Origin of the sequence: Longimicrobium sp., from assembly GCF_036388275.1 — a bacterium.
GTDB lineage: Bacteria > Gemmatimonadota > Gemmatimonadetes > Longimicrobiales > Longimicrobiaceae > Longimicrobium.
This window is the reverse complement of sequence record NZ_DASVSF010000113.1, coordinates 228,514-342,151: the sequence shown is the minus strand read 5'-3', so window position 1 is coordinate 342,151 and position 113,638 is coordinate 228,514. Positions and strand designations below refer to the sequence as shown.

The 113,638-nt window shown below is 69.5% G+C and carries 111 protein-coding genes (2 of these 111 running past the window's edge); 63 read left to right on the top strand and 48 right to left on the bottom strand.

Annotated features, from left to right (window positions below):
* Nucleotides 1-778, top strand: the 3' portion of a protein-coding gene (gene tal, locus VF632_RS27945; protein ID WP_331026257.1) for a transaldolase. It extends 398 nt beyond the left edge of the window; only the last 778 of its 1,176 coding nucleotides appear in the window; the start codon falls outside the window, past its left edge; the stop codon is at nt 776-778.
* A 584-nt stretch (nt 779-1,362) separates the two neighbouring features.
* Nucleotides 1,363-2,190 carry a DUF4097 family beta strand repeat-containing protein gene (locus VF632_RS27940; protein WP_331026256.1) on the top strand — a complete coding sequence of 276 codons (828 nt, stop codon included), beginning with the start codon at nt 1,363-1,365 and terminating at the stop codon, nt 2,188-2,190.
* Between the two features lie 56 nt (nt 2,191-2,246).
* On the opposite strand, the gene VF632_RS27935 is transcribed toward VF632_RS27940, so the two are convergent.
* Nucleotides 2,247-2,756, bottom strand: coding sequence for a hypothetical protein (locus tag VF632_RS27935; protein WP_331026255.1), 510 nt, complete (start codon nt 2,754-2,756; stop codon nt 2,247-2,249).
* Between the two features lie 197 nt (nt 2,757-2,953).
* On the opposite strand from VF632_RS27935, the gene gnd reads away from it, so the two are divergent.
* Both gnd and zwf read left to right on the top strand, forming a co-directional pair.
* The gene (gene gnd / locus VF632_RS27930; protein WP_331026254.1) at nt 2,954-3,871 is read left to right on the top strand and encodes a phosphogluconate dehydrogenase (NAD(+)-dependent, decarboxylating); all 918 of its coding nucleotides are present in this window, start codon (nt 2,954-2,956) and stop codon (nt 3,869-3,871) included.
* Nucleotides 3,868-5,469 (top strand): glucose-6-phosphate dehydrogenase, encoded by a 1,602-nt coding sequence (zwf, locus tag VF632_RS27925; RefSeq protein ID WP_331026253.1) that lies wholly within the window; start codon nt 3,868-3,870, stop codon nt 5,467-5,469. The genes gnd and zwf overlap by 4 nt, the downstream gene beginning before the upstream one ends.
* A gap of 395 nt (nt 5,470-5,864) precedes the next feature.
* Here the strand turns inward: zwf and VF632_RS27920 are convergent, their stop codons facing one another.
* On the bottom strand, nt 5,865-6,353 hold the full coding sequence (locus VF632_RS27920; RefSeq protein ID WP_331026252.1) for a Clp protease N-terminal domain-containing protein: 489 nt from the start codon (nt 6,351-6,353) through the stop codon (nt 5,865-5,867).
* 83 nt (nt 6,354-6,436) lie between these two features.
* Here VF632_RS27920 and pgl point away from each other — a divergent pair, with 83 nt between their 5' ends.
* Nucleotides 6,437-7,207, top strand: a complete 771-nt coding sequence (gene pgl, locus VF632_RS27915; RefSeq protein WP_331026251.1) for a 6-phosphogluconolactonase — start codon at nt 6,437-6,439, stop codon at nt 7,205-7,207.
* A gap of 403 nt (nt 7,208-7,610) precedes the next feature.
* On the opposite strand, the gene VF632_RS27910 is transcribed toward pgl, so the two are convergent.
* Complete coding sequence (locus VF632_RS27910; RefSeq protein WP_331026250.1) at nt 7,611-8,141, bottom strand: hypothetical protein; 531 nt, start codon at nt 8,139-8,141, stop codon at nt 7,611-7,613.
* A gap of 321 nt (nt 8,142-8,462) precedes the next feature.
* On the opposite strand from VF632_RS27910, the gene VF632_RS27905 reads away from it, so the two are divergent.
* On the top strand, nt 8,463-8,969 hold the full coding sequence (locus VF632_RS27905; protein WP_331026249.1) for a TonB-dependent receptor plug domain-containing protein: 507 nt from the start codon (nt 8,463-8,465) through the stop codon (nt 8,967-8,969).
* A 166-nt stretch (nt 8,970-9,135) separates the two neighbouring features.
* On the opposite strand, the gene VF632_RS27900 is transcribed toward VF632_RS27905, so the two are convergent.
* Entirely contained in the window at nt 9,136-10,788 is a 1,653-nt protein-coding gene (locus VF632_RS27900) for an FAD-binding dehydrogenase (protein WP_331026248.1), read from the bottom strand.
* Nucleotides 10,789-10,967: 179 nt separating this feature from the next.
* On the opposite strand from VF632_RS27900, the gene VF632_RS27895 reads away from it, so the two are divergent.
* From VF632_RS27895 to modC, 10 genes are read left to right on the top strand one after another with little or no spacing between them, the layout of a single operon-like run.
* A complete protein-coding gene (locus VF632_RS27895; RefSeq protein WP_331026247.1) occupies nt 10,968-11,771 on the top strand; it encodes a class I SAM-dependent methyltransferase in 804 nt (267 codons plus the stop codon).
* Nucleotides 11,772-11,830: 59 nt separating this feature from the next.
* Complete coding sequence (locus VF632_RS27890; protein WP_331026246.1) at nt 11,831-12,646, top strand: hypothetical protein; 816 nt, start codon at nt 11,831-11,833, stop codon at nt 12,644-12,646.
* A gap of 32 nt (nt 12,647-12,678) precedes the next feature.
* On the top strand, nt 12,679-13,503 hold the full coding sequence (locus VF632_RS27885; protein ID WP_331026245.1) for a hypothetical protein: 825 nt from the start codon (nt 12,679-12,681) through the stop codon (nt 13,501-13,503).
* Complete coding sequence (locus tag VF632_RS27880) at nt 13,475-14,518, top strand: ABC transporter ATP-binding protein (protein ID WP_331026244.1); 1,044 nt, start codon at nt 13,475-13,477, stop codon at nt 14,516-14,518. Before VF632_RS27885 ends, VF632_RS27880 begins: the two co-directional genes overlap by 29 nt.
* A gap of 60 nt (nt 14,519-14,578) precedes the next feature.
* Nucleotides 14,579-15,151 carry an RNA polymerase sigma factor gene (locus VF632_RS27875; RefSeq protein WP_331026243.1) on the top strand — a complete coding sequence of 191 codons (573 nt, stop codon included), beginning with the start codon at nt 14,579-14,581 and terminating at the stop codon, nt 15,149-15,151.
* Nucleotides 15,152-15,766 carry a hypothetical protein gene (locus VF632_RS27870; protein WP_331026242.1) on the top strand — a complete coding sequence of 205 codons (615 nt, stop codon included), beginning with the start codon at nt 15,152-15,154 and terminating at the stop codon, nt 15,764-15,766. It abuts the gene before it with no gap.
* A gap of 34 nt (nt 15,767-15,800) precedes the next feature.
* Nucleotides 15,801-16,565, top strand: a complete 765-nt coding sequence (locus VF632_RS27865) for an ABC transporter permease (protein WP_331026241.1) — start codon at nt 15,801-15,803, stop codon at nt 16,563-16,565.
* Between the two features lie 16 nt (nt 16,566-16,581).
* Entirely contained in the window at nt 16,582-17,382 is an 801-nt protein-coding gene (gene modA, locus VF632_RS27860) for a molybdate ABC transporter substrate-binding protein (protein ID WP_331026240.1), read from the top strand.
* Nucleotides 17,379-18,056: a molybdate ABC transporter permease subunit gene (gene modB / locus VF632_RS27855; RefSeq protein WP_331026239.1), complete on the top strand. Its 678-nt coding sequence runs from the start codon at nt 17,379-17,381 to the stop codon at nt 18,054-18,056. The genes modA and modB overlap by 4 nt, the downstream gene beginning before the upstream one ends.
* Nucleotides 18,053-19,180, top strand: a complete 1,128-nt coding sequence (gene modC / locus VF632_RS27850) for a molybdenum ABC transporter ATP-binding protein (protein WP_331026238.1) — start codon at nt 18,053-18,055, stop codon at nt 19,178-19,180. The genes modB and modC overlap by 4 nt, the downstream gene beginning before the upstream one ends.
* Nucleotides 19,181-19,268: 88 nt before the next feature.
* Here modC and VF632_RS27845 read toward each other — a convergent pair whose 3' ends face one another.
* Both VF632_RS27845 and VF632_RS27840 read right to left on the bottom strand, forming a co-directional pair.
* Entirely contained in the window at nt 19,269-21,242 is a 1,974-nt protein-coding gene (locus VF632_RS27845; RefSeq protein WP_331026237.1) for a multicopper oxidase family protein, read from the bottom strand.
* A 358-nt stretch (nt 21,243-21,600) separates the two neighbouring features.
* Entirely contained in the window at nt 21,601-22,302 is a 702-nt protein-coding gene (locus VF632_RS27840; protein ID WP_331026236.1) for a hypothetical protein, read from the bottom strand.
* Nucleotides 22,303-22,456: 154 nt separating this feature from the next.
* Here VF632_RS27840 and VF632_RS27835 point away from each other — a divergent pair, with 154 nt between their 5' ends.
* Nucleotides 22,457-23,662 (top strand): cytochrome P450, encoded by a 1,206-nt coding sequence (locus tag VF632_RS27835; protein ID WP_331026235.1) that lies wholly within the window; start codon nt 22,457-22,459, stop codon nt 23,660-23,662.
* A gap of 13 nt (nt 23,663-23,675) precedes the next feature.
* Here the strand turns inward: VF632_RS27835 and VF632_RS27830 are convergent, their stop codons facing one another.
* Both VF632_RS27830 and VF632_RS27825 read right to left on the bottom strand, forming a co-directional pair.
* Nucleotides 23,676-24,431 carry a class I SAM-dependent methyltransferase gene (locus tag VF632_RS27830; RefSeq protein WP_331026234.1) on the bottom strand — a complete coding sequence of 252 codons (756 nt, stop codon included), beginning with the start codon at nt 24,429-24,431 and terminating at the stop codon, nt 23,676-23,678.
* Between the two features lie 4 nt (nt 24,432-24,435).
* On the bottom strand, nt 24,436-24,888 hold the full coding sequence (locus VF632_RS27825) for a PilZ domain-containing protein (RefSeq protein ID WP_331026233.1): 453 nt from the start codon (nt 24,886-24,888) through the stop codon (nt 24,436-24,438).
* A gap of 321 nt (nt 24,889-25,209) precedes the next feature.
* Here VF632_RS27825 and VF632_RS27820 point away from each other — a divergent pair, with 321 nt between their 5' ends.
* Nucleotides 25,210-25,677, top strand: a complete 468-nt coding sequence (locus VF632_RS27820) for an SET domain-containing protein (protein WP_331026232.1) — start codon at nt 25,210-25,212, stop codon at nt 25,675-25,677.
* 19 nt (nt 25,678-25,696) lie between these two features.
* On the opposite strand, the gene VF632_RS27815 is transcribed toward VF632_RS27820, so the two are convergent.
* Nucleotides 25,697-26,140, bottom strand: coding sequence for a hypothetical protein (locus VF632_RS27815; RefSeq protein WP_331026231.1), 444 nt, complete (start codon nt 26,138-26,140; stop codon nt 25,697-25,699).
* 140 nt (nt 26,141-26,280) lie between these two features.
* Between VF632_RS27815 and VF632_RS27810 the strand changes: the two genes are divergently transcribed.
* Complete coding sequence (locus VF632_RS27810; protein ID WP_331026230.1) at nt 26,281-28,833, top strand: zinc-dependent metalloprotease; 2,553 nt, start codon at nt 26,281-26,283, stop codon at nt 28,831-28,833.
* Nucleotides 28,834-29,150: 317 nt separating this feature from the next.
* Nucleotides 29,151-29,663, top strand: a complete 513-nt coding sequence (locus tag VF632_RS27805) for a hypothetical protein (protein WP_331026229.1) — start codon at nt 29,151-29,153, stop codon at nt 29,661-29,663.
* A 127-nt stretch (nt 29,664-29,790) separates the two neighbouring features.
* Here VF632_RS27805 and VF632_RS27800 read toward each other — a convergent pair whose 3' ends face one another.
* The gene (locus VF632_RS27800; RefSeq protein ID WP_331026228.1) at nt 29,791-30,240 is read right to left on the bottom strand and encodes a nuclear transport factor 2 family protein; all 450 of its coding nucleotides are present in this window, start codon (nt 30,238-30,240) and stop codon (nt 29,791-29,793) included.
* A 292-nt stretch (nt 30,241-30,532) separates the two neighbouring features.
* On the opposite strand from VF632_RS27800, the gene VF632_RS27795 reads away from it, so the two are divergent.
* From VF632_RS27795 to VF632_RS27760, 8 genes are all read left to right on the top strand, one after another.
* Complete coding sequence (locus VF632_RS27795; protein ID WP_331026227.1) at nt 30,533-31,492, top strand: DMT family transporter; 960 nt, start codon at nt 30,533-30,535, stop codon at nt 31,490-31,492.
* Between the two features lie 40 nt (nt 31,493-31,532).
* Nucleotides 31,533-32,480 carry a trimeric intracellular cation channel family protein gene (locus tag VF632_RS27790; protein WP_331026226.1) on the top strand — a complete coding sequence of 316 codons (948 nt, stop codon included), beginning with the start codon at nt 31,533-31,535 and terminating at the stop codon, nt 32,478-32,480.
* A gap of 157 nt (nt 32,481-32,637) precedes the next feature.
* On the top strand, nt 32,638-32,862 hold the full coding sequence (locus VF632_RS27785) for a hypothetical protein (protein WP_331026225.1): 225 nt from the start codon (nt 32,638-32,640) through the stop codon (nt 32,860-32,862).
* A gap of 83 nt (nt 32,863-32,945) precedes the next feature.
* Nucleotides 32,946-35,237, top strand: coding sequence for a hypothetical protein (locus VF632_RS27780; protein WP_331026224.1), 2,292 nt, complete (start codon nt 32,946-32,948; stop codon nt 35,235-35,237).
* Between the two features lie 215 nt (nt 35,238-35,452).
* A complete protein-coding gene (locus tag VF632_RS27775) occupies nt 35,453-36,259 on the top strand; it encodes a CbiX/SirB N-terminal domain-containing protein (protein ID WP_331026223.1) in 807 nt (268 codons plus the stop codon).
* Nucleotides 36,252-37,178 (top strand): DR2241 family protein, encoded by a 927-nt coding sequence (locus VF632_RS27770; protein ID WP_331026222.1) that lies wholly within the window; start codon nt 36,252-36,254, stop codon nt 37,176-37,178. The genes VF632_RS27775 and VF632_RS27770 overlap by 8 nt, the downstream gene beginning before the upstream one ends.
* A gap of 733 nt (nt 37,179-37,911) precedes the next feature.
* Complete coding sequence (locus VF632_RS27765; RefSeq protein WP_331026221.1) at nt 37,912-38,760, top strand: alpha/beta hydrolase; 849 nt, start codon at nt 37,912-37,914, stop codon at nt 38,758-38,760.
* Between the two features lie 127 nt (nt 38,761-38,887).
* Nucleotides 38,888-39,124: a ferredoxin family protein gene (locus VF632_RS27760; RefSeq protein ID WP_331026220.1), complete on the top strand. Its 237-nt coding sequence runs from the start codon at nt 38,888-38,890 to the stop codon at nt 39,122-39,124.
* Nucleotides 39,125-39,209: 85 nt separating this feature from the next.
* On the opposite strand, the gene VF632_RS27755 is transcribed toward VF632_RS27760, so the two are convergent.
* The 3 genes from VF632_RS27755 to VF632_RS27745 form a co-directional block, all read right to left on the bottom strand.
* Nucleotides 39,210-39,920 (bottom strand): lytic transglycosylase domain-containing protein, encoded by a 711-nt coding sequence (locus tag VF632_RS27755; protein ID WP_331026219.1) that lies wholly within the window; start codon nt 39,918-39,920, stop codon nt 39,210-39,212.
* A 288-nt stretch (nt 39,921-40,208) separates the two neighbouring features.
* Complete coding sequence (locus VF632_RS27750) at nt 40,209-40,337, bottom strand: hypothetical protein (protein WP_331026218.1); 129 nt, start codon at nt 40,335-40,337, stop codon at nt 40,209-40,211.
* Between the two features lie 432 nt (nt 40,338-40,769).
* Nucleotides 40,770-42,161: an aminotransferase class V-fold PLP-dependent enzyme gene (locus VF632_RS27745; protein ID WP_331026217.1), complete on the bottom strand. Its 1,392-nt coding sequence runs from the start codon at nt 42,159-42,161 to the stop codon at nt 40,770-40,772.
* A gap of 730 nt (nt 42,162-42,891) precedes the next feature.
* Between VF632_RS27745 and glgB the strand changes: the two genes are divergently transcribed.
* The 5 genes from glgB (at nt 42,892) to VF632_RS27720 (ending at nt 48,906) form a co-directional block, all read left to right on the top strand.
* Complete coding sequence (glgB, locus tag VF632_RS27740) at nt 42,892-45,102, top strand: 1,4-alpha-glucan branching protein GlgB (protein ID WP_331026216.1); 2,211 nt, start codon at nt 42,892-42,894, stop codon at nt 45,100-45,102.
* A 45-nt stretch (nt 45,103-45,147) separates the two neighbouring features.
* Entirely contained in the window at nt 45,148-45,846 is a 699-nt protein-coding gene (locus tag VF632_RS27735; RefSeq protein WP_331026215.1) for a hypothetical protein, read from the top strand.
* Between the two features lie 184 nt (nt 45,847-46,030).
* Nucleotides 46,031-46,645 (top strand): sigma-70 family RNA polymerase sigma factor, encoded by a 615-nt coding sequence (locus VF632_RS27730; protein ID WP_331026214.1) that lies wholly within the window; start codon nt 46,031-46,033, stop codon nt 46,643-46,645.
* Nucleotides 46,642-47,562, top strand: coding sequence for an anti-sigma factor (locus VF632_RS27725; RefSeq protein WP_331026213.1), 921 nt, complete (start codon nt 46,642-46,644; stop codon nt 47,560-47,562). Before VF632_RS27730 ends, VF632_RS27725 begins: the two co-directional genes overlap by 4 nt.
* 162 nt (nt 47,563-47,724) lie before the next feature.
* Complete coding sequence (locus VF632_RS27720) at nt 47,725-48,906, top strand: hypothetical protein (RefSeq protein WP_331026212.1); 1,182 nt, start codon at nt 47,725-47,727, stop codon at nt 48,904-48,906.
* Here the strand turns inward: VF632_RS27720 and VF632_RS27715 are convergent, their stop codons facing one another.
* The gene (locus tag VF632_RS27715; RefSeq protein WP_331026211.1) at nt 48,907-50,187 is read right to left on the bottom strand and encodes an ATP-binding protein; all 1,281 of its coding nucleotides are present in this window, start codon (nt 50,185-50,187) and stop codon (nt 48,907-48,909) included.
* Nucleotides 50,188-50,409: 222 nt separating this feature from the next.
* On the opposite strand from VF632_RS27715, the gene VF632_RS27710 reads away from it, so the two are divergent.
* Nucleotides 50,410-51,711 (top strand): hypothetical protein, encoded by a 1,302-nt coding sequence (locus VF632_RS27710; protein WP_331026210.1) that lies wholly within the window; start codon nt 50,410-50,412, stop codon nt 51,709-51,711.
* Between the two features lie 6 nt (nt 51,712-51,717).
* Here VF632_RS27710 and VF632_RS27705 read toward each other — a convergent pair whose 3' ends face one another.
* Nucleotides 51,718-52,923, bottom strand: coding sequence for a rhomboid family intramembrane serine protease (locus VF632_RS27705; RefSeq protein ID WP_331026209.1), 1,206 nt, complete (start codon nt 52,921-52,923; stop codon nt 51,718-51,720).
* Nucleotides 52,924-53,277: 354 nt separating this feature from the next.
* Here VF632_RS27705 and VF632_RS27700 point away from each other — a divergent pair, with 354 nt between their 5' ends.
* From VF632_RS27700 to VF632_RS27685, 4 genes are all read left to right on the top strand, one after another.
* The gene (locus VF632_RS27700; RefSeq protein ID WP_331026208.1) at nt 53,278-55,692 is read left to right on the top strand and encodes an aldehyde dehydrogenase family protein; all 2,415 of its coding nucleotides are present in this window, start codon (nt 53,278-53,280) and stop codon (nt 55,690-55,692) included.
* Nucleotides 55,693-55,737: 45 nt separating this feature from the next.
* Nucleotides 55,738-55,962, top strand: coding sequence for a hypothetical protein (locus VF632_RS27695; protein ID WP_331026207.1), 225 nt, complete (start codon nt 55,738-55,740; stop codon nt 55,960-55,962).
* Nucleotides 55,963-55,965: 3 nt separating this feature from the next.
* On the top strand, nt 55,966-56,367 hold the full coding sequence (locus VF632_RS27690) for a type II toxin-antitoxin system death-on-curing family toxin (RefSeq protein WP_331026206.1): 402 nt from the start codon (nt 55,966-55,968) through the stop codon (nt 56,365-56,367).
* Between the two features lie 158 nt (nt 56,368-56,525).
* On the top strand, nt 56,526-57,653 hold the full coding sequence (locus tag VF632_RS27685) for a carboxypeptidase-like regulatory domain-containing protein (RefSeq protein WP_331026205.1): 1,128 nt from the start codon (nt 56,526-56,528) through the stop codon (nt 57,651-57,653).
* Nucleotides 57,654-57,674: 21 nt separating this feature from the next.
* Here the strand turns inward: VF632_RS27685 and VF632_RS27680 are convergent, their stop codons facing one another.
* The 6 genes from VF632_RS27680 to VF632_RS27655 form a co-directional block, all read right to left on the bottom strand.
* Complete coding sequence (locus VF632_RS27680; RefSeq protein WP_331026204.1) at nt 57,675-58,619, bottom strand: MaoC/PaaZ C-terminal domain-containing protein; 945 nt, start codon at nt 58,617-58,619, stop codon at nt 57,675-57,677.
* A complete protein-coding gene (locus VF632_RS27675) occupies nt 58,616-59,014 on the bottom strand; it encodes a secondary thiamine-phosphate synthase enzyme YjbQ (protein WP_331026203.1) in 399 nt (132 codons plus the stop codon). The genes VF632_RS27680 and VF632_RS27675 overlap by 4 nt, the downstream gene beginning before the upstream one ends.
* Nucleotides 59,015-59,017: 3 nt before the next feature.
* Nucleotides 59,018-59,593 (bottom strand): hypothetical protein, encoded by a 576-nt coding sequence (locus tag VF632_RS27670; RefSeq protein ID WP_331026202.1) that lies wholly within the window; start codon nt 59,591-59,593, stop codon nt 59,018-59,020.
* A gap of 174 nt (nt 59,594-59,767) precedes the next feature.
* Nucleotides 59,768-60,364: a hypothetical protein gene (locus VF632_RS27665; protein ID WP_331026201.1), complete on the bottom strand. Its 597-nt coding sequence runs from the start codon at nt 60,362-60,364 to the stop codon at nt 59,768-59,770.
* Nucleotides 60,365-60,883: 519 nt separating this feature from the next.
* Entirely contained in the window at nt 60,884-61,285 is a 402-nt protein-coding gene (locus tag VF632_RS27660; RefSeq protein ID WP_331026200.1) for a DUF6941 family protein, read from the bottom strand.
* A gap of 46 nt (nt 61,286-61,331) precedes the next feature.
* A complete protein-coding gene (locus tag VF632_RS27655) occupies nt 61,332-62,396 on the bottom strand; it encodes a hypothetical protein (RefSeq protein WP_331026199.1) in 1,065 nt (354 codons plus the stop codon).
* A gap of 172 nt (nt 62,397-62,568) precedes the next feature.
* On the opposite strand from VF632_RS27655, the gene VF632_RS27650 reads away from it, so the two are divergent.
* The 3 genes from VF632_RS27650 (at nt 62,569) to VF632_RS27640 (ending at nt 65,996) form a co-directional block, all read left to right on the top strand.
* The gene (locus VF632_RS27650; RefSeq protein WP_349264042.1) at nt 62,569-63,408 is read left to right on the top strand and encodes a TIGR00730 family Rossman fold protein; all 840 of its coding nucleotides are present in this window, start codon (nt 62,569-62,571) and stop codon (nt 63,406-63,408) included.
* 298 nt (nt 63,409-63,706) lie between these two features.
* On the top strand, nt 63,707-64,867 hold the full coding sequence (locus VF632_RS27645; RefSeq protein WP_331026197.1) for a homospermidine biosynthesis protein: 1,161 nt from the start codon (nt 63,707-63,709) through the stop codon (nt 64,865-64,867).
* 16 nt (nt 64,868-64,883) lie between these two features.
* A complete protein-coding gene (locus tag VF632_RS27640) occupies nt 64,884-65,996 on the top strand; it encodes a hypothetical protein (RefSeq protein WP_331026196.1) in 1,113 nt (370 codons plus the stop codon).
* Nucleotides 65,997-66,424: 428 nt separating this feature from the next.
* On the opposite strand, the gene VF632_RS27635 is transcribed toward VF632_RS27640, so the two are convergent.
* From VF632_RS27635 to VF632_RS27615, 5 genes are all read right to left on the bottom strand, one after another.
* A complete protein-coding gene (locus VF632_RS27635) occupies nt 66,425-66,712 on the bottom strand; it encodes a hypothetical protein (protein WP_331026195.1) in 288 nt (95 codons plus the stop codon).
* The gene (locus VF632_RS27630; RefSeq protein ID WP_331026194.1) at nt 66,688-67,227 is read right to left on the bottom strand and encodes a Panacea domain-containing protein; all 540 of its coding nucleotides are present in this window, start codon (nt 67,225-67,227) and stop codon (nt 66,688-66,690) included. Before VF632_RS27630 ends, VF632_RS27635 begins: the two co-directional genes overlap by 25 nt.
* Before the next feature lie 232 nt (nt 67,228-67,459).
* Entirely contained in the window at nt 67,460-68,083 is a 624-nt protein-coding gene (locus tag VF632_RS27625; RefSeq protein ID WP_331026193.1) for an HAD family acid phosphatase, read from the bottom strand.
* Between the two features lie 3 nt (nt 68,084-68,086).
* Nucleotides 68,087-68,812 (bottom strand): SDR family oxidoreductase, encoded by a 726-nt coding sequence (locus tag VF632_RS27620; protein WP_331026192.1) that lies wholly within the window; start codon nt 68,810-68,812, stop codon nt 68,087-68,089.
* 419 nt (nt 68,813-69,231) lie between these two features.
* Complete coding sequence (locus tag VF632_RS27615) at nt 69,232-69,876, bottom strand: hypothetical protein (RefSeq protein ID WP_331026191.1); 645 nt, start codon at nt 69,874-69,876, stop codon at nt 69,232-69,234.
* 520 nt (nt 69,877-70,396) lie between these two features.
* On the opposite strand from VF632_RS27615, the gene VF632_RS27610 reads away from it, so the two are divergent.
* Nucleotides 70,397-71,140: an SIMPL domain-containing protein gene (locus VF632_RS27610; protein ID WP_331026190.1), complete on the top strand. Its 744-nt coding sequence runs from the start codon at nt 70,397-70,399 to the stop codon at nt 71,138-71,140.
* 68 nt (nt 71,141-71,208) lie between these two features.
* Here VF632_RS27610 and VF632_RS27605 read toward each other — a convergent pair whose 3' ends face one another.
* Nucleotides 71,209-72,153, bottom strand: coding sequence for a hypothetical protein (locus VF632_RS27605; protein WP_331026189.1), 945 nt, complete (start codon nt 72,151-72,153; stop codon nt 71,209-71,211).
* Nucleotides 72,154-72,298: 145 nt separating this feature from the next.
* Between VF632_RS27605 and VF632_RS27600 the strand changes: the two genes are divergently transcribed.
* The 3 genes from VF632_RS27600 (at nt 72,299) to VF632_RS27590 (ending at nt 74,022) form a co-directional block, all read left to right on the top strand.
* Nucleotides 72,299-72,766 (top strand): thioesterase family protein, encoded by a 468-nt coding sequence (locus VF632_RS27600; RefSeq protein ID WP_331026188.1) that lies wholly within the window; start codon nt 72,299-72,301, stop codon nt 72,764-72,766.
* Nucleotides 72,767-72,875: 109 nt separating this feature from the next.
* Nucleotides 72,876-73,490, top strand: a complete 615-nt coding sequence (locus VF632_RS27595; RefSeq protein WP_331026187.1) for a histidine phosphatase family protein — start codon at nt 72,876-72,878, stop codon at nt 73,488-73,490.
* A gap of 73 nt (nt 73,491-73,563) precedes the next feature.
* The gene (locus tag VF632_RS27590) at nt 73,564-74,022 is read left to right on the top strand and encodes an FKBP-type peptidyl-prolyl cis-trans isomerase (protein ID WP_331026186.1); all 459 of its coding nucleotides are present in this window, start codon (nt 73,564-73,566) and stop codon (nt 74,020-74,022) included.
* 176 nt (nt 74,023-74,198) lie between these two features.
* Here VF632_RS27590 and VF632_RS27585 read toward each other — a convergent pair whose 3' ends face one another.
* Nucleotides 74,199-74,564: an STAS/SEC14 domain-containing protein gene (locus VF632_RS27585; protein WP_331026185.1), complete on the bottom strand. Its 366-nt coding sequence runs from the start codon at nt 74,562-74,564 to the stop codon at nt 74,199-74,201.
* 216 nt (nt 74,565-74,780) lie between these two features.
* On the opposite strand from VF632_RS27585, the gene nfi reads away from it, so the two are divergent.
* From nfi to VF632_RS27565, 4 genes are all read left to right on the top strand, one after another.
* A complete protein-coding gene (gene nfi / locus VF632_RS27580) occupies nt 74,781-75,437 on the top strand; it encodes a deoxyribonuclease V (protein ID WP_349264041.1) in 657 nt (218 codons plus the stop codon).
* A gap of 222 nt (nt 75,438-75,659) precedes the next feature.
* On the top strand, nt 75,660-76,157 hold the full coding sequence (locus tag VF632_RS27575; protein WP_331026183.1) for an RNA polymerase sigma factor: 498 nt from the start codon (nt 75,660-75,662) through the stop codon (nt 76,155-76,157).
* Nucleotides 76,154-77,047 (top strand): hypothetical protein, encoded by an 894-nt coding sequence (locus tag VF632_RS27570; RefSeq protein ID WP_331026182.1) that lies wholly within the window; start codon nt 76,154-76,156, stop codon nt 77,045-77,047. The genes VF632_RS27575 and VF632_RS27570 overlap by 4 nt, the downstream gene beginning before the upstream one ends.
* Nucleotides 77,048-77,219: 172 nt before the next feature.
* The gene (locus VF632_RS27565) at nt 77,220-78,509 is read left to right on the top strand and encodes a tetratricopeptide repeat protein (protein ID WP_331026181.1); all 1,290 of its coding nucleotides are present in this window, start codon (nt 77,220-77,222) and stop codon (nt 78,507-78,509) included.
* Here VF632_RS27565 and VF632_RS27560 read toward each other — a convergent pair.
* From VF632_RS27560 to VF632_RS27545, 4 genes are all read right to left on the bottom strand, one after another.
* Nucleotides 78,506-78,697, bottom strand: a complete 192-nt coding sequence (locus VF632_RS27560; protein WP_331026180.1) for a hypothetical protein — start codon at nt 78,695-78,697, stop codon at nt 78,506-78,508. The genes VF632_RS27565 and VF632_RS27560 overlap by 4 nt on opposite strands.
* Nucleotides 78,698-78,968: 271 nt before the next feature.
* Nucleotides 78,969-80,087 (bottom strand): magnesium/cobalt transporter CorA, encoded by a 1,119-nt coding sequence (corA, locus tag VF632_RS27555; protein ID WP_331026179.1) that lies wholly within the window; start codon nt 80,085-80,087, stop codon nt 78,969-78,971.
* Nucleotides 80,088-80,104: 17 nt separating this feature from the next.
* Nucleotides 80,105-80,524: a hypothetical protein gene (locus tag VF632_RS27550; protein ID WP_331026178.1), complete on the bottom strand. Its 420-nt coding sequence runs from the start codon at nt 80,522-80,524 to the stop codon at nt 80,105-80,107.
* Between the two features lie 204 nt (nt 80,525-80,728).
* Nucleotides 80,729-81,115 carry a response regulator gene (locus VF632_RS27545; RefSeq protein WP_331026177.1) on the bottom strand — a complete coding sequence of 129 codons (387 nt, stop codon included), beginning with the start codon at nt 81,113-81,115 and terminating at the stop codon, nt 80,729-80,731.
* 237 nt (nt 81,116-81,352) lie between these two features.
* On the opposite strand from VF632_RS27545, the gene VF632_RS27540 reads away from it, so the two are divergent.
* A complete protein-coding gene (locus VF632_RS27540) occupies nt 81,353-82,540 on the top strand; it encodes an amidohydrolase (RefSeq protein ID WP_331026176.1) in 1,188 nt (395 codons plus the stop codon).
* Nucleotides 82,541-82,658: 118 nt separating this feature from the next.
* Here VF632_RS27540 and VF632_RS27535 read toward each other — a convergent pair whose 3' ends face one another.
* From VF632_RS27535 to VF632_RS27515, 5 genes are all read right to left on the bottom strand, one after another.
* Entirely contained in the window at nt 82,659-83,405 is a 747-nt protein-coding gene (locus VF632_RS27535; protein ID WP_331026175.1) for an MBL fold metallo-hydrolase, read from the bottom strand.
* A 224-nt stretch (nt 83,406-83,629) separates the two neighbouring features.
* Entirely contained in the window at nt 83,630-84,562 is a 933-nt protein-coding gene (locus tag VF632_RS27530) for a tryptophan 2,3-dioxygenase family protein (RefSeq protein ID WP_331026174.1), read from the bottom strand.
* A 52-nt stretch (nt 84,563-84,614) separates the two neighbouring features.
* Entirely contained in the window at nt 84,615-84,836 is a 222-nt protein-coding gene (locus VF632_RS27525) for a hypothetical protein (protein ID WP_331026173.1), read from the bottom strand.
* Nucleotides 84,833-85,345, bottom strand: a complete 513-nt coding sequence (locus tag VF632_RS27520; RefSeq protein WP_331026172.1) for a hypothetical protein — start codon at nt 85,343-85,345, stop codon at nt 84,833-84,835. The genes VF632_RS27525 and VF632_RS27520 overlap by 4 nt, the downstream gene beginning before the upstream one ends.
* Nucleotides 85,346-85,442: 97 nt before the next feature.
* Nucleotides 85,443-86,852: a class II fumarate hydratase gene (locus VF632_RS27515; RefSeq protein ID WP_331026171.1), complete on the bottom strand. Its 1,410-nt coding sequence runs from the start codon at nt 86,850-86,852 to the stop codon at nt 85,443-85,445.
* Between the two features lie 1,375 nt (nt 86,853-88,227).
* On the opposite strand from VF632_RS27515, the gene VF632_RS27510 reads away from it, so the two are divergent.
* The 6 genes from VF632_RS27510 (at nt 88,228) to VF632_RS27485 (ending at nt 96,854) form a co-directional block, all read left to right on the top strand.
* Complete coding sequence (locus tag VF632_RS27510) at nt 88,228-89,994, top strand: M28 family metallopeptidase (RefSeq protein WP_331026170.1); 1,767 nt, start codon at nt 88,228-88,230, stop codon at nt 89,992-89,994.
* Between the two features lie 215 nt (nt 89,995-90,209).
* A complete protein-coding gene (locus VF632_RS27505; RefSeq protein WP_331026267.1) occupies nt 90,210-92,402 on the top strand; it encodes a putative bifunctional diguanylate cyclase/phosphodiesterase in 2,193 nt (730 codons plus the stop codon).
* Nucleotides 92,403-92,483: 81 nt separating this feature from the next.
* Nucleotides 92,484-92,984 carry an SMI1/KNR4 family protein gene (locus tag VF632_RS27500; protein ID WP_331026169.1) on the top strand — a complete coding sequence of 167 codons (501 nt, stop codon included), beginning with the start codon at nt 92,484-92,486 and terminating at the stop codon, nt 92,982-92,984.
* A 219-nt stretch (nt 92,985-93,203) separates the two neighbouring features.
* Complete coding sequence (locus VF632_RS27495) at nt 93,204-94,034, top strand: SDR family oxidoreductase (RefSeq protein ID WP_331026168.1); 831 nt, start codon at nt 93,204-93,206, stop codon at nt 94,032-94,034.
* A gap of 447 nt (nt 94,035-94,481) precedes the next feature.
* Nucleotides 94,482-95,393: a DUF4097 family beta strand repeat-containing protein gene (locus VF632_RS27490; protein WP_331026167.1), complete on the top strand. Its 912-nt coding sequence runs from the start codon at nt 94,482-94,484 to the stop codon at nt 95,391-95,393.
* 162 nt (nt 95,394-95,555) lie between these two features.
* Nucleotides 95,556-96,854, top strand: coding sequence for an amidohydrolase (locus VF632_RS27485; protein WP_331026166.1), 1,299 nt, complete (start codon nt 95,556-95,558; stop codon nt 96,852-96,854).
* Between the two features lie 72 nt (nt 96,855-96,926).
* Here VF632_RS27485 and VF632_RS27480 read toward each other — a convergent pair whose 3' ends face one another.
* Entirely contained in the window at nt 96,927-97,193 is a 267-nt protein-coding gene (locus VF632_RS27480) for a DUF2442 domain-containing protein (RefSeq protein WP_331026165.1), read from the bottom strand.
* Between the two features lie 52 nt (nt 97,194-97,245).
* Nucleotides 97,246-97,461, bottom strand: a complete 216-nt coding sequence (locus VF632_RS27475) for a hypothetical protein (RefSeq protein ID WP_331026164.1) — start codon at nt 97,459-97,461, stop codon at nt 97,246-97,248.
* 666 nt (nt 97,462-98,127) lie between these two features.
* Between VF632_RS27475 and VF632_RS27470 the strand changes: the two genes are divergently transcribed.
* The 4 genes from VF632_RS27470 to VF632_RS27455 all read left to right on the top strand — a co-directional run bounded on the left by VF632_RS27470 (nt 98,128) and on the right by VF632_RS27455 (nt 100,430).
* Complete coding sequence (locus VF632_RS27470; protein ID WP_331026163.1) at nt 98,128-98,388, top strand: hypothetical protein; 261 nt, start codon at nt 98,128-98,130, stop codon at nt 98,386-98,388.
* A gap of 124 nt (nt 98,389-98,512) precedes the next feature.
* On the top strand, nt 98,513-98,740 hold the full coding sequence (locus VF632_RS27465) for a KTSC domain-containing protein (protein ID WP_331026162.1): 228 nt from the start codon (nt 98,513-98,515) through the stop codon (nt 98,738-98,740).
* A gap of 98 nt (nt 98,741-98,838) precedes the next feature.
* Nucleotides 98,839-99,834 carry a M23 family metallopeptidase gene (locus VF632_RS27460; protein WP_331026161.1) on the top strand — a complete coding sequence of 332 codons (996 nt, stop codon included), beginning with the start codon at nt 98,839-98,841 and terminating at the stop codon, nt 99,832-99,834.
* Nucleotides 99,835-99,947: 113 nt separating this feature from the next.
* Nucleotides 99,948-100,430 (top strand): CC0125/CC1285 family lipoprotein, encoded by a 483-nt coding sequence (locus tag VF632_RS27455; protein ID WP_331026160.1) that lies wholly within the window; start codon nt 99,948-99,950, stop codon nt 100,428-100,430.
* 101 nt (nt 100,431-100,531) lie between these two features.
* On the opposite strand, the gene VF632_RS27450 is transcribed toward VF632_RS27455, so the two are convergent.
* The 3 genes from VF632_RS27450 to VF632_RS27440 are packed head-to-tail and all read right to left on the bottom strand — an operon-like array spanning nt 100,532 to nt 103,111.
* The gene (locus tag VF632_RS27450) at nt 100,532-101,638 is read right to left on the bottom strand and encodes a PDZ domain-containing protein (RefSeq protein WP_331026159.1); all 1,107 of its coding nucleotides are present in this window, start codon (nt 101,636-101,638) and stop codon (nt 100,532-100,534) included.
* A gap of 37 nt (nt 101,639-101,675) precedes the next feature.
* Nucleotides 101,676-102,524: a hypothetical protein gene (locus VF632_RS27445; protein ID WP_331026158.1), complete on the bottom strand. Its 849-nt coding sequence runs from the start codon at nt 102,522-102,524 to the stop codon at nt 101,676-101,678.
* Entirely contained in the window at nt 102,512-103,111 is a 600-nt protein-coding gene (locus tag VF632_RS27440) for an RNA polymerase sigma factor (protein ID WP_331026157.1), read from the bottom strand. The genes VF632_RS27445 and VF632_RS27440 overlap by 13 nt, the downstream gene beginning before the upstream one ends.
* A 271-nt stretch (nt 103,112-103,382) precedes the next feature.
* Between VF632_RS27440 and VF632_RS27435 the strand changes: the two genes are divergently transcribed.
* A complete protein-coding gene (locus VF632_RS27435; protein ID WP_331026156.1) occupies nt 103,383-104,621 on the top strand; it encodes a DNA polymerase IV in 1,239 nt (412 codons plus the stop codon).
* A 634-nt stretch (nt 104,622-105,255) separates the two neighbouring features.
* Here VF632_RS27435 and VF632_RS27430 read toward each other — a convergent pair.
* From VF632_RS27430 to aspA, 6 genes are all read right to left on the bottom strand, one after another.
* Nucleotides 105,256-105,699 (bottom strand): PAS domain-containing protein, encoded by a 444-nt coding sequence (locus VF632_RS27430; RefSeq protein WP_331026155.1) that lies wholly within the window; start codon nt 105,697-105,699, stop codon nt 105,256-105,258.
* Nucleotides 105,700-105,897: 198 nt separating this feature from the next.
* Nucleotides 105,898-106,500: an outer membrane beta-barrel protein gene (locus VF632_RS27425; RefSeq protein ID WP_331026154.1), complete on the bottom strand. Its 603-nt coding sequence runs from the start codon at nt 106,498-106,500 to the stop codon at nt 105,898-105,900.
* 82 nt (nt 106,501-106,582) lie between these two features.
* The gene (locus VF632_RS27420) at nt 106,583-107,200 is read right to left on the bottom strand and encodes an outer membrane beta-barrel protein (protein WP_331026153.1); all 618 of its coding nucleotides are present in this window, start codon (nt 107,198-107,200) and stop codon (nt 106,583-106,585) included.
* Nucleotides 107,201-107,526: 326 nt separating this feature from the next.
* Nucleotides 107,527-108,075, bottom strand: a complete 549-nt coding sequence (locus tag VF632_RS27415; RefSeq protein ID WP_331026152.1) for a DUF4276 family protein — start codon at nt 108,073-108,075, stop codon at nt 107,527-107,529.
* Between the two features lie 4 nt (nt 108,076-108,079).
* Nucleotides 108,080-109,273: an AAA family ATPase gene (locus tag VF632_RS27410; protein WP_331026151.1), complete on the bottom strand. Its 1,194-nt coding sequence runs from the start codon at nt 109,271-109,273 to the stop codon at nt 108,080-108,082.
* 97 nt (nt 109,274-109,370) lie between these two features.
* Nucleotides 109,371-111,245, bottom strand: coding sequence for an aspartate ammonia-lyase (aspA, locus tag VF632_RS27405; protein ID WP_331026150.1), 1,875 nt, complete (start codon nt 111,243-111,245; stop codon nt 109,371-109,373).
* A 226-nt stretch (nt 111,246-111,471) separates the two neighbouring features.
* Between aspA and VF632_RS27400 the strand changes: the two genes are divergently transcribed.
* Together VF632_RS27400 and VF632_RS27395 are read left to right on the top strand one after the other, a co-directional pair.
* Nucleotides 111,472-112,413 (top strand): hypothetical protein, encoded by a 942-nt coding sequence (locus VF632_RS27400; protein WP_331026149.1) that lies wholly within the window; start codon nt 111,472-111,474, stop codon nt 112,411-112,413.
* A gap of 929 nt (nt 112,414-113,342) precedes the next feature.
* A protein-coding gene (locus VF632_RS27395; RefSeq protein WP_331026148.1) for a hypothetical protein crosses the window boundary here: on the top strand, nt 113,343-113,638 show its start. Its footprint extends 820 nt past the window's final position; only the first 296 of its 1,116 coding nucleotides appear in the window; its start codon is at nt 113,343-113,345; its stop codon lies beyond the right edge, outside the window.

The window sequence follows — 113,638 nt, the reverse complement described above, 5'->3', positions numbered from 1 at the left end:
CACGCTGGACGAGGCGCGGCGCCTGCGCGAGGCGGTGGACCGGCCCAACCTGATGATCAAGGTGCCGGGCACCGAGGCGGGCATCCCCGCCATCGAGCAGCTGCTGGCCGACGGCTTCAACGTGAACATCACCCTGCTGTTCTCGGTGAAGAACTACGAGCAGGTGATGGAGGCGTACCTGCGCGGGCTGGAGCGCCGGCAGCAGGCCGGGCAGCCGCTGGACCGCGTGGCATCGGTCGCCTCGTTCTTCGTATCGCGCGTGGATTCGGCGGTGGACGCACAGCTGGAGAAGCTCGCGTGCTCGGCCGCGGACGACGGGCAGGCGGCGCTTGCCCGGGCGATGTCGGGCAAGGCGGCCGTGGCGAACGCCAAGCTGGCGTACGAGCGCTTCGCCCAGGTGTTCTCGGGTGCGCGGTGGGAGCGGCTGGCCTCCGCCGGCGCCCGGGTGCAGCGGCCGCTGTGGGCCAGCACCTCCACCAAGAGCCCGGCGTACCGCGACGTGATCTACGTGGAGGAGCTGATCGGCCCGCACACGGTGAACACCATGCCGCTGAACACGGTGGAGGCGTTCGCCGACCATGGGGTCGCTCGCCGCACGGTGGACCAGGACGTGGAGGCGGCCCACCAGGACCTGCGCACGCTTGCCGAGCTGGGCATCGACATGGACGCGGTGACCGACCAGCTGCAGCGCGAGGGCGTAGACAAGTTCATCAAGTCGTTCCGCGAGCTGATCGGCTCGGTGGAAAGCAAGCTGGCGCGCGTGGCCCAAGGCGCCTGATTCCGCTGGATCGATGTCGAAGCTCCCCGGCCGTTCGCGGCCGGGGAGCTTTTTCATGCGCGGACTCTCGATGTCGCGAGGGGTGGCCTTGCGGTGGCCACGGTGAGACAGAGGCTGTGGCCCGCGTGCCACAAATTGTACCACGATTGACCCAGCTGCTGCACACTCGAGCTTCGTCAAGGGGTAATGTAACCTATCCTTGGAGAAGGATTTAGGGGGCACGGCTCACTTTGGGCCGATCGTTTTTCCCGTGGTCCAGCGGTTGCTACGTGGATGCGTTACAGATGCACCCCTTAATGCTTGGCCGGTGGCGGGTGATGGAGGCTGAACCAGAATGCAGTGCCCTTCCATGTGCGACGTTCTTTCGATGTAGCGCGTTCGATACTCCCAGCCTTCACGCCTCGCCCGCGGCCAGAATGCCGCACCGGCTCAGCGAACGGACCGTCCCGGATTCGGGTGCGGTCCGTTCGCGTATTCCCGCGCGCGCACGGTCATCCAAACCATCCGCTCCCGCCGCGCATCATAGGGTGGTCCAGGCTGCACGATGCTGCCTGTTGAGTCCCCGACTGGCCCGGAGCGTACCGATGCGCACTTCCGTCCTTCTTCTCCCGATGGCTTCCCTCCTGCTCGCCACGCCCGCGCTCGCCCAGCGCTCCGCGGAGGAGTGGGTGGAGCAGTGCCGCCGCAACTACCGCCAGAACAACAATCGCGTGACGCATTGCGAGGTGCGCGAAACCCGCATCCCGGCGCGTGGCTCGCTGACGATCGACGCGGGGCAGAACGGCGGCGTGTCGGTTCGCACGCACGAGGGGCGCGACATCGTGGTGCAGGCGCGCGTGCAGGCCTGGGCCGGCAGCGATGAGCGGGCGCGGTCGACGGCGCAGCAGATCCGTGTGAACACGGGCGGTACCATCGGCGCCAGCGGCCCGGAGATGGGGGACAACAGCGGCTGGGCCGTGAACTACGAAATCCTCGTCCCGGCGCGGACCAACCTGGACGTGCGCACGCACAACGGGCCGATCAACGTGGAGCGCGTGTCCGGGACGATGAACCTGCGCGCCCACAACGGCCCGCTGAACCTGTCGGAGCTGTCCGGAAACGTCACCGCGCGCACGCAGAACGGGCCGGTGAACGTGCGGCTGACCGGCCGCCGCTGGACGGGCGAGCGGCTGGATGCCGAGACGGTGAACGGCCCCGTGAGCGTCCGCATGCCGGAGGGATACGCGGCGCACCTGGAGGCCCGCACGGTGCACGGCCCGGTGAACGTTCCGCGCGCCATCCGCGCGGACCAGCGCCGCCCCGGCGAGCGCGGCTGGCGTCCCGGCGCCAACATCAACACCGACATCAACGGCGGCGGTCCCACCATCCGCGCCGTCACCACCAACGGCCCGATCAACATCCAGGAAGGCTGACCCGCCACCGCGCGGACGAACGAAAGAGGCGCCCCTTCAGCGGGGGCGCCTCTTTGTCATCGCGGCTCGTCTCCGGCGGTGTCGGGGAACTCGAACTCGAACACCATCCCACAGCGGTTGCACAGGAATGAGCGGTCCCACCTGCGGACGGCGTCCTCCCACTGTTCCCGCCGGTCGCGGTACCGGCGGGCCAGCAGCCACGCCGCGCCAAGCACCACCAGCCCCGTCAGCGGCCGGGCGATGTCCAGCATCCGCGCGCCCACCAGGTGTGGGGCGACGTGGTTCAGGAAGATGCTCAGCATGTACAGCAGAAAGACCGCGAACGCGATCATCCCCCACCGGGGCGGGGCCGGCGGGCCGAGCGACCGGGCGAGCTCCGACTGGATGGTCCCGTGCGAGGAGATCCGCCGGTTGCGGGCCCATAACGGGGCGCCGCTGAAGATGGCGAGCCCCGTGGGTGTGCTCTCGCTCTCGATGTGGATGTGAGAGCTGCCTTCCGCGCGCACCAGGTCCAGGTCGCGCACGTTCTCGGTGCCGCAGCGCGGACACTTCAACTCGGAGTTCAACGAAACGCTCCCGTTCAGGCACCGGATCGCGATCGCCTCTCGGCCGGGCGCATGCCCCTGTCGGCACGGCGGTTCCATCGGAACGTACATCGCGCGGATGCCGGCCGGCAACGTCGCACGCGGTCTGCCGGGCCGGGACTTGCAGCGGAGGGGCGCGACGAAGATCGATCCACGACACCGGGACAGCGGGAGGGCGGATGCGGCTGGGGATGGTGGGGCTCGGAAAGATGGGCGGCAACATGGCGCAGCGGCTGACGCGCGGCGGGCACGAACTCGTGGTGTTCGACCGCGACCCCGAGGTCACGCGCGCCGTGGCCGAGGCGTCGGGTGCAAAGGCGGCGGCGTCGCTGCAGGAACTGGTGGCCGCGCTGGAGCCGCCGCGGGCCGTGTGGGTGATGGTGCCCGCCGGCCCGCCGACGGAGCAGGTGCTGAGCGACCTGGCCGACATCTGCGGCCCCGGCGACGTGCTGATCGACGGCGGCAACAGCAACTACAACGACAGCAAGCGGCGCGCGGCCGAACTGGAAACGCGCGGGCTGCGGCTGATGGACGCCGGCACCAGCGGTGGCATCTGGGGGCTGGAGAACGGCTACTGCCTGATGGTGGGGGGCGCGCCCGAGGCCGCCGCGGTGTGCGAGCCCGTGTTCCGCACCCTCGCCCCGGAGGGCGGCTACGCGCACGTGGGCCCCAGCGGGTCTGGCCACTTCGCCAAGATGGTGCACAACGGCATCGAGTACGGCCTGCTGCAGGCGTACGCCGAGGGCTTTGAGATCCTCCACAAGTCCGGCTTCGAGTACGACCTGGAGGGGGTCGCCTCGCTGTGGAACCACGGCAGCGTGGTCCGCTCGTGGCTGCTGGAGCTGCTGGAGCGGGCGTACGCCGAAGAGGGGCCGGCGCTGGAGCGCATCAAGGACTGGGTCGCGGATTCGGGCGAGGGGCGGTGGACCGTGGAGACCGCGATGGCGCTGGACGTGCCCGCGCCGGTCATCACTCTGTCGCTGCTGGCGCGCTTCCGCTCGCGCCAGGAGCAGTCGTACTCGGCGCAGGTGGTGGCCGCGCTGCGCAACCAGTTCGGCGGCCACTCCATCAAGACGACGGACGGGGCGGGGGCGTGAGCGACGAGGCCACGGACGACGGCCGGCCGGACCTGGGCGACGTTCCCGCGGCGCCGCCCGCGGGCGAAACGCCGCTGCGCACGCCCATGACCGAGGCCGGCGCCCGGGTGCGCACGCCCGACCCGCTGGCGCTGGTGATCTTCGGCGGCACGGGTGATCTGACGCGCCGCAAGCTGATGCCCGCGCTCTGGGCCCTGCGCGCCGACGGGCTGCTGCCGGAAGGCTTCGCCATCGTCGGCAACTCGCGCGAGGAGATCGGCGAGGACGACTTCCGCGAGCGGATGCGGGGCGCGCTGGCGGAGTTCGACGAGGAGCCCGACGCCGACGACTGGGCCGGGTTCTCGCGCCGCATCCGCTACGTGCACGGGTCTACAGACGATCCCGGGACCTTCAATCGGCTGAAGCAGGTGCTGGAAGAGGTGGAGCGCGACTGCGGCACGCAGGGGAACCGCATGTTCTACCTGGCGCTCCCGCCCTCCGTCATCGCCCAGACAGCGCAGGGACTGGGACGCGCCGGGCTGGTGACCGGCGCGAAGGACCCGGCGTGGACGCGGATCATCGTCGAAAAGCCCTTCGGGCGCGACCTGGAGAGCGCCCAGGGGCTGAACGCCAGCCTGCTGGAGGTGTTCCGCGAGCGGCAGATCTTCCGCATCGACCACTACCTGGGCAAGGAAACGCTGCAGAACCTGCTGGTGTTCCGGTTCGCGAACACCATCTGGGAGCCGCTGTGGAGCCGCAACTACGTCGACCACGTGCAGATCACCGTGGCCGAGAGCGTGGGGGTGGAGGGCCGCGCGGGCTACTACGACCGCAGCGGCGCCCTGCGCGACATGATCCAGAGCCACCTCCTGCAGATCCTGACCCTCGTGGCGATGGAGCCGCCGGCCTCGTACGACGCCGATTCCATCCGCAACGAAAAGGTGAAGGTGCTGCAGTCCATCCCCCTGCTGCAGGGCGACGACATCGGGCGGTGGGCGGTGCGTGGCCGATACGGCGCGTCGGGAAAGGGCGGCGAGGACGATCGCGGCTACCTGGACGAGGCGAACGTGCCCGAGGGGTCGCGCACCGAGACGTACGCGGCCGTGCGGCTGACGGTGGACAACTGGCGGTGGGAGGGCGTGCCTTTCTACCTGCGGACGGGGAAGAAGCTGGCGGGGAAGCAGAGCGAGGTGGTGATCCGCTTTCGCCCCGCGCCACACCCCATCCGCGACTTGGTGCACTGCGATTCGCCCGCGCCCAATGCACTGGTGCTGCACATTCAGCCCGACGAGGGGATGTCGCTGTTCTTCGAGGCCAAGGAGCCGGGGATCCGAGGGCCATTGCGGGCGGTGTCGATGGACTTCGACTACAACCGCGCGTTCGGGGTGGAATCTCCCGAGGCGTACCAGCGGCTGCTGCTGGATGCCATGCTGGGCGACGCCACGCTGTTCGCCCGGCGCGACGAGGTGGAGGCCGCGTGGACCCTGGTGACGCCCATCCTGGAAGCATGGGAGCGCGAGGGCGAGCCGGAGGAGTACCCGGCGGAGTCGTGGGGCCCGCGCTGCGCCGACGAGTTGCTGGCGCAGGAGGGGCGCAGCTGGCACCAGCCGACAGGGTAATTCGGCAGCGTGGAAGGGAATCGGGTCGAAGGACGGGTAGGCGGCGGGGTGAGGCCGGGTTTGGCGCATGCCGAGGCCGCCCCCCTCTCCCAACCTCTCCCCCATAAACCCCATGGGGGAGAGGAGAATTCAATTGCGCTCCGGTCGGCCTCGCGCATGGGATGGGGGACGCGGGCGAGGAACGGTGCGCTTCGGGGAACCCGGCGCATGCCCCTGGCAGCCCTCTCTCCCCGGCCCTCTCCCCCGCAAGCGGGGGAAAGGGAGAATTCGATTGCGGTCCGGCTGGCCCCGCGCACTCAACTGGCTCCCTTCCCCCGCGCAGTTTGCGGGGGAAGGGTTGGGGATGGGGGGCGACAGCCGGCGCACAGGGCGATGGGGTCCGCGCGCGGCCGGCGCTACGGTTCGGTCGGGTGGGTTCCGGCCTTGAGGGCGGCGCGGAGGGCCGTGGCGGTGATCTCCATCTGGCCGAAGATGCGCGCCGGGACGCCCATCGGCGATTGCAGCACGCCGAGCAGCAGTTCGCCCGCGCCCACCTGGTGAAGGCCGGCCGCGCGGGCTTCGCGCATGGCGAACTCGATGGCGCCTTTCACGTCGTCCGCGTAGGGGAGCACGGGCGCGCGCAGGCCCCACGCGCGCGGCGGCGAGGCGTGCTCCATCCGCCGGCGCACCATCGCAGGCTCGTGCCCCAGCCGCTCGAATGCGCGCGCCGCCAGGCCCGAGGGGTCGGCCATCAGCGCGTAGAGCAGGTGCTCGGCATGCACGGCGCCTACGTTGGCCTTCTGCGCCTCGGCCGTCGCGTTGCCGAGGGCGTCGCGCGCCGCCTCGTCGAACGGCAGGTCCGGCGGGCGGGGTGGGGGAACCTTGGGACCGCGGCGAAACAGCACGCGCAACCTCCAGTCAGGATCGTGCATCAGCGCCCCGGAGACGGACCGGGGCCGATGCCGGAACGTAAGCAACGGAAACCATCGTGTCCACGCAGCCGACATCCGCCGAGGTCGTTCACCCCGGGGCCTCCCGCATCGAAGTCTACGCCGATGCGCAGGCCGCCTCTCGCGCTTCCGCGGAGAGCTTCGCACGCCACGCCGTGGAGGCTGTGCGCTCACGCGGCCGGTTCAGCGTGGCTCTCTCAGGCGGGAGCGCGCCGGAGCAGTCGTATCAGATGCTGGGGGACGAGCCGTTCCGGTCGATGATCCCGTGGGAGGGCGTGCACCTGTTCTGGGGCGACGACCGCTGCGTTACGCCGGGTCATCCGCGCAGCAACTTCCGGATGGCGAACGCGGCATTCATCACCCGCGTGCCCATTCCGCCACGGAACGTACACCGCATGCCGGGCGAGCTTCCGCCTCGCGAGGGCGCCGCGAGGTATGCGGCGGAACTGGAGGCGTTCTTCGGCCCGGGGGTCCCGCGGTTCGACCTGGTTCACCTGGGGATCGGCCCAGACGGGCACACGGCGTCGCTCTTTCCCTTCGATGACCTGCTTCGCGATGCCGAGCGCACCGTCGGCTGGTCGCTGCACCGGCCGCTGGGGGAGTGGCGGCTCACGCTGACTGTCCCCGTCTTGAACACGGCGCGACGCGTGGAGATGCTCGCGCTGGGGGCGGGCAAGGCGTCCATCGTCCGGTCCGCGCTGGAGGGGCCGATCGATCCATATCGCATCCCCGCGCAGCTGGTTCGCCCGGCGGGGGAGATGGTGTGGATCCTGGATCGCGGCGCGGCCAAGGAGTTGACCGGCGGGTGAATTTGAGAGGGGCGCCGGCCCTGCTGGGGCGACTGAAGTCGCGGCAACAAAGGCCCAAAGTCCGCCTTCGCGGACTGCACGCGCAGTCGAGTGCGCGAAGCCAGCCGGAGTGCGATCGAATTCTCCCTTTCCCCCGCTTGCGGGGGAGAGGGCCGGGGAGATGAGGGCTGCCAGGGGCGTGCGCCGGGCTCCTCGAACCGCACTGAACCCTGCCCGCGTTCCCGCAGAGTGCGCGGGGCCGGCCGGAGCGCAATCGAATTCTCCTCTCCCCCATGGGGTTTATGGGGGAGAGGCCGGGAGAGGGGGGCGGCCGCGGCATTCGCCACAACCCGCCCCGCTCACCCGAACTTCTCCCCTCTCCGCACAGCAGTACCGTGCGGGGAGGGGCCGGGGAGGGGCACTCTCAGACCGTCACCTTCCGCACGACATGCAGCCGGGGCCACATCCGCCTCACCAGCGTCCCCACCCCCAGCAGTCCCGCCACACGCCACGCCGCGAGCAGCAGCACCTGCATCACGATGATCCTGCCGTCGAAGTGCACCGACGCGATGCCCGCCAGGATCAGGTTTAGGTTGATGCCGATCGCAATGATGGCCGCCGGCACCAGGAGCACGCCCGAAAAGAACGAGATCGCCACCGCCACCTCGGCCAGGGGAATCAGCACCGAGAGCAGGCTGTCGGCGCCGGTGTCCACCATCAGCCGGGCGACGTGCGTGTAGAAGTCCAGCGGCGTTTGCGTCTGCCCCTCGGCGACGGCGGTCAGCAGGGGGCGGAGCGGATTGCTCGTCAGCCATCCCGCCCGGATCTTTCCGAGCCCGAAGTTCATCCACACCAGGCCCAGGTACATCCGCAGCGCCAGCCACAGCGGCGACGAGAACGGGCTGCGGAACGGCCACGACAAAAGGCGAAAGCGCCGGAGCGCGTGCGTGCTCATGGTGAATCTCCCGTCAAAAGGTCGAAGGTGTCCGTCAACCTGCTGACAAGATGGTCCCCACACGGGGCCGCGGCGATGCGGAAACCTCCGCGATCGCACGCGCGGAGCCGCCCCACGCTCCCGACGCGGACGCGGGGGTTTTCCCTTCACGCGGGGACGGAAATGCGGAGGAGCCCGGCGATCCGGCTCCCCGGCTCCGTACCCTGCCGCTCGCTCCATCCGCCGCCGCTCCGGCCAGCGTGTCCGTGGCCCCCGGTGTGCAGCAGGCTTGATGGTGTAAAGCCGGTCCCGGCGGATGAACGCAACCATGAGGAGGCACCGATGGCCACTCGCCCGATCGTCCGCTGGAGGATGCCGCTCTGCCTGTGCGCGGCCGTGCTGCTGGCCGGGTGCGGCGCGCGTTCGGCGTCGCCGTCCACGGAGCCCGAGCCGGAGGACGAGGTGGACATCGGCTACGGGACCGTTCCGGCGGGTCGCGTGACGGGGGCGGTGAGCTCGGTGCACGGGCGGAGCCTGCGGAACCAGCGGGTGACGCGGGTGGAAGAGATGCTGCGGGGGCGCGTGCCCGGAGTGCAGGTCACGCAGACGGGAGACGGCGGCTACCTCGTGCGGATCCGGGGCGCGGGCAACTTCGGGGCGGGCGGGGAGCCGCTGTTCGTGGTGGATGGAACGCCCGTGCACGCCATGCGTCCTGGCAGCGCGCTGGAGGGCATCATGCCGTCGGACGTGGTTCGCATCGACGTGCTGCGCGATGCCGCCTCCGCCGCCTCGTACGGCCTCCGCGGGATGAACGGCGTGATCCTCATCACCACCCGCCGCCCCGGCTGAGAAAACTGCGCCTCACACGGAGGGCACGGAGGACACGGAGGAGGAAAAACAGGAGGAAGGAATTGGGCCGGGGAAGATCCGCCACCTTTTCTCTCCCCTCCTTTTTGCTTTTTCCGCTTTTCCTCCGTGTCCTCCGTGCCCTCCGTGTGAAACCCGCTGTTGCAGTTTACGCGAGCACCGCGGCAGCCCGCCCCGCGGTGCGGCCCGAGAAGATGCAGCCGCCCAGGAAGGTGCCTTCCAGCGCGCGGTACCCGTGCATTCCCCCGCCGCCGAAGCCCGCCGCCTCACCCGCCGCGTACAGCCCCGGAAGCACTTGGCCGTCGGCCTGCAGCACGCGCGCGGACAGGTCGGTGTGCAGCCCGCCCAGCGTCTTGCGGGTGAGGATGCTCAGGCGAACCGCGATCAGCGGGCCCGCAGCGGGGTCCAGCAGCCGGTGCGGCTTGGCCACGCGGATCAGCTTGTCGCCCAAGTAGTTGCGCGCGCCGCGGATGGCCGTGATCTGCGCGTCCTTTCCGAAGGGATTGTCGAGCTGGGCGTCGCGCGCCACGATCTCCGCCTCCAGCGCCTCCAGGTCGATCAGCGGCTCGCCGGTGAGAGCGTTCATCCCGCGCACCAGTTCGGGGAGCGTGCGCTCGACGACGAAATCCACCCCGTTCTTCTTGAACGCCTCCACCGGCCCCGGCGCGCCCGGAAGCACGCGGCCCAGCACCTGGCGCACGCTCTTTCCCGTCAGGTCGGGATTCTGCTCCGAGCCGGAAAGCGCGAACTCCTTTTCGATGATGCGCTGCGTCAGCACGAACCAGGTGTGGTCGTATCCCGTCTTCGTGATGTGCTCCAGCGTGCCCAGCGTGTCGAACCCGGGAAAGAGCGGCGGAGGCAGCCGCCGGCCGCGCGCGTCCACCCACAGCGACGACGGGCCGGGAAGGATGCGGATGCCGTGCATTGGCCAGATGGGGGCCCAGTTGTGCAGCCCCTCGGTGTAGTGCCACATGCGGTCGGGGTTGATGATCGCCCCGCCCGCCTCCTGCGCGATGCCCAGCATGCGCCCGTCCACGTGCGCGGGCACCCCCGAGATCATCCGCGCCGGCGCGGGGCCCAGCCGGGGCGGCCAGTTCCTGCGCACCATCTCGTGGTTGCCGCCGATGCCCCCCGAGGTGACGATCACCGCCTGCGCGCGGAAGGCGAACTGGCCCACCGCCGTCCGCGAGCTGGGCCGCCCCCGCTCCATCGCGCTGGGCTCCAGCACCGTGCCGTGCACGCCGTCCACCACGCCGTTCGTCAGCGTCAGCCCGTCCACCTGGTGGCGGAACGCGAAGCGGACCAAGCCCCGCGTCTCTGCCTCGCGCACCCGCTGGATGAAGGGCTCCACCACGGCCGGGCCCGTGCCCCACGTAACGTGGAAGCGCGGCACCGAGTTGCCGTGGCCGATGGCTCCGTATCCGCCACGCTCCGCCCACCCCACCACGGGAAAGAACCGCAGCCCGCGCTCCCACAGCCACGCCCGCTTCTCCCCCGCGGCAAAGTCCACGTACGCCTCGGCCCACTTGCGCGGCCAGTGGTCCTCGTCGCGGTCGAACCCCGCGGTTCCCATCCAGTCCCTCAGCGCCAGCTCGCGGGAGTCCTTGATCTTCATGCGCCGCTGCTCGGGGCTGTCGACCAGGAACAGCCCGCCGAACGACCAGAACGCCTGCCCGCCCAGCGACGCCTCGGGCTCCTGCTCCACGATGATCAGGCTGCGCCCCGCCTCGGCCAGCTCGGCGGCGGCCACCAGCCCGGCCAGCCCCGCCCCCACGATGATCACGTCGGCTTCGTGCGTCATTGCTTCGTCTCGGAAGGGTGTGGAGGGGAGGGCCGGGCGGCGGATGCGCGAACAGCATACGTGCCGAAGCGCTCGACTGCAAAATGCACCATACCGCGACGGGATTTGCGAAAACCCGCGCCGCGACGTACAGTGATGCGCGCCGAGCGCAGCCCCGCCCCGATCCCATCCCGGATTTCGTGGAACCGCCCCAGGCCCCGCAGGTGCTGTACGACGACCAGGCGGCGCGCTTCGACGAGCGCGCCGGGCTTCCCGCGCACGCGGCGGAATCCATCGCCGCGTCCCTGGCCGAAATCGTCGGAATCGCCAGGGGACAGCGATGGCTGGAAGTGGGCGCGGGAACGGGAAACCTGAGCCTGCCGCTGCTGCGCCGTCCCATTCGCTACGTGGGCTTCGACCGCTCCCCCGCCATGCTCGACGTCTTCCGCCAGCACGCGGCGGAAGCTGGGCTGCAGCCGGAGCTGCACGTGGCGGACGGAAACGGGCTGTGGCCCGCGGGTGATGGCGAGGTGGACGTCGTCTTCGCCGCCCGGGCGCTGCATCACGTGGAGACGGCGCACGCCGCGGCAGAGACGCGGCGGGTGCTCGCGCCCGGCGGATGGCTGGCCGTCGGCCGCGTTCGCCGGCCACCCGACTCGCCGCGCTCCGTGCTGCGCCGCCGGATGCGACAGCTCCTCAGGGACGAGGGATACGCAGGCCGCAGCGGCGAGCGCCACGCGGATGCCGTGTTCGACGCGCTGGAAGCCATCGGGGCCGTGCGGCACCCGCCCCGCGAGGCGGCGCGGTGGACTACGATGCACAGCCCGGCTGATTCGCTCGCCTCGTGGCGCGAGAAGGCGGGGCTCGCCGGGCTGGAGCTGCCGGACCCCACCAAGGAGCGCGTCCTCCACGCGCTCGCCGAGTGGGCGCTTGCCGAGTTCGGCGACCTGCAGCGGCCGCTGCCGCAGGACGAATCGTTCGAGATCCAGGCCATCCGTATCTGAACTCCCCGCGCGCCGCGGATCCTCCGCCGCGCCGGAATCCATCCCCCGCTCCTCCATCCATGCAAGCCGAACTGCTGACCGCGCTGGGCCAGTCGCTGGTTACCGGCAACCTGACCGACGCCGAGCTGCTGGCGCGCACCGCCCCCCATCCGCTGGTGCAGATTCTTCCCGACGCCAACGTCGTGAAGGTGGGCGGCCAGAGCTTCATCGACCGGGGACGCGCCGCCGTCTTTCCCCTGATCGACGAGATCGTGGCCAACCTGGGCCGCCACAAGATGATCATCGGCACGGGGGCGGGCACCCGCGCGCGGCACGCCTACAGCGTGGGCATCGACCTGGGGATGCCCACCGGCGTGCTGAGCGTGCTGGGCACCTTCGTGAGCATGCAGAACGCGCGCATGCTGCACTACCTGCTGGCCAAGCACGGCATTCCCTTCATCGAGCCCGTGCAGTTTCCCCAGCTGCCGCTGTACCTGGAAGAGCGCGGCGCCTGCATCTTCTTTGGCATGCCGCCCTACACCTTCTGGCAGCAGAACCCCGCCGTCGGACGCATCCCCCCGCATCGAACGGACACCGGCTGCTACCTGGTGAGCGAGGTGTTCGGCACCAAGTCCATGATCTTCGTCAAGGACGAGGACGGGCTGTACACGGCCGACCCCAAGAAGGACAAGGGAGCGAAGTTCATTCCCCGCATCACCCTGGGCGAGCTGAAGGAGCTGGACCTGGACGACGTGGTGGTGGAGCGCGCCGTCCTGGAGCTGATGGAGCACGCCGAGAACCGCCGATCGATTCGCATCATCAACGGGCTCGTTCCCGGCAACCTCACCCGCGCGCTCGAGGGCGAGGACGTGGGCACGCTGATCACTGCCGACTGACCCCTCATCCGCCCACCACCGAATCCATCTCCATGTCCGATACGACGACCGACCGGCGTCACCACGTGACGTCCAGCCTGATGAGGGAAAGCCTGGTGGACCGGGGCGTGATGGCCGGCACCGAGGCGCCCGTGGTGCGCATGCTTCCCAACGTGCACGTGGTGAAGGTGGGTGGCCGCTCGGTGCTGGACGCCGGCCGCGCCGTCACCTATCCCGTGGTGGAGGTGCTGGCCGAGCTGCTGAAGACCGAGCGGCTGATCCTGGGCGTGGGCGGCGGAGTCCGAAGCCGCCACGTCTTCTCCATCGGGCTCGACCTGGGGCTGCCCACCGGCGTGCTGGCCCAGGTGTCCGTGGCCGACGCGCTGGGGAACGCGCACATCCTGGGCACGCTGCTGGCGCCGTACGGCGTGGTCGCCATTCCGCCTGAGATTTTCGGCCACCTGCTGCCGCTGTTCATCCACTCGGCGCCGGGGGTGATCTTCAACGGCGTGCCGCCCTACTCCATCTGGGAGCACCCGCCGCACATCGGCCGCATCCCGCCGCACCGCACGGACGCCGGCTGCTTCCTCCTGGCCGAGTGCTTCGGGTGCAAGACGGTGACGCTGATCAAGGACGTGGACGGGCTGTACGATGACGATCCCAAGGAGAACCCCGGGGCCTCGTTCATCGACAGCATCGGCGCGCGCGAGCTGAAGAAGCGTGCGCTGCGGACGCTTCCGTTCGACGAGGTGCTGCCCGACCTGCTGCTCAACTGCCGCCTGGTGAAGCAGTTCCAGGTGGTGAACGGGCGCGATCCCGACCGCATCGCGGCGGCCGTGCGGGGCGAGCATGCCGGCACCATCGTCTACGCCGACTGACGCCGTCCGCGCCGACGGCGTCTCCCGCTCGTTCGCGGGCGGGATCCGCGCGCTCGACGGCGTGCGCTTCGCCCTGTCGGCGGGGACGTTGACGGCGCTCATCGGCGGCAACGGCTCCGGAAAATCCACGCTGCTGAAGCTCATCCACGGTGCGCTCGTGGCGGATTCGGGCGAACTGCGGGTGATGGGTCTCGATCCGCGCCGCGACCGCGCCGCCCTCCGGCCGCTCACCGGGTATGCGGGGCAGGACGTGGCACTGGACCCGGAGATGACGGGCTGGGAAACGCTGCGCCTGTTCCACGCGCTGCGCGGCCTGCCGCGGAGCGAGCGGGACGGCTGCCTGGGGCGCGTGGTGGACGAAGCGGGGCTGGAGCCGTTCGTCCAGCGCCGTGTCGGCACCTGGTCCGGCGGGGAGCGGCAGCGGCTTCACCTGGGGCTGGAAATGATGCACGGCCCGCGGCTGCTGCTGCTGGACGAGCCCACGACCAGCCTCGACCCGCGCGGCCGCGCCGAACTGTGGCGTCGGTTGGCCGCGTGGCGGGACGAGGGCAACACCGTCATCGTCGCCACGCACGACCTGGCGGATGCGGGTGCCCACTGCGACCGCGTGCTGCTGCTGCATTCCGGTCGCCTTGTGGCGGATGGATCGCCCGCGGAGTTGGTCGCCGCCCACGCCCGGGCCCGCGTGGCCGTCACGTTCGAACGCCCAGCCAGCGAGGCGGATGTCGCCGGTCTGCGGGAATCCATCGCGGCCCTCCCCGAGGTCGCGGACGCATCGGTGGATGCGTCGGGCGTCACACTCTGGCGCGCCAACCATTCCCCGATCGAGCCGTTGCTTCACCTGCTGGAGGCACGGGGGATCGCCTTCCGCGGGCTGGTGCGCGACGAGCCGGACCTGGCGGCCGCCTACTTTCGGCTGACGGGGAGCGCGCCGGGTTCTCCGCCTCGTCCAGGACGCGGCGGAGGTCGTGGAGGAGGAGGCGGCGGCGGACGGGGCGGGGGGAGGCGCGGATGAGCGGCGTGTACGTGCTGCGGAACCACGCGGCGGACTAGTACGAACGGAAACGGAGGAACGATGGGTAAAAGTGAATTGAATACGGAGAAGCTCCGAGCAGGTGACGAAGACGAGTTGGCGTTGCTTTTTCGGCAGCTAGCGCCGGCGATTTACGATTATGCGGTCAGACTAACGAGCGCTACGGACGCGGAGGAGATCGTCGTCGAAACATTTAGTAAGATTTTTGTCGACCTCGACAGGCTCGCCACGATAAACGACCTCGGCCAGATCGGAGCCTTGGCGACCCGAATTGCTCGTAACTTAATTGTGCATCGAACGCGCCGGGCCACGTCAGTAGGCTCTGGAGCAATCGAAATTAGCGGAGAATCTGGGCAAACTGGACTCCAAAGTAGTCCACCGGACCGGATGGAATTAGCACACGCAATCGCCGAACTTCCGGAGAAACAACGCTCTGCATTCATTCTGCACAACGTCGGGGGTTATTCCTACGAAGAAGTCGGCGCTATGCTCGGGATCTCGCCGCTGGTTGCAATAACGTATGTGCACCGGGCACGCCAGGCCCTGCGCGAGCATGTTGAAAACGCGGGTATCTTGCCTGGACCTCGGCATTCCTCAGCAGTTCAGGAGGGCTGAATGTCGATGAACCCTTTACCGGGTCGTGCTCTTGTGCCACTTAGGGCGGATGTCGCTGAAGCCTTGGTGAGAAATCTTAGATTAGGGGAAGGGGCTGACCTTGCTGAAGCATTTGAGCACGCCCTGCGGATAGCACAAAATCCACAGGTCCTTGATCTTTGGGATCAGCAGGGAGTTGCGATCACTTATTGGGTTTTGATGCTCACTGGGGTGAACCAGAGCGCTGAGATCGCTATCGCTCAGGATCTCCTTGTCTGGCAGGCTTTCTTCTCTAAGGACACAGCACGCGTACTATGCGTCCAAAGCTCTGAGCGGTCAGCTTTTCGATGCTGCTCGGGTCAGTTTTCAGTGCATAACTGCCCGACGCTGATATTCTCCGACACACCAGAGATGGACAGTTTCATTAAGGTTGATGCAGGATTGTTAGCAATTTTGGCAGAAGAGGAAGGCGGGCTACAGAGATTTCTCACGAAAATCCACACACTGGTTGAGAGCGGGAAATCCTTGCAGCAGGTAAGAGATGTGATGCTCACTGAGGCATTTTTCCGCGGCCTCAAGGTCATGCTGAAGGAAGCGAAGAATCTGATCTCAATCACCATCGGGCCATCTAAATGAGCACGCAACAGAGCATCGTTTCCGGCCGCCGGTGATGATCCCCTTGCGTCTCGGAAGGGAGACGGCGCGGCGGACGTGGAGCAAGACGCTGCGCCGGCCGGTGCAGCTGACGTTTTCGCTCGTGCAGCCGCTGTTCTGGATGCTGATCTTCGGCTTTCTCTTCCACCGCTTCAGCCTGGGCCCGGCGTACGCGGGGCTTTCGTACCTGGACTTTCTGCTCCCCGGCGTCGCCGCGATGACGGTGCTGTTCGGCGCGTCGCAGGCGGGGATCGAGCTGGTGCGCGACCTTCAGACCGGTTTCGCGCAGCGGATGTCGGGCGCCACGTCCCATCCCGGGTGGATGCTGGGCGGCAAGGTGGCGGCGGACGTGAGCCGCCTTCTGCTGCAGGCCCTGGCGGTCGCGCTGCTGGGGATGCTGCTCGGCGCGCGGCTGCGGCCCAGCGCGCTGGGGCTGGTCGTCGCCATCCTCGCCCTGGCGGCGTTCGGCGTGGCGTACGGATGCCTTTCGTGCTGGATCGCCCTGCGGACGCGGGCGCAGGAGAGCATGGCCGTGTTCGTTCACGTGGTGAACATGCCATTGTTGTTCACCAGCACCGCGCTGGTCCCCACCCGCCAGATGCCGGACTGGCTGGCGGCCGTGGCGCGCTGGAACCCGCTGACCCGCGTCGCCGACGCGCTTCGCGAGGCGGTGCTCTTCGGCCGCGCGCCGAACGCCGCGTTGCTGCTGCCGCTGATCGTCCTCGCCGCCCTGTGCTTCGCCACCGCACGCCACGCCATGGCCCGCGCGGCCGAAGATTGACCCTCCCATCCAGCCGATGAACCTGCGCACATTCATCACGCTCATCCTGGCCGCCCTCCTGCTCGCCGCCTGCGGGTCGAACGACGACGCGCCAGCCAAGGGCGACCGCGAGGTGGTGGTGTTCGCCGCCGCCAGCCTGCGTGAAGCCATGCAGGAGCTGGCGGCGAGCTTCACGCAGTCAACTGGGACGCCGGTATCGTTCAACTTTGCCGGATCGAACGACCTGGCGCACCAGATCGGCGCGGCGCGGGGGATGGACCTGTTCATCAGCGCCAGCGAGGCGTGGATGGACACGGTGCAGTCCGCGGGGCGAATCGAGGCAGGCACGCGGCGCGATCTGCTGGCCAACACGCTGGTGATCGTGGGCCACTCGCGCACGACGTGGACGGTGGACCAGCCCTGCGCGCTCGCCACGGTGGGCTTCGAGCACATCGCGATGGGCGATCCGGACGCCGTCCCCGCCGGCACCTACGCCCGCAAGTGGATGCAGTCGGTGGATTGCGGCGGCAAGACGCTGTGGGATGGAGTGAAGGGCCGCGTCGCGCCCGCGCCGGACGTGCGCGCGGCGCTGGGACTGGTGCTGGCGGACCCGGGCGTGGTGGGCGCCGTCTACCGCACCGACCAGATGGTGTTCGCCGGGCGGACGCGCGTGCTGTTCGAGGTGAGCGGCGGCCCGCCCATCCGGTACGCGATGGCGCTCGTCGCGGACGGAGGCAGCCCCGAGGCGGGCCGCCGCTTCGCCGAGTTCATCGCGGGGCCCGACGCCGCCCGCGTCTTTGCGCGCCACGGCTTCATCCCCCTGGCCGCGAAGCCGTGAACCAGGCCATGCTGGAGGTGCTGCGCGCCACCTTCGCGTGGGCCGCCATCGCCACGCTGCTGGTGATGGTGCCGGGAACGCTGGTGGCGTACCTGCTGGCGCGCCGAGAATTCCGCGGCAAGACCGCCGTTTCCACCCTCTTCAGCATGCCGCTGGTGCTTCCGCCCACCGCGGTCGGATACCTGCTGCTGCGGCTGTTCGCCTACGACGGACCGCTGGGCGAGGGCACGCTGGGGCTGGACCTGGACGTGATCCTTTCGCCTAAGGCGGTGGTGATCGCCTGCGCGGTGATGGCCACGCCGCTGGTGGTGAGGACGGCCCGCGTGAGCTTCGAGGCCGTGGATCCGCGCTACGAAGAGATGGCGCGCACCCTGGGGCACGGGCGCGCCGCCACCTTCTTCCGCTTCACCCTTCCCCTCGCCCGCCGCGGATTGATCGCGGCGCTGATCCTGGGCTTCACCCGCGCCGTGGGCGAGTTCGGCGCCACGATCATCCTGGCGGGCAACATCCCGGGGCGCACGCAGACGCTGGCGACGGCCATCTTCAGTGCCCAGCAGGCCGGGCGGGAGGGCGAGGCGAACGTGCTGCTGATCATCGCGCTCGTGGCGGGTTTCGTGGCGGTGTATGCCGCGGAGCACCTGTCGCGCACCCAGGCGGCGGCGGTCAGCCGATGAGCCATCCCGTGCTTTCCGTGCACGTCACCCTGCCGCTGGACCGCTTTGGGCTGGACGTGGCGTTCGAGACCACGCACCGGGTGACGGGCATCTTCGGCGTGTCGGGATCGGGAAAGACCACGCTGCTGGAAACGGTGGCCGGCCTGCGCCGCGGCGTGCGGGGGCGCATCGCGCTGAACGGCGACGTGTGGCTGGATACGGAAAAGCGCGTGCGGGTGGCGCCGGAGGGGCGGGGGATCGGGTACGTGCCGCAGGACAGCCTGCTCTTTCCGCACCTGGACGTGCTGGGCAACCTGCGGGCGGGGCACGGCCGCGCGCGCCGGGCGGCTGGAGACGTGGACGCCACGCTGGACGGGGTGGTGAAGGTGCTGGCGCTGCAGCCTCTTCTCTCTCGAGCAACGTCGACACTGTCCGGCGGCGAGCGCCAGCGGGTGGCGCTGGGTCGCGCGCTTTGCTCCGGTCCCAGGCTGCTGCTGCTCGACGAGCCGCTGGCGTCGCTGGACGCGGCCCTGCGCCGCAAGGTGCTCCCCTTCCTCCGCCGCGTGCGCGACGAGTTCGCCCTTCCCATGCTGCTGGTGTCGCACGACCCGGTAGAGGTGCAGGCGCTCTGCGACGACCTCGTGGTGCTGAACGAGGGCCGCATCGTCGCCCGGGGCGAGCCGAGGGCCGTGCTGACCCGGCCGGAGGTGTTTTCGCTGGGCGAGGGGGAGGTCGAGGGCTTCCAGAACGTGATCCCCGCGCAGGTGGTGGAGACGCGCGATGGCGTGAGCGTGGTGCGCCTGGGCGGCGCGGCCGAGGGGCCCCTGCTCACGGTGCACCGCTCCGGGCTCGCCCCGGGGAGCGCGCTCCTGGTGGGCATTCCCGCCGACGAGATCACCCTGGCGCTGCAGCCGCCCCCCGGCCTCTCGGCCCGCAACGCCGTCCCCGCGCGGGTGGAGCGCGTGCAGCAGGTGGGCGCGTCGCGCCTGGTGACCGTGCGCGTGGCCGAGGGCGCGCCGCCCTTGGTGGCCGAAGTGACGGCGGACGCGCTCGCGGACCTGCACGTGGCCCCGGGCACCGGGCTGTACCTGCTGGTGAAGGCCAGCGCGGTGACGCTGTACGAGGAAGGCCCGGGCGGGACCTGATCGCGAGAGGTCAAACGCACAAAGGAAGAAGCCGCGGAGGGATCCAGTCCCCCCGCGGCTCTCTTTCGTTCCTGCGTCCGAATCGACGCTAGTGCCGGTGCGCGGCCGCGCCGGAGTTCGTGGGATCGGTGACGGACGGCGGCGGAGGACGGACGACGTCGCCGGGCGCCACCACCTGCAGCACCTGCATCATCCCACGTTCCTCGTGGCCCAGGATGTGGCAGTGCATCACGTACCAGCCCGGGAAATCGTCGTACTGCTGGCGGATGATGGCGTACCCCTCGTCGCTGCCCGCGGCCTCGGGAAGCGGAAGCACGTCCAGCCAGATGGGGCTGCCCGCGCTCGCGGCCGCGTTCAGGCGGTCGTACAGCGGCTGGTACGAATCACCCGTGTTGGGGGCGTGGACGTACACCACCTGGAACGGGTTCACGTGGATGTGGAAGGGATGGTTGGTAGCCGGGTCGCGGTTGACCACCTTCCAGGTCTGCAGCGAATCCAGCCTCATGGGCCGCTGCACGCCCGTGCCGACGCCCGTCGTCGGAACGTACACGGCGCCCGGGTTGAACTGCATCAGCGAGTCCTGCTGCGTACCCAGGAAGAACTCCGGCGGGGAGCCCGGGTTGCCCTGCCTGGAGAACACCACCACTTCCATGCTGTCGGCGGGGATCGTCGAGCCGGCCAGCGACCCCGGAAGGTTGGCGAGGAATCCGGGCAGGGGCGGCAGCGCCGACGGAAAGGTGGACGTCACCGGCCCCGTGGGAGCGACGACGTTCACCGTGAGCACCTCGGTGGTGGTGGGGGCGGCCGCGGCGACGCGCGTACCGCCCGGGCCGGAGCCCGTGCCCCGCAGCACCTGGGGACGCTTGCGCGACTCGTCGTCTTCCTCGTCGACGTGCTCGATGTGCGTGATGGTCGCCCGGAACACGCCTGCGTTCGGCGGCGCCTGCACCAGCACGTCCAGGCGGTTGCCCGGGGCCATCAGCAGCACGTTGTCGTCCTGCGAGTTGAAGTTGCCGGGCGCATACGTAACGCCGTCGCGCGCCACCTCGTAGAGCTTCGGCTCCACGCCCGGGCCGTTGATGAACGAAAGGCTGAACGCCGCCGTCTTGGTCATGTTCTCGTTGACGATGCGCCAGCGCTGCACCTCGCCCTGCTGCATGGTCACCTGCGGCAGGTACATGCCGTTGACCAGCGTGGCGGGGTGCGGGGGGTGCTTGGGCACCATCAGGTTCAGCGAGTCGCTGATCTGCTGGAAGGCGAGCAGCTTTTCGGTGATGTTGTTGGCCACCTGCACCGAGTCCAGCCCGCGGGTGCTGTCTACCACCTCGAACGCGCCAGACATGCCGTTGACCACCTGGATGGCCACCGAGCCGTGCTTGTGGGGGTGGTACCAGTGCGTTCCCGGCGACTGCGTGGGCGGAATGCGGAACCCGTACTGGAAGGTGCCTCCGTTGGGCGCCACCTGCAGCAGCACGTCGTCGGCGTTGGGGCTGGGCGAAACGTGGAACCCGTGATAGTGGATGTTCGTGTAGTTGAAGCCGTGAAAGCAGTCGGGCGGGTTGTCGTGCCCCACGGCCATGGGCAGGCACGTGCTGTCGTTGCCCAGCGGGGGCAGGCTGTTGATCAGCTTGATGCTCACCGAGTCGCCCGGGCTCACCCGGAAGGTGGGCCCGGGAAAGCCCACGCTGTCGCCGTCCGTCCACGGAACGCCGTTGGCCTCCCGCACCCGGTAGGTGCGAAGCGTCCACGTGCTGTCGCCCGCCGGCTGCGGCACCACCATCGTGCGGAGCACCACCTCCAGCGTGGCCTCGAGCACCCGGTCGGGCCTGCCGTTCACCGTCACCGGCCGGCTCTGGATGAGCCTGGGCTGCCGCAGCTCCTGGCCTGGAGTGGAAGCCGACCTCACGCCCTGCACCGCCACCGTGGCGGTCGTGGGCCCGGCGGCCGGCGGGGTTTGCACGCAGGCGCTTGCCGCGGCCGCGCAGGCCACCGCGAACAGCGGCGAACCGAGCAGGTGCCGGCGGAGGGCCGGGGACGACACGGGGGATCGGGGACGGGTCATTGATGGGGCCTCTGGACTGGGACGGTACCGGCGGCGTGGCGGGAATGGGGAAGGCAGCTCGCGGAGGGCCACGCCGTGGAATCTTCCCCGGCCCGCGGCCATGCGGGTCGGGATGGGTGCATCCTAATGGTGAAGCAATTCCATTACAAGCCTTTTCGATGCACCAGCCGCGCCTTGCAGCCAGCTGGCGGGCGGGCCTGGCGCAGGCGCCGCGCCCTGGTATTCGCAGAAAACGCGCAGGGGGAGCCCGTCTTGGGCGCCCCCTGCGCGACATACGTTTTCAGCCGCTGTGGACTCGGCTACGGCCACTCCACGCGCCCCGCCCTGGCACGCGCGGTGCCAGCGCCGAGGCGTGCGCCTACAGGTGCGGATCGGCCGGGCCCATCTCCTCGACGCCGCCGGGGTAGACGAACGAGTCGCGCGGGGCGTAGAACGACGAGCCGGCGACCACGTCCAGCGGCGATGCCGGGCGCAGGGCGTAGACGGGGTGGTCCGGGTCCAGGAACTCGATGGATTCCACCGTGAAGGTGTCCGCCAGCTCGCCGATGTACGGGTACAGCCCGCTCACCAGCTGCTTGCCCACCTGCGTGATGTAGCGCAGGTGCCCCGCGGCCACGATGCCAGACGTGGCGCTCACCCGGGCCCGCGTGCGGATCAGGGGCTTTTCGTCCACGTACGTCGTGGCGGTCACCACGCCGTCCGCCACTTCCAGCGTGGTGGTTCCCGGCGTCGCGGGCACGCCGCGCTCGCGCGCGTAGGCGCGCACCACGTTCGACGAGTTGAAGTAATGGGTGAAGAACCGGCCGGGCGTCACGCCGTCGGGCGCGGGGTGGCCGTCCACGTCCACGCCCAGGTACGAAAGCGAGTAGGCGCCGAAGCCGGTGGTTTGTTGGGCGGAATCCACGACGTACTGGTTCATGTACACCGCCCCGTTCGCCGCCGGCTGCAGGGCGGGGGGCAGCAGGCGGGCGGCGGCCGCGCGGTCGGCGGGAATCCAGCTGGTGTACAGCATCCGGCTATCGATCACGAGCTGCGGCGAAGCAAGCTTGCTGGCGGGCATGTCAGGCCTCCTCATCAGGGTCCGGGGGACAGGGCATCGTCGGAGGGGGCCGCGCACCGGCGGCTCCCGTTCCGCGACGCAATCTCGTATTCCCGCCCGCACCGCGAGCGGGTAAGTTGACCCGTCTTGCCCGCATCCCTCACCACCGCCGGCGATGCCGATTCCTCCGTTCGACCTGGCCAGCCCCGCCTTCAAGGCCAACCCGCATCCCACGTACGCGCGGCTTCGGGAAAGCGAGCCGGTGCACCGCGCGCGGCTGGGGTTCCGGCGCGGGGCGTGGCTGGTGTCGCGCTACGACGACGTCGAGGCACTGCTGAAGGACCCGCGCTTCGCCAAGAACCCGCAGAACGCGCGCAAGGAGGGCGGGGGTAGCGACGCGCCGTGGATGCCGGGCTTTCTGCGCCCGCTGACGCGCAACATGCTGGACCTGGACGCCCCCGACCACACGCGCCTGCGCGCCCTGGTGCAAAAGGCGTTTACGCCGCGGCTCGTAGAGGGGCTGCGCCCCCGCATACACGCGCTGGCGAACGAGCTTCTGGACCGCGGGGGGGAAGGCCGAATGGAGCTGGTCGGCGGCTTCGCGCTGCCCATCCCGCTGACCATTATCGCCGAGCTGCTGGGGGTGCCGGTGGGAGACCAGCAGCGATTCCACCGCTGGACCACGCGTATCGTCTCGGTTTCGTCACCGGTGGACATCGTGGGCGTGCTGCCGGCCGTCCGGTCGCTGTTCCGCTATCTGCGGAAGCTGTTCGATGCACGAAGAGCCGAACCGCGGGACGACCTGATCACCGCGCTGGTGCAGGCCGAGGAGGCGGGCGACCGGTTGAGCGAGGACGAGCTGCTGGGGATGGTGTTCCTGCTGCTGGCGGCGGGCCACGAGACCACCGTGAACCTGATCGGCACGGCGGCGCTGGTGCTGGCGCAGAACCCGGCGCAAGCCGAGGAGCTGCGCGCGAACCCGTCGCGGATGAAGACGGCGGTGGAGGAACTGGCGCGCTACGCCAGCCCGGTGGAGCTGGCGACGGAGCGATATGCCCGCGAAGACCTGTCGCTGTGCGGCGTGCCCATCCGCCGGGGCGAGATGGTGCTGGGGGTGATCGGCTCCGCCAACCGCGATCCCGCGCACTTCGGCAACCCCGACACGCTGGACCTGGCGCGCGACCCCAACCGCCACCTGGCGTTCGGCCTGGGGGCGCACTACTGCCTGGGCGCGCCGCTGGCCCGGCTGGAGACGCAAATCGCGCTCTCCGTGCTGCTGGAGCGGGCCCCGGGCCTGCGCCTGGCCGTGCCCGCCGCATCTCTCCGCTGGCGCAAGCACGCGTTCCTCCGCGGCCTGCGCGAACTGCCGCTGGCGATGTAGGGCGCGTGTGCGGTCAGCCCGGGCGGCGGCCGATCACGATCGGCTGGTAGAAAGGCTCGTCCAGCCGCTGGACGTCTTCGAACCCGGCCCGCCGCATGGCCTCCATCAGCGTGCCGATCCCGACGGCGTAATAGCGCGTCCTCATCACCTGCACCGAGGGCGGCTGCTCCCGCGTGTCGTGGACGACGTACATGGCCAGGTCGTAGTGCTGGCCGTGGAATTCCCAGACCTGGAAGAGGATGCGGAGGCCTTCCCCGCCGGCGTGCACCACCGGTGGCCGCGACTGCACGCCGGCGCGGTGGATGGCGTCGTAGTCGCGCACGGAAACCAGGCAGGTTCCGCCGGGCGTGGTGCAGCGCCACATCTGCCCGAAGGCGGCCTCGATCTCGGCGTCGGAGAGCAGGTGGGGGATCGCGTTGTCGCAGGCGATCACCACGTCGAACGCGCGGGCGTGCACGTCGGCCAGGGCGCGCAGGTCCGCCACGCCGAACGTGATGCTCAGGCCGCGCGCCTCCGCCTCCGTACGCGCCCGCGCCACCGCGCCAGGCGAGAGGTCGGACCCCGTGACGCGGTATCCCAGCGCCGCCAGCCCCAGGCTCTGGGTTCCCACCCCGCAGGCGGCGTCCAGCACCGTGCTTCCCGGGGCCACGCCGCGGGCGCCGAGCACGGCGTGGAGCGCCGCCGCCTGCCGGGCGATGCCGGCCTCCCAGTCGGCGTAGTTCAGGTGGTACGAAGGTGCCAGCGCGTCGTAGAAGTCCGCGGCAGACACGGGGCTACGCGTCGGGAAAGCGGCCGGCGAACCGCCCGATCCACTCCGCGGCGGCGTCCTGCGGGGTGAGCTCGCGCCCCTCGTTCTCCAGGACCTCGCCCCGGTACTGCTCGATGGCGCACACCTGCTCCACCATCCTCGAACGGAACGCGTCGTTCGCGTCCAGGAACTCCACCCCCACGCAGTATCCGTCACCCTCGGGCTTGATCCACACCACCCGGGCGCGCGCCTCGAACGGGGGATCGACCGTGGGGATGCGGACCTGGATGATCGCCCCGAGCGCGTGGTGCTCGTCGGAAACGAACGAGAGCCCGCCCGTGCTGACGTTCACGCTCTGCAGCGTGGAGGCGGGGCTCCCCGGCACGCAGGTCACCTCCAGCGGAACGCCCGCGGTGTGGCGGATGAAGGTCCGGCGGGGGTTGTAGCGCTCAGCGGGCGCCGCCGCATCGTCAGCCATCTTCGGCACTCCTCGTCGCGGAAAGAAGGACGCGGCGCACGTTGGCAACGAGCGGGCCGCGCTCCACCAATCTTGACACTGCGGTGCAGCGCGCCAAATTTGTCGAGCGGTGGCAACGCTGCCTTATACCCCCTCGCCGCATTCGAGTATGACGACGGCGAGTGTTATAGCCCCAGGGAGCCGCAAGGCTCCCTGTTTTTTCACCTGAGCTTCGCAGCGCTTGTTGGGGACCACGTTCTGTTCGACGATCTCATGCCGGAACTGGTGCCCGCTCCTGATCCGGCGCTTGGCGCCGTGAGCACGGCGCGATACAATCCGGGGATGTCGAACCGTCCCCTGAACGCAGAGCAGTACCTGGCGGTGCGATCGTCCGCCATCCATGGCCGCGGGGTGTACGCGCGCCGGGCCATTCCCGCCGGCACGCGCATCATCGAATACCGCGGCGAGCACATTTCGGTGGACGAGGCCGAGGCGCGCTACCCGGACGACTTTTCGGGCCCGCACCACACCTTTCTGTTCGCGCTGGAGGACGGGACCATCGTCGACGCCGCGTACCGGGGCAACCGGGCGAGGTGGATCAACCACTCCTGCAGCCCCAACTGCGAAACGGTGATCGAGGACGGGCGGATCTGGGTGGAAAGCATCCGCGACATCGCCGCGGGCGAGGAGCTTTCGTACGACTACAACATCATTCTCGACGCGCGCCACACCCCCGCCATGAAGAAGCGCTTTCCCTGCGTCTGCGGCGCACCCGGGTGCCGCGGCACGCTGCTGGGCAGGAAGCGCTGACGAGGGTGTACGCGGAAGGTCAAGCGCCCGCGCGCAGCCGTTCCATCACGTCGATGACGGTGCGCAGCATGTCGGGTGAAAACTGGCGGAAGCGGTCGCGGAGGGCTTCGTCCAGGGTGCCGTCGAGCGAGGCCAGCAGGTCCAGCCCCCGCAGGGTGATGGACACGCGCAGGGTGCCGTCGATCAGCGCCCGGGTGCGCAGGGTGTGAAGGATGGCGGGCAGGCGGTCGGCGTCCTGGATCATCCTCGCGCGGATTTCCGACGAGGGGTGGCCCTGCGCCCCCGCGCCGCGCAGGATGCGAAGGACGTTGTACTCGTCGCCCCTCAGCCCGGCGGGGGCCAGCACGTCGTTGGTCCACTTCTCCAGGAAGTCGCCCGTGCGGCGGATGTTCAGGGCGGCTTCCACCTCCAGCGACGCCAGCGGCTTGCTGTTCCGGATTTCGTCGGCGATGCGTCCAGACATCGGGATCGGCTCTCGGGATCGGGTGCGGGGCAACGGATGATGGTAACGCCGCGCGGAGGGGCCGTCCACGGGGCGCTGGCGTGAACGGCGCTCATCGCTGTACAATCAGGGCAAACATCCATTTAGCGAGGCGAGTGATCGTGCGAAGCAGACTCTGGTTGGGTTTCCTGGCCGCGGCGGTGGTTTCGGCGTCGTGCGCGCCCAAGGCCGCCACCCCCGCGGCGCGGCCCACGCCGCGCGCTGACGGCGAGGCCCCCGCGGCCGCACCCTCCGGCGGTTCCGCGGGTGCATCGTCGGGTGCGTCGGGTGCGTCGGCTGGAGGCGGCTCCGCGGCCCGCGGGCCGCGTCCGTACGCGCAGGTGGTGCCCGCGCGGGCGGTGACCGACACCGGCGCCATCACCGTGCACAAGGTGGACGAGCGGTGGCTGCTGGAGGTCCCGGATTCGCTCTTCCGCCGCGACTTCCTGCTGGTGGGCCGCATCGCCGCGGTGCCCGCCAACTTCGGCGCCTTCCTTCCGGCGGGCGTGAGCGTGCAGGAGCGGCTGGTGCGGTGGGAGCGGCAGGGCGACCGCGTGATCCTTCGCTCGATCGGCGCCGAGGCCGTGGCGGCCGACTCGCTTCCCATCGCCCAGGCGGTGGCCAGCAACTACCTGGGCGCCATCCTGGCCGCCTTTCCCGTGGCGGCGTACGGGCGCGACAGCGCGGCGGTGGTGGACGTCACCGAGTTCTTCGGTGGCGACACGCCGGCGCTCAGCGGTCTCACGACGGCGCAGCGCGAGCAGTACAAGGTGCGCCGGCTGGACCCCGCGCGCAGCTTCGTCAACGCCGTGCGCAGCTATCCACTGAACGTGGAGGTGCGCCACACGCAGACCTTCGAGGCCACGGCCCCGCCGTCCGACCGCAGCGGCGGCGCGCTGACGCTGGAGATGCGGCAGTCGCTGGTGCTGCTTCCGCGCGAGCCCATGCGCCCGCGCTTCGCGGACCCGCGCGCCGGCTTCTTCGGGGTGGAGCGCATCAACTACGGGCTCGACGAGCAGAAGGCGGCCACGGAAAGCTTCATCGCGCGGTGGCGGCTGGAGCCCCGCGATCCCGCGGCGTACGCGCGGGGCGAGCTGGTGGAGCCGGTGAAGCCCATCATCTACTACATCGACCCGGCCACGCCGGCCCGCTGGCGGCCGTACGTGCGGATGGGCGTGGAAGACTGGAGCCGGGTGTTCGAAAAAGCCGGCTTCCGCAACGCCGTCCGCGCGATGGACCCGCCGACGAACGACCCGGAGTGGGACCCGGAAGACATCCGCTACTCCGTCGTCCGCTGGTCGGCCAGCACCACGCGCAACGCGCAGGGCCCCAGCACGGTAGACCCGCGCTCGGGCGAGATCATCGAGAGCGACATCGTGTGGTACCACAACCACATGCGCAGCTACCGCAACCGGCTGATGATCGAGACGGGCGCCGCCAACCCCGCGGCCCGCACCCTCGACATCCCCGAGGAGCTGATGGGCGAAACCATGCGCCAGGTGATCACCCACGAGGTGGGCCACGCGCTGGGGCTGCCCCACAACATGATCGCCTCGTCGTCGTTCCCGGTGGATTCGCTGCGCAGCGTGAGCTTCACGCGGCGGTACGGCGTGTCGGCCACCATCATGGACTACGCCCGGCAGAACTACATCGCGCAGCCGGGCGACGGGCTCGCCGCCAAGGACTTCATCCGGCGCCTGGGGCCGTGGGACGAGTTCATCATCGAGTGGGGCTACCGCGTGTTCCCCGACGCGCCCACCCCGGAGTCGGAGCGCCCGCGGCTGGACCGGATGCTTTCGAACCCGTCCGGGCCCATGCCGTACCGCTACCTGCCGCAGTACCTGTCGGGCATCGACCCGCGCTCGCAGACCGAGGACCTGGGCGACGACCCGGTGGCGGCGACGACGTACGCGCTGGCCAACCTGCGCCGCGTGGTTCCCAACCTGCCCGCGTGGACGGCCCGCGCCGGCGAAACCGACGAGGACCTGACGGAGCTGTACCGCGAAACGGTGGGGATGTGGCGCACGTACATGGGCCACGTGGCCAGCATCATCGGCGGCGTGTCCGTGGATCCGCGGACGGCCGTGCAGCCCGGCGCCGTATACGCGCCTGTGCCCCGCGCCCGGCAGCAGCGCGCGCTGGCCTTCCTGGCGGAGAACGCCATCGATACGCCGGAGTGGATGGCCCCCGCCGCCATCACCTCGCGCACGGGGCCGTCGCCGCTGCCGCAGGCGCAGGCCGCCATCGTACAGGCGCTGCTGGACCCGCGCCGGCTGGACCGCCTTTCGATGAGCCAGGAGATGAGCGCCTCGGCGTACCCGGTGGACGACTACCTGGCTGACCTGCGCCGCGTGGTGTGGGCGGGGCGCACCCCCGACGCCAACCTGCGCGGGGTGCAGCGGGTGTACCTGGACCGCCTGGCCTCGCTGGTGAACCCGGCCGCGCCGCAGGCCGCGCCCCCGGGCGGGGGTGAGGGGCCCAGCGAGCCCCCGTCGCCGCTGCTGGCGCCGCTGAACGTGGCCCGTAGCGACCTGCCGGCGCTGGCCCGCGGCGAGCTGCGCTCCATCCGCGCCGCCGCCCAGGCCAACGCCGCAGGTGGCACCGGCATCCAGCGCGCCCACTGGGCCGACGTGGTCGCCCGCATCGACGAGATCCTGGAGCCCACCAACCGGTAGGCCCTGATCATCGCACGGGACCAGACGTTTCACGCAGAGGTCGCAGAGAAAAAAGAGAGGGCGCAGAGGCTTGGTCAGCCTCTGCGCCCTCTCTCCTGATCTCCGCGTCCTCTCCTCTGCGTGAAAACCGTTGTTCAGCCCAGTCAGGGGCGCGCATACCCGTTCGATGGTGACCCGTCTGCGACTGCTGACGCCGACTTCATCCCGTTGCGCCCATTCGCCCATTCCGCTTGTGAGGAGCGGATGCATTGGCGATACTTCCTCGCAGCTCGCCGGGAATCGCGCCGGCCCTCCGTGCCCTCACGCAGCCCCCGCCGATGCGCAGAATCCTCGCCCTTCTCGCCCCGCTGGTCCTTGGCGCCGCCGCCGCCCAGCCCGTGCAGGCGCAGAACGCCCTCCACATGGAGCTCTTCGGCCCGGGCCTGCTGGCCTCCGCCAACTACGAGCGGGTCGTGGCCGACAGGTTCAGCGCGCGGGTGGGCATCGGCTGGTTGCCGGGCTTCGACAGCGGCGACCTGCTGCTGGCCCCGGTGATGGCCAACGTGCTGCTGGGCGGCGGGCCGCACCGGCTGGAGGCGGGGGGCGGCATCGTGATGGTGTACGCCCTCAACCGGGGGATCGAGGAAGACCTCTCCGTACCCGCCCGCGGGTTCCGGAGACCGTTCGCCGCCGGGACTCTCGCGTATCGCCTGGAGCCGGCCACGGGGGAGTTTGAGGGCGGAATCATCCGCCTGGGCGTCACCCCGCTCCTCTTCGACGAGAAGGTGGTCACCTCCTTCAGCGCGAGTGCCGGCATCTACACCTACGTCCTGCGCCGCCACCGCCGCTAGCCTCGCCTCTGCGAAGCGGCTGAAGTCGCGGCAACGACGGCCCGAACTCCGCCTGCGCGGACTGCATGCGAACAGGCGGGTGCGCCTCGACAGGTAAGGCGCACCCGGGGGGATTGGAATGGCGGTGCTATGGCGTCCGCGGCTCCGGCCTCAGCGCCCACAGCACGTTGATGGTCTGCCAGCGGCCGTTCGCCCGGGCAATGTGCATGTAGTCGATCCACGTGGCGGCGTCCACGCGCACGCTCGCCGTGCCCTCGAAAATGTCGAGGATGGCCACGTCCTTCCGCTGGCGATCTCCCGGAACGTCGCGCCCGCCGCCCCGCCGCGTCTGCATCACCAGCTCCGAAGCACCCATGTCGCGAATGTCGCTGGCGCCGCTCTGGGCGTCGGTGCGCACCAGGCGCTTGGCCAGCTCGGGATGGAGCGAGCGCGCCATCCGCTCGTGGTCGCCCGCGTACCAGCCCTCGATGTAGTCCAGCGCCGTCTGGCGGATGGCGGCCGAGTCCGCGGCGGTCTGGCCGTGCGCCGGGCGAGCGGCCAGGAGGACAATCGCGGCGAGAAGAACGAGCTTGCGCATTGGATGGCGGGAGCGGGTGAGATGTCGTTGGGACGCCGGCGAGAACGGAAACCACGTGCAGCCGGAGGCCGGGCGCACGTATTCCGACGCCCGCCCGCGGAACAAGGTTGCCTCAGGTTGCGGCACAGGTCCCCCGGGCCGATCTTCCGTCCGGGATTCGGGCGGAGATGGTGCTGGGTTCTCGGCGGCCCAGCTTCTGCCCGCACCCGCCGCCGCTGACGACAATGGACCACGGCATTCGAGCCGGGGGAGGAGCTCGCGCTTCTTCCCCGGCTTTCCATCGGAGATGAAGATGCAGGGAAGAGACGGGCTGGGCGAGGCCGCGGAGAGCGACGCGGGGATCGGCGCGGAGGCGACGGCGCCGGTGCCGGGATGGGGATGGACGGAAGCCGCGCTGGCGATGATGGTGTTCGTCTGGGGCGTGAACTTCGCCGTGGTGAAGCACGCGCTCGGCGTGTTCGAGCCGCTGGCGTTCAACGCCCTGCGCTTCGTGGTCGCCTCGGTGCTGGTGTTCGCGGTGCTCTCCCTGCGCGGCCAGTTCTCCCTGCCCGGCCGCGAAGACCTGCCGCGGGTGATCGCGCTGGGGCTGCTGGGCAACGTGATGTACCAGATGTGCTTCATCCTGGGGCTGGACCGCACCCGGGCCGGGCACGCCAGCCTGATGCTGGCGCTTACGCCCATCATGACGGCGTTCCTCTCCATGCTCACGGGGCACGAGAAGCCGGGGCCGCGCACCTGGGGCGGCGCGTCGCTCTCGATCCTGGGCGTGGCGCTGGTCAGCGGGGCCAGCCTGCGCGTCGAGGGGCGCGAGGCGCTGGTCGGCGACGCCATCCTGGTGACCGCGTCGGCCGCGTGGGCGTGCTACACCGTGGGCGCGCGGCCCATCGTGCGAAAGTACGGCAGCATCCGCACGACGGCGTGGACGCTGTGGGTGGGGGCCGTCGGGCTGATGGTGGCGGGAATCCCCGCCCTGTCGCGCCAGGACTGGGGCGCGGTGGACGGGCGGGCGTGGGGCGGCATGCTCTTTTCGGCGACCTTCGCCATCGGCCTGGCGTACCTGATCTGGTATCGCGGGGTGGAGCGGATCGGGAACACACGCACGGCGATCTACAGCAACCTCACGCCCGTGGTGGCGCTGCTGGCCGGGACGGTGCTGCTGAACGAGCGCCCCTCGGCCCTGGCGCTGGCGGGAGCCGCGCTGACGCTGGGCGGCGTGATGATCGTCCGCACCGACCCCGGCTCGGCGGGATAGCGCGGCGCATCCGTCTTTCCCTCTCCCGACCGGCGGAACCGTGATCCCGTACTTCCTGGACCTGCTCGGCGTGTTCGTGTTCGCCATCAGCGGCGCGCTGGCGGCGGGGCGCAAGAGCCTGGACCTGCTGGGCGTGGTGGTGATCGCGGTGGTCACCGCGGTGGGCGGCGGCACCGTTCGCGACCTGCTGCTGGACCGGCACCCCATCTTCTGGATCTCCGATCCGGCCTATATCGTCGTCATCACCGTGGCCGCGCTCGCCACCGTGGCGTGGACGCGGCGCTTTCGCCCGCCGCACAACACGCTGCTGATCGCCGACGCGCTGGGGCTGGCACTGTTTGCCATCGCGGGCGCGCAGGTGGCGCAGGATGCGGGGCTTTCCGCGCCGCTCGTCGTGATGATGGGCGCCGTTACGGGATCCGCCGGCGGCATGGTGCGCGACGTGCTCACCAACGAGATCCCGCTGATTCTGCGCCCCGAGATGGACCTGTACGTCACCGCGGCCATGGCGGGCATCGGATTGTACCTGGTCCTGGAGGCCATCGGTGCGCCGCGCGCGCCCGCGGCGCTCACCGGAATGCGGCCATCGCCCTGCTGCGCTTCCTCGCCATCCACCGTGGCCTTCGCCTTCCCGTCTTCAGCCTGCCGCCGGAGAAGGGGAATCGCTAACCGGCGGTGGCCCGCATGGGGTCCGGCCTACCGGATACCCGCCCTGGCACCGATGAACGGCCGGCGTGCGGAAACCTCTATCATCAACTTCATCTCCCGGTGGCAACGGCCGCGCAAACAGGTGGCGTACACGGCCATCGTCGATTACAATCCGGTACCGCGTCGGGCAACCGGCGGTGGATGCATGCTCCCGCTTCTGCCCGCCGTAATCGTCTCTCCCCTCGGGATCACCCCGCATGGAACCAGTCAGCACAATCGTCGCGGCGCTCGCAGCGGGCGCGGCCGCAGCCCTCAAGCCTACCGCGGAACAGGCCGTTAAGGAGGCCTACGCCGCCTTCCGGGACCTCCTGCGGAGGCGATTCGGCTCGGCTCCCCTCGCAGCCGTCGAAGAGGCACCCGACTCGGAGGGTGCGCGCGCCCGAATCGAGGGAGAACTGCGGCAGGCGGGTGCGGAAGCGGATCAAGAGGTCCTGCAGATGGCGCGCGAGATCCTGGTCCTGCTGCGCCAGCGCGACACAGCCGCCCTGCGCAGCGTCGGGGTCGTCGTGGAAGACGTGGAAGGCAACAACCTCCGCATTCAGGGGGTGGAGGGCTTCCGCGAGGGGGCGGTGGTGCGCAAGACCCGGCTAAGCGGCGACATCCAGATCGGCGGGATCGTGAGTGGAACGGGCGGGGGTGCAGAAAACCCTCCGGAGCAGTAGGCGCGGCGCCGCACTCGCCTACTGCGCTTACGGACAGCGCGGCTTCGGTTCACTTTCAGGAAGTCCAGGCGGAATCCATCCACGTGGACCAGTCCCGGGGCAAGTTCGTGGTGCACGGCAACGCCACGGTTATTGTGGTGGAGGCAGCCCCCGGCGCACAACTGGCTTCCGGAAGTGGGTCGTCGTCCCGCAACCCGTACAAGGGGCTGGCGGCATTTCGTGAGACCGACGCAGGCGACTTCTTCGGTCGCGAGAGCCTGGTCCGGCGCTTGTGGGTCCGGTTTGCCGCCCTTCACCGCCAAGGCACGGAGGCTCCGCAGACGCGGTTTCTGGCCATCCTGGGTCCCTCCGGCTCCGGAAAATCGTCCGTGGCCCGCGCAGGGTTGATCCCCGCGCTAGCCGGGCAGCCAGTCATGCCGCAGGCGAATGCGCACGTGGTGGTCTTCACGCCCGGAGCGCGGCCCCTGGAGAGCCTGGCCGCCGCGCTCGCCCGCACCGGCAGCGAACGGGAAGGGGCTCCAGTCGCGGCGCTGGAAGCTGAGCTCGCGCACCTTGGCGCGCTTTCCACCCCGTCCGAGTACGCTTCTGCTCCGGCGCGCCCTGCGCCCACGAGCAGAGACCACTTGGTGCTGCTCGTCGACCAGTTCGAGGAGCTATACACGCTCTGTCGAGACGAGGGCGAGCGCACGCAGTTTGTGGAACTGCTGTTGCGCGCCGCTGCGGAGCCGCAAGGGTCGGCGTCGGTCATCATTACCCTTCGCACGGACTTCGTGGAGGAGACCAGCGTATCCGACGAACTGAGCCGGCTGATCGCTGATCAGAGCGTGCTGGTGCCGGTGATGAGCCGTGACGACTTGCGGAGCGCTATCACCGGTCCGGCGCATCGTGAGGGAAGGGAGATCGACGCCGCGACGGTCGAGTTGCTGGTGGAGTCCGCGCGGCAGCGCGAGGGCATGCTGCCGCTGCTGCAGTTCGCCCTTACCCGCATCTGGGAGGGGCTGGCGAACGGGGAGGAACCCGCAGCGACGCTGCAGCGGTTGGGCGGAATTGGCGGGGCGCTGGCGCAGACGGCGAGCGAACTGTACGCGGCACTCCCCAGCGTGGAGGACAAGGCGGTTGCGCGACGCGCGTTCCTGCGTTTGGCGAACGTTCCGCGCGACGAGGACGCGCCAGCTACCAGGCGCCGCCTGCCCTTGCGTGAGCTGGTCGGCCACAGCGAAAACGAGGAGCACGTCAAAGTGGTGCTGATGCACTTCGCGGATCCGGTCGCGCGCGTCATCACCTTCTCCGCCGACGCGAACGGCGGCGACACCGTCGAGATCACACACGAAGCGCTGCTGGAGCACTGGACGGAGCTCGCCGGGTGGATCATGGCCGACCGCCACGATTTGCGTTTTCACGACCAGTTGGCCGCTGCCTCACGCCACTGGAAGGAGAACGGCTGGCACCCGAACCTGCTCTGGCGGCCGCCGGATCTGGACCGACTGCACGAATTCTATCGCCGCCGCGACGCAGATCTCATCGCGCTCGAGAAAAAATTCTATCAGGCCTCGGCCCGTGCCTACGCACGGCGGCGGCTCGCCGCGTTCGCCGCGCCGGCGGCGTTCGTTGCCTTCGCCGCCGGTGCGTGGCTCATCGGCCAGCCCGACAAGGTGAACCAGCCTGATGTGGCCACTAGGAGCCAGACGACGCTCGATAGCGCGGTGAGCCCCGCCCCCAGCAGACTAGTGTCGTGTCCGCCGCCGAGTGACGGCTATGCGATGGGCTCGCTCAACGGCTCCCAATTTCTGAGATCGTACCAGCGGCTCGCGGATGTGAGACTCGACGCAACCCAGTCCTTCATCCTCAACACGCTGATTGACGCGATCAATCGCGACGCGTGCATGAAGGACGTACGATGGGCAGCATATGTCCTGGCTACGATCAAGTACGAGAGCGGCGACACCTTCCGCCCGGTGGAGGAGTACGATAGGGGCACCGGGCAATCCTACGGTCAGCCGGTGACGGTCAGGGACTCACTCGGCAACACATACACGAACACATATTACGGTCGCGGCTACGTACAACTCACGTGGGCAGATAATTACCGGAACGTGGGCCGTGCAATTGGCTTGGGAGACGAGTTACTACTGCACCCCGAACGCGCACTTGAACCTGGGATCGCGTACGCGGCGCTGTCCTATTCCATGCGCGGTGGATTCTATACCGGCAAACGGTTGGAGAACTACTTGACCGATTCGATCACGGACTACAGAAATGCACGAAGGATCATCAATGGCCTGGATCGCGCGGATCGCCTGGCTACGGATGCGCAACTCTTCGAAACAGCCTTGCGAGAGAGCGCCAGCGGTCCGGCCGCGCGGCGCCCCACGTAAGCGACAGGGCAGCGGACCAGTCGGGGGATCGCAACATCCCGAGCCTTGCGGCTACCCTCCCGTCGGCTATCTCTGAGTAATGTCTCATCCTTGTACCGGGTCTGGTATCGATGATTCCGGCGCGGGCGCGGTACCGATCCTCCCACTCCCTTGCCCGCGCCCCGCCGGGCCTGCATCTTCGCCCGTTGCACAACGACTGTCGAAGGAGCAACACGTTGCAGGCTTTGATCATCATCGGCCACGGCTCGCACCTGAACGCCGAGAGCAGCGCGCCCGTCTACGCCCACGCCGCGGCCATCCGCCGCACGGGCGTGTTCGACGAGGTGCGCGAGTGCTTCTGGAAGGAAGAGCCCTCCATGCGCGAGGTGTTCGACCTTGTGGAGGCCGACGAGGTGTACGTGGTTCCCCTCTTCATCTCCGAGGGCTACTTCACCGAAGAGGTGATTCCCCGCGAGTTGGGGCTTTCCGGCCCGGCCCCGTCCGTCACCCGCAAGCTGGGGAAGACCATCCACTACACCGGCCCGGTGGGAACCCACCCGTCCATGGCGGAAATGATCCTGCGCCGCGCGGAGGAAACCGCGGGGCTCGATGCGGAGCGGGCGCGCCGGGCGGGGCTGATCATCATCGGCCACGGCACGGAGCGGAACAGCAACTCGTCGGAGGTCATCTACCGCGTCAGCCGCCAGGCCGGCGAGGCGGGGGTGTTCGGCCATGTGAAGACGGGCTTCCTGGACCAGGAGCCCGAAGTGGGTGACGTGCTGGACGGGATGGAGGAAGACACGGTGGTGCTCGTGCCCTTCTTCGTCGCCGAGGGCTGGCACACTCAGGAAACGATTCCCGACGACCTGGGGATCAACCGCCCGGCGGTGACCACGGTGACGGAAAAGGACGGCAAGGTGATCTTCTACGCCGCGCCGGTCGGCACCTTCCCGGAGATCGCCGAGATCGTGCTGCAGCGTGCACGCGAGGCGGGGGCGCAGGTGCCGGACGGCGTTCGCGTAAGCGAGGCCGCGGGTGTCTGACGCGCCGGAGGTGCGCGGGTCGCACGCGCCGGGCGGGATGGCCGCCGCGCGCGAGGCGCTGGTGGCGTGGGTGAACGAGGAGCCGGCGGGGCGCGTGTTCCTGCAGGTGCGCCTCCTTCACATGGGCGAGGGACGATACGAGATCCGCCACGTCCGCGATGTGCGGCGCTCGCTGGAGTCGCTGGAAACGGTGACGGACGACCCGTACGCCGCCATCGAGCTCGGCCAGACGACCAACTCCGGCGACCACCGCCCGCTGAAGACGTCGCCCAACCTGCGGCAGGGCTGGGTGCTGGTGGATCTGGATGCGCGGGCGCTGTGGACGGCGCTGGACTACCTGTACCCGGCGTGCGCGCTGCACTGGCACGCGGGGCGCCAATCCACGCTGCGGGTGACGCACTGGAGCGAGGTGGCGGCGCGGCAGACCGGCATGTACGGCGCGGTGAAGCTGCTTCCTCCCGCGGTGGTGCGGAACACGGTGCGCGCCTGCTGCGGCGACGAGGTGTGCCTGCGGCGCGTGGCGTGGGACGTGGACGAGGAGACGCCGCTCGCGCTGCCGCCGGAAGGGGAGGCCGAGGGTGAGCGGGTGCCGTGTCCCGAGGCGTGCTCAATGTTCATCTCCTTTGCCCGGCAGGTGCTGGTGCAGGAGCGCGCGCCGCGGCTGGAGCTGCCCGGGCTGGGGCGGCTGGCAGCGGAAGAGATCGAGCAGGTGAGGTCGGTGGTGGCCGCGGCGGCGACGGGGCAGAGCCACCTGGCGCGCGAGGGCGAGTTCGGCGACCCCACGAACGTGCGGCGGATGCGGTACCTGGCGCTGCGGCTTGCGGAGGAAAAGGAGCGCGTCGGCGAGCTGCCCGCCGCCGAGCTTCCGTGCGAGGGGTGCCCGAAGGCGGTGCCGTGCAAGGGCTGCCCGATGGTGTGAGGGGCCCCGCATCGCCGAAAGACGCAGAGAGGCCCTGGCCCTGCTGGGGCGACTGAAGTCGCGGCTACAACGGCACAAAGTCCGCCTTCGCGGACTGCATGCGTAGTCGAGTGCACGCGGCCGACCGAAGCGCGGGCTGTCATCCTGAAGGCACAGGCGCACCGTGCCTGCCCGTTCGTCGGACCGCGCGCGCCGAAGGATCTAGCTGCGGACACGAAACAACCATTGGCGCGGCAGCGGGCACGACAGCCGAGGCCTCGGCCCTGCTGGGGCGACTGAAGTCGCGGCAACGGCGGCCCAAAGTCCGCCTTCGCGGACTGCATGCGCAGTCGAGTGCGTGGGGCCGGCCGAAGCGCAATCGAATTCTCCCCTCTCCGCATGCGCAGCATGCGGGGAGGGGCCGGGGGAGGGGCCTGCCGGGGCATGCGCCGCAGCCCGTCGAAACGCCCCATCGATCCGCCAGCCGCGAAACGGCCGAGGCCCACGCATCCGTGACGCTGCCGCGCCCAAGCTTAGAGGTGGCGCAGGCAAGATCCTTCGGCCCGCGGCGAGTGATGTGCGGGCAAGTGCGGTGCGCCTGGGCCTCAGGATGACAGATTGCGCCGGGCCATTCGAAGCGCACCGGGCTGGCTCCCTTCCCCCGCGCAGTTTGCGGGGGAAGGGCTGGGGATGGGGGGCGCCCGGGGCACGCGCCACCCCTCGCCGCACCGCCACGACTTCAACGTACGCATCCATGCCCAACGCACTGACGCTCACCCGATTCGAAATCCGCTCGTCCGACGGCGGGCCGCCCATCCGCGGCGACGTGCGCGTGCGGGCGGGGCACCGGCCCACCGCCGCGGTCGTCATCTGCCATGGCTTCAAGGGCTTCCGCGCGGCGAACTTCTTTCCCAACCTGGCCCGCGCCGTGGCGGCCCACGGCTTTGCGGCGGTGACGTTCGACTTCACGCGGAACGGTGTGGGGCCGGACGGCGTCGACTTCTCCGCGCTGCACCTGTTCGCCGAGCAGACGCACTCGCGCAACGTCAACGAAATCCGCCAGGTGCTGGACGCCGTGTGCAGCGGCGTCCTCGTTCCGCGCAAGCCGCGCAGGATCGGGCTGTTCGGCCACTCGCGCGGCGGGGGCGAGGCCATCCTGGCCGCTGCGGAAAACTCCCGCGTGGACGCCCTGGTCACCTGGGCCGCCATCGCCGACGTGGCCTCGCGCTGGAGCGACGAGCACCTCGCCACGTGGCGCTCGGGGGGCACCGTGCACGTCGAGAACACGCGGACGAAGCAGATGATGCCGGTCGGCCCCGAGTACTGGCGCGACTACGAGGACAACCGCGAGCGGCTGGACATCGGGGCCGCGGCGGCCCGCGTGTCCGCGCCCTGGATGATCGTGCACGGCGACGCCGACGCGACGGTGCCGGTTGACGAGGGGCAGGCCCTCTTCGACGCGGCGGGCGAGGCCGCCGAGCTGCTGGTAATCGAGGGCGGCGACCACACCTTCGGCAGCAGCCACCCGTACCCGGGCGCCACCCCCGAGCTGCGAACCGCCGCCGACGCCACGCTGGACTGGTTCGGCACACACCTCGCATAGTGGGTCGTTCGAACGTTCGCTCGACAGGCGTGGACAACCGGGCGGGCGCTGGTTATGATACCGCCTTCCGGCCCTTGGGCGGGCCGCCGGCCAGACGAAAATCCCTGACCCCTCGCTGGAGAACGATATGCCCTACGTGATCGCGGAACCCTGCATCGGCACCAAGGACGCCAGCTGCGTCGAGGTCTGTCCGGTGGATTGCATCTACGAGGCGAACGACCAGTACTACATCAATCCCGACGAGTGCATCGACTGCGGCGCCTGCGAGCCCGAGTGCCCCGTGCAGGCCATCTTTCCCGACACGGACGTGCCGCCCGAGTGGTCGGACTACATCGAACGGAACCGGGTACTTTCCGAGGGCTGACCTCCGGAGGGTTCCGCGGAACGTACGAAAGAGGGGCCGCGTCCACACGGACGCGGCCCCTCTCCTCATCCGCCACCCACCGAGATCAGCGGTTCAGCACCTTGCCGGCGTAGCCGTTGTCGGGGTCGCCGCCGCGCTTGAGCACCCGGTCTACCGTGCCCGTGCCGCGGTTGTAGGCCGTCAGCGCCAGTTCCACGTCGCCGTGGTAGCGGTCGATCAGCTCCTTCAGGTAGCGGAAGCCGATCTCCAGGTTGGTAGCCGAGTCGCGCAGCTGGTCTTCGGTGACGCCCTTCTTGAACCACCGCGCCGTGGGAATCATCAGCTGCGTGAGGCCGATGGCGCCGACGTGGCTGGTCGCGTAGTCCTTGAACTCGCTCTCCGTCCTCACCAGCCCGAACGCGATGCGCGGGTCGATGTCGTTCTTCACCGCGGCCGCGTAGATCTCTTGGGCCAGCTTGTCGGAGATGGTGAAGCCCTTGCGGCGGTACACCGCGGCCAGGGACTGGGCGGTAACGGGCCCGTCGTTGTCAGCGAGCAGGGGCGGAGTCGGGGTCTTGACCACCACGGCGGGCAGCTTCAGGGCCACTCCCTCCTTGATGGCGGTACGAACCAGGCTGCGGCGCTCCCTGCCATCCTTCGTGTCAAGGCCGCCCGTAGCCACCACACCCACCTGCACGGCGGCGGTGGCCAGCAGCATCGCCTGAACGGCGCGTGAGCGGATCAGCGACCGAAAGTCGTTGCCCCGGGGCTCGCGCTCCTTCATCCGCGGCACGGGGCGGCTCTCGTACTCGCTCAAGCGGTGTCTCCTGTCTGTCACGTGAAATCGCGGGCCGGGAATCTGCCCCGCGTCGGTCCACGCTGCATTCATTCAACGGCTTCAATCTACCCGGACGCAACCTGTTGTTGCTCACCTGTCGCCCTCGATCGAACGGTGCTTCCCGACGGGCGGCGTTGGGTGCGGGGGAGAGCCTCTGTGCATGCGCCGCGCCACGGCTTGCTATCGAGGACCTGAACGCAGAGACGCGGATGCCCCGAAAGGGACATCCGCGTCTCGGTTCTGGTGGTTCTCGCCGTGGGCGGAAATTTACATTCCCGCCGCGCGAAGCTGGTCCAGATCCAGGCGAGGCTGGGCCGGGGTAAGCTGCGGCCGCTTCTCTCCTTCGGCATCGCGCGCCTCTTCCTGGCGCTGCTTGACGACCGTAAGGCTTGCCACGATAGCCGCGATGGCAATCAATCCGACTCCCAAGGTGCGAATAAGCGCCTCCAAGCGGGGGTTTCGTGGCGCGCCGTCCGGTGCGTCCTGCAGCCGGACTGGCAGTTTCCATGCCGAACGAGCGTTCGTTACGCATCAGACACGTAAACGGGTGCACTCGCAGCGAGAATCCTGCGTTCCTGCTCGCCATCTGATCGTACAACGCGCGAGACATGCGTTTCCTGACAACCGCGAGAATTGCTTTCGATTGCGGTGCTGAGTGGACCTTTCCTGTTCGCTGTCCACGCGTGGGGACACGCTGAAGAGGTGGAGAGAATCGCAGCAGAAAAGAGCAGGGGAGCAGAGATGGATCTCGCTGCTCCCCTGCGCTTTCGTCGTCCGGGATCAGGACGCGCCCGGATTCCGGACGCGCCGCGTTTCGCACGGTCCGCCTCAGTCCACCGTGGCAAGCGCCGGCAGGGCCGCGCCGAGGCCGGGTTCCGCGCCCTGGTCCCGGAAGCTGCCCAGCACCTCCATCAGCCGGTCCAGGTCGGCCACGTTGGAGGCGATGCCCACGGATACCCGCACGGCCCCCACCGGGTGGTCGCTCATGCAGTCGGAGAACAGCTGGATGTTGAACGTTTCGGCGGTGAGCGTCTTGATGCAGCGGAAGGCGTCTTCGTCGGCATACTCGAACGCGCACTCCGCCGCGCCCGGATTGCAGAAGAACCCCGTGCGCAGCGAGAGGGTCGCCTCGTTGGCCCGCTGCTCGACCGCGCGGAAGTCGATCGGCTCGCCCGCGGGGTCCAGCAGGTTGAAGGCGATGGTGCCCCCGCGGTCCGTCATGTCAGACGGGCCGTAGAAGCGCACCATGGGCGCGCCGTTCCCGTGGGTGAGGCCCGCCAGGCGACCCAGCAGGTCGCGCGTGAGCTCCATCACGTGCGCGTTGATGCGCCCGATGCCGATCCGTTCCAGGAACTCCAGCCCCGTCGACACCGCGGCGATGCCCAGGTAGTTGAGGGTGCCGTCCTCGAAGGCCCGCCCGGTGACGTGCTGCAGGTGCACGCGGTTCTGCGCGGAAACGAAGCGCACGGTGCCGCCGGCGAACCAGGGCCGGTGCAACTCGCCCAGCGCGTTGCGGCGCGCCAGCAGCACGCCCACGCCGGTGGGAAAGCCGAACATCTTGTAGAACGACACGCACACGAAGTCGGGCGCCACCCGCGACAGGTCCAGCGGGTGGGTGGGCACGAAGGCCGCCGCGTCCAGCACCACGTGGTAGCCCTGGTCGTGGGCCACACGCACCAGCTCCAGCGGATGCTTTACGCCGGAGAAGTTGGACTGTGCGGGAAACGCGAACAGGTTGTGCTTGCCGCGCTCGGCGCCGGCCAGGTGCTCTTCCGCGTCGTGAAGGCGAAGCTCCGGACCCAGCGGCACGTAGCCTACGTCGGCGCCGTGTGCGGTGGCGAACTCGCGCAGGCCGTTGACGGAGTTGTGGTTGTCGGCCGTCAGCAGGAAGCGGCCGCCCGGCTCCCAGGGGTACGCCTCGCCCACCAGCTTCAGCGCGCCGCTGGCGTTCAGGGTGAACACCACCTCGTACAGCTCGGGATCGGCGTTGAAGTACTCCAGGACGCGGCGGCGCGCGTCTTCGCACAGCTGCGTGGCGGCCAGCGAGGTGGGATTGCGCGAGTGCGGGTTGCCGAAGACGCTGTTGCACAGCAGGTCGGCGCTGGCGTGCACCTGCGACTCGGCGTACAGGCCGGCGCCGGTGTAGTCCAGGTACACGTGCCCCAGCCGGTCCAGCCGGCTGAACTCGCGCTGCCGCAACTGCTCGAAGGTTTCGTGCATCCAGGCGCTCCTGCTCGGGATGTGAAGCCTGAAAGGTAGACGCGCGGCGGGCAATGGGGTAGTGGGCGCTTGCTTGGGCGATCGACGGACGCCGAGGCCCCGGCCCTGCTGGGGCGACTGAAGTCGCGGCAACGACGGCCCAAAGTCCGCCTTCGCGGACTGCACGCGTGGCCGAGTGCGCCAGGCCCGGCCGAAGCGCAATCGAATTCTCCCCTCTCCGCATGCGCAGCATGCGGGGAGGGCCCGGGGGAGGGGCCACCAGAGGCATGCGCCGGTGCCTATCGAAACGCTCCACACATCCCGCGCGACAACGCCGAGGCCCACGCATCCATCCCGCTGCCGCGCCCAGACTGAGAAGTAGCGCAGGCTAGACCTTCGGCCCGCGACGAGTGGTGTGCGGGCCGGTTCGGCGCGCCTGGGCCTCAGGATGACAGCCTTGCGCGGGGCCGTCCGAAGCGCATCACACTGGCTCCCTTCCCCCGCAAACCCCGCGGGGGAAGGGCTGGGGATGGGGGGCGGCCGAGGCATGCACAGCCGTTCTCCAACCCTCCCGAGTCGGTGACGCGTCCGAATGGGCCGGGGGTGGGGCCCGCGGGGCGTGGGCCATCCCGATCCCATGCCCGATTCGCCCAGAGTTTGCACCAATCCGCCAGCCACGCGTGAGTACGCCCCGGCACGATACTTCCTGCGGGCGCGCCCGAACTCTCCGCGAACGAATCACAGGACGGCGATGGCTTCTGCGACCCTGCTACACGACGTAAACCTGATCCTGAGGGCCGAGCACCCGGACCCGTTCCGCGTGCTGGGCATGCACACCGTGTCCATCGGTGGCGAGCTGCGCCTGGTGGTGCGCGCGTTCCTTCCCGGCGCCACCTCCGCCTTCCTGGCCGACGAGGACGGCAAGGACGTGGCGGCGATGGAGTGCGGGCACCCCGACGGCTTCTTCGAGGCCCTGCTGCCGCGCGGCACCTCCAGCTTCCGCTACCGCCTGCGCGTCGTCTGGCCGGGGCTGGACGAGCCCGTGCTGCTGGCGGACCCCTTTTCGTACCCGGCGCTGGTCAGCGACTTCGACCTGTACCTGATCAGCGAAGGCACCCACCTGCGCCTGTGGGAGGTGCTGGGCGCGCGCACCATGGAGGCAGACGGGGTGCCCGGCGTGCGCTTCAGCGTGTGGGCGCCGGCCGCCAAGCGCGTCAGCGTGGTGGGCGAGTTCAACCTGTGGGACGGCCGCCGCCACCCCATGCGCCGGCATCCCGCGCAGGGCGTGTGGGAGATCTTCATCCCCGGCGTGGCGGAGGGTACGGCCTACAAGTACGAGATCCTTCCCCACCAGGGCCCCGCGTTCCTGAAGGCCGACCCCTTGGCGTTCAGCGCCGAGCTGCGCCCGGAGACCTCGTCCGTTGTCGCCGACCTGACGAAGTACGAGTGGGGCGACGCCGAGTGGATGCAGAAGCGGCGCGAGTGGGATTGGTGCGCGGCGCCCATGTCCGTGTACGAGCTGCACCCCGGCTCGTGGCGGCGCAGGCCGGAAGAGGACGACCGGCCGCTGACGTGGCGTGAGATGGCGGCCGAGCTGCCGGACTACCTGTGCGAGATGGGCTTCACCCACGTGGAGTTCCTCCCCGTGATGGAGCATCCCTACGATCCGTCGTGGGGATACCAGGTGACTGGCTACTTCGCCCCCACCAGCCGCTTCGGCGGGCCCGACGACTTCCGGTTCCTGGTCGACACGCTTCACCAGCGGGGCATCGGGGTGATCCTGGACTGGGTGCCCGCGCATTTTCCGAAGGACGCCCACGCGCTGCGCCGCTTCGACGGCACGGCGCTGTACGAGCACGCGGACCCGCGCCAGGGCGAGCACCCGGAGTGGGGCACACAGGTGTTCAACTTCGGCCGCAACGAGGTGCGCACCTTCCTGGTGAGCAACGCGCTCTTCTGGCTGGACGAGTACCACGCCGACGGCCTGCGGGTGGATGCCGTGGCGTCGATGCTGTACCTGGACTACTCGCGCGGGGCGGGGCAGTGGGTGCCCAACAAATACGGCGGCCGCGAGAACATCGAGGCGGTGGAGTTCCTTCAGCAGCTGAACACCACCGTGCGCGACCGCTATCCCGGCACGCTGATGATCGCCGAAGAAAGCACGGCCTGGCCCGGCGTCACGCAGCCGGCGCACCTGGGTGGGCTGGGCTTTCACCTGAAGTGGAACATGGGGTGGATGCACGACAACCTTCGCTTCATGAGCGAGCAGTCCATCCACCGGAAGTACCACTTCAACCTGCTGACCTTTTCGCTGATGTACGCGTTCAGCGAAAAGTACGTGCTGCCGCTGAGCCACGACGAGGTGGTGCACCTGAAGGGCTCGCTGCTCGGCAAGATGCCGGGCGACGCGTGGCAGAAGGCCGCCAACCTGCGGCTGATGCTGGGGATGATGTGGGGCCATCCCGGCAAGAAGCTGCTGTTCATGGGCGGCGAGATCGGCCAGGTGGGCGAGTGGAACGAGAACCGCTCGCTGGACTGGCACCTGCTGGGCGATCCGCTGCACGCCGGGATTCAGCGGTGGATGGCGGACCTGAACGCCGCCTACCAGCGCGAGCCCGCGTTCTGGGAAACGGACTTCAGCCACGAGGGATTCGAGTGGATCGACTTCCGCGACGTGGAGCAGACCGTGCTGTCGTTCATCCGCCGCGCGACCACGTCGGGGCAGGAGCTGGTGTTCGTCTGCAACTTCACCCCGGTGATCCGGCACCAGTACCACGTGGGCGTGCCGCGCGCCGGGCGCTACCGCGAGGTGCTGAACAGCGACGCGGCGGCGTACGGCGGGAGCAACGTGGGGAACAGCGGCTGGGTAGAGACGGTTCCGCTGGCGGTGCACGGCCGCGGGCAGTCGCTGCCATTGACGCTGCCGCCTCTGGGCATTCTCATTTTGCAACGCGAAGACTGATGCGGGCGGATTCCTTTCCGCCCGCCTGAACCCATTTGGACGATCATGGCCAAGAAGAGCGGGACCAGCTCCATTCCCCAGGACGACGTCGGCGACGGGCCGGGCACCAAGCGCGGCCGCAGCCGGGCAGCCGATGCAGCCGCCGAGGCGATGGCCCCCGGCGGCGCCAAGCCGGCACGCGGCGGCAAGGCGCCCGGCACCGGCGTGGCCGTAGGCGACCAGCCGGCGTCGGTCCCCCGCACCCGAGCGCCCAAGGCAGGCGCTTCGCCCGCGAAGCCAGTTTCCGGGACCGAGACGAAGGCGGCGGCGAAGACCGCCGCGAAGCCGGCCAGCAAGCCTGCTTCAAAGTCCGGCAAGAAGCGCGAAACGTTCGATGAGACGGCGGCGCGACGGAAGCAGCAGAAGGAGATCGACCAGCTGCAGGCCGACCTCCGCGCCTTTGCCATCGCCCGGCCCAGCGGGTGGAACCACGAGGACTGGCTGGGCTTTCTGGACTCGCTCCGCCAGAAGGGGCACGACCTTTCGGCCCCCGAGGAGATCGGCTCGCGGCTGGAGCGCGAGCGGCTGGGCGTGGTGCTGAGCGGCATCCAGGGAATCGGGCCCAAGCGGGTGGACGCGCTGGTGAACCGGTTCCACACGCTGTACAGCGCCCGCCACGCCAGCGTCGAGGAGTTCGCCGGCGCCGGGCTCCCCCGGGCGGATGCCGAGCGCGTGCTTCGGGAGCTGCAGGAGCGCTACCCCTGAAGCACCGGCCCTGACTGAACGGGCGGTGCGCCACACGGAGCCGCGGGAGATCCTATCCCGCGGCTCCGTCGTTTTCCCCGTTCGGCCTTGTTCTCGCATGGGGCCGCGAACGCTTGCGCACGCTTCTGCCCTGATCCAGCTTCCGTTCATGCATCCGGAACGACAACTTCTCCCGTACCCATCAGTGAGCGATCCCGCACCCGGGCGCACGCGGCCCGGCACCGCATCGGCCGACGACCCGGACCTTGCCCTGGTGCGCGCCATGGCGGCGGGCGACGAGCGCGCCCTGGGGCTGCTGTACGACCGGTGGCAGCCGCTGCTGCACTCCATGATCTTTCACGTCGTCGGCGATGCGGGCGATGCCGAAGAGGTGCTGGAAGACGCACTGTGGCAGGCGTGGCGGCAGGCGGGCACGTACGACGAGTCGCGCGGCAGCGTGCGCACCTGGCTGACGACCATCGCCCGCAGCCGGGCGCTGGACCGGGTGCGCGTGCGCCGGGCCGCGCGGCAGGACGTGTCGCTGGACGATGCCCCGGCGTCGGCGGAGTTCGTGCTGGCGGGCGGCGGCCCGGCGGAGGCGGCCGAAGCGGCCGACCTGCGGGCGCGGGTGGAGCAGGCGCTGGCTTTGCTGCCCCCGGACCAGCGCGAGACGGTGGAGATGGCCTACTTTCGCGGGCTGAGCCAGACGGAGATCGCGGAGGCCACGGGCCAGCCGCTGGGTACCGTAAAAACGCGGGCCCGGCTGGCGCTCCAGAAGCTGAGAACGGCGCTGTCGAGCCTTCGGGAGGAGGCGCCATGACAACGGACATGACGCACGACGAAGTTCGCGAGGCGCTGGGCGCGGAGGCGCTGGGCGCGCTCGACGGCGGCGAGCGCGAGCGGGTGCTGGCCCACGTGGCCGGGTGCGATGCCTGCCGCGCGGAGCTGGGTGCGCTGCGCGAAGCGGCGGCGCTGGTGGCGCACGCCGCTCCCCATCGCCCGCTGGCCCCGGCCCGCGCGGCCGACCTCCGCTCGCGCCTGCTGGCCCGGGCAGCGGCGGATGGCGTCTCGCGTACCTCGCAGGACGAGGTGACCATCGAGGCGGCGCCGGTGCCTGCCGCACTCCCGGTCCCGCGTGTCGACGCAGAGCCGGCGCGGCCCGCACCTTCCCGTTCCGATGTGATTCCCATCACCTCCGCGCGCCGGGGCCGCGGGCCGATGGCGGGGTGGCTGGCAGCCGCCGCCTCGCTGCTGCTGCTGATCGCCGCCGGGGTGTACGCGTCCGGGCTGCGGCAGCAGGTGGATGCGCTGCAGGCGCGGGCGACCCGGCTGGAGGCGGAGCGCACGCGCCTGGCGGAGCGCGTACAGCAGGGCGAGGCGACCGTCGCGTCGCTTTCCGGGCCGGCGGTGAAGGTGATCGACATGGCGGCGGCGCGGCCGGCGGATCCCACGGGGCGCATGTTCTGGGACACGAGGACGGCGCGCTGGACCTTCTTCGCCCACAACCTTCCTGCCACCCGGCCCGGCCGCGAGTACCAGCTGTGGCTGGTGACGGCCGACCGCAAGATCAGCGCGGGCACCTTCCGCCCCGGGCCACGCGGCAGCGCCGTCGTGCAGGCCGAGTACGAGCTGCCGCCGGAGTCGCTGCAGGCCGTGGCGGTTACCGAAGAGCCGGCCGGCGGCCAGCCGCAGCCCACCGGCGCCATCGTCCTGGCGGGCGCAATGTCGACGCGGTAACGCGCGGTGTCGGGACGGAGGGAACAATCGTGGATCGGGAGTCGTACCTGCGGGTAGGCTCCCGGTTTTCGTTCCGCACGGTGACAGGCTCTCCGGATGCGTCTTCTCCGCTCCTCCTTGCTCGGCGCGCTCGCTGCAGTCGCCCTCGCCGCTTGCGAACGCGTGCCGACGATCACCCCCGTGGAAGCGCCTGAGCTGGCGGAAACGGGAGACGTTCGCGGGCTGGAGGCGCGCTTCGTGGAGATCGAGCGCGAGGTTCCGAGCTTCGGCGGCTACTTCTTCGCGGCGGACGGTGCCGTGGCCGCGTACGTCGCCGAGCCCGGGAGCGCGCCCGCCGCCCGCGTCGTGCTGGCGCGGGTGCTCGCGGAGCGCATCCCGTCCGCGCGCGACCGGCGCACGGGAGAGCTGCGCGTGCTCGAGGGCCGGTACTCGTTCTCGCAGCTCGCCGCGTGGCGGGACAGGCTGATGGCGCTGCTGCCCATGCCCGGCGTCGTCTTCGTGGACGCGGACGAGGCGTTCAACCGCGTGCGGATCGGCGTGTGGACGAACGAGGCGCGGCTGGCGGTGCCTGCGGCGGCGGTCCGGCTGGGCGTTCCCCTGGAGGCGCTGGTGCTTTCCGACGAGCGGTCGCTCCGCCCGCTCGTTCGCCTGGCGGATGCCGCCGGCCCCCTGGTTCCCGGAGGCTATCGGCTGAGCTTCGCTTCCGACCTGTCCACCGCCGTGCAGTGCAGCCTGGGGTTCAACGTGCTCGCGCTGGACCATGCCGGGTACGTGACGGCCGCCCATTGCTCGCGGGTGCAGGGCCGGGCGGACGGCACCGTGCACCAGCAGCCGGGCGAGCCAGAGCTGCTGGGCATGGAGACCGCCGATCCCCCGATGTTCCGGGGCGGCGGCTGCCCCGCCGATCGCCGCTGCCGCTACAGCGACGCGGCGCGGTTCCGCTTCGCGCCCGGCCGCGTGGCCGAGCCCGCTATCGCCCGGACGGCGGAGCCAGGATTGCGGGAGGTCGCCGGGACGCTGCGAGTGGCGGGAGAGAGCCCCTATCCCGTGGCGGGTGAGATGCTGGACAAGGTAGGCGCGGAAACCGGGTGGACGTTCGGCGCGGTCTCCGCCACCTGCGTCCACGTAAACGTCGACGGCACCAACGTCACGCTCCTGTGCCAGGACGTGGTCGACGCGCCCGCGGAGGGGGGCGACAGCGGCGGTCCCGTGTTCGCCTGGCGCGGTGGGGAGGCGATCCTGGCCGGCGTGCTCTGGGGCGGGACGGGAAAGCGCTTCTACTTCAGTTCGATGGGGAACGTCGAGGCGGAGCTGGGGCCGTTGACGACGAGCGCGAACCGGTAGCTACGCCGCAGGGAGGGTGAGGGTAAAGGTGGATCCCTCGCCCAGCGTGCTTTCGGCCACCAGGTCTCCACCCATGCCGCGCGCCAGGTCGCGGCTGATCGCCAGCCCCAGCCCCGTTCCACCGGCCGTACGGGTGAAGCCCGCCGACACCTGGGCGAACGGGTGGAAGATGAACTCCAGCTTATCGCCCGGAATGCCGATGCCCGTGTCGCGCACGCGGATGGCCACGGTGTCCGCCGCCGGCTGGCACGACACCTCGATCCGCCCGCCGGCGGGGGTGAACTTGATGGCGTTGGAAAGCAGGTTCAGCAGCACCTGCTCCACCCGCGAGCGGTCGGCCAGCAGCACCGTGCCACAGCGAGCGCGGCTGTCGTCGTACGCCAGCTGCTTCTCGGCCATCTGCGGCAGTACCAGCCCCTCCACCCCGCCCATCACCGCGTCCAGCATCACCGGCTCCCGCGCGTAGCTGGCAGTTCCCGCCTCGTTCGTCGCAAAGTCCAGCACATCGTTGATCAGCCCCAGCAGGTGGCGCTGGCTGCGGTCGATGCGGCCCAGGTCTTCGCGCTGCTCCGGCGTAACCGGCCCGCGGATTTCCATCTCCATCAGCTGCACGTATCCGCCGATGGCGTTCAGCGGCGTGCGCAGCTCGTGGCTCATGGTCGCCAGGAACATGCTCTTGGCATGGTTCGCTTCCTCGGCGCGCGCCCGCGCCTCCTGCGCCTCGCGCCCGGCGAGCTCCGCGGCTTGGGTACGCTCCTCCAGCTCCTCCGCGGTCGCCTGCAGCTCCTCGTGCGCCATCTCCATCTCCGTCGCCTGCTCCTGCAGCTGCGCGTTCGCCAGCTCGACCTCGAGGGCCTGCTCCTGCAGCTGCTGGTTGGCCAGTTCCAGCTCGGCGGCGGCCCTCCACGCCGCGTCACGGGCGCGCTGCAGCGACTCGCTGGTGGTGCCCACCAGCCACGACACGCCGATGAACGCCGCCAGCGGCACGAGGTCCCTGGGATCTTCCGGTACGAAGCCTCCGAGAGGCGGGATGAGATAGTAGTTCAATCCCATCACGCAGATGACGCCCGTGGCCAGCCCCGGCCACGAGCCGCCGTACCACGCGGAAACGATCACCGCCACGTACGCGAACAGGAACATCGAGCGGGGGAGAAAGGCGGCGAGCGCGATGGTCAACGCCACCGCGAGCACGCCCGCACCGATCGCGACGAGCGCTCGCATTCCGTTGCCGGGGCGGTGCGCACGTTCGGTGGAGGTGACGGCGGGGGTGAGGTTGGTCACTGGACGGGCAGGCGGATGGGGGTCCACGAGCTTCCCGGAGCGGACGGAACTTTCGAGCGCGCGGCACAGAAGCTAGGGCGAGATGATATCGGCGCAAGCGCGACCTGCCGTGTGGCATGCGAGGTGCCGCACCGGGGGCGGTGTCCTCGGCTTTCACTTGCTTCGGATTTTGTGCGGGCGTAACCTACGTGCGCGTTTTTCCCCGACCTCCCACCGCGCGCCGTGACTGCTTCCGCGTCTCCCGATCCTGAACTGCTCTCGTGCGCCATCGCGGGCGGCTATGCCGGTCGCTGGGCGCGTGCGCAGGTGCGGCGGGCGGAGCCCCAGGGCGAAGCGGTAGAACCGTTCTCCGCGTGGTTCGTGGATGCGTTCGCAGGGGCGGACCTGCAGCGGGCGGCGCTTCGGGGGGCGGCGGTGGAGGCCGGTGCCCTGGTGTCCGTCCGTGCGATGGCGGATTCGGGGGATCGCATCCAAGTCGTGCTGGCGGACGAAGACCCGGGGCTGCTGGTGCGGCTGGAGCACGAGTTGGAGCGGCTGGGCATGGGTGGTCGGGTGCGGCGGACACGGGATGTCGCTTCGATCCAACCCGGGGAGATTGGTCTCGTCGAATCCTCGTTCTCTGCGCTCTCGGCGGGCCTGGTCGATGCGATCGGCGATTCCGCCGTGCTCGTGCGCCTGGCGCCATTGAGCGCGAGGGCCCTGCCGTGGACGGCGCTTCAGCCGATCGCCTGGCGGGCGGAAGCCGAGCTGCTCCTGCGCTTTCCGGCGGAGGACTTCCACAAGCAGGCCCGCGTCACCGGCCCCATCGCCGACTTTCCACCCAACATCCGCCGCCTGGTGGAAGGGTGCTCGGCGCTGCTGGGGGACGGGCGGCACGGCTGGCTCGCCGCCTGGCGCGACGCCGTACGGCGAGACGGCGCGGACGCGGCGCTGGATGCCATCGTGGACCGCTACCGCGAGCTGGTCGTCGGCGCGGGGGAGGGGCGGATCGTCCGCGCGCAGCGGCTGGGGAGCGGTGCGGAATCCATCCATCTCCTGCTCGCGACGTCCAACCCCGCACACGTGCTGGAGCTGAACGGTGCCATCGCGGACGGCGGCGCGGATCCGCTCCCGCCGGACATCCCCGCCGTGGATCCAGAGCCGGAACTGGAGCCCGAGGTAGTCGAGCCGCCCATCGCGCTCGATCTGTTTCCGCTCCCGCGGCCGCCGGTGGAGCGGAAGCCGCGCGGCCCGGACCTTCGCGCGGTCGCGGACGACCTTCACACCCGCCATCGCGGATCGCTCGTGGCCTATCCCGCCCTGCTCGCGACCCTGGCCGATTCGGGGCTCACGCCGGAGCAGGTGCGCGAGGTGCTCGCGATCCTGAAGCGCGAGGGGCGAGCGGCCTACCGCTCCCTGGATGCGGCCAACGCGGAGATCGACTTCCTGCTGGAGGCCGCCGCCCCCGCGCCGGCCCGCAAGCGCAAGCCGCGTAAAGCCGCGCCAGGTGAGCTGGGCCTGTTCGATCCCCCCGAGGGCGAATAGCTGGCCCTACGTGTGGACGCTGGCCAGGACCGCACCCACGACGAGCGCAACCGAAACCCACAGCAGGACGACGGCTGCGTGGCCGGCCAGTTCCACCGCTCGCCCGCCCGTCCACTCGGTGGCGGCTTCCGTCGAAGGAACGGCCACGATGCCGATGGCCAGCCCCGTCACCAGCCCGCCCGCGTGCGCCGCATTGTCGATCATCTGGAATGCAAACAGACCCATCAGGGCGATCAGGCCTACGTCCTTCAGCAGGTCTTTCAGAAAACTTCCCGGCAGCGTCGACCGCCGGCGATAGCCGATCACCAGGAGAAAGCCCAGCATTCCAAGCAGCCCGCCAGATGCACCCACGGAGGGAACGTCGGGCGGAAGCGCCACGCTCGCGAGTCCGCCGGCCACCGCCGTGAGCACAAATACCAGCGGCACCCACCCGCGCGGTGCGCTCCCCTCCATCAGCCGCCCCAGCCCGAGGAGGGCCGAGTAGTTCATCCAGATGTGCAGCGGATGCGCGTGCAGCAGCGGGGCCGTCAGTAGCCGCCACCACTCGCCCGAGCGCGCGGCCTGCGGGTCCAGCGCCGCTTCACGTCCCGCCATGTTCAGCGTGAGCAGCTGGAGGGCGCAGGTGGCCAAGATGGGATACGCCACGGCCATGGTGAATCGCGTATCGACGACGGCAAACTGCTGGTATTCCACCAGCCGCGCGACGGCCTTGCGATGCGCCTCCGCCTCCGCGCGAAACTGTTCCGCCGTCCACGACAGCGCCGTCGAAACCCGGATCTGGACGTTCGACAGCGCCACCGCAAGGACCGGCAAGGCGAGGATGGCCATGCCCCAGTGAAGGAACGTGCAGAAGACGAGGATGCCCCCCGACCACAGCAGCGCGGTGCGCATCTCCCCGCGCAGTTCCTCCTGCTTGTACACCCGCATGGCATCGAGCATCCAGGGCACCTGCCACGGGGGCACCATCGCCTCCGTTTCCGGCGCCCAGACCAGGCTGGGGGCGGGGCTGGTCCGCGTCATGTAGACCATTCGCTCCCGTGAGCTGGCCACCTCGTCACCACGGAGGCTGACGAATCCATATTCTGATGACGCAGGCTTGGGCCCGGTTGCGAGTGCCTCGTCCGGAACGCGCGGCTGCGCGGGCGAGCGGATGATTTTCCCTAAAATGCGCGCCTTGGGGCTCCCAGGGATCTCCTGCTCGATCGTGCTCACGGCATCGTGTGCTCAGGTGAACTCGCTCCCGCCGGTCGAGTGGCGGAATGCGGGCGTCGTTCGGGCCGCGCATGGTACGGCGGGGCGACGCCGCGTGTTTCGCGAACTCCGGACCGGTCGAAAATCTCTAGACGTTCAGCCGCTTTTCGCTAGTTTCCGCACGGCCCGCAGGCGCGATCCTGGGGCACGGCCGCCTCGCTTGGGGCGGCGGCGGGACCCGTGGAGCCATCGCCGCCGTCATCGCCCGCGTGCGCGGGTGCACGATGCGCAATCCACGCCCGCGCGCTAGATTGCATGCCATCGCCGCGCGTCCGGGAACGCGGCCCGCGGTCACCCCGAGTCCCGCAGTAACCGATGAGCATCGCCGAAATCTTCGAGACCATGGAATACGGCCCCGCCCCCGAGAGCGCCTCGCCCGCGGTGGAGTGGCTTGAGGAACGGGGCCGCACCTTCCGGCACTTCGTCGGCGGCGAGTGGCGTGAGCCGGAGGGCGGCGAGTTCTTCGACACCACCAATCCCGCCACCAACCAGCCCCTGGCACGCATCGCCCAGGGCAGCGAGGCCGACGTGGACGCGGCGGTGCGCGCGGCCCGCGAGGCGCTTCCCGCCTGGCAGGCGCTCGACGGCCATGCGCGCGCCCGGTTCCTGTACGCCATCGCCCGACACATCCAGCGCCACAGCCGGCTCTTTTCCGTGCTGGAAACGATGGACAACGGCAAGCCCATCCGCGAGTCGCGCGACATCGACATCCCGCTGGTGGCCCGGCACTTCTACCACCACGCCGGGTGGGCCCAGCTGATGGACACGGAGATGGCGGACCAGGTGCCCGTGGGCGTAGTGGGCCAGATCATCCCGTGGAACTTTCCGCTGCTGATGATGGCGTGGAAGATCGCGCCGGCGCTGGCGATGGGGAACACGGTGGTCCTGAAGCCGGCCGAGTTCACCTCGCTGACCGCGCTGCTCTTCGCCGAGGTGTGCCGCGACGCGGGGCTGCCCCCGGGCGTGGTGAACGTGGTCACCGGCGACGGGCGCACGGGCGCGGCCATCGTCGGGCATCCGGACGTGGACAAGATCGCGTTCACCGGGTCTACGGAGGTCGGCCGCATCATCCGCGTGGCGACGGCGGGAACGGGGAAGAAGCTGTCGCTGGAGCTGGGCGGCAAGTCGCCCTTCATCGTCTTCGACGACGCCGACCTGGAAAGCGTGGTCGAGGGCGTGGTCGACGCCATCTGGTTCAACCAGGGGCAGGTGTGCTGCGCCGGCTCGCGCATCCTGGCGCAGGAGGGCATCGCCGAAAAGCTGACGCAGCGGCTGCGCGAGCGGATGGAGACGCTGCGGGTGGGCAACCCGCTGGACAAGGCGGTGGACATCGGCGCCATCGTGGCCCCCGTGCAGCTGGAGCAGATCCGCAAGCTCGTGCAGGCCGGCGCCGACGAGGGCGCGCAGATGTGGCAGCCGTCGTGGAGCTGCCCCACCGAGGGATGCTTCTATCCGCCGACGCTGTTCACCAACGTGTCGCCGTCGTCCAGCGTGGCGCAGGTGGAGATCTTTGGCCCCGTCGTGGTGCTGATGACCTTCCGCACGCCCGCCGAAGCCGTGGAGCTGGCCAACAACACCGTGTACGGCCTGGCGTCCAGCGTGTGGACCGAGAACATCAACCTGGCCCTGGACGTCGCGCCCAAGATCAAGGCCGGCACCGTGTGGATCAACAGCACCAACCTGTTCGACGCCGCGTCGGGCTTTGGCGGGTACCGCGAGAGCGGCTTTGGGCGCGAGGGGGGCAAGGAGGGGCTGTACGAATACGTGAAGCCGCGTTGGGAGGTGGCGAGCAAGAACGGCGGCGCCCCCGCCCGCCGCGACGACCGCAAGGCCAGGCCCGCGCGCGCGGAGAAGCAGCGCGGCAACGGCGCCGGACCGGTGCTGCCGCCCATCGACCGCACGGCCAAGCTGTACATCGGCGGCAAGCAGGCGCGGCCCGACAGCGGCTACGCCCTCTCCGTCTACGGCCCGGGCGACCGGCTGATCGGCGACGTGGGGCTGGGCAACCGCAAGGACGTGCGGAACGCGGTGGAGGCGGCGCACAAGGCCAAGGGGTGGAGCAAGGGCACCGCGCACAACCGCGCGCAGGTGCTGTTCTACCTGGCCGAGAACCTGGCGGCCCGCTTCGACGAGTTCAGCCGCCGCATCGCCGCCATGACGGGCGACGAAGCCGGGGCGGACCGCGAGGTCGAGGCGTCCATCCGCCGCCTGTACACATACGCCGCTTGGGCCGACAAGTACGACGGCCTGGTGCACGCCACGCCCATGCGCAACGTGACGCTGGCGATGAACGAGCCCATCGGCGTGGTCGGCGTGGCGTGCCCCGACACGGCGCCGCTGCTGGGCTTCATCTCCACCGTCATGCCCGCGGTGGCTACGGGGAACGCGGTGGTGGTGATTCCGTCGGAGCGGTGGCCGCTGGCCGCGACGGACTTCTACCAGGTGCTCGACACCTCCGACGTCCCGGGCGGCGTCGTCAACATCGTTACGGGCAAGCGCGACGAGCTGGCGGAGACGCTGGCGGCGCACGACGACGTCGAGGCCATGTGGTACTTCGGCGGGGCCGAGGGGAGCGCGACGGTGGAGCGCCTGTCGGCCGGCAACATGAAGCGCACGTGGGTGAGCTACGGCCGCGAGCGCGACTGGTTCGACGCCGAGCAGGGCGAAGGGCGCGAGTTCCTGCGCCAGGCCACCCACGTCAAAAACGTCTGGGTGCCCTACGGCGAGTGAGTGGCCGGTTGATTGCGAGGAATGGTTGGGAATCAGACAGGAGGGATGATGACCAAGATCACGCTACATCCAGCCCAGGACGTCGGCGCTGGCGCACTCCCATCCGAGGTTCTGGAGCGGATCGGGATCGCGCCCGGTGAGTCGGCCTATGCGGTAGATCGTCCGGGCGGTGTGCTGCTTACACCGGACCCGAATTTCGGCGCCGCCATGCAGGCGTTCGATCGGGCTCGGAAGCAGTATTCGGAGACATTCCGCCGGCTTGCCGAGTGACGGGTGGACGAGCCGATCTGGTTGTCGCGCCAGATGATCGATGCCATGCATTCCGATCTCATCGACGACTACGGTGGCTCTCACGGTATCCGGGCGGGCGGGAATGACCTGATCGTCTCCGCCCTGAGCCGGCCGATGAACCGGTTCGCCTACACCCCTGGTGTGGACCTGGCGGATATTGCGGCCGCGTACCTGTTCGGACTCGTGAAGAATCACGGGTTCATCGACGGCAACAAGAGAATTGCGTTTGCCGCCCTCGTAACGTTCCTCGATCTGAATCGACGCTGGCTCACGGCCCACCCCGATGACGCTTTCGCGATGGTCGTCGCAACGGTCGAGGATCGGATGAGCGAAGGTGATGTGGCCGAGTGGGTCCGGCGCCACTGGAGCAGCGCTGCACGATGATGTAGACAAAAACGGGGTGGATCGCCGATGGTGATCCACCCCGCTTCCGTTCCGGATCTCTGTGCATCTGAGGCCAACCGCCGGCTTGTCAAAATGGGCTGCGTCCGTGCGTTACAACGCATCGCGGTGGGTTGTCGCCCTCTTCCCGGAGCGGAGCCATGCAACGTAGCGGTATGCGCGTGCTGCTCTTCACCATCGCTCTCGCCCTCATCGCCTCCGCCCAGCTCTCCGCGCAAACCGTCGGTGGAACCGTCGTGGAGATTGCGACCGGCGAGCCGATTCAGGGTGCGGTGGTCGCGCTGGTCGACTCGCTGGGAAGGCGCCGGGAAGCCGTGCTCAGTGATCCGCAGGGGCAGTACAGCCTGCAGGTTCCCGCGCCCGGAACCTACCGCGTCCGCGCCGAGCGGGTGGGGTACGCGGCCGCCTCCTCGCCCGCGCTGGCACTGGACTCTGGGGAGCAGGTCAGGCAGCAGCTTTCGATGTCGCCCGTCCACGTGACGCTGGACGCCGTGGTTGCGCGGGGTGTGCCGCGGGCGTGCACCATCCGCCCCGAGAACGGTGAGCAGGCGGCGCGCGTGTGGGACGAAGCACGGAAAGCGCTCGACGCCACCCACCTCGGTGGCCGGGCAGGCGCCTACGAGTTTCGGGTGCGGCTGTTCCGGCGCACGCTGGCATTTCCCAGGCTTGCGATCGTCGATTCCACCTCATCGGTCCAGTCGGGGTACAGCCGCCAGCCGTTCGCGACACCCGTCGAGCGGCTGGTGACGCACGGCTACATGGAAGTCGAGGGCGATTCCATCGTGTTTCGCGCCCCGGACGCGCCCACGCTGCTGTCCGACGCTTTTCTGGACCACCACTGCTTCAGCCTGATCCGGGGCCGCGGCACCGAGGCGGGGATGGTGGGGCTGGCGTTCGCTCCCGTGCGCGACAGACGGCTTCCCGACGTGCAGGGAACGCTGTGGCTCGATGGGCAGACGGGGCACCTGCGCTACCTGGAGTACACCTACACGCGGTTGCCCTTCGCCAGCTCCGACGCCCGGCTGGGCGGGCGCGTGGACTTCGTGCAGCTGCCCGCGGGCGGATGGATCGTAAGCCGGTGGCGCATCCGGATGCCGATCCTGGTGAGGGAAAACCCGCGCGCGCAACCTATCGTCAAAGCTTTAGTGGAGAGCGGGGGCGAGGTGCTGGGCGTCCGCACGGGCCGAGGAGCGCGGGTACCATTGCGGACGGTGAGCGTCGGGCAGAACTCGCCCGCGGTCGCGTCACTCGCCGCGTCGCCGCGGTGACGGAGGTCTCCACCCACCGGGCTACGTCGTCTCGCGAATGCCGCCGTACGTGCCTTCGGCGTAGACGGGGCCCTCGCCGGGGGCGGCTACGCGGAACCAGTGTTCGGGCGAGTTGTCGTTGACGAGCAGACGGGCCGTGGTGGGGAGGGGCAGGGGCGCCCGGAAGGCGATGCGCATCCGCCGCAGCGCGCCGGGGTCGCCGCCCAGGCAGTGCTCGATCAGCGTGTGGGCGGCGCGGGCGGCGATGCAGTAGCCGTGCAGGATGGGCGCGCGGAAGCCGAACGGGCGCGCCGTCAGCCCCCACAGGTGGATCGGGTTGTAGTCGCCGGAAACGCGGGCGTAGCGCCGGCCCGCGCTCCCTGACAAATCCCAGCGCACCAGCTCGGTCCAGCCGTCCTCGGGCACAGCGGGGCCGGTGCGATCCGCCGAGCGGGAATGGGCGCGCTCGGAATTGTCCGTGCCGCCCGTCCTCACCTGGAAGACGCTCGTGGACTGGCAGCAGAGCTGGCCGGCACTCAGCCAGTTGCGGGCGAGCACGGTCATCCGAAAGCCGCGGCGTGCGGGCTCCACCCGGTCCAGCTCCACCCGGCACCGGACGGCGTCGCCCGAGCGCAGGGGCCGCGCCCACACCAGGTCCGTAGACACGTGGACGATGGCGCCCAGCGGCAGCGGCTGCTCCATCCCCGCGAACATCTGCAGCGCCAGCGCCGTTTCCCAGGTGGCGCAGTAGAACGGCGGAACCGCGCCGGCTCCCTCCCCGAATCCCCCGATGCGCTCCCCGTCCGTCGCGGCGGCGTACGCCTGCACGTGACGCGGATCGATCTCGATGCCGGCGCGCTCGGCGGAGAGCTTCCGCCGCGGGATGGCCGCCAGGTCCAGCGTCGCGCCCGACCGGCGCGCCTGTATACCCCGCGCCACCAGGCGAACCATCGACCGCAGGGGTGAAGGCGTCGCCTCGCCGCTCATGCCCGCAGCAGCTGCACGGCCACGCGGCGCTCGCGCGGCCCGTCGAACTCGCAGAACCAGATCCCCTGCCACGTCCCCAGCACCGGCTGCCCGCCGCTGACGATCACCATGAGCGATGGACCGAAGAAGCTGGTCTTCAGGTGGCTGTCGCTGTTCCCCTCGTCGTGGCGGTAGAACGCCTCGTCCTTGGGGACCAGCTGCTCGAGCTTGCCCAGCAGGTCGTGCACCACGTCGGGGTCGGCGTTCTCGTTGATGGTGAGCGCGGCCGTGGTGTGAAGGCTCTGCAGCACCACCACGCCCTCGTCCATCCCCGACCGCGCGACGATCTCGCGCACGCGGCCGGTGATGTCCAGCATCTCGCCGCGCCGGTGCGTCCGGATGCGGATCTCCTCCATCGTTCAGCGCTCGCCCACGTACATGATCCGCCAGATGCGGCCTCCCGCGTCGTCCGACACGTAGAGCGAGCCGTCCGGCCCCTGCGCCAGCCCGGTGGGCCGGTGCCGGGCGCCGCCCTGCTGCCCCGGCGCGGGCACCGGCGCCTGCGCGAAGACGGAGTGCGGTCCGCTCGGCGCCCCCGCGGCGGTCATGGGCAGGAAGGCGACGTTGAAGCCCTGCTGCGGAAGCGGCGCGCGGTTCCACGAGCCGTGGAAGGCCACGAACGCGCCGCCGCGGTACTGCGTGGGGAACTGCGTGCCCGTGTAGAACAGCAGATCGTTGGGCGCCCAGTGCGCGGGAAACGCGTACGCCGGGGTGGCCTTGCCGGTGCAGCGGCCCACCTGCGTGCCGTTGCCGCCGTACTCGGGCGCCAGCACCTTCCGCCGCGCGCCGGGGTCGAAGTAGCAGTACGGCCAGCCCCCGTCGGTGCCGCGGTCCAGGCGGAACATCTCTTCGGCGGGAACGTCGGCGTTCTGCTGTTCGGTGAAGGCCCAGTTGGAGCTCAGGTTGTCGCGCCCGTGCGAAACGGTGAACGGCACGCCCGTCGCGCGATGGAAATCCAGCGCGTAGCCGTTGCGGATGCCGGTGGCCCAGCGCTCGCCGGCCGCCGGCGCCTGGTTCGCGCGATTGGCATCGAAGCGCCAGATGCCGGCGCGCGGGGCCAGCTCCGGGCAGGGGTCGCGGCCGGCGGAGCGGCTCTGGCGATCCTGTTCCTAGCAGGCGTTGGACATCGACCCGATGCTGACGAACATGCCGCCGCGCCCGTCGAACGCCAGCGCCTTGGAGGCGTGCCCGCCCACCGGCAGGCCGCTGACCAGCAGATCCGGCTGCCCCGGCGGCACCAGTTGGCCGGGCGTAAGCCGCCACCGCACGACGCCGTCGTTCATCGCGAAGTACAGCCAGCCATCGTGAATCTGCAGGCCGCTGCCCGCGCGGTTCTCGAACTTCTGCCGCACCTCCGCGCGTCCGTCCCCGTCCGCGTCGCGCAAGGCGATCACGCCCGCGGGGCCGTCGCGCCGCCCGGAAAGCGAGGCATACACGTCGCCGCTGGCCGACACGTCCAGGTGCCGCACCGGTCCCAGGCTGTCGGCCACCACCACGGCGCAGAACCCGTCAGGGAGCGTGAGGCCCACGTCGACCCGGGCGCACATCGCCCGGCTGGGACCCGCGATTTGCCATGGCGTGGTGTCCAGCGGACGCGCGTCGCCCGGGTTGGCGCGAGGCGGGGGGACGGACGCGGTTTCCCGCGCGGGCGGGCAGGCCGCCAGCGCGAGGGGTGCAACGGCCAGCAGGGCGAGTCTGAACCGCATGATGCGGGGCTCCGGGTGATGGATGCAGCTGCGCGGCGCGCATGGAGGTCGTGGCGAAACCTTCCGCAACGCCCGCGCCGGAAACGATCCCACAGGATGCACACGGTAGCGGTGGGAGCGCGATCGAATTCTCCCCCTCGCCCGCTTGCGGGAGAGGGGGCCGGGGGGAGAGGGCAGCCGGGGCATGCGCTGGACTGATCGCGACGCACGAGACGAGGCCAGCCCTCACCCGGCACTCCGCCGCGAGCACCGGACTGGCTCCTCTCCCCCGTGCAGTTTACGGGGGAGAGGTTGGGAGAGGGGGGCGCCCGAGGCATGCGCCGCGCCCTGCCAGACGCTCCCAGTCCGGCCTCCACGCGTTTCGGGTCCGATGAAGACGCGGCTTGGGTTTTCGTGTCGCTGCCGCGCCCCAGCGGGGATGTGCCTCAGGCTAGATCCTTCGCCCCGCGACGGATGGTGTACGGGCCAGTTCGGCGCGCCTGGGGCTCAGGATGACAGGCTATCGGTGTGTCCGCCGCCCTAGTTCATCATCGGGTCGTTAGCGGTGGACTGCACCAGGAACGGTGTCTCGTGCGGTTCGGCGTCGCCCACCGTCACCACGAAGCGGTACAGGCCTGCCTTGGGAAACTGAAGCCCCACCAGCGTGAACACCTGGTTGCTGGTGGTGAACTCGCCCGCGGGCACGCGCGGCGCCATCATCTCGCCCCCTGCCTGGAACAGCACCGCACCCTCGGGGTCCAGCAGCTCCACGTTCACGGGAAAGCCCCGCCCGCCGTCGCCGTGCGCGGCCTCCACGCGAAAGGCGAACACCATCTTTGGGTGCATCACGGGAAAATCGGCCGCGGCAATGCGGTCGAAGATCCCCATCACGTTCAGCTTGCCTTCCTGCGAAACGTTGGCCTCGTCGGCCAGGACCGCCATTGGTATCCTCACTCCGCCCTCTTTCGGTTCTCGGGATTCGTTCGTTTCATCGGGCCTGCTGCGCCGGCGGGCAGGTGTCATCGCCCTTGCGCACCCACATCGACGTGACCTTTGCCTGCTCGGGAAGGGAGTCGGGGGGCAGGCGCCGCGTGCTCCACTCCGCCGTCGCGGCGGTGTCCAGCCCAAAGCTGATGCCCGGGGCCACGGGCGACCACAACGCCACCCCGCCATCGCCCTGGCCGGTGCACAGCACGGCGTAGCGGGCGCGCAGGTCCGCCAGCGTGGCCCCGACGCCCACCCCCGCGCCCGTGCGTAGCCCGGCGGTGTCGACCACGATCCGCGAGATCCGGTCGTTCGAGAGGACGAGGAGCACGGGATGCTTCGCCAGCGCCACAGCCAGCCCCTTCTCGGGCATCCCCTCCTGTCCGCGCCACGCGGTGTCGCGCGCCTCGGGGCAGAGCGTCCGCACGTCCGAGGCCTTCATGTCCAGCCGCACGGGGCCGATGCCGTAGCGCGTGACCGACACGTCCTTGATCCCCCCGCAACCGCCCACCACCACGTCCGAGCCCGCGCGGATGCGGATGGTGTCCTGCGCGGTCACCAGCTCGCGCTGGTCCGCGGCGGTCACCCACGCGCGCACGGGGAACGACGTCGAGGTGTCGCGCTCCTCCGAGAGTGGGGGACGGGGCGCCGGCGGCGTGCGGATGGCCTGCGCGAACTCGCCGCTCTGCCCCGGCGCCAGCGTGCCGATGGAAAAAATCACCCGCGTCCCCTCGCCGGACGACATCATCTCCGGCCTGGGCGCGCTATCGGTGTTCGCGGCGGCCGAATCGACGCGGACGTCGACGGGAGCACCGACGAACAGGTTCAGCTTGGCGCCCGTCAGCGGCTGGTCGGTGCCGTTGACGACGGTGACGCGAAGGGCGTCCTCCTCGTTCCACGCCCAGTCGGTGGCCACGTACAGCCGCACCTCGACGTTCCGGGGGATGGTCCCCACGTCGATCTGCTCGTCGCCCTTGGGCTGCTCGCCCCGGTCGCGGCATCCCGCGGCCAACGCCAGCCATGCTCCGATCGCAACCGCGCGCGCCGCCGCGCGGCGCGTCCTGGTCATCCTCATCCGCCCCATCCGTCAGGAGTGTCGCCCGCATGTTCTCCGGGCGGAACAATGGTGCGCCGCGGGCCGCCGCGCGAGTCCCGCTTTTTGCGTGGACGGCGCGGGCGCTTATCTTGTGCCCCTTGGCCGGAGCCGGTCCGGCCCCGACACACCCATGCGTACACCACTGATGGCGGAACAGGACAACCCCACGCTGAACGTCGCGCAGCGCACGCGCACGTCCACCGAAGACGAGCGGCTGCTGCAGTCGCCGGCGGAGCAGCCCGAATCGCTCGACTTCACGAGGTCCGATCCGTGGCGGGTGCTGCGTATCATGGGCGAGTTCGTGGAGGGGTTCGACACGCTGGCGCGCATCGGCCCGGCGGTGACCATCTTCGGCTCGGCGCGCACCCCGGCGGACCACCCCGAATACGCGGCGGCGCGTGAAACTGCGCGGCTGCTGGGCGAGGCGGGGTTCGGCATCATCACCGGCGGCGGGCCGGGAGTGATGGAGGCCGCCAACCGTGGGGCGCGCGACGCCGGCGTGCAGTCCATCGGCTGCAACATCGAGCTTCCGTTCGAACAGGGGATCAACCCGTACGTGGACGTCGCCATCAACTTCCGGTACTTCTTCGTCCGCAAGACGATGTTCGTGAAGTACGCGGAGGCGTTCATCATCTTCCCGGGCGGCTTCGGGACGATGGACGAGCTGTTCGAGGCGCTGACGCTGATCCAGACGGGCAAGGTGCGCGACTTCCCCGTGGTTCTGGTGGGCACCGCGTACTGGCAAGGGCTGATCGACTGGATCCGCGGCACCCTGCTGGCGGAGGGCAAGATTTCGCCCGAGGACGTGAACATGCTGGTGGTGACGGACTCGCTGGAAGAGGCGGTGCAGACGATCGTGCGCTGCTACGACGAGATTTCGGCCACGAGCGGCAGGCCGCCCCGACGGAGCAAGGCGTCGCGGTCGGGAACGGCGGGCACGGCGGAGGGAACGCCAGCTTCGCCGGAAAAGGCCGACGCGCAGTAGGGCGCCCCTCCCACAACCCCTCCTTCGCAACCTGCGTGGGAGAGGGGAGAACTTCGATTGGATTTCGACGGGGTGCCGTGCCTGCCGTGGGAGCCCCCTCTCCCCGGCCCTCTCCCCCGCTTCGCAGGGGAGAGGGGGAACAGCGGGGCTCGGGGCGTGCCACATCGGTGGTGAAGCACCGGAGCAGGTAGTCCGCGAAGGCGGACTTCGTGTGTTTGTTGCAGCGACTTCAGTCGCCCGTGCCTCGGGACCGGCGACCTGCTATCCGTATCTTTCGTACCTCTCTACGTACCAGACGATGTCACGATCGAAGTTCCTCTCGGGCCGGCGGATCGAGCCCACCAAGATCGTTCCGGGGCTCTCCGTCACCGACTTGGTGGACGGGACGTTCCAGGCGTACAACGCGGCCCGGCTCCGCGAGGGGTGCCATCTTCTTACCCGGAAGATGCTGGAGGACGACGTCACCGTCGGCGTGACGATGACGGGCGCGCTCACCCCGGCAGGCCTGGGGATGAGCGCCGTGATCCCGCTGATCGAGGCCGGGTTCATCGACTGGATCATCAGCACCGGCGCCAACCTGTACCACGACACGCACTTCGGCATCGGGCTGGAGCTGCGCCAGGGCTCGCCGCAGATCAGCGACACCGTGCTGCGCGAGGAGGAGGTCGTTCGCATCTACGACATCTTCTTCGACTACTCCGTGCTGCTCGACACCGACGCGTTCTTCCGCAAGATCATCACAGCGGACGAGTTCCAGCGTCCCATGTCCAGCGCCGAGTTCCACTACCTGTGCGGCAAGTACATCGCGGCGCGCGAGCAGGAGCTGGGCATCGGCCGCAAGTCGCTGCTGGCCGCCGCGTACGAGCACGCGGTGCCCATCTACACCTCGTCCCCGGGCGACTCGTCCATCGGCATGAACGTGGCCGCCAAGGCGCTGCAGGGAAACAAGCTGATGTTCGACGTCAACGCCGACGTCAACGAGACGGCGGCGATCGTCCTGGATGCCAAGCGCAGCGGCGGCAAGTCGGCCATCTGGATCCTGGGCGGTGGCTCGCCCAAGAACTTCGCGCTGCAAACGGAGCCGCAGATCCAGGAGGTGATGGGCATCGACGAGCGCGGCCACGACTACTTCCTGCAGATTACCGACGCGCGCCCCGACACCGGCGGCCTTTCCGGCGCCACCCCGGCCGAGGCGGTCAGCTGGGGCAAGATCGACCCCGACCGCCTCCCCGACGCGGTGGTGTGCTACCTGGATTCCACCGTGGCCCTTCCTATCCTGGCGGCGTACGCGCTGGACCAGCACGCGCCGCGCACCCCCAAGCGCCTGTTCGACCGGCGTGACGAGATGATGGCACGCATCACCGCCGAGTACGAGAAGTCCGAGCGCAACGAGAGCAGCCAGGAAACTGCCCGCGACCACGCCGTGCACGAGGGCAGCATGCTGGACCGCGACCGCTGAACGTTCGAAGACTCTTATGGCTATCATGATTGAACAGGGACTCCCCACGCCGAGCACATCAGCACGCTATTCCACTCTACGCCCCACGGTTGAGCGCCTTGGACGCACTGTGGAGGGGATTCTTAGAGAGTTGCTAGAGGGTCAAGGGATTGAATTCTTGAGCATCACATCGCGGGCCAAAACGCTCGAGAGCTTTAGCGGCAAGCAACAGCGGAAGAAGTACGATGATCCGCTACGCGATATGACAGACCTGTGCGGCGTTCGGGTCGTTACGTATTTACGTTCGGATGTTGCTAGAGTTGACGGCTTGGTTCGAAGTGCGTTCCTGATCGATCCCGCTCATAGCGTTGACAAGGGTGGGCAGTTGCCTGTTGACCGGGTGGGCTATCGCTCTGTGCACCTTGTCTGCAGCTTAGGACCGGAACGAACCAGCTTAGGCGAGTACATAGCGTTCGGTGATTTGAGATTTGAGCTTCAAATCCGGACTGCTCTCGAGCACGCATGGGCTCAGGTCGAACATGGCCGGAAGTATAAATTCGGCGGGGTTCTTCCTTCGGAGTTGCAGCGTCGGTTGCATGTTGCAGCCGGAGCACTCGAACTGCTGGATGGAGAGCTTGACCGGATCGCAGCTGAAGTCGACGCTTACGCGCAGAATGTGATCGAGAAAACGCGCGAGGGCGACCTTGCGATTGAGATAAATACAACCAGCCTCCGAGCCTATTTGCAGGTCCGAGCGGGCCTGCTTCGGAACATGCAGTATATCCCTGTGGAGCATGACGCCTCCTGGAATATGCTGTTGGATGAGCTGCGGAGGTTCGGAGTAACGACGCTAGCTGAGGTGGACCAACTTTTCACCGATGAATTCATCATGCTTCGCGACAGGTATCATTACCCAGACGTCAGGACCAACGAAATCGGTATAACGCGTGATGCATTAATGTTTGCGGATATTGAGAAATTTTTCGAAACCTCATTTCAACACCGATGGAGTGAACTCGATCGAGGTACGTACGACATGCTCGTCGAACGGTATGGAGCTGCGAAGGTCGACTCGATATTGTCGTCGAACGACGTGCGCGTAGTAAGTGATGCCGAGTGGCTAGACAACCTTCGGCAGGATGAGGCGTGACTGACGGAGCATGGAGTACGTGCTAAACTGCCCCCATCGGGTTTCACGTCGGTCTAGCTGGCGACAAAATCCAAGTCCAAACGTGGCTTCGACAGACAAGTGAATAACCAGTGCCTCGCGTGTGCAGTACGCGCATGCTCCAACTGCATGCGGAACTCCGCCCCGCTCTGTTCACCTGCGGTCTTAAGGCAATATTTGCGGCACCCACCCATCAGCACGCGCTACGGGTAGCTGAATCCGGGTGTGGCCGCCATCCCTGCTCGACGAGGAATCTCGCCGCGCGTGCGCGCTGAAACGTGGCGCGCCGTTCGGGGGTGTCAGCCGGAGGCGCTCGCATCTCCACGAGAACCTCCTCGATGCCCTCGGGCGAGAGATCTGGCGTCTGCCGAATCAGCATCGGGTACTCCTGAGGCGAAAGGGCAGCGTGGTTAGGAAGACTTCACACGCAGCGCGGTGACCGTATCCCCGTCGATCGCGAAGAAGACCTTGATCCCGGGTAGCCCCACGGGCCTTCTGAGGACCAGTAGGCGGACGGCAGCGTCCTGCGTGGCGTAGCCGACGGTGAGGGGATCGTGCGTAAGATACCACTCGATCGACATTACGATGTCACTCCAGTCGTATCCGACAGGACCGATCGCGGCCAACTGGTCAGCAACCTCGGGCGGAACGACCAGGTTCCACAATCGCGCGTTCACGCCGCCCGGCGAGCGGCCCACTCGCGGCCCAGTTGGAGAGCGATCGCGTGATCTTCCTCGGACGGAGCTTCGTCGGAGATCAGGGCCGTCGGATACGGGATCGTCTCGCGATCTTCCGCGAGCTTCCATCCATCGAACCGGTGCGAGTGGTCGCTCACCTCCGTTGCGCTCATGCCCCAGAACTCACGGACCACGGAATCCACGCTCGCAATTTCATCGGGGGTGAACGCGCTGAGATCCGCCGGGCGATGGGCAACCGGACGCTTCTGCCGCCACCGCCCGTAGCTCTGGTCGCGCACCGTCAGAGCGCCCTGCTCGACCAGTTCGTTCCGAATCACGACCAGCCGACGCGGTGCGGGTCCCCGGTCGAGCCGCATGTACTCCTGGCCGGTGATCGAGACGCCCGTGTTCGCGTAGAACAGGAAGTCGGCGTAGAACAGGATCTTGTTGAGCTTCGTCGATCCGTAGGCCGCGTCATTCTCACAACGCGCGGAGATGTAGAGGATCAGCTCGGCCATCTTCCGATTGTCGCCCATACCGACCTCCCTTGTTGTCACTCCGTTTGTAGTCCGGTCCGACCGGAACGCAGGTGCAGGATAGTGTTCCTGCTGTGCGGTTGTCAAGCGTGATGTTCAGCAATGACAAGCACTTGCGGGCCAGGTTGCATCTCGTCTGTGGCGTGAACGGAATGGTGGCGTCAGCGCGAAATCGAGAACGGCTGCATACCACTTGGGCATGCAGCCGTTCTGCCGGTGCGCGTCTGTGTCGCTAGTTATGTGGGTCGGCCGACCAGGGATTCTTCCGCTGCCGCTTTCCGTTCTCCGGATCGTTGCCGGAGGTGAGGTCGTCCTGACGGACGTCGAGCGCTTCCAGGGCCTCGGCGGCGGCTTCGGCGCCGGCGCCGTAAAGGAAGACGGGCACGCCGGCCTGGCGCAGCGCCTCGGCGACGTCGATGCGGTCCTCGAAGGCGCACACCAGCTCGTACTCCCGCCGCAGCCGCGCCACCGCCTCGACCTTGAAGAACCCCGCCGGCCGGAAGTCGCCCCCGGGCCGCATCACCAGCGCGTCGTAGTCCGTCAGCCCGTTCGCTACCAGCCAGCGCTCCGTCTTGGGGCGCGTGTGCTCGGGCCGGCCGGTCAGGAAGATGATGCGGATTCCCGCCGCGTGCATGGACCGCAGCACCTCCATCGAGGCGGCGATGGGCGGATCGGTGTCGATGGCGTCGAAGTACGACTTCCAGTCGCGCGCCCGCCCCTGCTCAACCTCCACGAAATGCGCGCGCGCCTTGTCGTCGGAAAGCGTGCCGTCCAGGTCCCAGATCATCGCCCGCACCTTCGGCCCACGCCTGCCCTCGGACTCCTTCGCCCTGCCGCCCATGCCCTCGCCGGCCATCGCTCAGCGCTTGGGCGGGCGGCTCGGGCGAACCTCCACGCGGGAGGGGAGGGTGCGCGGGTTCATGGCCAGCAGGTCCATCACGATCTGCGCGATGTCTTCGGGCTGGATCTTCCAGGCGTCGGCCTCGTTGGGCGTGTGGTCGTTGAAGTACGTCGCCACCGACCCGGGCATGATGTAGCTGGTGCGGATGTTGTCCTCGCGCACGTCCAGCATCATCGCCTCGCTGAAGCCCACGATGGCGAACTTGCTGGCGTTGTACGCCGCGCCGCCCGCGAACGGGTTCTTGCCCGCCAGCGAGCCGATATTGATGATCCACCCCGCGCCGCGCTTCCGCAAGTGGGGGACGGCCTCGCGGCAGCAGTAGAAGACGCCGTTCAGGTTGGTTTCGATGATCGTGTGCCAGAGATCGACCGAGATCTGGTCCACCGGCGCAAACCCGCCCACGCCGGCGTTGTTGATCAGTATGTCGAGCCCGTCTCCCAGTTCCGCCGCCGCCGCGATCATCCGCTGCACGTCCTCGTAGCTCCGCACGTCGGCCTGCACGCCGATCACGGTACCCGCTCCAAGCCCGTTCAGCCTGTCCGCCGCCGTCTTCACCTCGTCGGCGTTGCGGGCGGAGATCACCACGTTGGCGCCGGCCCGGGCCAGGTACTCGCCGATCGAGTAGCCGATGCCCTTGCTGCCGCCCGTCACCACGGCCGTCTTCCCGTCCAGAATCCCCGCCATCCGTACATCCTCGCCGTTTTCGTTGATCGATCGACTGCACCTTCGCCGGTGCGCGGGGTGGCGGCTGGCGCAAGTCGCAGGCCCGGTGATGTCGAGCCTCGGCCGTGCTGGGGCGAATGAATTCGCGGCAACGACGGCCCGAAGTCCGCCTTCGCGGGTGCACTAGTAGGCCAGCCGAAGTGCGATCGAATTCTCCCCTCTCCCGCTTGCGGGAGAGGGGCCGGGGGAGAGGGCAGCCGGCGGCTTGCACGGCCGCCCTCGAACCGCTCCCAAGACGGCAACGGGGCGGCCGGCGCATGCGCGGAAGCGGTCGAACCGCGATCGAAGTTCACCCCCTCTCCGCACAGCAGTTCCGTGCGAGGAGGGGGCGGGGGGAGGGGCAACGCGAGCGGTGATACGATCCGGCAACGGCGCCGGTCTTACGGGATGCCCGCCACCTTGTGCGTCTGCACCGAAAGCCGCCACGGCGGGCCCAGCTGCATCACCGTCTGGATCACCTCGCCGTAGTTGGGCCCGCCCACCGTCGGCACGTCCACCGCCTGCAGGAAGTAGTGGGCGAACCGGGTGTCCGCGGCGATGCGGCGCACCGCGTCTGCGTCGGGGGTGATGCCCGGGACGGCGCCCCCGGTGAACAGCAGCTTCAGCTCGTCGCCCTCCTTCTGCGCGAACTCCGCCTGCTTGGGCGACACCGTCAGCCAGTCCACGAGCGAGCGGTCCACCGGGCGCGACCCGTTGGATTCCATGGAGATGCGGTAGCCACGTTCCCGCAGCGCATCGGACAGGGGGCGGTCCAGCTGCAGGCTGGGCTCGCCGCCGGTGGCCACCAGCAGCAGCCCCGGAACCTCCCCCCCGAAGCCCTCCCACGCCGTGCGGCGCACGAGGTCCAGCGTGTCCCCAAGGTCGAGCGTGTACTCGGCCTTCACCCAGTCGGTGTCGCACCACGGACACACGTCGTAGCCCAGGTTGCACCCCGCGAAGCGAAGGAACACCGCGGGCATCCCCGCCTGCGCTCCTTCGCCCTGCAGCGTGGCGAACACTTCCTTGATCCCGTACTTCCTGGCCATCCGCCGTCCCGCCCGCGAGTTACAGAGTGAAACGCTTCATACGTCGGTCGCGCGGCCCCGTTCCCCTGGAATGAGACTTCGGGGCCGATGCTGTGGGACAGCGCCGCCCCACCTGTCCCCCCGTGTCCACGGCAATACCCGCCCAGATGCACCGCAAGGGGGGCTTAAGTCCTTTGATATCAAGGATGTTGCAATGTGCCCCACCTTGGCCCCGCCCTTGCCCTTTGGAGAGTCGCTAGCGCCCGACAGGGCACAACGATCTTGGGGGGGACAGCGACGGTGGCCCGGCAGTTCTTTTCTCATCCGCAGTACCCATCCTACCTCGACTCGCCGCACCACGACCCCACCTACGCCTCGACGCTGCCTTCCCCCCCCCCCATGGGCCCGGAGCCTCCCCGCTCCGGGCCCTCCCTTTTGTACCCGGCGCAACCTCGCCCCGCATGGCAGGGTATCAACGTTTCCGGGCCGCCCTTCCGGCGGCGATGGGACAGATCAGCGACATGGGAGGATGAGGATGAGGATGATGAGGATGAGAGATGCCGGCCTGTTCGCGGCCGTGCTCGTCGCGAGCGCCGTGGCCGCGCCGTTCGCCGCTGCGCAGACGAATGCCGCCGAGCGCGTGATCCGCGTGACCGGCACGGGGCAGGTGCGCGCCGCCCCCGACCAGGCGACGGCGGACTTTGCCGTGGAGACCACGGGCGCCACCGCGCAGGCCGCCGCGGCAGAGAACGCGCAGCGGATGGAGCGGGTGATCGCGGCACTGGTGAGGGCGGGCGTGCCCCGCGAGCGCATCGAGACACGCGACTACAACGTGTTTCCCGACTACGACCCGCGCAGCATGGAATCGGGCGAGCCGCGCATCCGGGGCTACCGGGTGATGAACACCGTGTCGGCCACGCTGCACGACATCGCCCGCGTGGGCCAGGTGATCGACGCGGCGCTGCAGGCCGGGGCCAACCGGGTGCACGGCGTGCGCTTCGGCCTGCGCGATCCCCAGCGCTTCCGCCAGCAGGCCATCGCCGACGCCGTCCGCCGCGCCCGCGCCGATGCCGAGTCCGTCGCCGCCGCCCTGGGCGTGCAGCTGGGCGCCGTGCACGAGGCGCACACGGCCGAGTTCGGCATGGTGCCGCAGCCGCCGGTGATGTACGCCCGGGATGCGATGGCGAACATGGCCGAAAGCGCGCCTACCCCCATCAACCCGGCCGAACAGATGGTCCGCGCGTCGGTTTCCGTCACCTACTCCATCGGCGCCACCCTGCGCTGAAGCAGCGCCGGCCCGGGAGCTCGCTCCCGGGCCGGCGGCATTTCCCCAATTCTTCCGTCTCCCGAAACTCAGCCGCCTTTGCAGGGCGGAACGGCGCCGCTGCCGCCCACCGTCATTCGGGCGGTGAGGGGCACGAGCGAACCGAACACCCCCACGCCGTCGCCGACCACGCTGGAAATGCGCACCTGGCCCGAGGGGTTGAACGATCCTCCCCGGACGCCGTTGATGTAGTTGCGGTCCGCGGCGGAAATGGTCAGCACCAGGTTCAGGCCGTTGGGAAAGCCGCCCTGCAGGAAGCGCAGGAGGTCCTGGTCCAGGTTGAAGCGGTCGAAGACCCCGAACTCGTCCGGCAGCAGGGTAGTGGTGTCGCTGGACGACACCGACACGCCCACGAGCTCCAGCGGATCGGCCGGCGGGGGAAACCCTCCCGACTGGGCATGCGCGGAGAGGCCGAAGATGAGCAGCGGCGAAATGTACCCCCACGCCCCGCGCGCCTGCGTCCACGTCACCGGCACCACGGTGCCCGGCGGCAGCCGGCACTGCTCGGGCGGGATGCCGTCCACGCGCTCGCGTGTCTCGAAGGGCAGGCCCACCAGCGAGAACGCCCCCGGCACCTGCGTGCGCCCGCGCGCCACCTCGCCGCGCGTGGTGGTCACTTGCAGGTCGTACGTCCTGCCCGGTAGCACCCAGAACCCCAGGTCGCCGGGGCCTACGTAGCAGGCGCCCAGCGTTCCCCCGGGGTTGCTGGGAACGTCGGGAATGCAGGCCGCGACCGGAGCCTCGCGAAAGACGAACCGGGCCCCGTCGTCGCGGGTGACCACCACCTGCGCCCCGCGCTCGGGAGGTGCCTCGCTCGCGGCGACGGAGCGGTAGAGGATCAGGGGCTGCGCCACCCGGTTGGTCCGCAGCACGGCCTGCACGACCAGGCGGTCCTGCCCTGGGGGCGTGGTGACGTCGGCGATGGTGCATCCCGTCAGGGCCAGGACGCAAAGTCCCGCGATCGGCCAGCGCATGTTCGTCCCGGCTGCAGGGGAAAGGTGCACGATCCCCCTAGTACCGCCGCCGAGGCTTGGAGTTCAGCCCCAGGCGGATTGTCCATCGCCGGATGCCGGCATAGGTTCGCGCCGCAGCCATGAACCGATGGACCGCGGGGAGAAGATGACGAGGGACGATGCCGCCTGGGAGTGCAGGTTCGAGGTGCGCTGGGCCGACCTGGACGGCAACCGCCACGTGCGCAACACCGCGTTCAGCGAGTACGCCACCCACACGCGCTTCAGCCTGCTGGCGGGGCGGGGCTTCACCCAGGCCCGGCTGGAGGAGCTTCGCTTTGGCCCGGTGATGATGCGCGAGGAAGTGCGCTACAAGCGCGAGGTGAGGTTCGGCGACTCGCTCACGGTCACCCTGCGCTGCGCAGGCCTTTCGGCGGATGTGTCGCACTGGCGCGTGCACCAGGACGTGCTGCGCGCGGACGGGCGCGAGGCGGCGCTGCTCACCATCCAGGGCGGGTGGATGGACCTGGACACGCGAAAGCTGATGGTTCCGCCGGGCGAGCTGGCGGAGGTGCTGCAGGCGCTGCCGCGGACGGCGGATTTCCAGGAGCTTCCCTCGCTCCTGCGCCGGCGCTAGGAAAACCGGCGCAGGGCGTCCAGGGTGCGGCCCTGTCGATCGTGAGCTGGTGCGGGCGTTGCACTCCATCCGGCCGGAGCTGGATTTTTTCGCACCGCACGGGACGAACATGGGCAACGCAGGACGGCTGTACCTGGCCCGCCACGGGGTGACGGCGGCCAACCTGAGGTGGGTGAACGTGGGGATCGACGCCGAGCCGCTGCTTCCCGCAGGGCGCGAGATGGCGCGCGAGCTGGCGGAGCGCGTCCGCGAGCAGGGGATCGACGAGGTGTGGTGCAGTCCCATCGCCCGCGCGCGCGAAACGGCCGAGATCGTGGCCGAAGCATGCGGGCTGCCGCTGTACGAGGACGCCGCGCTCCGCGAGATGGACGTCGGCCCCTGGGCGGGGCTCACGGACGACGAGATCTCCGAGCGGTTTCCCGAGGAGTTCGCGCGCTGGCAGGCAGACCCGGCTAAGTTCGTGATGGATGGCCGCGAGACGCTGCCCGCCGTCCGCCAGCGGGTGGTCGCGGCGCTGGAGCGCATCCGCCGGCGCGGGCGTGTGTCGCTGGCGGTGACCCACACCGCCCCCATCCGGCTGGCGCGGGTGCACTACGCGGGCGAGGAGACGAACCGGTTCGCCGAGTTCATGCCCGCCAACTGCCAGCTACTGCGGCTGGTGGAGTCCGACGGGACGGCCAGGCTGGAGCCGGTGCCCGATCCGTCGCCCGCGGCGGCCGGATGAACGGTGGAAACGAGTTGGACGAAGTGTTATATTGGGATTCCAACCCGTGAAACCATCCGACTTTCCGAGGCTCATGCGTCGCATTCTTCTTGCCCTGGCCCTCGCCGTGCTCCCCCTGGCTGCATGGGCGTGCGGCGATTCTCCCACGAGCATCGAGGACACCCGGTTCGCCGCCACCCTTGGCGTAGACCTGGATTCGATGACGCGCACCGCCAGCGGCCTGTACTACGCCGACAAGACGGTCGGCACGGGTGCGGTGGCGCAGAGCGGCAAGACGGTGGGCGTGTACTACAAGGGTTCGCTGCCCGACGGCCGCGTGTTCGATTCGCTGTCCTCCGGCGCGCCGTTGTCGTTCCGGCTCGGTACCGGGGCGGTCATTCCGGGCTTCGACGAGGGCATTACCGGGATGAAGGTGGGCGGCAAGCGGCTGATGGTCATTCCGCCGTCCCTGGGCTACGGCAACAGGGCGGCGGGAAGCATTCCGCCCAATTCCATCCTCGTGTTCGAGGTGACGCTGGTCTCGGTGCAGTAAGCCGTCCGGCCGCGGCATGCGCGAAGGCCCCGCCGCTCATCCCGAGCGGCGGGGCCTTCTTCGTGGATCACGCCAGCGCTCAGTCCGGCTCGGAGGCGGGAGCCACGTGGGTGCGGTAGTAATGCGCCAGGCGGATGGCCTCCTGCGAAAGGCTCGATCCACGTGGCGGGGGCGCCTCAGTCCTGGCTGACCAGCCAATCCAGCGCCTGCGCCTCGTCGTCGAAGGTCTTGATGTTGCGCTTGGAAAACATCAGCACGGCCTGGTAGGCGATGCGGTGAAGCCCCGACATCCCAACGACCGCGCTGGCCCGTACGTACGGCGCGTTGTGGGCGGCCAGCTCCTTCATGGCCTGCAGCACGGCCGCGTTGTAGCGCGCATCGCGCACCACGGTCATCACCAGCAGCGAGTTCAGCGGCTGCCGCGCGATGAACTCCATCGACTGGCGGACGGAAGCCACCGCCTCGTCGGGGTCCCGCGCGCCGGCATAGTCCAGCAGCAGGATGCGCTTGCCCTTGTGCTCGATAAAACGGGTTCGCTCCATGCGGTACTCCGGCCGGGGTGCGGATGAGGGATTGCGAGGTGGATGAAATGCAAGATAGCGGCCCTGCGCCGCGTGTCCACCTTTCCGTTCGTCCCCCGCGCCGTTGCGGCCCCGGGATGGTCATCACGGTGGCGCGGCCCGCACGCGCTTTTTGCGTATACTGTCCACCCATGAGTACCATCCGTGTCCGAAACTGACGCTCGTCCCCGCTGGGACATGACCGTGGCGCAGGCCCGCGAGATCCAGCAGGAGATGCGGGGACAGCTCATCCGTCATCCGCCGGCGGGCTTCTCGCCCCGGCTGGTCGCCGGCGCCGACGTGTCGGTGGAGCGCTTCAAGCACTACGGATACGCCGCACTGGTGGTGCTGCGGGCCGACACGCTGGAGGTGGTGGAGCAGTCCGCCAGCGCCGCCGAGCTGCGCTTTCCCTACGTTCCGGGCTACCTGTCGTTCCGCGAGCTTCCGCCGCTGCAGGCGTGCTGGGAGCGGCTGGAGCAGAAGCCCGACGTGGTGGTGTTCGACGGCCAGGGCTACGCGCATCCCCGGCGCTTCGGCCTGGCCTGCCACGGCGGGGTGCTGTGGGACGTGCCGAGCGTGGGGTGCGCCAAGAACCTGTTCGTCGGCACGCACGGCGAGCTGGGCGGCGAGCGCGGCGACACCAGCCCCATCGTGCACGAGGGCGAAGTGGTGGGAGTGGCGCTGCGGACGCGGACCGGGGCCAAGCCGGTGTACGTGTCGGCCGGCCACCGCATGGACCTGGAAACGGCGGTGGACCTGGTGCTTCGCCTGTCGCCCCGGTACCGCCAGCCGGAAACGACGCGCCGCGCGCACCAGCTGGTCAACGAGATCCGCCGCGCGGACAAGGCCCCATGATCACGGACGCGGCCGATCGCCCCAGGGTCGCGGGACCGGGTGGCTCCCCTCCCGCCCGGGCGCGGTGCCGGTTAGGTTTCTGCACACACGCGCCAACTTCCCGCGCATTTCCCGCCGTCGGTCAGAAACCGGCCGGCCCAGCCGTTCCACACCCGAACCAGTGAGCGCACGGCTCAGGGACGGATCTGCTTGTCACCTGCTTCGCCCTCACCGGAACAGCGCTTGAACGTTACCGAGCTCTTCAACGAGCACTACGACGCGCTGTTCCGCTACCTCGTGCGCCTTACCGGCGACAGCGACCTGGCGGCCGACGCCGCACAGGAGGCGTTCGTCCGCCTGGTGGAGCGGCCCCCGGCCGACCGGCATCCGCGCGCCTGGCTGTTCGCAGTGGCCACCAACGTGGTGCGCGACTCGGCGCGGGCGCGGACGCGGTGGTTCAAGCTGTTGTCGGCGTCGCCGGACCGGGCGCCGATGGGCGACGTGCAGCCGCTGCCCGACGCGGCCGCCGAGAGCGCGGAGCGCAAGAAGGCGGTTCGCGCGGCGCTCGACAGGCTGTCCCTGAAGGAACGGACGGTCCTGCTGATGAGGGAGGAGGGGTTCGCCCACCACGAGATCGCCGCCGCGGTAGGAACCACGACGGGGTCGGTGGGCACCATGCTGGCGCGCGCGCTCAACAAGCTGGCCGCCGAGCTCGCGCCAACTTCGGAGAGCTTGAGATGATTGCTGACAGTGGGCCGCGTTCTCACCTGGAGGACGGCGACCTCGTTCGATACATGGACCGGTTGATGGACCGCGACGAGCACCGCCTCGCGCGGATCCACGTGTCCGGCTGCGCGGCGTGCACGGCGCGGCTGCAGGGAGTGGAAAACGAACTCGCGGCGCTTCCTTCGCTATTTTCCGCGCTGGACGAGCCCGTGCCCGCCGGCCGGCGCGACCAGGCACTGGCCGCGGTTCGCCGCGCGCGCTACCGCGGGCCGGCCGCCACGCCCTTCCTGCAGCGCCCCATGCTGCAGGCCGCAGCCATCGTCGCCCTCCTCCTCACCGTGGCCTTCGGCACGCCGCCGGGGCGCGCCTGGGTGGGCGGCGCCATCGTGGCGCTTTCGGGAGACCAGCCCGGCCCCTTCGCCCGGCAGGTGCTGGGCGTCTTGGGCCACGAAGAACCCCCGGTGGCCGTGGCGCCGGCGCCCGCCGCGGCCCCTGCCGCGGTGAAGCCGGCGGAGCGCGCCCCGCTTCCGCGCCCGCAGGCGCAGCGGCAGGGCCCCGCGCCGGGCACCTCGGCACCGGTGCCGTTCAACCCCGGCAGCAACTACGTGCTCGTGCAGGTGCGGTCGCGGCAGCGGGCGGGCGGCATCATCTTCACCTTCCGCGATACGGAACAGGCCGTGGCACAGGTCGTCGCCGGGCGCCGCTCCGAATCGCTGGAGCCCCGGCCCGACGGACTGCGCGTGCGCAACGCCTCGTCGTCGCGGGCCGACTACGCCATTACCGTCCCCACGCGCTATCGATTCCTGCGGGTGCGGATCGCGGACGAGCCGGAGCTGCGGATCCCCATTTCACGGGCCCAGCACGAAGGCATTTGGAACATCGGGCTCGAGGCGTCGAACCCGTAGGTCGCCGGGCGTGTGCAGGACGAGCCGAGCCGCGGGGGGATCGATCCCTCCGCGGCTCGGCCGTTTCCACCCGTTCCTCGCCTCGTCAGGCTTGCGTGAGATGGCGATCGGTATGAACTTCACGAAGTAGACGTTTCCGGCCGAAATCGCGTTCTCCCTTCCGCGACCCACCATGCCCATGCCGTCGTCCCGCCCGGCCGTGCCCGCCGCCAGGCGCCGCACGCGAGTTCCGCCCGCGCTCACCCGCGGGCCCGAGGCCATGCCCGCGCTGGGCATCGTCGACGAAGTGGCGGGCGAGCTGGGGGTGGTGCTGTGGCGCTGCGCGCGCGACGTGGTGCTGTGGGCGTCGACGCCGCCGGCCCGGCGATCCGGGCTGTTCACCGGGACCGCCGCCGAACGCCGGACGCGGCAGCTGGAGGCGCTTTCCATCGACCCAGAGCTGGCGGCTCCCCTGGCGGTGATGGCGCGCGTGCTGGAAAGCCCCGCCGCCATCCCCGAACGCCTGCTGGTGAACGCCTGCCGGCGCCTGGCGCTGTGGGCCGAGCAGCAGGGGCACCTGGCCACCGCGCTGGAATTCACGCAGGCCGGGGCGCTGGTGGCGCCCGAGAGCGCCGCGCTGGCCTATGCCGTCGGCCGCCTGGCCCGCCGCCGTGCGGAGTACGACCGCGCGGAAAGCTGGTACGCCCGGGCGATCGTACAGGCCCGGCGCGGCGGCGAGCACGGCGTGTATGCGCGCGCCTACTCCGGCATCGGCAACCTGTACTACCAGCGGGGCAACTTTCCGGCAGCCAAGCGGGCGTACCTGCGGTGCCTCAAGGCGTCCGACCGGTTCGGGCTGGACGAGCTGCGGGGAAGCGCGTACCACGACCTGTTCGGCGTGGAGCTGGAAACGGGGGCGGGTCCAGCCACCGAGGTTTTCGCCGAACTCGCGCTGTCGGCGTACGGCGCCAACTCCCGCGCGGTCGCGCGCCTCGCGTTCGACGTGGCGTACCACTGGATTTTGCGGGGAAGGTTTTCCGAGGCGCTCCGGGTGGCGCAGGCGCTGGCGCCGCACTTTCACGCGGCGGCGGAGCGCGCGCTGGTGCTGAGCATGATCGGCCGTTCGGCGGGCGGGGCCGGCGAGGCAGCGACGTTCCGCGACGTGGCGGGGCGGCTGGACGAGTTGCTGCGCTCCGGCGTCGGCGAAGACTCCGCCGCGCGGGCGCTCCTGGGGCTGGCTTTCGGCGCGGCCAGCCTTGCGGACTGGGAAGTGGCCGAATCGTACGCCGAACGGGCCATGGACGCGGGCCGCGACCGGCGCGAAGGCAAGATCGTGCTGGCGGCGGAGGCCGCGCTGGATTCCATCCGGCGGCGCTCCGCGATGGCGCGGGCCCAGCAAGCCGCCCGGCGCACCTTGGATCTCGCGGACCGTTTCGTGTCGGCGCTGGAGGTGCAGTCAGGCCCGCCGCTCGCCGCGGTTTAGTTCCCGGATCCCATCGTGCCGCCGGTGCGCGACGAGCTGTCGGCCTTGACGGGATCGGTGACGGGGGTGAGGCCGGAGAAGGAGACTTCGGTCGTCGTCTCCGCTTCCTCAGGCGCGGTCACGGAACTGCCGCAGCCGGAAAGCACGAGGACGAGGGGCAGGGCCGCAATCACGGTGCGGATCATCATTGGGTTGTCCTCTGGAGGGTAGGATGAGCGAAACGGACGCCGGCTCCCGGAAGGTAGACGCCGACGTCTCGCCGAAACGACCACGACGCGCTGCAAATCGATTGTTTTCAGACAGATCGGGCGTGCCGCACCACTCCTGTGCGGTCTTCGGACAAAGCCGCAAGTCGGTGCAGCACGGCAGGTTGCAAAAGGAGCGAAGCTGACGCGGCAGGTGAATGGACAAGTTCGGCCAAGCAAGAAACTTCCACTTTTTACCCGCCGCACGCGTGGCTCAGGGTTCGTTCCGGGCCAGCCATCCCTTGCGGGCGAACCACAGCAGCACGATGAGGGCGGTGCCCGCCATCAGCCCGAAGATGAAGGGGAGCCCCCACCACCACGCCCGGGGGTGCTCCACGTCCATCCCGTAGATGCCGGTGATGAACCCCAGCGGAATGAACACGGCCGCGAAGATGGTGAGCACCTTCATGATCTCGTTCATTCGGTTGCTCACGGCCGAGAGGTACAGGTCGGTGAGCGAGGACCCCAGGTCGCGGTAGGTTTCCACCAGGTCCAGGATCTGGATGACGTGGTCGTGGGTGTCGCGGAAGTACACCTGCGTTTCTGTGGAAATCAGGGACGACGGGTCGCGCGCCAGCGTGCTCAGCGCGTCGCGCATGGGCCAGACGGCGCGCCGCAGCGCCATCATGTCGCGCTTCACCAGGTGCAGCCGGTTCATGGTGTCGCGCGTGGGCCGGCCCACCACCTCGTCCTCGATGTCGTCCAGCCGGTCGGCGTAGCTTTCGGTGACGGGAAAGTAGTGATCCACGATGGAGTCGATCACCGCGTACGCCAGGTAATCCGCCCCGGCGCGCCGCAGCCGCCCGTGGCCGTTGCGGATGCGCTGGCGGAGCGGGTCCAGCACGTCGCCGGGCCGCTCCTGGAAGGTGAGAACGAAGTCGGCGCCCAGGAATACGGCGATTTGCTCCAGGTCCAGCGCGGGGGTCAGCCGGGCCATTCGCGTGATGACGAACAGGTGGTCGTCGTACGCCTCGGCCTTGGGGCGCTGCGCCTGCTCGCCCAGGTCTTCCAGCGCCAACCGGTGAAGGCCGAAGATGTCGCCGATGCGCTGAAGGGTGGGGGCGTGCGCCACGCCGTCCACGTTCACCCACAGCACGGGCCACCGCCCCGCCATCGTTTCCAGCAGCGCCAGGTCGTCTACCTCGCACTCGGTGATCTCCAGCGGGCCGTAGGCGATCACCCTCACCCGGGGGGGCGCGGCCTCGGGGTGCGACATCAGCAGCCCCGGCTCGGACCCCGGCGCCGGGCGCGGGCGCTGCAGGGGCTCGTCGGCCACGGCGGCGGACAGGCGCGCCAGGGGCAGGCGGAACAGGTCTCTTCGGTTCAGGCTCATCGGGCGTGAAGCCGGGGTCAGCCGCGGGGCGGGGGAAAGGTGCCGCCCGCCTCTCCGGCGGCGGCCACCATCTCGCGGGCGGCGGCGGCGTACCTGGCCAGGGCGAAGAGGTTGCCGCGGGCCAGCTTCAGTGCGCCGGTCATGGCGGTGGCAACCGGGTCGGCGCCCGACAGCAGGCGCTTCCACGCCGCGGGGCCCGCCTGGAACACGTAGGCGGCGGAGGCGAGGTCCGCGTTCGTAGCCACGCGGCTGCCGCGGCAGGCGCCGTGGTGCAGGTCGATGAACACGGCACGGCTCGCGTCGATGCCCTGCGCGGGATCGGCCGTCATCAGCAGCACCACGGAACCTTCCCATTCCGCGGCGGCTTCGCGGTACGCCTCACGGGCGTTCAGCCGCTCGCAGCACGCCGTGCACCATTGCTGGGTGAACACCTCCATTCGCGGTTCTCTCCTTCTTCGTCTCGGTTCGGGGCTCGATGAGCGTGCAGGGTATCGCGCGGAGGGGGAGTGCGAAAGTGCGTGAGTGTGTGAGTGCGTGAGTGCGGCGGGTCGGGCCGCCCGCGAGGACGTGACGACGAACAGCCCTCCCCGCTAGAGCGAGGAGGGCTGCGATCGTTCGATCGGTGGCGGGTGGCGTCCGCCCTACTCGGCGGCGGCGATGCGCGCCAGCATGCGGGCGACTTCTTCGACCACGCGCCGCGGCTCGATGGGCTTGGCGAGGTAGCCTTCGCAGCCGGCATCCACCGCGCGCTGGCGGTCTTCGGCCATGGCGTGGGCGGTGAGCGCGATTACGGGAATGCGCGCCGTCTGCGGATCTCCCTTCAGCCGGCGAGTGGCTTCCCACCCGTCGATTCCCGGCATCGCCACGTCCATCAGGATCACGTTGGGCTGTCGCTCCAGCGCCAGGCGAATGCCGTCTTCACCGTTGGACGCCTCGATGACGTCGTGCCCGACGTGGCGGAGGATGGTAGTGTAAATGGTACGATTGTCCTCGTTGTCCTCCACGAGGAGCACGGTCGAAAGCGTCATGAGTTGCCGAACCTGAGTATGCGGGCTTGCCGTCCTCCCCGCCCCATGCAAAAACCGGGTCAGGGGGTCAGCACCTCGTGCCCTTTGTACCGTGAGCGAGGCGTTCTGTTCGCCCCCGTACCCAAGCCGCCATCGCCCGGCCAGTTTGCCGACCCTCCCCGCCGCGCACTATCCTTGTCCCCTCGCGGCCCCCCGTTGCCGGGGCGCGCAATGCTGGAAGGAGACGCAGATGACGACGTGGAGACGGAGACCGTGACGGCCACCGAGACCGAACTGCTGGTAGAGACGCGCCGCGACCTGCACCGGCACCCCGAGCTCGGGTTCCAGGAGTTCCGCACGGCCGGGATCGTCGCCGAGCGCCTGCGCGCGGCGGGGTACGCGGTGCAGACCGGTGTGGCGGAGACGGGCGTGGTCGGCACGCTGCACGGGGGCGCGGGCACCGGCCCCACGCTGCTGCTGCGGGCCGACATGGACGCGCTGCCCATCGCGGAGGAGTGCGCGCACGACTTCACCTCCACCAACGCGGGGGTGATGCACGCCTGCGGACACGACGCGCACGTGGCGGTGGGGCTGGCCGTGGCCGAGCGGCTGGCGCGGTCGTGTGCGGAGTGGGGCGGCACGGTGAAGTACATGTTCCAGCCCGCCGAGGAGGGGCTGGGCGGCGCACTGGGGATGATCGAGGCCGGCGTGCTCGACGGCGTGGATGCCGCCCTGGGACTTCACGTGTGGCTGGGGCTTCCCAGCGGCGTGGTGGGCGTCGTGGGCGGGCCGCAGATGGCGGGCGCGGGAGAGTTCGAGGTGACCATCCGCGGCAAGGGCGGCCACGGCGCCATCCCGCACGAGACCGTGGATGCCGTGCTGATCGCCAGCCAGTGCGTGGTCGCGCTGCAGTCGGTGGTGTCGCGAAACGTCTCGCCGCTGGAGGCGGCCGTGGTGACCGTCGCGGCCTTTCACGCGGGCTCCGCCCACAACGTGATCGCCGAGACCGCGACGCTCAAAGGCACCGTGCGCGCCTTCAACCCCGCCGTGATGAAGGAGCTGCCGGATCGCGTAGAGCGGGTGATTTCGGGCGTGTGCGCGGCCATGGGCGCAACGTACGAGTTCCACTACCGCCCCGAGGCGCCCCCTACCGTCAATGACGGCCGGATGGCGGAGATCGTCAGGCGCGAGGCGGTTCGCATCGTGGGCGAGGACCGGGTGCGCACCGATCCCGACGTGCGGACGATGGCAGCGGAAGACTTCGGCGTGGTGCTGGAGCGCGTGCCGGGATGCTACTTCTTCGTCGGTGGGCGCAACGAGGAGCGCGGCATCCTGCATCCCCACCACTCGCCCCGCTTCAATCTGTGCGAAAGCTGCATGCCCGTGGCGGTCGACGTGCTGCACGCCGCGGCGCGCGCTTATCTCGCCGGCGGCGGGACGAGCTAAAGAAAAAAGCGGGGGTACAGAGAGAGGGTACAGAGAAGAGCCGGAGATACAGAGGAAAACCAGTCCTTCCTCTGTATCTCCGGCTTTTCTCTGTATCTCTGTACTCTCGCGGTTGATTTCAGTCTCGCCCGAGCACCTTTTGCATGAATCGCTCGTCGGGGCGGGCGCACTTGCCGTGGGCGGTGCACACCCACTGCACGTCGTACGGCTTCACCCGCTCGAACAGCTCCGCCAGGCTGGCCCGGTTCAGGTGCTCGTCGTCGTGAAAGATGGGAAAACCCGGGCGGAAACCGGTGAAGTACGAGCGGTTGACGGCGTCGCCCGCGAACAGCACGCCGCGGAACAGGTACGCTGCGCTTCCGGCCGTGTGCCCCGGCACCACGAAGGCGCGCACCGTGTCGGCCCCCAGCACGAACATCGTGTCGCGCTGAAACGCCCGGACGTTCACCTCCCCCGCCCACGGGGCCGGGTTGCCGATGCCGATTTCCGCCAGCCGCGAGGGCGAGTCGGCGTGCCCGGCTCGTCCCGAGAACAGCGCGTCCTCACCGGCCCCCACGTGAAAGCGCGCGTGCCGCACCAGCGGCCATGCGGCGATGTGGTCGCGGTGGCTGTGGGTGAGAAACACGTCGGTCACGTCCTCCGGGCGCGCGCCGATCTGCGCCAGCCCCCGCCGCAGCGCATCCTCCGCGTTCTGCCACCCCAGGTCCACCAGCACCACGCCCGCGTCCGTCCGGGCCGCGTAGATCATGCTGTTCCACGGGTACGCCGTGGGGATGGCGTTCGCTCGCGGCCCCTCGATGTTCGACATGTTGGTGGTGCAGCCGGCGAGGCCCAGCAGGAGGGGGAGGATGAACGGGTTGCGCATGCGGCAGCGATCACGAGGATGCGCCGGCCCCAACCGGGACCGGCGCAACGGGATACCCCGTGCCGCCCGCGGGGTTTCAGGCCTCTAGGCGTGATTTTCGATGCGGATATGAAGACGACCGGCCGCCCCGTGAGGAGGCGGCCGGTCCAGGGACGTGGATCAGGCGGTTCGTTCGATGGCGATCGGTCAATCGGCATCCATCGCACGATGACGATCCGCCGCGGCTACACCGCTCGATCCGCCGGGTCAACCGATTCGATACCGAGGCATTCGGCAGATGCCGGGAGTCGGGGGCGCGCGGGTGCGCCGCCCTGCATGCGCTGCCACAACTCGGCGCGGGCGTCCCACAGGAAGGGAAAGAACGACTGCCGGTGCGTCGCCATCCGCTCCAGGAAGCGCACGCCGGACGTGTTGGCGGTCCCCGGCGTTTCCCGCCCCACCGTGCGCTCCGCGGTGCGCGCGTGGATGAAGCGCCAGATGCGCACCTCCTCGTCGTAATCCAGCAGCGCCTCGGCGAGTGCGGTGAGGTCGCCGTGCCCGCCGCCCCGGTGCGACGCCTCGTACGCCTGCGCCGGCGTTACTCCCCGGCGCGCGAACGCCGCCTCGGCCGCGGAGGCCACAGACGGCCGGTCCCACAGTTCGGCGAGGCGGTCCGTCCACAGGTACGTATGCGGGACGGACGAGGGGTCGGGATTGATCTCCGATTGCAGGTAGCGCCGGAACTCGGGCTCGCGTGCGCCGGACAGGATTTCGATCTCGGGCCACTGCCCGCTCTCGCCGCCGCTCGCCGGCACCAGGTGGTTGCGGAATGCGTAGAAGCCGCCCAGCGTCATGGTTTCCAGCATGCGCATCATCGGCGAGAACATCCGCACCACGCCGGTGCAGCGCTGGGCCAGCCACGCCGCCATCGCCAGGTCGTCGGCGTCCAGCGCCTGGATGATGCGGGGCAGGTCCACGCGCAGCTGGGAGAACCACAATTCGAACGACTGGTGCGTCACCACGAACAGGTGCTCCTCGGGGTGCCGCACCTCGTTCGGGCCGGGCTGCAGCGACAGCAGCTGCGGCAGATGCAGGTAGGTGCAGTAGTGCGTCTGCGCGGGGTCGCGGACCGAGTGGCCGCAGGGAAGAACGTGGGGACTCGTGTCGTGTGTGCTCATCAGCCTGGCAGGCCGCACCCGGCCAGCGGCGCTGTGTGCGGCGAAAGGGCGTCTAGGAAAACAGGCGGTGGATCGAACGGCCGAATCGACGGAAGATGCCGGTGCGTACAGTGGTCGGGCGGGGTGTTGCGATCCCGAGCCGCGTAGCCAGTTCCGGAGAGAATCGCCGCACGTCGTCGATCACCTGCCTGGCATCCGTCGTGGCGTAGTAATTCTGAATGGCCCGCCGCGCGGTGTCCGGATCGAACGGCCTGCCGGTGTGGTCCTCACTCATCTCTCCCTCCAAGCGCGGATGATGGCACTGAGGTCGCGGACGCAGACCTGTACGTGCGCCCGGTCGTACAATGCCGAACCGGGATAGAGAGGATCCCCTTCGCGAAAGCTCGCACGCACGGATCGCACCTGCATTCCGGTTTCTTCCAGCAGGCCAGCCGCATGGTTGATCACGGCGCGGTCCAGCCGGTGCGCACCGGCCCCCTGGCGAGGAACTGGCAATCCCTCGCGGGCCAGGATCGCGAGAAGCCCGTCGTAGGCTTCCCGCACGACGGCGTTCCACCGGGTATCCAGGAGGTCGATGCACCCCCCAAGGTCGATCTCCGCCCCGACCACCGCGGCATCCGCGCCGAACCGTTCACGAGCCCAGTCGAGTGCGCGCGCGGGCGCGCCCTGAAAGAAGTACGCTCCGTCGCCCAGCCAGTCGTATTCATTACGGCTGGGCTCAAAGCCTTCCAAGAGGATGCGCCGTGCTGCTTGGACGCTCGTTCCATGGTAGCCGGTCTCCATCCTCCATACCCCCATGTTGTCAAACTGGTCCCACGGACGCCGTGATCAAGCGGAGGGTGAGAGCACCCTGCTCACGGGTGCCTCTCACCCCCATCCGTCAGCCGCCGCCGGGGATGCCCGGCTCCGTCATGTCGCGCACGTTCAGCACGGTGTCCAGCTGCTCGTCGCTGAGCAGGCCGCGGCGCTTCACCACGTCTCGGACGGACTCGAAGTTCTTGGCCGACTCCTTGGCGACCGCGGCGGCCTCGTCGTACCCGATGTAAGCGTTGAGCGCCGTGGCGATGCTCGGGTTGCGCTCCAGGAGCTCGCGGCAGCGCTCACGGTTGGCGGTGATCCCCTCCACCGCGTTGGTGCGGAAGGCGTCGCAGCCCTTCGCCAGGATGGAAACGGACTCGAGGAAGTTGTGCGCCATCACCGGCATCATCACGTTCAGCTCGAAGTTGCCGTGCTGGCCGCCGACGGTGATCGCCACGTGGTTTCCCATCACCTGCGCGCACAGCATCATCATGGCCTCGCTCATCACCGGGTTCACCTTGCCCGGCATGATGCTGGAGCCCGGCTGGATGGCGGGAAGCCCGATCTCGGCCAGCCCCGACGTGGGGCCGCTCGCCAGCCAGCGGATGTCGTTGGCGATCTTCATCAGCGACACGGCCAGCGTGTTCAGCGCGCCCGAGGCCGACACGTAGGCGTCCTTGGCGCCCTGCGCCTCGAAGTGGTTCTCGGCCTCGCGGAACTCCAGCCCCGTGCTCTCGCTGATCTTTTCGATGGCCAGGGCGGGAAAGCCCGGCACGGCGTTGGTGCCGGTGCCCACCGCGGTGCCGCCCAGCGCCAGTTCGGCGAGTTCCTCGCCGGCGTTCCGCAGCCGGCGGATGCCGTGGTCCACCTGGCTGGCGTAGCCGCCGAACTCCTGCCCCAGCCGCACGGGCGTGGCGTCCATCAGGTGGGTGCGCCCGCTCTTCACCACGTCGTCGAACTCGGCGGCCTTGGCCAGCAGCGCGTCGCGCAGCCGCTCCAGCGAGGGCACCAGGTCCTGGTGAATGGCCACGCGGGCGCTGACGTGCATGGCCGTGGGAATCACGTCATTGGAGCTTTGCCCCATGTTGACGTGGTCGTTTGGGTGCACGCGGGTGCCGCCGTCCAGCAGCTGCGTGGCGCGGGTGGCGATCACCTCGTTCGCGTTCATGTTGCTGCTGGTGCCGCTCCCCGTCTGGAAGATGTCCAGCACGAACTGCGAGTCCAGCCGGCCGGCGATCACCTCGTCGGCCGCGCGCGCGATGGCATCGGCCACGGTGCCGTCAAGCAGCTGCATCTGGGCGTTGGCCTGCGCGGCGGCCTTCTTGATGGTGCCCAGCGCATGGATGAAACGCCGTGGAAAGCGCAGGTTGCTGATGGGAAAGTTCTCGACCGCACGCTGCGTCTGGGCGCCGTACAGGGCGTCGGCGGGAACCTGCATCTCACCCAGCGAGTCGCGCTCGGTGCGAAAGCCCGAAGTGCTCGTATCCGTCATCGTTCCAGCATTGGTGCGGGTTGCGTAAGGGCCCGTGGCCGGCGGCAAGATGCGGCCTGCGCCGGGCGAACGCAAACGCCGCGCGGCGCCCTGGCCCCCGCACGCGAAGAGGCCCCGCCACGCCCGGCGGGGCCTCTTCCGTTCACCCCTCGCGAGGCGGCTCGCCCCGCCGCCTGGGCCGGCGCGGAATGTCCCTGATCTCCGGTGGCCTGCCGACCGGGTGCTGCGGCCAGTCGAACGCTTCCCACTCCGCCTGGACTTCGGGGCTGAGCGACTCCCAGAAACCGGGCCGTCTCACGGCTTGCTGAAAGGCTTCTTCTTCCTCAGGGGAGCGCTGCCGCCGCGGCCGGTCGCGCCCGGCGATACCAGGCACGCCTTGGTAAAATTCAGTCGGTTTCGTCATGCTTGGTCTCCATCTCTGGGTACATGGGATCCGATGGGCCTCTCCAAGTATACATGCTGTCCATAACGTCCGGCAATGCCAAACCCTACGTGCAAGTACAACGGTGCCGATCCGGGCAGTGGGTCGACCAATCGTAGCCGGGTTGCTCCGATCGCACGACCGTATTCCTCGGCGGCATTGAAGATGATTCCCAGAATGCGATTCCGTAGCGGATGCCTCCTGTCGGGGTGGCTCTCGATGAAGTGCAGTGACAGCGTCTGATGCCGTCCGGACGCCAAGCGTTTGGATGCCCGTCCGACAGCCAGCGCGAGCAGCCGATCTCCGCTCCATACCGCGACTCGAAAGGCTGAGGGCCGACGCAGAACTGAGCGCGTGATGTCATCCCAATTCCATCCTCCGGAACCGGACCAGTGAGGGTGCGTCCATGTGCGCCAACGTACGTCGAGCGCATGCACGTCGATGTCGGCGAGCCGGACAGGCGTGGTGATGGCCCGCTGGTTCTGGATACGCTCCTCCACGAGGTCGTATGCATCGCGCCTGATACGCGCGTAACGTTCCTGGGCTTCGCGGAAGGTGGAGATGGGCATCGCTGATCGGGAGCCGGGGAGTGGCAGGGGCCCCAACTTCCGCGTTCGTTTGCGTCATGGCAATGAATTTACATGGCCGCTTTCCGGCGTGGGTATTGCGCCACAGGTGGGCCGTTGAGTGTCGTACGTGGCGGGAGAGGATGCCGATTGTGGAGGACGGGCTGGTTGTGTGGCTGAAAGCGTCGCTCTCGGGCACATTGCAGTATTGCATCGCGTGGCGGGAAGGGGAGCGTGGATTGCACGAGTGCGGGTGACGGGAGCGAATGTGTGGGAGTCTCGTGTATTTCGATGGCCGATCGCGCGGCCCCGCGCTTGCCGCGCATAGGGAGGGCTGTATCTTCGCGGGGAGCTCACGATTCTCGACGACCGACGCAAGGAGCCAGGAGTGACCGTTTACCGCATTCTCGCCCGCGGCCTGCCCGCCGTCGCGGTGCTGGCCGGCGCGTGCGCGCCCCCCGCGCCCGTGCAAGAGGGCCCGTCGCCTGCGCCGGCCCCGGCCGCGGGGCCGGCGCAGCACGACGTGCAACTGCCGCTGAAGTACCAGGCGCGGCCCACGGTTGCCGAGATCACCCCCGGCGACCTGATGAGCCGCCTGTACGTGCTGGCTGACGATTCCATGATGGGCCGCCAGGCGGGGCACCGCGGCAACGTGATGGGCACGGACTACATCGCGGCCGAGTTCCGCCGCATGGGGCTGGAGCCGGGCGGCGAGAACGGCACCTTCTTCCAGACGATCCCGCTGGTCGTCAAGGGCATCGCCCCCGGGGTGTCGCTCTCCGCCAACGGGCAGGCGCTGACGCCGTGGACCGACTTTTCGCCGCTCCCCCCGCTGGGCAACACCTTTCCCTTCGGCGCGGAGTTCCGCGCGCAGAACACGCCGGTGGTCTTCGGCGGGCAGTTGGGCGCCGAGCTGATCACCGACGCGCAGGCCGCCGGCAAGGTGGTGGTGCTGCTGCCCCCCACGGGTGAGAACGGCCAGCCGAACGGCCGCTGGTGGCCCGGCTATCCGCGGGCCCGCTTTCCCCGCGCCGCCGCCGTGGCGGTGGCCGCGAGCGACATCACCGTGCCCGCCGTGCTCACCCTCGGGCAGGGCGAATCGGCGGAGCTGGAGCAGCCCGGCGCGCAGGCGCCCACCGGCCCCGCCGGGATGACCGTCACCCGGGCGGCCGCGGAGCGGATGATGGGGGCGCCGCTGGCGGGAATGCGCCCGGGAACGCAGGGCCGCGCCGTCACCGGCTCCTTCCGCTTCGGCTCGCGGCGGCCGGACGCGCCCGCCCGCAACGTGGTGGCCATCCTGCGCGGCTCCGACCCGTCGCTGCGCGCCCAGTTCGTGGGCATCAGCGCGCACAACGACCACGAGGGCATCGCCGAGCAGGCGATGGACCACGACTCGCTGGTGGCCTACAACACGGTGATGCGGCCCCAGGGGGCCAACGACCGCCCGGGCGCCCCGTCCGCGGCCCAGCGCGCGCGCATCCAGGGCATTCTCGACAGCCTGCGGGCCCTTCGTCCCGCGCGGCGCGACAGCATCTACAACGGCGCCGACGACGACGGCAGCGGCACGGTGGTGCTGCTGGAGATCGCCGAACGGATGGCGTCGTCGCCCGCCCGCCCGCGCCGGTCGGTGATCTTCCTTTCGCACACCGCCGAAGAGGCGGGGCTGCTGGGCTCGCAGTGGTTCTCCGACCATCCCACGGTGCCCCGCGACTCCATCGTCACCGTGCTGAACATGGACATGGTGGGGCACGGCCGCGCGACGGAGGTGGCCCGGGGCGGGCCGTACTCCCTCCAGATGATCGGCTCGCGGCGGCTTTCCACCGAGCTGGGCGACCTGATCGACGGGCTGAACGCGCGCCGCGCCACGCCCATGCAGATCGACTACACGTGGGACGCGCCCGGGCACCCGGCCAACCGATACTGCCGGAGCGACCACTTCATGTACGCGCGGCACGGCATTCCCATCACGTACCTGTCGCTGGGGTACCACCCGCACTACCACATGCTGACCGACGAGGCGCAGTACATCGACTACGAGCATTCTGCACGAGTCGCGGGGTTTGTGCACGACATCGCGCTGGAGGTGGCCAACCGCGACCGCCGGCCCACGGTGAACGGGCCGCGCCAGGACCCCAATGCGCCGTGCCGCCAATAGGTTGCGTCGCCTGAAGGAAAAATTTGGCGTCCGCCCTGGAAATTCCAGGGCGGACGCTTTTTGCAGGCGGGCCTACCGGCTGAAGTGACGTGTCGTTATCATGCATCGTCATCCCCCCCGATCGCCCACCCGACGAAACTGCCGCGACTCTCGCACGGCCCTTGCTCTTTACCGGGGCGAGACTGATCCCAATTCCTGAAGCAGGTTCGCCCGTGATGCTGCTGAACGCGTACGGCGGCTCCCCCCTCGCGACGCTCGACGAGCGTGGGGGCAGTGCCGAGGCAGGCTTCCAACGCCTGGCCTCCCTCGCCGTGCGCCTGGTGTCTGCCCCGGTGTCCGTCATCTCCCTCGTGGATGGTGGCGGACCGTATGCCGCGGGCGGCTGTGGCGAATGCTGGCGCGCCCGGCGGGAGGCCGCGCTGCCGCGTTCGCTCTGCCGTCTGGCCGCGGAATCGGGTGAGCCGCTGCTGGTGCGGGACGCCCGCGAGCAACCCGAGGTGCTGGCCGACCCCACGCTGTGGCTGGGCGAGGTGGGGTACGCCGGCATCCCCTTCCACCGGGCGGACGGGCGTGTGGCGGGCATCCTGTGCGTGGCCGATTCGCGCCCCCGGGTGTGGACGGACGACGAGGTGGAGCTGCTTTCGTCGCTGGCCATCCTGGCCTCGCACCTGGTGGCGCGCCGCGAGGACGCGCCGGGCGTGCAGGAGGCGCTGGCCATCGCCGCGCGCAGCGCCTCCAAGCGGGGCCTGAACCTGCGGATGCTGAAGAAGGCGGTGGAAACGATGACGCTGGGCGTCACCGTCACCGACGTGAACGGGCGCATTCTCTACATCAACCCCGCCGACGCGCGGATGCACGGCTACGAGGCCGACGAGCTGATCGGCAAGCACGCCCGCATCTTCGCCCCGCCGGCGGCCGCCCGGCCGCTGGCGCCCGAGAAGATGGCGACGGCCGAGGGGTGGAACCGCGAAACCATCAACGTCAGGAAGGACGGCAGCACCTTTCCGGTGATGCTGCGCTCCGACGTGGTGCGCGACGCGTCGGGACGGCCCCTGGGGCTGGTGACCTGCTGCGAAGACCTGACGCACCGCAAGCACCTGGAGCGCGAGCTGCTGCGCAGCGCGTACTACGACGCGGTGACGGGCCAGCCCAACCGCGGGCTGCTGACGCACCGGCTGGAGCTGGCGGTGGAGCTGGCGCGCATGGGGCAGGGCCACTTCGCGCTGCTGGCGGTGGAAATCGACCGGGTGCAGCTGGTGGCCGACAGCCTGGGCCGCGCCTCGGCCGAGGAGCTGCTGCGCGCCGCGGCGGAGCGCCTGCGCGAGTGCGTTCCCCCCGACGGCATGATCGCCCACGTCGGCGGCGACCAGTTCGCCGTGCTCCTGGAAGACGTGCGGGGCGTGCGCGAGCCGGCCCGCATCGCGGCCTCCATCCACAGCACCCTGACGGCGTCCTTCCGCGTGGGCGGGCGCGAGGTGTTCAGCGGCGCCAGCATCGGCATCGTCCTGGGCGAGGGGACGTACGAGCGCGCCGAGGACGTGCTGCGCGACTCCACCATCGCCATGGTGCGTGCCCGCGAGGCCGGCGAGGGCCACTACCAGGTGTTCGATCCCGCCATGCACGCCGAGGCCATCGCCCGGCTGCACCTGGAAACGGACCTGCGCCATGCCCTGCAGCGCGGCGAGCTGCGCGTGCACTACCAGCCCATCGTCAAGCTGGAGACCGGGCGCATCGCGGGGTTCGAGGCGCTGGCGCGGTGGGAGCACCCCACGCGCGGCATGATCCAGCCCGACGAGTTCGTGCCGCTGGCCGAGGAGACGGGGCTGATCCTGCCGCTGGGGCTGTGGGTGCTGGAGCAGGCGTGCACCACCCTGCGCACCCTGCAGGACCGGCCCGGCGGGGCGGGGATGCGGATGGCCGTGAACCTGTCGGCGCGGCAGTTCACGCAGCCGGACCTGGTGGACCGCGTGGCCGAGGTGGTGGCCCGCACGGGCATCGAGCCCGGGTCGCTGGAGCTGGAGATCACCGAAAGCACCATCCTGCAGCAGTCCGCGGCGGTGATGGGCATGCTTCACCGGCTGAAGGCGCTGGGGGTGCGGCTTCACGTGGACGACTTCGGCACCGGGTATTCGTCGCTCAGCTACCTCCACCGGCTGCCGCTGGACGCGCTGAAGATCGACCGCTCGTTCGTGACGGGGGCGGGCGACGACCCGCTGCAGATCGTGCGCACCATCGTGGCCATGGCGCAGGCGCTGGGGGTGGAGGTGGTGACGGAGGGCATCGAGAACCCGGGCGTGCTCAGCCAGATCCGCGCGCTGCGCTGCGAGTACGGGCAGGGCTACCTGTTCTCGCGCCCGGCCAGCGCCGACGAGGCCCAGGCCCTGCTGGACAGCGGGCTCAGCTGGTAGCGCCGGTCATGCGGGACGTTCCTGGGCCGGCGTCCGGTTCGTTTTCCTGAAACGCTCTTGTCACGCAACTGAAGGTGCGACATGGCGCAGTGGAAAACGCTGTTGGATGAAGCGATAGAGGAATTCGAGGATCGCGATTATCTCGCGAGCGAGTACAGGTTCGCGGCCCCTGCAACCAGCGAGGACATCGCTCGGCTGGAGAACACTTTCGGCTCAGGCTTGCACCCTGATCATCGTTCGATGTTGTTCGAGTTCAACGGGGTTGCTTATCGGGACAAGTACTGGGGACCAGGGTGGAATCCGCTGTACCTGAGCGTTCCACAAATCCTGGAGCAGCCGGAGCAGCTACGGGATTACTTCGGCGGCAGTGAGGGTCCCATTCCTGCCGTCGAGGAGTTCCACAACGTGGTGTTCTTTGCGCAGAAGAACGGCTTTGGGGTCGTTTACGCGCTCTGCTTGAGAGGTTTCGGCGACTTCACTGCCGGTCAGGTGCTCGCACTCGATCATGAGACTGGCGAGTTCGAGTTTGAGTGTGAGTCCCTCGCGGAGTTCGTAGCTGATCCCGCTAACTGCACGGTATAGGATCTTGGGATGTGATTGCTGAAGGGCGGACGTCTCCCGAAATAACCAAGAAGCCGGCGCGGGAGCCTCGCAGGTGTGGCACCAGAAGTGGCCGGCTCGTATCGAGCGGCTGGACACGACCGGCGCACCACGACGTGAGCGGGCGCGAAGTTCGCAACGCGAAGGGCGCGGGAGCTGATTCCCGCGCCCTTTTCGTTTCTCCTGCCTTCGATTGTTACCATGCCCGATCATCCGTCCGAGCGTTCCCGGTCCGCCGGCTCCGGGCCCTTCGAATACCGCGGCCGGTGGGCGCTGGTGACGGGCGCGTCGATGGGCATCGGCGAGGCGTTCGCGTGGGCGCTTGCGGCGCGCGGGATGAACCTGGTGCTCTGCGCGCGTTCCGCGGACCGGCTGCAGGCGCTGGGCGATGCGCTGCGGCGGGAGCACGGCATCGAGACGCAGGTGGTTGCCGCGGACCTGGCGGTGCCCGGGGCCGCGGCGCGGGCGTGGGAACAGGCTTCGGCCGAGCATCCAGTGCACCTGCTGGTGAACAACGCGGGCTTCGGGCTGCGCGGCCGCTTCCACGAGCTGCCGAGGGAGCGGCAGGCGGAGATGGTGTCGCTGAACTGCACGGCGCTGCTGGAGCTGGCGCACCTGGCCGTGGGGGAGATGCGGGAGCGCGGAGCGGGGGGCATCATCAACGTGGCCTCAATCGTCGCCTTTCAGCCCGTGCCCTCGATGGCGGCCTACGCGGCCACCAAGGCGTTCGTGCTGTCGCTCTCGGAGTCGCTGGCGGTGGAGAACCGGCAAGCCGGGGTGCGCGTGATGGCCCTGTGCCCCGGGCCCACGCCCAGCGGGTTCCAGGCGGTGGCCGGCACGCGCGTGTACGAGGGGCAGCCGGGCTACCTGACGCCCGAGCAGGTGGTCGCGGGGGGACTGGACGCGTTCGACGCGGACCGGGCTCACGTGGTTCCCGGCGCGGCGAACCGGGCGGCCACGCTGTTCGGGCGCCTGCTTCCGCTGGGCGTCGCCGCGCGGATTGCGTTGCGGGTGAACCAGCGGCACGGGTAGCGGCGGGGCTTCACCTGCCCGCCCGCGGCACCTGCCGGGAGCGCGCAATGTCATCCCGATGGAAGCGACCACACCGGACCGGCCCGAAGGCTGTACTCCGCAGCGACTGAGGGATCCGCCACCTATTACGCATCGAACGCTTCAGACCGCGGAAACACGGAGCCGTTCTGTTTCTCGTCAGCCCGAACGGCAACGACTCGACTCGTCCGGAGGAGAACCACGGTTCGTTTCGCGGAGTGTGTGGCGGATCCCTCAGTCGCTGCAGGCTACGGTGCAGGGGCGAGTGCATCGTGGCCGCTCCGTCGGGATGACAGGCGCGCTTCGGCAGTCCTGGTGCGCGTACCCTCCCCTTCAAACCATTTCGCCGGACCTCGCATCCAATCCTTTCGGATGCGGCGGCGGTGCGTTCCGCGGCGCGAATCCCCCAACTCGACAACAGGGAGACGGATGATGCGGTACGAAGCGATGGTTGCCGCGGCGGCGGCCGTGATGGGCTTTGTCGGCGCGACGCGTGATGGTGGCACCCCCGCGGTTCAGCAGGCTACGGAGTTCGGATCGATGGCGGTGGCGGGGCAGGAGGACTTCCGCTGGTCTGGCCGGCTGGCGCGCGGGCAGGAGATCGAGATCAACGGCATCGTCGGCAACGTGACCGCCGAGACGGCATCGGGCGACCAGGTGGAGGTCATCGGGCGGCGGCGTGGGCGGGGCGCGGCCGACGTGCGCATCGAGGCGGTGGAAACGCGGGACGGCATCACCATCTGCACCATCTATCCGCAGCGTAGTGGGCGCGGCAACGGCAGGCGCACGGACGTGGACGGAGACGGCCCGTGCCGCGGAAACAACGGGAACATCGACGGCGACGACGCGGCGATCGACTTCACCGTCCGCGTCCCTGCCGGCGTCAAGCTGGCCGCCAACACGGTGTCGGGCGACATCGTAGCCGAGGGGCTGCGCAGCCCCGTGGAGGCCGCGAGCGTGTCTGGCGACGTCCGCGTCTCCACCAGCGGCCCGGCGCGCGCTTCCACCGTCAGCGGCGAAGTCGTCGCGACCTTTGCGCAGACGGACAGCGACGAGATGGAGTTCAACAGCGTGAGCGGCGACGTCACCCTGCGCCTGGCCGGCAACGTGGGCGCCGAGGTGGAGGCCCAGACGCTTTCCGGCGAGATCCACAGCGACTTTCCGCTGCGCCGGGGCCACATGACCGACGACGATGATGATGACGACGACGATGACGATGACGGCGGCGTCCACGTCGACATCCGCATCGGGCAGAGCGCCCGGGGCACCATCGGCCGGGGCGGCGCGGAGCTGTCGGTGACCACCATCAGCGGCGACATCCGCCTGGAACGCGCGCGCTAACCGCCACGAAGGACGCGAAAGCCGGCAGATAGATCGAGGTACGGCGCGGGGCCGGGCACACGCCCGGCCCCGCGCCGTTTTCCATCCAGCGGATTGACTTGCGAGCCGCGGGAGCGCACGATTGAGGGAGCATCCATCCCCATCCACCACTCCCGAGGACGCATGATGCAGTACCGCACCTTGCTGGCGCTGTCGGCGCTGGCGGTGGCTCCCGCGGCCGTCCAGGCGCAGGCCGCCGACGCGCGCGTGGCCACCGCCGTCGACCGCCTGGCGCCCCGCATCACCGAGATCCGCCACGACCTGCACCAGAACCCCGAGCTCAGCAACCGCGAGACGCGCACGGCCGGCGTCGTCGCCGCCCACCTGCGCTCGCTGGGGCTGGAGGTGCGCACCGGCATCGCCCACACCGGCGTCGTCGGCATCCTTCGTGGCGGACGGCCTGGCCCCACCATCGCCGTCCGCGCCGACATGGACGCGCTGCCGGTGACGGAGGAGACGAACTACCCCTGGAAATCCACCGTCCGTACCGAGTACCTGGGCAACCAGGTGGGCGTGATGCACGCCTGCGGTCACGACGTGCACACCGCCGTGCAGATGGGCGTGGCCTCGGTGCTGGCGGGGATGCGCGCCGAGGTGCCGGGCACGGTCGTCTTCGTCTTTCAGCCCGCGGAAGAGGGCGCGCCTCCGGGCGAGCAGGGCGGCGCCAAGCTGATGCTGGATGAGGGCGTGTTCAACGGCGTGAGGCCCGAGGCCGTGTTTGGGCTTCACACCTTTGCGCAGATGGAGGTGGGCAAGGTGGGCTACACACCCGGCCCGGCGATGGCGGCGGCGGACCGCTTCATCATCCGCATCAAGGGGCGGCAGTCGCACGGGGCATCGCCGCACCTGGCGATCGATCCCATCGTCATGGCGTCGCAGGCGGTGCTGTCGCTGCAGACCATCCGCTCGCGCAACCTGTCGCCATTCACCCCCAGCGTGGTGACGGTGGGGCTGATCCGCGGCGGCGAGCGAAACAACATCATCCCCGAGCAGGTGGAGATGCACGGCACCGTCCGCACCTTCGACCCCGCGGTGCAGGACGAGGTGGAGCGGCGGATGCGCGAGATCCTGGACGGCGTGACGCGCGCGGGCGGCGGCTCGTACGAGCTGCAGTACGACCGCATCACCCCGGTGACGGTGAACAACCCAGACCTGGCGCGGCGGCTGCACCCCACGCTGGCGCGGCTGATGGGCGGGAGCAACGTGGTCGACGTGCCGCCCACGACGGGCGCCGAGGACTTCGCGTTCTTCGCGAACGTGGCGCCCACCTTCTTCTACCGCCTGGGCACCACGCCTCCGGGGCAGAAGAGCGGCGACCATCACACGCCCACCTTCATCGCCGACGACGCCGCCATCCCCATCGGCATGCGCACGATGACGGGCCTGGTGCTGGACTACCTGCGCACCGGCGCGGCCCAGTAATCCCCTGCATCCGCTGAACGATAAGCGCCCCCGCGAGTGGATCGCGGGGGCGCTCCTCGTTGGCGCCAGTCGTTACGCGAATTGCTTCGGGCGTGGCGCAGGGACCCCGGCCAGCATCCCGCGCGCACTGATGTCCTCGTCGACATCCGGCCAGCGAGCTACCTGGCCGTTGCCGATGATGCGGACGTTCGCGCGCTGCTCGCGAGTCGCTTCGGCGAGGCGCCAGGACCAGGCAAGCGGTACGCTGATCGTGCGCCCGTCCATCAAGTCCGCGATGATCTTGTCGTCGGTGACCCGGATTTCGCGAATCCGAGCGTCACTCTCCGTCGCAGCGCTCATGCTACGCCTCCTTGATGCGCCCGGCACTCTTCGATCACCCATGGGGCGCCGTTCAGTAGCTGTCCGGGAGCGAACTCGCGTCGAAATCCGAGTCACCTTCGTCACCCACGGCTGTGCATGCGGCACGAAGATCATCGCCGAACTCCAAGATCGCCTCGGCTACCAGAACATCCATCGCGCGATCTTCCTCCGGCGCTGAGCGGGCGAGCTTGATACTCAAGTACGCGATTGCTTCGAACGCGCCGAAGCGGTCCGTCAGCATCTCCAAGATGCGCGCAGGTGATGGCCTTGGCTGCATTCTCATCGGCATCTGCTCCTGATATCTACCATTTCGCCTTGCCCCTCGCGAGCCGACCGGGCTATCGTTGCCGATTGTTGCTCGGGAGGGCTTCCGGTGCTGAGACGGTATCTCTCACCCCAGCGTTGGCAGTATAGCCAACCTAACGTTAGTTGGCAATAGTGCCAACAGGAGTTCGTCGATGGCTGAAGGGAGCGGTAGCCGAGAAGAGGTGGCGCAAGCAGTCCAGGATGCGCTCCGGGATGCTCCTTTCAACCTGAGGGACCTTGCCGAAGAGATGGACGGGAGCTACGGAACCGTTCGAGAGTGGTCGCGGGGCGCGCGTACTCCGACAGATGCGAGCGTGGAACGCATTGCCGCGAGCCTGGAGGCCCGAGCAAAAACGCTTCTTCAGCTCGCGGATCGACTCCGCCAAACCGTTGCTCGAAGCAGCACCTGAGAGATCCTGCTTTGTGTCGGGATCGTGGTCACGAAAGTAGCGCCCCCGCGAGTGGATCGCGGGGGCGCTTGGACTTTCCTACGTCCGGGGGTTGCGAATACTGTCCAACATTAATCAGCTGGAGCGCTCGATCTGGACAACCGCGCCGAATCCAATAATGTGAGTGTACGCGTCGACATTCTCCAAGGATTGAGCCCGTGCGAAACACGATTCCCGTCTCCGAGGTCGCGCGGAACCTCACGGGCTACATCGACCGCGTGGATACTCGGGGCGAGTGCTTCGTTCTGATGCGCGATGGCAGGGCAGTCGCCGAACTCGGCCCAGTGCGCTCGGCCAGGCGACTCAGTGATCTGCCCGATCTACTCGCGTCCCTGCCGCGCCTCACTCCGGAGGAAGCTTCCGCGTTCGACGACGATCTTGCCGCTGCCCGTCACGACTGGTCGAATTCCACTACCTGAATTCCACAATCCCGCTTCTGCCGAACACTGCGCGCGGAACAAAAAGTGCACAGAGTAAACTTAAAGTAAACGGCATGAACGGATCGCCGTGAAGACGGCGGCGCGCGGGACTGGAGGTGGATGGATGAAGCGGCAACCATTGGATTCGTCGAGCCTGGCCAGCGCGGGATACGATCCCGGGCGGCAGGTGCTGGAGGTGGAGTTCCTGAATGGCGGCGTGTACGAATACGGCGACGTGCCCGAGGAGACGTACCACGCGCTGCTGGATGCGGACAGCAAGGGGCGCTACCTGAACGCCGAGATCAAGCCCCACCATCCTTGGCGGCGCCTGCAGGCTGCGCCCCGGCGCTGAGCGACAAAGCTTTCCCCGGAGCGCCCGCCCGGTTATCTTGTTGCGTCATCCGCACATCCCTGTACCCGTCGCAGGTGCCGGCCCTCCGCCGGCAGAGTATGACCGCATTCCGACCCTCTACGCCCCGCGGCATCAAGCCGCCCGGACTCGCCACCGCGATCATCGCGGCGGCGGTGCTCGCCGTTACCTCCGCCGTCGCCCTGGCTGGGCCGGGTGCGGAGCCGGACGAGGCCGCGGTCCGTCTGCCGGCGGCGCGCGCCATTCCCGTCAGCATCGACACGCTTTTGATCGGCGGGTTTGCGCGCGGAAGCTTTCGCGACGCGCTGCGCGTGATCGCCAGCGACCTGACGGATGCCGAGCGCGATATGGTGGGCCGCCACCTCGACAAGATCTTCGTCCCCGTGTTGCGCGAGCGAAAGCTGGAGACGGGCGGGCGGCTGAAGGTGGCGTACGAGCGGGTGAAGCGGCCGGACGGAAGCACGCGGTCCATCCAGGTGCTGGCGGCGCAGGCCGCGGTGGGCGGCGGGCTGCACACCGTTTTCCTGTACGAGACCGCCAAGACGCCGGGCTACTACGACGACGGCGGGCAGTCGCTGGACGCCACGCCCTGGTCGGGGCCGCTGGACGTGCTGCGGGTGACGTCGCCGTTCCGGATGAACCGCATGCACCCCATCCTGAACCGCATTCTCCCCCACACGGGCATCGACTACGCCGCCCGCTACGGCACGCCGGTGCGCGCCACGGCGGACGGAAGCGTGTCATTCGCGGCGGTTCGCGGCGGATACGGCAACATGGTGGAGGTTCAGCACCCGAACGGCTACACCACCCGCTACGCTCACCTCTCCGGCGTGGCGGTGCGCCCCTGGCAGCCGGTGCGGCAGGGGGACGTGGTTGGCTACGTGGGCGCGAGCGGCCTGGCGACGGGGGCGCACCTTCACTACGAAGTGCGTCGCAAGGGCCAGCCGGTGGATCCCAAGATCGCCACGCAGTTCCAGGGCGCCACCGAGCAGGTGGGGTACGATGCCCAGTGGCGGACGGAGCGGCGCGTGCTGGCCCGGCTTCTCGCGCGGACGCCGACGGTGGTGCGGCGGTAGCCGCGGGTAGCGACGGTACCGACTGCAGTGCCTCTCAGGCCCCGCGCTGGCTGCACGAGCGATAGACGTGCGCCCGGCGCGGCTCACCCGTAGACCCCTCCTGTAGAGAAACGATGCGTAAGCTTCTGATCCTGGTGGCGCTCGCCGGCCTCACCGGGTGCACTCCGCCCCTGTATATGAAATCCAACTTCCTGCAAAGCCCTGGACACTCGGACAAATCGCTTGGTGAAGGGGTCTGGGAGGTCAGTTTCAGGACCAAGGCGGGAATCAACCGTGATCACCTGCGCGAGATCGGTGCTTACTACCGTTCCGCGGAACTCGCGCGCGCCGCAGGGTTCCCGTTCTTTCAGGTCGTGCGCTACCAGGGGTGGGAGAAGACCGAGAGGTATCCCGGCACCCCTCCGGATATGGGTGTGACCACCGAGTACCTCATTCGGCTCACCATACGTGGTGTGCATACGCGGGACGCGGAACTGAAGTGTGAAAGCGAATCTCCCGCGCATTGTAAAACCTACACGACCGCGGAAGTGCTGCGCACGCTCGGGCCCAGCCTGCAGCAACCCACCGGCGAGCAAGGCGCGTCAACTTCCCCCTGATCGTGGGGGCGCGGGAGATAGAGAAAGCCCGGGCGCTGCTTGATGCGCGCCCGGGCTTTTCCGTGCTCTACGTCGTGACGGTGATGACCGTCGAACCGTGCTTACTCTCCGGCGCCCCGGCGAATGATCACGTTCTCGCGCCGGCTCGGGCGCAGCTCGCGGCGGAAGGTGCGCACTCCGCTGCCTTCCCACTGCAGGTTCAGCGTGTGGCGGCGGCCCTGGCGCACCACTTCGACCTCGGTGCTGCCGTTCTCGGAGCGCATCAGGGCGCGGCGAACGTCCTCGGGGTCGTTGACGCTCTGCCCGCCCGCGCGGACGATCACGTCGCCCGCCTCGAGCCCGGCGCGGGCCGCGGGGGTGTCGGAGCCCACGTCGATCACCAGCGCGCCCTCGCGGACGTTTCCGAAGTAGCGGCTCAGCCCCTCGTTCATCTCGGCCAGCTCGGCGCCGGCGGCCGAGCGGCGGCCCAGCTCCATCAGGAACGGCTGCGCGCCGGGCCCATCGAACGGCATGCCTCCGTGCACGCGCACCTCTTCGCGCAGGGGCATCATGCCTTCGCCCATGGGCGCGCCGATGATCTCGATGTTCGGCATGCGGCGCATCATCACCGGAAGGCTGTCGCCCAGGATGGTGATCAATGAATCCACGTGAAAGCGCAGCACCGTGGTGTCGATGTCCAGGAGCCGCGAGTGCAGGCTGTCGATGCGCAGCGCCATGGCCTCCAGAGGCAGGTGCTCGCTCAGCGAGTCCAGCTGGTGGAGCATGGCCCCGAACGGCACGTCGCTGGTGTCGCCGTTGATGATGATCCTCATGCGCTCGCGGGTGGGGCCGGCCATCTGCATCTGGCCGGGGCGCGGCGCGGCCACGATCACCACGTCCTGCTCCCCGCCGGCGTCGCGGCGAACGCGCAGCCGCACGGTGTCGCCGGCCTGCAGGCGCCGCGGGAGGACGTCGAAGGTCCGGCCGGTGGCGGCTTGGCCGTTCAGGCGCACCACCACGTCGCCCTCGCGCACGCCGGCGCGCGCGGCGGGAGAGCCCGGCCGCACCTCCATGATGCGCACGGCGTCGTCGCCGTCCTTCACGTCGAACACCACGCCGATCATCCCCGGACGGCGTCCGTGGGCGGTCGTGTCTTCCTGCGCCCGCGCGGTGGCGGGAAGGGCAAGCGCCGCGGCCAGCAGCGGCAGGATCAGGTTGCGGTACTTCATCGTTCGTATCTCCGTCAGGTCTTGCTTCGCGAAAGCCTCAGAACCAGGCGGTCTGGGCGTCTTGTTCCAGCTCACGGCGCAGGCGGCTGCGCTCGGCCGTCGCCGCGAGGTGGTATCCGTTGATCACCGGGTCGCCGGGCGCATGCTCCAGCGCCTCGGCCGTCAGCGTCACCAGCCGGTCGAGCGCGGCGAGGCGCGTTTCCGGCGGGTTGCCGCTGTTGGGATCTGCGATCGCCGCGTAGCGCTGCAGCGCGCCCACGTACGCCGCCTGGGCCTGCAGCAGCTGGCGGGCGGCGTCTTCGGCCTGGCGCGGGGTCACCCGCACCGGCGCGGGGCGCGGCGTCGGGTTACGGGGGCGCATGGCGGAGGGCGTGTCCACCGCGGCGCGCGCGGTGCTCGCCAGGCGCACGGACGAGCGCGGCGCCTCTTCCGGCGTGGTGCCGCCCATGAGGCCGGCGAACGACGATTCGGCCGGCGTTCCCGCCAGCGTTTCCGCCGCGGCGGGCGTCGGAGCCGGCGCCGTGGCGACGGCCGCCATCTGCCGCGACGTGCGTGCATTCCACAGCGCCGCGCCCGCCGTGCCGCCCAGCAGGAACAGGGCGAGCGACGCGGCGGCGCGCAGTCCGTGCGTGCGGATCCACCGGGGGCGCAGCGGCGTCACGGTGGCGCCGCGGATCAGTCCCTCGGCCCGCAGGCGGGCCTCCAGGTCGTCCCACGCGCCGGGCGCCGGTCCGTCCCCGGCCAGCGAGGCCAAGGCTTGGGTCTGGTCGCGCATCTCCGACAGCTCGCGCCGGCACACCAGGCATTCGCGCAGGTGCGCGGCCTCGGCGGGCTCGGGTGCCTCGTCCACCAGGCGGGCGAGGTCTTCGGGGTTCAGGTGCCACATGCGGCCATCTCCTCCTCCGCGGGTTCATCGGCCGGCAGCGGGCTGAGCAGCTTGCGCATCCGCGCGCGGGCCTTGAACAACTGGCTCTTGCAGGTTCCGGGGTTCACACCCAGCATCTCGCCGATCTCCTCATGCGTGTAGCCTTCCACGTCGTGAAGAACGAGCACCTTTCGCATCCCGTCGGGCAGGCGCTCCATGGCACGCTCCAGCTTGTGCCGCAGCAGCGCGTTCTCGGCGGTGGGGCGCACGGAAAAATCGTCATCCACCATCGCGGTCTCCCGCCCCGCCTTGCGCAGCCGGCTGCGGCGTCCGTGAAGGGCGCTGTTGACGGCGATGCGGTGAAGCCACGTGGTGAAGCGCGACTCGCCGCGAAAGGTGGGAAGCGCGCGGATGGCGCGCACCCAGGCTTCCTGGGCCCAGTCTTCGGCGAGGGCTTCGTCGTGGCCCGCCAGGCGCTTGACCACGGCGTACACCCGCTGCGCGTGCCGCTGATACAGCTCGCGGATCGCGGCCCCGTCGCCGTGCTTGGCCTGGTGGATCAGGTGGATGTCGGTTTCTTCCATGGTCCGCTCGAGGGGTCCGGACATGATTGATGCCGGGGCATCGCGGAAGGTTGCCTCGCGCCGCGTGGGCGGTGGAGGCAGGGGGAGGATGGAGGGAACTCCAATCTAACCAATCCGGCGGATGATGTCGGCACCGGGGCCGATACCCTTCCGCCGCCGCGCGCATTATCCTTCCACAGCCGCCACAGCGCCACCCCCGCGTGCCGCCGCTCATCATCCGCTCACAATCGCCTAACTCGCGCCCTAACTTTCGCACTTTCGCACTGACGCACTAACGCACTCACGCACTTTCTTGTTGATCCCACGCATCCTCCTAGCCGACTGCGACTCGTACTTCGTCCGCTGCGCCATGCTGGCGGACCCGGAAGGCGCGGGGCGTTCGGAACTGGTGCTCGTGGGCGGCAGTGCCACCGGGCGTGGAGTGGTGACGTCGGCCTCGTACGCGGCGCGCAAGTTCGGCGTGCACGCGGGAATGCCCATGGCCACGGCCATCCGGCTCTGCCCGCGAGGCGTCGTGGTCCCCGTTCCCGGCGAGATGGTGAACCGCAAGCACAAGGAGGTGCGCGCGGTGCTCGACGAGTTTTCGCCCGTGGTGGAGGCGGCCAGCGTGGACGAGTTCTACCTGGACCTCACGGGCACCGAGCTGCTGTACCACGGCGAGCCGCTGGAGGAAACCTGCCGCCGCATGCAGCAGGCGGTGATGGACCGCACGGGCATCAGCATCTCCATCGGCGGGGCGACGGGGCGCACGCTGGCCAAGATGGCGGCCTCGGTGAACAAGCCGTTCGGCGTGCACATCGTTCCGCCGGGGGGCGAGGCCGCGTTCATGAGCCGCTTCGCCCTCTCCGACATCCCCGGCGTGGGCCCCGCGCTGGCCGAGGCGCTGCGGCGTCGGGGCGCCACGCAGGTGAGCGACATCGCACCGCTGGACCTGGCGACGCTGACGTCGTGGGTGGGCGACTCGCGGGCGCAGTGGCTGTACCATCTGGCGCGCGGGGAGGATTTCGGGGGCGTGGCCCCGCGGCGTCCGCAGAAATCCATCTCGCACGAGCGAACGTTTCCGATCGACATCTCCGACCCGGAAGAGCTGGAAACGCGGCTGATGATGCTGGCGGTGGAGACGGGCGCCTCGCTGCGGGCGGACGGGCTGCGGGCGCGCACGGTGACCGTTCGCCTTCGCTACGCGGACTTCACCGACCGCTCCGCCAGCCGCACCGCGCCGGACGCCATCGAATCGGACCGCGCGATCTTCACCATCGCGCGCGAGCTGCTGCGCGAGCTGCTGGCCAAGCGGGCGGGCGCGGCGCGGCTGCTGGGCGTGGGCGTCTCGAAGCTGACGGGCGACGAGGAGCGGGAACCGGCGCTCTTCGCGGACACACCGGGCGGTCCGGAAACGGCGCGCGACCGCAAGCTGGCGGAGGCGACGGACCGGGTGACTGGCAAGTACGGCAAGGGCGCGCTGGTGCCCGCGCGCATCGCCCACCGCGACCCCAAGGACCGCCACCGAGGCCGCGGCGGTTCGGTGGAGGAGTAGAGGCGGGCGGCGGCCGCGGAGCGTGTCATCCTGAGGCCAAGCCACACCGCACTCGCACTAACACCATATCGCGCGGGCCGAAGGATCTAGCAGAGGACACGTACAAGCCAGGGCGCGGCAGCGGTCACCAGACACGAGGCCTCGGCTGCCGTGGGCCCTCACCCGTCCTCGCTTATGCTCGTCCACCCTCTCCCACAAACAGCGTGGGAGAGGGGGTACACTTCGGGATCGGGTGCGTCGGGCGAGGTTCGGTGCACGGGCCGGGGCCCCCCATCCCCAGCCCTTCCCCCGCAAACCGCGCGGGGGAAGGGAGCCAGTCCGGCGCGCCAGGCCAGCCGGAGCGCGATTCAGGTCTCCCCCTCCCCTGCGAAGCGGGGGACGGGGGCCGGGGGGAGGGGGCTCCCGAGGCATGCGCCCGCAGCCCGTCGAACCCCGATCGAAGTGCTCCTCTCTCCCGCGCAGTTTGCGGGGGAGAGGCCGGGAGAGGGGGCTCCCGCGGCATGCACCGGCCCCGTCGCACCCGGTCCGAAGTTCTCCCCTCTCCCGGCGCAGTTTGCCGGGGGAGGGGCCTGCCGAGGCGAGCACCGGCCCTGGTCGTCCCCCGACCAAGTTCTCCCCCGCCCCTGCGGCGTCCTCAGCCCACCACGAGCATGATCCCGCGCAGCCGCTTGGGATGTCCGTCCATCGGCGGCACCACGCGCACCACGTCGCGAAGCCGGATCACGCGTCCGTCCGCCGTCCGCGCGCGGTACTCGAAGTCGTGGTCGCGGTCGCACGCCGTTTCGCTCGCGCAGTACGTCACCGACTCGTCGCGGTCGTCGTGGTGAAGGACCACGTCGGCCCAGAACGTCGGCTCGTCTACCCACCGCCGCGCCGGGTAGCCCACGATCTCCTCCGCCGACTGGCTGACGTGCGAGAACACGAAGGTCTTCGCGTCGCACTCCCACACGATGGCCTGGTAGTCGGGGATCAGCTCGGCGGCGCGCTCGTCCAGCAGGAACATGGGATCGGTGTTCTCGCCGAACACGCCTTCCAGGCGCTGGTCGAGCGAAAGGGCCGGGATATCGATGATGGACATGAGGCGTTTCCTTTGTGTGTGGAGTCTCGTTCCCGGTCACAACCTGCGAGAACAGAATACTCTTCTCCCCATCCGGAATCATGGGTAAACCGACCCGGGCAGCCGCGCTGACACTGGATGGACGGGCGACGGACGACGAAACGGCGGCGCGGAGGATGTCCTCCGCGCCGCCGTGTCGTACTCAGAGCCCGTCGCTGCTCAGGGGTGCCAGGTGATCCCCAGCTGTAGTCGCGAGTGGCTGAATCCCAGGCCTTCGTCGTACTCGTGCTTCTCCCCGTCCACCTCGAACCCGGTGAAGCTGCCGGCCGTAACCAGCAGGCCGGCGTCGATGGCCACCCTGGACGAGGTGAAGTACTGCAGCCCGCCACCGATGGTGATGCCGCCCCCGGAGGTGACGATCCCGGCGTCGTCCGGCCGCGGGCTTTCCGCCACGCCGGTGATGCCGCTGGCCAGGTACGGCCGCAGCGGCGAGTGCTCGTCCAGGAAGCTGGCGCGCAGGGCGATGTCGATCGTCAGCTGGTCGTAGCTGCCGGTGGCCCCGCCGTCGGCCATCACCGGGCCCGGGTACTTCACCCGGCCGCCGTCCGCGCTCAGCAGCAGGGCCAGGCGATCGGAGAAGCCGTAGCCGACCGCTACGCCCAGCGCGCCGCCGCGGCGCATCTCGGCATCCTGGCCGGCGCCCCCGGTGGCGGTGCCGGCGACGTGCACGTTCACCATCCAGCCGCGGGTGTCGGACGTCTGGGCGTGGGCCGTGGACGACACGAGCACCGCGCCGGCGGCGGCGAGAAGTGCTTTGCGCATGGGAGAGTTCGTGGAAGAGGTCCGTGATGCGAAACGAGCCGGGAGCCCTCGTCAGGCCCCCGGCTCGCCTCCCATCGCAAGACTACGGGTGAAAGGTCACGCCCAGCTGCAGGCGTGCCGTGGTGAACTTGACATCCTCGTCGATCTCGGAGGACTCGTCGCCCAACTGGATCTGGTTGAACTTGCCGAAGCTGCCCTGCAGGCCCGCGTCCAGCGCGAAGCGGGGCGAGAAGAAGTACTGGAGGCCGCCGCCGAGGGTGAAGCCCGCGCCGCTGATGGTGACGTTCTCGTCCGCATCTTCGCTGGTGGTGCCTTCGGCGACGCCCGAGAACGCCGCGTTCACGTACGGGCGGAGAGCCGACGCCGTGCTGCCGAAGTTCAGCCGGCCACCGATGTCGAAGTGCGCCAGCGCGAGGTCTTCAGCGTCCTCGTCCGCGTCATCGTCGTCGGAGCTGACGCTCGCCGCATCGAGGTTGATCACGAGGGCGAAGGTTTCCCCAAATCCGTAGCCGAGCCCCAGCCCCAGCCCGCCGCCGGTCTCACGTTCCGATTCCATATCCTCCAAGGTCGTCTCGATGGAGTTTCCGGCAACGTGCAGGTTCAGCAGGAACCCGGAGTTCTTGGAGACCTGCGCGTCCAGGCCGCCCGCGGAGAGCATGGTGCCCGCGAAAAGGGCGGAGGCGATCAGTGTGCGCTTCATGATGTGTTTTCTGTTCCTGTGAGAAAGCGAATGGGGGTGGATGGTCCCGCGCCCCGGAATGGCACCCCCGATGCCGCTCCGGAGATTGTTTGCGAAAAACGACTTACGTGAAAAAACATGCCGCGCGGGTGTGCCCGATTGCGGACACACGCCGATGGGGCAGGAGGACAGCGGATGACGGATTGGGCTTGGAAGAGCCTGGCTGTGATCGGGTCCGATGCTCACGACGGTCGCCTGCGGGCAGGGATGATAGCCCACAAACACCGGTTTCCGCCAGATGCCGGCACCAGCTTCCGGACACACGGGAGCCTTGGAACAAGCCGCTGCTACGGGAGCGCTTCGAGATCGCGCAAAAGCTTGTCGAGCGACGGGCAGCGCAGGCGTGCTTCGTCGATGTCGAGTGCAGCCATCAGCGCGGGCTGATCGTCGGTGTCCAGGTAGGACCGGCCGGCCATGAGCGCTTCCAGGCGCTCTTTCGCGCCCCTCGGCTGCTCCGGGTCGCCGTCGTAGGAGGCATCGTCGCCAATTCCACGATGACCCCGCAGCGACCCGACCCCGCCCAGGAACCATGCCTCGAACTCGCGCACGGCGAAAACGACGGAGACGGGCAGGGGGCTGACCGCCCTGGCCCGCTGCAGAAGCGCCGGAGCAAGCGCGGCGGGGCAGTCGTCGTCTGCATCGAGCAGCACCAGCACGGCGGTGGCGCCTGTACGGTCCATCGTCGCGAGTTCGATGGCGCGCTCCAGTTCGCCCGGCTTCACGACCTTGTTGCGCTTGACGCGAAACGGGCGAACGCACGGAATCCCCAGCCTGCGCAGCAGGACGGGAACGGACTCGGTCTCGGCGTGCCCTTCGACGATCGGCAGTACGGCCATCGCCTCAGCCCGCGGTTCCCGCCGGGTCGATCTCGGGCGCGGAACTCGGGTGGGATGGATCGATCTCCGGGTTCAGCTCGTCCATCCGCAAAAGCTCGCCCGGCGAATACAGGTTCTGCCGGACCGCGGTTCGTGAAGCGCTGGAGATGGGCGTGATCACCGTCCGGCCGCTCGGCTTCGACACCACGCGCAGCATGTCGTCGGTGATTTCCTTGTTGTCCAGCACGTCCGGGCTGTGCGTGGTGATCACGACCTGCGAGCGCTTCGCGGCATCCATCAGCACGGAAACGATGACGTCGGCGGCGGCGGGGTGGATCGTCGCTTCGGGCTCCTCTACGAGCAGCACCGTCGGTGTGGCGGGCTGATACACGGCGAGCAGCATCCCCAGCATTCGCAACGTTCCGTCCGACGCGGTCGAGGCGTCCAGCAGCATTGCTCCGGGCCCCCGGTCCGTCGCCTCTACGAACATCACGAACTCCCGCGACCCGATCGTCTCTACCAGGACCTGCTCCAGGCCGGGCACGACACTTCGAAGAACGCCCTCGATCCGCGCGTGCCGGTCGCTGAAGCGTTCCGTGAGCACGCGGACGACGGATGAGGCGTTCCGGCCGTGGCTCTCCAGTTCCAGCCCCGGCTCCGGCGCACGCGGTTCCCTGAGGTCATCCGGGTGGATCGCGTACATGCGGACGCCCGTGAGAAAGCTGTACACCGGCTGGAACTCCGGTGTGACCGATGCGGCGTACAGCATCAGTCGCCCGGGCTCCACGAGGGGCCGGATTCCGGGAATGCGCTTCGTGAACCTGCCCCGCTCCAGCTCGAAGGCGTGCTTTTCCTCCCCCGCTTCCCGGATCGTGCAGTACTCGCGGATGATCTCCGGGGTCTTGTTCCAGTCGGAAGCGATGCTGAATCCGTACTCAGCCGCGGTGGACGGATCGAGGTCGATCACGAATGCGAACTCGAGATCCTCCCGTCCGCCGGCGCGGATGTGCCGCGCCACCTGCGTGACGCCGCCGCGCTTGCGGAACGCGGCTTCGATGGAGGTGGAGAGGCACTCCTGCACGAAGGCGAGCGCGTCGACGAAGTTGCTCTTCCCGGACCCGTTCGCGCCCACCAGCACCGTCATGCCGGACAGGCTCACGACGGCCTGTTCGATGCTCTTGTAGTTGCCGATGCGGACTTCCCGGAGTCTCGGGATCACGATCCTGGCGGGCAGGGGGAGAGGGACTGGCCGGATCAATCTATCGGCGCTGGCGCCGCTGAGCGACCGTGACGGGCGCGGCCGCTCGGACGGGCGCCTACGCGTCCTGTAGGGGCATCGGCCGCGGGTGCGTCATGCCTTCGGGGGTCATGATCTCGGCCAGGCGCGCCTCGGGGAGCCAGCCTTTCTCGCGCACCAGCTCGAACACCCCGCGCCCCGTGGCCATGGCCTCCAGCGCCAGCTCGCTGGAGCGCTCGTAGCCGATGTAGGGCACCAGCGCCGTCACCAGGCCGATGGAGTTCTCCACCATGGCGCGCAGACGGTCGACGTTGGCGGTGATCCCCAGCACACACCGCCCGCGCAGCACCACGGCGCCGCGCACCAGCATGTCGATGGACTGGAACAGGTTGAAGCCGATCACCGGCTCGAACACGTTCAGCTGCAGCTGCCCCGCCTCGGCCGCCATGGTGATGGTCAGGTCGTTCCCCACCACCTGGAAGCACACCATGTTCACCACTTCGGGGATCACCGGGTTCACCTTCCCCGGCATGATGGACGACCCCGGCTGCATGGGCGGCAGGTTGATCTCGCCCAGCCCGGCCCGCGGCCCCGACGAGAGCAGGCGCAGGTCGTTGCAGATCTTGCTGAGCTTTACGGCCACCCGCTTGAGGATGCCGGACAGCTGCACGAAGGCGCCCGTGTCGGAGGTGGCCTCGATCAGGTCGGGCGCGGTGACCAGCTCCAGCCCCGTGACCTCGCACAGCCGCTGGCACACCACGCCGGCGTAGCGCGGGTCGGTGTTGATGCCCGTGCCGATGGCCGTGGCGCCCATGTTGGTTTCGCGGATCAGCGCGGCGGCCTCGCGCAGCCGGTCCATGTCTTCGCCGATGGTGACGCCGAAGGCGTTGAACTCCTGCCCCAGCGTCATGGGCACGGCGTCCTGCAGCTGCGTGCGCCCCATCTTCAGCACGTGGCCGAACTCGGCTCCCTTCTGGTGGAACGCGTCCTTCAGCTCGCCCAGGGCGCGCACCAGGTCTTCGATGGCCCAGTTGGCGGCGATCTTGAGCGCGGTGGGATAGACGTCGTTGGTCGACTGGCTGAGATTCACGTGGTTGTTGGGGTGCACCACGTCGTAGTCGCCCTTGCGCCGGCCCAGGATTTCCTGCGCGCGGTTGGCGATCACCTCGTTGGCGTTCATGTTGGTGGAGGTGCCGGCGCCCCCCTGCACCACGTCGACCACGAACTGCTCGTGAAGCTTGCCGTCGCGGATCTCGCGGCTGGCCGCGATGATGGCATCGGCCACCTCGTCGGTCAGCAGCCCCAGGTCGCGGTTGGCCATGGCCGCCGCTTCCTTGATGGCGGCCAGCGCGTTGATCAGGTACGGGTACTGGCCGATGGTGATGCCGGTGATGGGAAAGTTCTCGGTGGCCCGCAGCGTCTGCACGCCGTAGTACAGGTCTACCGACAGCTGCCGCTCGCCCAGCAGGTCGTGCTCGGTCCTCGTCTCCCCCGACAGGTACCCCGAACCGCGGCGGTTGACCAGGTGGTTGGCGTATCGCAGGCGTGACGAAATCACCCGCGCGGCCACCATCACGAGCTTGCCGCCCAGCCGGGGGTTCCGCTCCACCAGTTCCATCAGGGCCGAGCGGGGGATCTCAACGAGCTCCACGTCCTCGCTCACCAGCCCGCTGGTGGAGTGGGGATAGTCGTCCAGCAGGCTTCCCTCGCCGTACGACTCGCCCGCCCCCAGCACGTGAAGCACGCGCGGCGCGCCCTGGAACCCCTTGCCGATCTGCACCCGCCCGCGCACGACGATGCCGAAGGCGCGGCGCGGCTGGCTTTCGCGGAACAGGTATCCGCCCGCCGGGCACTGCTTCACCTGGGCCAGCTCGGCCAGCGCGCGCACCTCGGCGTCGTCAAGGTCGCGGAACTCGGAGTGGGCCCGCAGCACGCCGAACACGGTATCGTCCATCGTCGTCAGCACCAGCCGGCCGGGGCCGGAAAAGGGTCGTGCACAAGGCCGCCGCACCGGTCGCGGCGGGAAACCGGCAACGTAGCCGGAGGGCGCTTCCGGATCAAGCTCCGTCGCGGATGGAGGAACGCCGCAACCCGTTGGCTGGAACGGACATTGCACCCGTACGGCGCCTCAGGTCGGCGGCCCGCGAGGGCCGGAATTCCCGATAACGCAGGAGGCGACGATGGCGAACTGGGACCGCAGCGACGAGTATGGAAACCGTGGCATGGGCGGGCACCGTGACGGCGGCTTCTTCGACCGGGCGGGGAACGCCCTGCGGCGCGCCTTCCAGGGCCAGGACGTGCACCAGGCCGGGATGAGCGACCACATGCGCCAGGACTACGAGAACCGCTCGACGATGGACGCCGGCGGCAACTACGGCGGCACCCACCGCGGCGGGGGCGGCCGCAACTACACCAGCGGCGCCAACGCGTGGACGGACGGCGCCTGGACGGCTGACGCCGCCGACCGCCTGGACCGCGACGTGGACCTGGGCGGCAACCGCGGCAGCGACACCAGTCCCTTCCACGCCGGCTGGTACGGGCCGCAGGGCCATGGCGGCGGGCGCGACATGGGCCGCGGCTACGACTCCGGCTACCAGGGCGGCGGGATGAACCAGGGCGGCCTGGGGCGCGACCGCGGGTGGAACCTGGGCAGCGGCGACGCCGAATGGGGCCACAACTGGGGCTCGGGGCGGATGGGCCACGGCGCCGGAAACGGCTACATGGGCGGGGGAATGGACCGCGGCCGTGCGATGGGCGGGCACGACCAGGGCGGCGGCTGGATGGACCGCGCCCAGAACGCCGTCCGCCGCGGGTGGGACCAGGTGGAGAACGCGTTCGATGGTGACGACGCCCGGCCCGGCTACGGCGCGCGGGGCGGCTACGGCCGCGACTTCGGCGGGCGGGGGATGATGGGCGGCTCCGCCGGCGGGATGCGCCCGGGCGGCGACATGAACCGTGGGGCCGGCTGGAACGCCGGCCGAGGCCGGGGCCAGTACGACAACGGGTACCAGGGCGCCAGCGGGGCCGGCGGCATCGGCAACGAGCCGTACTACGGCAACATGAATGGCGACCAGTACGACCGGGGCTACCGCGGCTACGGCCGCGGCCGCGACGGGTACTGATCGCCCGCAGGCTGCCGCACGGCACCCCGGCCCCGCTCCCGAAATTCGGGGGCGGGGCCGGGTTGTTGGGGGGATGCGGGGGGGGCGGCGCTGTCACAGGGGTCGGCGCAGGCCCAAGGGTGGCCCCTCCCCCGGCCCCTCCCCGCACAAACTACGTGCGGAGAGGGGAGAATTCGATCGCGTGAGAGCGGGGATTGGTGCATGCCTCGGGAGCCCCCCATCCCCAGCCCTTCCCCCGCAAACTGCCGCGGGGGAAGGGAGCCAGTCCGGTGCGCTTCGGTGGGCCTGTCGCACTCGACTCCGCTTGCAGTCCGCGAAGGCGGACTTTGGGCCGTCGTTGCCGCGAATTCATTCGCCCCAGCAGGGCCGAGGCCTCGGCTTCGGTGACAGAGCCGGTCGCCGCGCCGGCCTTGGACGCACTGCCCCCGGTCTGGTGTGTACTCCCTCGCCCACGCTGTTCGTGGGAGAGGGTGGACGAGCATAAGCGAGGACGGGCGCCGGGCCCCACGGCAGCCGAGGCCTCTGCTACGGTGACCGCTGCCGCGCCCGGGCTGGTACGTATCCGCGGCTAGATCCTTCGCCCCGCGTGGCTTGTCGTACGGGATAATGCGGTGCGCCTGGGGCTCAGGATGACACGCTTTCGTGTTCGCGACAGCTTCGGTGACGCGCCACACTGGCTCCCTTCCCCCGCGCAGTTTGCGGGGGAAGGGCTGGGGATGGGGGGCGCCTACCCGAGCACCAGACCAACCCCGCGCACCCGACTCTGGTGTGTACCCCCTCTCCCACGCTGTTTGTGGGAGAGGGTGGCACGCGTGTCAGCGCGGCCGGGTGAGGGCCCCCGCGGACTTGCCGAAGCACACCCTGCGCACCCAACATCCCGCCGCGCGCGATCCCTGTCCGCGCGCCCGAGCACCGCATCCGATCCGCCGATGACCACTGCCGCTGACGAACTGCGCTCCGAACTGCTGTCCCGCATCCGCATGGGGCCGGGCACCGCCATGGACGACGGCGAGTTCGACCGGCTGGCGCGCGCGGTGTTCGCCCACCAGTACGCGTGCAACCAGCCCTACCGCCTGTTCTGCGATCGGCGGGGCGCCTCTCCGGATTCCATCGCGCACTGGGGCGAGATCCCCGCGGTGCCCACGGACGCGTTCAAGGCCGCGGCGCTCGTCTGCGGCGACGCGGGTGCGGAGATGGCCGCCGTCTTCCGCACCAGCGGCACCAC

Coding starts and splice junctions, on each gene's coding strand:
- VF632_RS27725 (WP_331026213.1), top strand. CDS start 46,642: ATGACAACGGACATGACGCACGACGAAGTTCGCGAGGCGCTGGGCGCG.
- VF632_RS27890 (WP_331026246.1), top strand. CDS start 11,831: ATGCAAGCCGAACTGCTGACCGCGCTGGGCCAGTCGCTGGTTACCGGC.
- VF632_RS27870 (WP_331026242.1), top strand. CDS start 15,152: ATGTCGATGAACCCTTTACCGGGTCGTGCTCTTGTGCCACTTAGGGCG.
- VF632_RS27500 (WP_331026169.1), top strand. CDS start 92,484: ATGGCGCAGTGGAAAACGCTGTTGGATGAAGCGATAGAGGAATTCGAG.
- VF632_RS27680 (WP_331026204.1), bottom strand. CDS start 58,619: ATGAGCGGCGAGGCGACGCCTTCACCCCTGCGGTCGATGGTTCGCCTG.
- VF632_RS27535 (WP_331026175.1), bottom strand. CDS start 83,405: ATGCGCAACCCGTTCATCCTCCCCCTCCTGCTGGGCCTCGCCGGCTGC.
- VF632_RS27465 (WP_331026162.1), top strand. CDS start 98,513: ATGAAGCGGCAACCATTGGATTCGTCGAGCCTGGCCAGCGCGGGATAC.
- VF632_RS27800 (WP_331026228.1), bottom strand. CDS start 30,240: ATGCGCAAGCTCGTTCTTCTCGCCGCGATTGTCCTCCTGGCCGCTCGC.
- VF632_RS27820 (WP_331026232.1), top strand. CDS start 25,210: ATGTCGAACCGTCCCCTGAACGCAGAGCAGTACCTGGCGGTGCGATCG.
- VF632_RS27825 (WP_331026233.1), bottom strand. CDS start 24,888: ATGGCTGACGATGCGGCGGCGCCCGCTGAGCGCTACAACCCCCGCCGG.
- gnd (WP_331026254.1), top strand. CDS start 2,954: ATGCGGCTGGGGATGGTGGGGCTCGGAAAGATGGGCGGCAACATGGCG.
- VF632_RS27650 (WP_349264042.1), top strand. CDS start 62,569: ATGGCGGAACAGGACAACCCCACGCTGAACGTCGCGCAGCGCACGCGC.
- VF632_RS27455 (WP_331026160.1), top strand. CDS start 99,948: ATGCGTAAGCTTCTGATCCTGGTGGCGCTCGCCGGCCTCACCGGGTGC.
- VF632_RS27875 (WP_331026243.1), top strand. CDS start 14,579: ATGGGTAAAAGTGAATTGAATACGGAGAAGCTCCGAGCAGGTGACGAA.
- VF632_RS27840 (WP_331026236.1), bottom strand. CDS start 22,302: ATGCCCGCCAGCAAGCTTGCTTCGCCGCAGCTCGTGATCGATAGCCGG.
- VF632_RS27565 (WP_331026181.1), top strand. CDS start 77,220: ATGCCCATGCCGTCGTCCCGCCCGGCCGTGCCCGCCGCCAGGCGCCGC.
- VF632_RS27835 (WP_331026235.1), top strand. CDS start 22,457: ATGCCGATTCCTCCGTTCGACCTGGCCAGCCCCGCCTTCAAGGCCAAC.
- VF632_RS27940 (WP_331026256.1), top strand. CDS start 1,363: ATGCGCACTTCCGTCCTTCTTCTCCCGATGGCTTCCCTCCTGCTCGCC.
- VF632_RS27845 (WP_331026237.1), bottom strand. CDS start 21,242: ATGACCCGTCCCCGATCCCCCGTGTCGTCCCCGGCCCTCCGCCGGCAC.
- VF632_RS27530 (WP_331026174.1), bottom strand. CDS start 84,562: ATGAGCACACACGACACGAGTCCCCACGTTCTTCCCTGCGGCCACTCG.
- VF632_RS27880 (WP_331026244.1), top strand. CDS start 13,475: ATGCCGGCACCATCGTCTACGCCGACTGACGCCGTCCGCGCCGACGGC.
- VF632_RS27605 (WP_331026189.1), bottom strand. CDS start 72,153: ATGCGCTGGCCGATCGCGGGACTTTGCGTCCTGGCCCTGACGGGATGC.
- VF632_RS27505 (WP_331026267.1), top strand. CDS start 90,210: ATGCTGCTGAACGCGTACGGCGGCTCCCCCCTCGCGACGCTCGACGAG.
- VF632_RS27495 (WP_331026168.1), top strand. CDS start 93,204: ATGCCCGATCATCCGTCCGAGCGTTCCCGGTCCGCCGGCTCCGGGCCC.
- VF632_RS27700 (WP_331026208.1), top strand. CDS start 53,278: ATGAGCATCGCCGAAATCTTCGAGACCATGGAATACGGCCCCGCCCCC.
- VF632_RS27795 (WP_331026227.1), top strand. CDS start 30,533: ATGCAGGGAAGAGACGGGCTGGGCGAGGCCGCGGAGAGCGACGCGGGG.
- VF632_RS27490 (WP_331026167.1), top strand. CDS start 94,482: ATGATGCGGTACGAAGCGATGGTTGCCGCGGCGGCGGCCGTGATGGGC.
- VF632_RS27545 (WP_331026177.1), bottom strand. CDS start 81,115: ATGACGCTTTCGACCGTGCTCCTCGTGGAGGACAACGAGGACAATCGT.
- modC (WP_331026238.1), top strand. CDS start 18,053: ATGAGCCATCCCGTGCTTTCCGTGCACGTCACCCTGCCGCTGGACCGC.
- VF632_RS27865 (WP_331026241.1), top strand. CDS start 15,801: ATGATCCCCTTGCGTCTCGGAAGGGAGACGGCGCGGCGGACGTGGAGC.
- VF632_RS27425 (WP_331026154.1), bottom strand. CDS start 106,500: ATGCGCAAAGCACTTCTCGCCGCCGCCGGCGCGGTGCTCGTGTCGTCC.
- VF632_RS27685 (WP_331026205.1), top strand. CDS start 56,526: ATGCAACGTAGCGGTATGCGCGTGCTGCTCTTCACCATCGCTCTCGCC.
- VF632_RS27815 (WP_331026231.1), bottom strand. CDS start 26,140: ATGTCTGGACGCATCGCCGACGAAATCCGGAACAGCAAGCCGCTGGCG.
- VF632_RS27515 (WP_331026171.1), bottom strand. CDS start 86,852: ATGACGGATACGAGCACTTCGGGCTTTCGCACCGAGCGCGACTCGCTG.
- VF632_RS27910 (WP_331026250.1), bottom strand. CDS start 8,141: ATGAGCACGCACGCGCTCCGGCGCTTTCGCCTTTTGTCGTGGCCGTTC.
- VF632_RS27560 (WP_331026180.1), bottom strand. CDS start 78,697: ATGATGATCCGCACCGTGATTGCGGCCCTGCCCCTCGTCCTCGTGCTT.
- VF632_RS27590 (WP_331026186.1), top strand. CDS start 73,564: ATGCGTCGCATTCTTCTTGCCCTGGCCCTCGCCGTGCTCCCCCTGGCT.
- VF632_RS27640 (WP_331026196.1), top strand. CDS start 64,884: ATGGCTATCATGATTGAACAGGGACTCCCCACGCCGAGCACATCAGCA.
- VF632_RS27460 (WP_331026161.1), top strand. CDS start 98,839: ATGACCGCATTCCGACCCTCTACGCCCCGCGGCATCAAGCCGCCCGGA.
- VF632_RS27430 (WP_331026155.1), bottom strand. CDS start 105,699: ATGTCCATCATCGATATCCCGGCCCTTTCGCTCGACCAGCGCCTGGAA.
- modA (WP_331026240.1), top strand. CDS start 16,582: ATGAACCTGCGCACATTCATCACGCTCATCCTGGCCGCCCTCCTGCTC.
- nfi (WP_349264041.1), top strand. CDS start 74,781: ATGACCGTGGCGCAGGCCCGCGAGATCCAGCAGGAGATGCGGGGACAG.
- VF632_RS27520 (WP_331026172.1), bottom strand. CDS start 85,345: ATGGAGACCGGCTACCATGGAACGAGCGTCCAAGCAGCACGGCGCATC.
- VF632_RS27420 (WP_331026153.1), bottom strand. CDS start 107,200: ATGAAGCGCACACTGATCGCCTCCGCCCTTTTCGCGGGCACCATGCTC.
- VF632_RS27620 (WP_331026192.1), bottom strand. CDS start 68,812: ATGGCGGGGATTCTGGACGGGAAGACGGCCGTGGTGACGGGCGGCAGC.
- VF632_RS27905 (WP_331026249.1), top strand. CDS start 8,463: ATGGCCACTCGCCCGATCGTCCGCTGGAGGATGCCGCTCTGCCTGTGC.
- VF632_RS27695 (WP_331026207.1), top strand. CDS start 55,738: ATGATGACCAAGATCACGCTACATCCAGCCCAGGACGTCGGCGCTGGC.
- VF632_RS27625 (WP_331026193.1), bottom strand. CDS start 68,083: ATGGCCGGCGAGGGCATGGGCGGCAGGGCGAAGGAGTCCGAGGGCAGG.
- VF632_RS27660 (WP_331026200.1), bottom strand. CDS start 61,285: ATGGCGGTCCTGGCCGACGAGGCCAACGTTTCGCAGGAAGGCAAGCTG.
- VF632_RS27630 (WP_331026194.1), bottom strand. CDS start 67,227: ATGGGCGACAATCGGAAGATGGCCGAGCTGATCCTCTACATCTCCGCG.
- VF632_RS27900 (WP_331026248.1), bottom strand. CDS start 10,788: ATGACGCACGAAGCCGACGTGATCATCGTGGGGGCGGGGCTGGCCGGG.
- corA (WP_331026179.1), bottom strand. CDS start 80,087: ATGAGCCTGAACCGAAGAGACCTGTTCCGCCTGCCCCTGGCGCGCCTG.
- VF632_RS27595 (WP_331026187.1), top strand. CDS start 72,876: ATGGGCAACGCAGGACGGCTGTACCTGGCCCGCCACGGGGTGACGGCG.
- VF632_RS27675 (WP_331026203.1), bottom strand. CDS start 59,014: ATGGAGGAGATCCGCATCCGGACGCACCGGCGCGGCGAGATGCTGGAC.
- VF632_RS27805 (WP_331026229.1), top strand. CDS start 29,151: ATGCGCAGAATCCTCGCCCTTCTCGCCCCGCTGGTCCTTGGCGCCGCC.
- VF632_RS27665 (WP_331026201.1), bottom strand. CDS start 60,364: ATGCGGTTCAGACTCGCCCTGCTGGCCGTTGCACCCCTCGCGCTGGCG.
- aspA (WP_331026150.1), bottom strand. CDS start 111,245: ATGGACGATACCGTGTTCGGCGTGCTGCGGGCCCACTCCGAGTTCCGC.
- VF632_RS27485 (WP_331026166.1), top strand. CDS start 95,556: ATGATGCAGTACCGCACCTTGCTGGCGCTGTCGGCGCTGGCGGTGGCT.
- VF632_RS27645 (WP_331026197.1), top strand. CDS start 63,707: ATGTCACGATCGAAGTTCCTCTCGGGCCGGCGGATCGAGCCCACCAAG.
- VF632_RS27760 (WP_331026220.1), top strand. CDS start 38,888: ATGCCCTACGTGATCGCGGAACCCTGCATCGGCACCAAGGACGCCAGC.
- VF632_RS27525 (WP_331026173.1), bottom strand. CDS start 84,836: ATGAGTGAGGACCACACCGGCAGGCCGTTCGATCCGGACACCGCGCGG.
- VF632_RS27765 (WP_331026221.1), top strand. CDS start 37,912: ATGCCCAACGCACTGACGCTCACCCGATTCGAAATCCGCTCGTCCGAC.
- VF632_RS27415 (WP_331026152.1), bottom strand. CDS start 108,075: ATGGCCGTACTGCCGATCGTCGAAGGGCACGCCGAGACCGAGTCCGTT.
- glgB (WP_331026216.1), top strand. CDS start 42,892: ATGGCTTCTGCGACCCTGCTACACGACGTAAACCTGATCCTGAGGGCC.
- VF632_RS27785 (WP_331026225.1), top strand. CDS start 32,638: ATGGCGCGCGAGATCCTGGTCCTGCTGCGCCAGCGCGACACAGCCGCC.
- VF632_RS27610 (WP_331026190.1), top strand. CDS start 70,397: ATGATGAGGATGAGAGATGCCGGCCTGTTCGCGGCCGTGCTCGTCGCG.
- VF632_RS27450 (WP_331026159.1), bottom strand. CDS start 101,638: ATGAAGTACCGCAACCTGATCCTGCCGCTGCTGGCCGCGGCGCTTGCC.
- VF632_RS27735 (WP_331026215.1), top strand. CDS start 45,148: ATGGCCAAGAAGAGCGGGACCAGCTCCATTCCCCAGGACGACGTCGGC.
- VF632_RS27445 (WP_331026158.1), bottom strand. CDS start 102,524: ATGTGGCACCTGAACCCCGAAGACCTCGCCCGCCTGGTGGACGAGGCA.
- VF632_RS27585 (WP_331026185.1), bottom strand. CDS start 74,564: ATGGAGCGAACCCGTTTTATCGAGCACAAGGGCAAGCGCATCCTGCTG.
- VF632_RS27440 (WP_331026157.1), bottom strand. CDS start 103,111: ATGTCCGGACCCCTCGAGCGGACCATGGAAGAAACCGACATCCACCTG.
- VF632_RS27480 (WP_331026165.1), bottom strand. CDS start 97,193: ATGAGCGCTGCGACGGAGAGTGACGCTCGGATTCGCGAAATCCGGGTC.
- VF632_RS27550 (WP_331026178.1), bottom strand. CDS start 80,524: ATGGAGGTGTTCACCCAGCAATGGTGCACGGCGTGCTGCGAGCGGCTG.
- VF632_RS27885 (WP_331026245.1), top strand. CDS start 12,679: ATGTCCGATACGACGACCGACCGGCGTCACCACGTGACGTCCAGCCTG.
- VF632_RS27745 (WP_331026217.1), bottom strand. CDS start 42,161: ATGCACGAAACCTTCGAGCAGTTGCGGCAGCGCGAGTTCAGCCGGCTG.
- VF632_RS27570 (WP_331026182.1), top strand. CDS start 76,154: ATGATTGCTGACAGTGGGCCGCGTTCTCACCTGGAGGACGGCGACCTC.
- VF632_RS27400 (WP_331026149.1), top strand. CDS start 111,472: ATGGCGAACTGGGACCGCAGCGACGAGTATGGAAACCGTGGCATGGGC.
- VF632_RS27655 (WP_331026199.1), bottom strand. CDS start 62,396: ATGACCAGGACGCGCCGCGCGGCGGCGCGCGCGGTTGCGATCGGAGCA.
- VF632_RS27615 (WP_331026191.1), bottom strand. CDS start 69,876: ATGGCCAGGAAGTACGGGATCAAGGAAGTGTTCGCCACGCTGCAGGGC.
- VF632_RS27600 (WP_331026188.1), top strand. CDS start 72,299: ATGACGAGGGACGATGCCGCCTGGGAGTGCAGGTTCGAGGTGCGCTGG.